The sequence below is a fragment of the uncultured Pseudomonas sp. genome (genome assembly GCF_913774235.1).
Lineage (GTDB): Bacteria > Pseudomonadota > Gammaproteobacteria > Pseudomonadales > Pseudomonadaceae > Chryseomonas.
Window position 1 is genome coordinate 1 of sequence record NZ_CAJYDW010000005.1, and the last position, 111,582, is coordinate 111,582.

110 protein-coding genes, 1 tRNA gene and 1 pseudogene are annotated in these 111,582 nt (G+C 60.0%); 24 read left to right on the forward strand and 88 right to left on the reverse strand.

Annotated features, from left to right (window positions below):
- Positions 1 to 224: 224 nt before the first annotated feature.
- The 8 genes from QZ471_RS02485 to QZ471_RS02520 form a co-directional block, all read right to left on the reverse strand.
- The gene (locus QZ471_RS02485) at positions 225 to 578 is read right to left on the reverse strand and encodes a type II toxin-antitoxin system RelE/ParE family toxin (RefSeq protein WP_295460738.1); all 354 of its coding nucleotides are present in this window, start codon (positions 576 to 578) and stop codon (positions 225 to 227) included.
- 4 nt (positions 579 to 582) lie between these two features.
- A complete protein-coding gene (locus QZ471_RS02490; RefSeq protein ID WP_295460739.1) occupies positions 583 to 864 on the reverse strand; it encodes a type II toxin-antitoxin system ParD family antitoxin in 282 nt (93 codons plus the stop codon).
- A gap of 507 nt (positions 865 to 1,371) precedes the next feature.
- Complete coding sequence (locus tag QZ471_RS02495; protein WP_295460740.1) at positions 1,372 to 2,958, reverse strand: conjugal transfer protein TraG N-terminal domain-containing protein; 1,587 nt, start codon at positions 2,956 to 2,958, stop codon at positions 1,372 to 1,374.
- A gap of 9 nt (positions 2,959 to 2,967) precedes the next feature.
- Positions 2,968 to 3,330: a hypothetical protein gene (locus tag QZ471_RS02500; protein WP_295460741.1), complete on the reverse strand. Its 363-nt coding sequence runs from the start codon at positions 3,328 to 3,330 to the stop codon at positions 2,968 to 2,970.
- Positions 3,331 to 3,332: 2 nt separating this feature from the next.
- Complete coding sequence (locus tag QZ471_RS02505) at positions 3,333 to 4,709, reverse strand: integrating conjugative element protein (protein WP_295460742.1); 1,377 nt, start codon at positions 4,707 to 4,709, stop codon at positions 3,333 to 3,335.
- A gap of 17 nt (positions 4,710 to 4,726) precedes the next feature.
- Entirely contained in the window at positions 4,727 to 5,638 is a 912-nt protein-coding gene (locus QZ471_RS02510; RefSeq protein ID WP_295461444.1) for a TIGR03756 family integrating conjugative element protein, read from the reverse strand.
- Between the two features lie 29 nt (positions 5,639 to 5,667).
- Positions 5,668 to 6,111, reverse strand: coding sequence for a TIGR03757 family integrating conjugative element protein (locus QZ471_RS02515; protein WP_295460743.1), 444 nt, complete (start codon positions 6,109 to 6,111; stop codon positions 5,668 to 5,670).
- Positions 6,112 to 6,342: 231 nt separating this feature from the next.
- Positions 6,343 to 6,516, reverse strand: a complete 174-nt coding sequence (locus QZ471_RS02520; RefSeq protein WP_295460744.1) for a hypothetical protein — start codon at positions 6,514 to 6,516, stop codon at positions 6,343 to 6,345.
- Positions 6,517 to 6,724: 208 nt separating this feature from the next.
- On the opposite strand from QZ471_RS02520, the gene QZ471_RS02525 reads away from it, so the two are divergent.
- Entirely contained in the window at positions 6,725 to 7,522 is a 798-nt protein-coding gene (locus QZ471_RS02525; protein WP_295460745.1) for a hypothetical protein, read from the forward strand.
- Positions 7,523 to 7,821: 299 nt separating this feature from the next.
- Here the strand turns inward: QZ471_RS02525 and QZ471_RS02530 are convergent, their stop codons facing one another.
- The 16 genes from QZ471_RS02530 to QZ471_RS02605 all read right to left on the reverse strand — a co-directional run bounded on the left by QZ471_RS02530 (position 7,822) and on the right by QZ471_RS02605 (position 22,035).
- Positions 7,822 to 8,511, reverse strand: a complete 690-nt coding sequence (locus QZ471_RS02530; RefSeq protein ID WP_295460746.1) for a DsbA family protein — start codon at positions 8,509 to 8,511, stop codon at positions 7,822 to 7,824.
- Complete coding sequence (locus tag QZ471_RS02535; RefSeq protein WP_074528222.1) at positions 8,508 to 8,801, reverse strand: hypothetical protein; 294 nt, start codon at positions 8,799 to 8,801, stop codon at positions 8,508 to 8,510. Before QZ471_RS02535 ends, QZ471_RS02530 begins: the two co-directional genes overlap by 4 nt.
- A complete protein-coding gene (locus QZ471_RS02540) occupies positions 8,798 to 11,569 on the reverse strand; it encodes a conjugative transfer ATPase (RefSeq protein ID WP_295461446.1) in 2,772 nt (923 codons plus the stop codon). The genes QZ471_RS02535 and QZ471_RS02540 overlap by 4 nt, the downstream gene beginning before the upstream one ends.
- Positions 11,570 to 11,841: 272 nt before the next feature.
- On the reverse strand, positions 11,842 to 12,288 hold the full coding sequence (locus QZ471_RS02545) for a TIGR03751 family conjugal transfer lipoprotein (protein WP_295460747.1): 447 nt from the start codon (positions 12,286 to 12,288) through the stop codon (positions 11,842 to 11,844).
- Entirely contained in the window at positions 12,266 to 13,771 is a 1,506-nt protein-coding gene (locus QZ471_RS02550; RefSeq protein ID WP_295460748.1) for a TIGR03752 family integrating conjugative element protein, read from the reverse strand. Before QZ471_RS02550 ends, QZ471_RS02545 begins: the two co-directional genes overlap by 23 nt.
- Complete coding sequence (locus tag QZ471_RS02555; protein WP_295460749.1) at positions 13,755 to 14,681, reverse strand: TIGR03749 family integrating conjugative element protein; 927 nt, start codon at positions 14,679 to 14,681, stop codon at positions 13,755 to 13,757. Before QZ471_RS02555 ends, QZ471_RS02550 begins: the two co-directional genes overlap by 17 nt.
- Positions 14,678 to 15,334 carry a PFL_4703 family integrating conjugative element protein gene (locus QZ471_RS02560; RefSeq protein WP_295460750.1) on the reverse strand — a complete coding sequence of 219 codons (657 nt, stop codon included), beginning with the start codon at positions 15,332 to 15,334 and terminating at the stop codon, positions 14,678 to 14,680. Before QZ471_RS02560 ends, QZ471_RS02555 begins: the two co-directional genes overlap by 4 nt.
- Complete coding sequence (locus QZ471_RS02565; protein WP_295460751.1) at positions 15,331 to 15,711, reverse strand: TIGR03750 family conjugal transfer protein; 381 nt, start codon at positions 15,709 to 15,711, stop codon at positions 15,331 to 15,333. The genes QZ471_RS02560 and QZ471_RS02565 overlap by 4 nt, the downstream gene beginning before the upstream one ends.
- A gap of 17 nt (positions 15,712 to 15,728) precedes the next feature.
- Complete coding sequence (locus tag QZ471_RS02570; protein WP_295460752.1) at positions 15,729 to 16,094, reverse strand: TIGR03745 family integrating conjugative element membrane protein; 366 nt, start codon at positions 16,092 to 16,094, stop codon at positions 15,729 to 15,731.
- Positions 16,095 to 16,114: 20 nt separating this feature from the next.
- The gene (locus QZ471_RS02575; RefSeq protein ID WP_058767919.1) at positions 16,115 to 16,354 is read right to left on the reverse strand and encodes a TIGR03758 family integrating conjugative element protein; all 240 of its coding nucleotides are present in this window, start codon (positions 16,352 to 16,354) and stop codon (positions 16,115 to 16,117) included.
- Positions 16,351 to 16,644: an RAQPRD family integrative conjugative element protein gene (locus QZ471_RS02580; RefSeq protein ID WP_295461448.1), complete on the reverse strand. Its 294-nt coding sequence runs from the start codon at positions 16,642 to 16,644 to the stop codon at positions 16,351 to 16,353. The genes QZ471_RS02575 and QZ471_RS02580 overlap by 4 nt, the downstream gene beginning before the upstream one ends.
- A 231-nt stretch (positions 16,645 to 16,875) precedes the next feature.
- Positions 16,876 to 18,054: an iron-containing redox enzyme family protein gene (locus QZ471_RS02585; protein ID WP_295460753.1), complete on the reverse strand. Its 1,179-nt coding sequence runs from the start codon at positions 18,052 to 18,054 to the stop codon at positions 16,876 to 16,878.
- A gap of 53 nt (positions 18,055 to 18,107) precedes the next feature.
- Positions 18,108 to 19,379, reverse strand: a complete 1,272-nt coding sequence (locus QZ471_RS02590; RefSeq protein WP_295460754.1) for an APC family permease — start codon at positions 19,377 to 19,379, stop codon at positions 18,108 to 18,110.
- 51 nt (positions 19,380 to 19,430) lie between these two features.
- On the reverse strand, positions 19,431 to 20,177 hold the full coding sequence (locus tag QZ471_RS02595; RefSeq protein ID WP_295460755.1) for an SDR family oxidoreductase: 747 nt from the start codon (positions 20,175 to 20,177) through the stop codon (positions 19,431 to 19,433).
- Positions 20,174 to 20,917, reverse strand: coding sequence for a hypothetical protein (locus tag QZ471_RS02600; RefSeq protein ID WP_295460756.1), 744 nt, complete (start codon positions 20,915 to 20,917; stop codon positions 20,174 to 20,176). Before QZ471_RS02600 ends, QZ471_RS02595 begins: the two co-directional genes overlap by 4 nt.
- 26 nt (positions 20,918 to 20,943) lie before the next feature.
- Positions 20,944 to 22,035, reverse strand: a complete 1,092-nt coding sequence (locus QZ471_RS02605) for a hypothetical protein (RefSeq protein ID WP_295460757.1) — start codon at positions 22,033 to 22,035, stop codon at positions 20,944 to 20,946.
- Between the two features lie 1,001 nt (positions 22,036 to 23,036).
- Here QZ471_RS02605 and QZ471_RS02610 point away from each other — a divergent pair.
- A complete protein-coding gene (locus tag QZ471_RS02610; RefSeq protein ID WP_295461449.1) occupies positions 23,037 to 23,519 on the forward strand; it encodes an OsmC family protein in 483 nt (160 codons plus the stop codon).
- 256 nt (positions 23,520 to 23,775) lie between these two features.
- On the opposite strand, the gene QZ471_RS02615 is transcribed toward QZ471_RS02610, so the two are convergent.
- The gene (locus tag QZ471_RS02615) at positions 23,776 to 24,105 is read right to left on the reverse strand and encodes a hypothetical protein (RefSeq protein ID WP_295460758.1); all 330 of its coding nucleotides are present in this window, start codon (positions 24,103 to 24,105) and stop codon (positions 23,776 to 23,778) included.
- 150 nt (positions 24,106 to 24,255) lie between these two features.
- On the opposite strand from QZ471_RS02615, the gene QZ471_RS02620 reads away from it, so the two are divergent.
- Positions 24,256 to 24,567: a hypothetical protein gene (locus QZ471_RS02620; RefSeq protein WP_295460759.1), complete on the forward strand. Its 312-nt coding sequence runs from the start codon at positions 24,256 to 24,258 to the stop codon at positions 24,565 to 24,567.
- A gap of 436 nt (positions 24,568 to 25,003) precedes the next feature.
- On the opposite strand, the pseudogene QZ471_RS02625 reads toward QZ471_RS02620, so the two are convergent.
- From QZ471_RS02625 to QZ471_RS02670, 10 genes and pseudogenes are all read right to left on the reverse strand, one after another.
- A pseudogene (locus QZ471_RS02625) lies at positions 25,004 to 26,462 on the reverse strand (UvrD-helicase domain-containing protein).
- Positions 26,463 to 26,535: 73 nt separating this feature from the next.
- Positions 26,536 to 27,069 carry a phospholipase D family protein gene (locus QZ471_RS02630; protein WP_295460760.1) on the reverse strand — a complete coding sequence of 178 codons (534 nt, stop codon included), beginning with the start codon at positions 27,067 to 27,069 and terminating at the stop codon, positions 26,536 to 26,538.
- A gap of 14 nt (positions 27,070 to 27,083) precedes the next feature.
- Complete coding sequence (locus QZ471_RS02635; RefSeq protein ID WP_295460761.1) at positions 27,084 to 27,830, reverse strand: TIGR03747 family integrating conjugative element membrane protein; 747 nt, start codon at positions 27,828 to 27,830, stop codon at positions 27,084 to 27,086.
- Positions 27,830 to 28,312 carry a hypothetical protein gene (locus tag QZ471_RS02640; protein WP_295460762.1) on the reverse strand — a complete coding sequence of 161 codons (483 nt, stop codon included), beginning with the start codon at positions 28,310 to 28,312 and terminating at the stop codon, positions 27,830 to 27,832. Before QZ471_RS02640 ends, QZ471_RS02635 begins: the two co-directional genes overlap by 1 nt.
- On the reverse strand, positions 28,309 to 30,567 hold the full coding sequence (gene traD / locus QZ471_RS02645; protein ID WP_295460763.1) for a type IV conjugative transfer system coupling protein TraD: 2,259 nt from the start codon (positions 30,565 to 30,567) through the stop codon (positions 28,309 to 28,311). The genes QZ471_RS02640 and traD overlap by 4 nt, the downstream gene beginning before the upstream one ends.
- 2 nt (positions 30,568 to 30,569) lie before the next feature.
- The gene (locus QZ471_RS02650) at positions 30,570 to 30,830 is read right to left on the reverse strand and encodes a hypothetical protein (protein WP_295460764.1); all 261 of its coding nucleotides are present in this window, start codon (positions 30,828 to 30,830) and stop codon (positions 30,570 to 30,572) included.
- 12 nt (positions 30,831 to 30,842) lie between these two features.
- The gene (locus tag QZ471_RS02655) at positions 30,843 to 31,343 is read right to left on the reverse strand and encodes an integrating conjugative element protein (RefSeq protein ID WP_295460765.1); all 501 of its coding nucleotides are present in this window, start codon (positions 31,341 to 31,343) and stop codon (positions 30,843 to 30,845) included.
- Entirely contained in the window at positions 31,340 to 31,918 is a 579-nt protein-coding gene (locus tag QZ471_RS02660; protein ID WP_295460766.1) for a transglycosylase SLT domain-containing protein, read from the reverse strand. Before QZ471_RS02660 ends, QZ471_RS02655 begins: the two co-directional genes overlap by 4 nt.
- On the reverse strand, positions 31,903 to 32,574 hold the full coding sequence (locus tag QZ471_RS02665; protein ID WP_295460767.1) for a TIGR03759 family integrating conjugative element protein: 672 nt from the start codon (positions 32,572 to 32,574) through the stop codon (positions 31,903 to 31,905). The genes QZ471_RS02660 and QZ471_RS02665 overlap by 16 nt, the downstream gene beginning before the upstream one ends.
- 71 nt (positions 32,575 to 32,645) lie before the next feature.
- The gene (locus tag QZ471_RS02670; protein WP_295460768.1) at positions 32,646 to 33,350 is read right to left on the reverse strand and encodes a hypothetical protein; all 705 of its coding nucleotides are present in this window, start codon (positions 33,348 to 33,350) and stop codon (positions 32,646 to 32,648) included.
- A gap of 461 nt (positions 33,351 to 33,811) precedes the next feature.
- Here QZ471_RS02670 and QZ471_RS02675 point away from each other — a divergent pair, with 461 nt between their 5' ends.
- Positions 33,812 to 34,534, forward strand: a complete 723-nt coding sequence (locus QZ471_RS02675; RefSeq protein ID WP_295460769.1) for a hypothetical protein — start codon at positions 33,812 to 33,814, stop codon at positions 34,532 to 34,534.
- A 324-nt stretch (positions 34,535 to 34,858) separates the two neighbouring features.
- Here the strand turns inward: QZ471_RS02675 and QZ471_RS02680 are convergent, their stop codons facing one another.
- From QZ471_RS02680 to QZ471_RS02695, 4 genes are read right to left on the reverse strand one after another with little or no spacing between them, the layout of a single operon-like run.
- A complete protein-coding gene (locus tag QZ471_RS02680; protein WP_295460770.1) occupies positions 34,859 to 37,954 on the reverse strand; it encodes an error-prone DNA polymerase in 3,096 nt (1,031 codons plus the stop codon).
- On the reverse strand, positions 37,930 to 39,345 hold the full coding sequence (locus tag QZ471_RS02685) for a DNA polymerase Y family protein (RefSeq protein ID WP_295460771.1): 1,416 nt from the start codon (positions 39,343 to 39,345) through the stop codon (positions 37,930 to 37,932). Before QZ471_RS02685 ends, QZ471_RS02680 begins: the two co-directional genes overlap by 25 nt.
- Positions 39,346 to 39,357: 12 nt before the next feature.
- A complete protein-coding gene (imuA, locus tag QZ471_RS02690; RefSeq protein ID WP_295460772.1) occupies positions 39,358 to 39,990 on the reverse strand; it encodes a translesion DNA synthesis-associated protein ImuA in 633 nt (210 codons plus the stop codon).
- On the reverse strand, positions 39,983 to 40,417 hold the full coding sequence (locus tag QZ471_RS02695; RefSeq protein WP_295460773.1) for a hypothetical protein: 435 nt from the start codon (positions 40,415 to 40,417) through the stop codon (positions 39,983 to 39,985). Before QZ471_RS02695 ends, imuA begins: the two co-directional genes overlap by 8 nt.
- 256 nt (positions 40,418 to 40,673) lie before the next feature.
- Here QZ471_RS02695 and QZ471_RS23825 point away from each other — a divergent pair, with 256 nt between their 5' ends.
- The 4 genes from QZ471_RS23825 to QZ471_RS02710 all read left to right on the forward strand — a co-directional run bounded on the left by QZ471_RS23825 (position 40,674) and on the right by QZ471_RS02710 (position 47,302).
- A complete protein-coding gene (locus QZ471_RS23825; protein ID WP_363286685.1) occupies positions 40,674 to 40,817 on the forward strand; it encodes a DUF4113 domain-containing protein in 144 nt (47 codons plus the stop codon).
- Between the two features lie 110 nt (positions 40,818 to 40,927).
- Positions 40,928 to 41,671 carry a hypothetical protein gene (locus QZ471_RS02700; protein WP_295460774.1) on the forward strand — a complete coding sequence of 248 codons (744 nt, stop codon included), beginning with the start codon at positions 40,928 to 40,930 and terminating at the stop codon, positions 41,669 to 41,671.
- 311 nt (positions 41,672 to 41,982) lie between these two features.
- Entirely contained in the window at positions 41,983 to 46,464 is a 4,482-nt protein-coding gene (locus QZ471_RS02705) for an ATP-binding protein (protein WP_295460775.1), read from the forward strand.
- Between the two features lie 208 nt (positions 46,465 to 46,672).
- The gene (locus tag QZ471_RS02710) at positions 46,673 to 47,302 is read left to right on the forward strand and encodes a recombinase family protein (RefSeq protein WP_295460776.1); all 630 of its coding nucleotides are present in this window, start codon (positions 46,673 to 46,675) and stop codon (positions 47,300 to 47,302) included.
- Here QZ471_RS02710 and QZ471_RS02715 read toward each other — a convergent pair whose 3' ends face one another.
- Positions 47,303 to 47,662 (reverse strand): DUF4440 domain-containing protein, encoded by a 360-nt coding sequence (locus QZ471_RS02715; RefSeq protein WP_295460777.1) that lies wholly within the window; start codon positions 47,660 to 47,662, stop codon positions 47,303 to 47,305. It lies immediately after the preceding gene.
- 163 nt (positions 47,663 to 47,825) lie between these two features.
- Between QZ471_RS02715 and QZ471_RS02720 the strand changes: the two genes are divergently transcribed.
- On the forward strand, positions 47,826 to 49,232 hold the full coding sequence (locus QZ471_RS02720; protein ID WP_295460778.1) for an ISNCY family transposase: 1,407 nt from the start codon (positions 47,826 to 47,828) through the stop codon (positions 49,230 to 49,232).
- 280 nt (positions 49,233 to 49,512) lie between these two features.
- Here QZ471_RS02720 and cadR read toward each other — a convergent pair whose 3' ends face one another.
- Positions 49,513 to 49,950, reverse strand: a complete 438-nt coding sequence (cadR, locus tag QZ471_RS02725; RefSeq protein ID WP_058783962.1) for a Cd(II)/Pb(II)-responsive transcriptional regulator — start codon at positions 49,948 to 49,950, stop codon at positions 49,513 to 49,515.
- An 83-nt stretch (positions 49,951 to 50,033) separates the two neighbouring features.
- On the opposite strand from cadR, the gene QZ471_RS02730 reads away from it, so the two are divergent.
- The 5 genes from QZ471_RS02730 to arsH all read left to right on the forward strand — a co-directional run bounded on the left by QZ471_RS02730 (position 50,034) and on the right by arsH (position 55,506).
- Positions 50,034 to 52,448, forward strand: a complete 2,415-nt coding sequence (locus QZ471_RS02730; protein WP_295460779.1) for a heavy metal translocating P-type ATPase — start codon at positions 50,034 to 50,036, stop codon at positions 52,446 to 52,448.
- A gap of 183 nt (positions 52,449 to 52,631) precedes the next feature.
- Complete coding sequence (locus tag QZ471_RS02735; protein ID WP_058784047.1) at positions 52,632 to 52,982, forward strand: metalloregulator ArsR/SmtB family transcription factor; 351 nt, start codon at positions 52,632 to 52,634, stop codon at positions 52,980 to 52,982.
- A 19-nt stretch (positions 52,983 to 53,001) separates the two neighbouring features.
- Positions 53,002 to 54,291, forward strand: coding sequence for an arsenic transporter (locus QZ471_RS02740; protein ID WP_058783960.1), 1,290 nt, complete (start codon positions 53,002 to 53,004; stop codon positions 54,289 to 54,291).
- A 10-nt stretch (positions 54,292 to 54,301) separates the two neighbouring features.
- Complete coding sequence (locus QZ471_RS02745) at positions 54,302 to 54,772, forward strand: arsenate reductase ArsC (RefSeq protein WP_058783959.1); 471 nt, start codon at positions 54,302 to 54,304, stop codon at positions 54,770 to 54,772.
- A complete protein-coding gene (gene arsH, locus QZ471_RS02750; protein WP_058783958.1) occupies positions 54,772 to 55,506 on the forward strand; it encodes an arsenical resistance protein ArsH in 735 nt (244 codons plus the stop codon). Before QZ471_RS02745 ends, arsH begins: the two co-directional genes overlap by 1 nt.
- A 153-nt stretch (positions 55,507 to 55,659) precedes the next feature.
- Here the strand turns inward: arsH and QZ471_RS02755 are convergent, their stop codons facing one another.
- The 7 genes from QZ471_RS02755 to csiR all read right to left on the reverse strand — a co-directional run bounded on the left by QZ471_RS02755 (position 55,660) and on the right by csiR (position 62,774).
- Positions 55,660 to 55,869: a HEAT repeat domain-containing protein gene (locus QZ471_RS02755; protein WP_295460780.1), complete on the reverse strand. Its 210-nt coding sequence runs from the start codon at positions 55,867 to 55,869 to the stop codon at positions 55,660 to 55,662.
- 292 nt (positions 55,870 to 56,161) lie between these two features.
- Positions 56,162 to 58,405: an SNF2-related protein gene (locus tag QZ471_RS02760; RefSeq protein ID WP_295460781.1), complete on the reverse strand. Its 2,244-nt coding sequence runs from the start codon at positions 58,403 to 58,405 to the stop codon at positions 56,162 to 56,164.
- Between the two features lie 104 nt (positions 58,406 to 58,509).
- Positions 58,510 to 59,961 (reverse strand): DUF6094 domain-containing protein, encoded by a 1,452-nt coding sequence (locus QZ471_RS02765; RefSeq protein WP_074528180.1) that lies wholly within the window; start codon positions 59,959 to 59,961, stop codon positions 58,510 to 58,512.
- 54 nt (positions 59,962 to 60,015) lie between these two features.
- Complete coding sequence (locus QZ471_RS02770; RefSeq protein ID WP_074528179.1) at positions 60,016 to 60,594, reverse strand: hypothetical protein; 579 nt, start codon at positions 60,592 to 60,594, stop codon at positions 60,016 to 60,018.
- 65 nt (positions 60,595 to 60,659) lie between these two features.
- Positions 60,660 to 61,025, reverse strand: coding sequence for a hypothetical protein (locus tag QZ471_RS02775; protein WP_074528178.1), 366 nt, complete (start codon positions 61,023 to 61,025; stop codon positions 60,660 to 60,662).
- Positions 61,026 to 61,102: 77 nt separating this feature from the next.
- On the reverse strand, positions 61,103 to 61,735 hold the full coding sequence (locus QZ471_RS02780; protein ID WP_058783968.1) for a DUF3275 family protein: 633 nt from the start codon (positions 61,733 to 61,735) through the stop codon (positions 61,103 to 61,105).
- Between the two features lie 343 nt (positions 61,736 to 62,078).
- Positions 62,079 to 62,774, reverse strand: a complete 696-nt coding sequence (csiR, locus tag QZ471_RS02785) for a DNA-binding transcriptional regulator CsiR (protein WP_042133122.1) — start codon at positions 62,772 to 62,774, stop codon at positions 62,079 to 62,081.
- Between the two features lie 194 nt (positions 62,775 to 62,968).
- Here csiR and glaH point away from each other — a divergent pair, with 194 nt between their 5' ends.
- From glaH to gabD, 3 genes are all read left to right on the forward strand, one after another.
- A complete protein-coding gene (glaH, locus tag QZ471_RS02790) occupies positions 62,969 to 63,946 on the forward strand; it encodes a glutarate dioxygenase GlaH (protein WP_042133125.1) in 978 nt (325 codons plus the stop codon).
- Between the two features lie 70 nt (positions 63,947 to 64,016).
- A complete protein-coding gene (lhgO, locus tag QZ471_RS02795) occupies positions 64,017 to 65,267 on the forward strand; it encodes an L-2-hydroxyglutarate oxidase (protein WP_042133128.1) in 1,251 nt (416 codons plus the stop codon).
- Positions 65,268 to 65,298: 31 nt separating this feature from the next.
- A complete protein-coding gene (gene gabD, locus QZ471_RS02800) occupies positions 65,299 to 66,753 on the forward strand; it encodes an NADP-dependent succinate-semialdehyde dehydrogenase (RefSeq protein WP_042133130.1) in 1,455 nt (484 codons plus the stop codon).
- Positions 66,754 to 66,857: 104 nt separating this feature from the next.
- Here gabD and QZ471_RS02805 read toward each other — a convergent pair whose 3' ends face one another.
- Together QZ471_RS02805 and QZ471_RS02810 are read right to left on the reverse strand one after the other, a co-directional pair.
- A complete protein-coding gene (locus QZ471_RS02805) occupies positions 66,858 to 67,616 on the reverse strand; it encodes a cache domain-containing protein (RefSeq protein WP_042133132.1) in 759 nt (252 codons plus the stop codon).
- An 89-nt stretch (positions 67,617 to 67,705) separates the two neighbouring features.
- Positions 67,706 to 68,434, reverse strand: a complete 729-nt coding sequence (locus QZ471_RS02810; RefSeq protein WP_042133134.1) for an FCD domain-containing protein — start codon at positions 68,432 to 68,434, stop codon at positions 67,706 to 67,708.
- Between the two features lie 231 nt (positions 68,435 to 68,665).
- On the opposite strand from QZ471_RS02810, the gene QZ471_RS02815 reads away from it, so the two are divergent.
- From QZ471_RS02815 to QZ471_RS02835, 5 genes are all read left to right on the forward strand, one after another.
- Positions 68,666 to 70,159 (forward strand): aldehyde dehydrogenase, encoded by a 1,494-nt coding sequence (locus QZ471_RS02815; protein WP_042133136.1) that lies wholly within the window; start codon positions 68,666 to 68,668, stop codon positions 70,157 to 70,159.
- A 55-nt stretch (positions 70,160 to 70,214) separates the two neighbouring features.
- Positions 70,215 to 71,690: an amino acid permease gene (locus QZ471_RS02820; RefSeq protein WP_042133138.1), complete on the forward strand. Its 1,476-nt coding sequence runs from the start codon at positions 70,215 to 70,217 to the stop codon at positions 71,688 to 71,690.
- 58 nt (positions 71,691 to 71,748) lie between these two features.
- A complete protein-coding gene (locus QZ471_RS02825; protein ID WP_237141925.1) occupies positions 71,749 to 72,237 on the forward strand; it encodes an SgcJ/EcaC family oxidoreductase in 489 nt (162 codons plus the stop codon).
- 45 nt (positions 72,238 to 72,282) lie between these two features.
- Positions 72,283 to 73,659 carry an aspartate aminotransferase family protein gene (locus tag QZ471_RS02830; RefSeq protein WP_074528177.1) on the forward strand — a complete coding sequence of 459 codons (1,377 nt, stop codon included), beginning with the start codon at positions 72,283 to 72,285 and terminating at the stop codon, positions 73,657 to 73,659.
- 336 nt (positions 73,660 to 73,995) lie between these two features.
- Positions 73,996 to 76,122, forward strand: a complete 2,127-nt coding sequence (locus QZ471_RS02835; RefSeq protein ID WP_058783969.1) for a methyl-accepting chemotaxis protein — start codon at positions 73,996 to 73,998, stop codon at positions 76,120 to 76,122.
- Positions 76,123 to 76,445: 323 nt separating this feature from the next.
- Here the strand turns inward: QZ471_RS02835 and QZ471_RS02840 are convergent, their stop codons facing one another.
- The 26 genes from QZ471_RS02840 to QZ471_RS02965 form a co-directional block, all read right to left on the reverse strand.
- Positions 76,446 to 76,877: a hypothetical protein gene (locus tag QZ471_RS02840; RefSeq protein WP_042133145.1), complete on the reverse strand. Its 432-nt coding sequence runs from the start codon at positions 76,875 to 76,877 to the stop codon at positions 76,446 to 76,448.
- Between the two features lie 113 nt (positions 76,878 to 76,990).
- Positions 76,991 to 77,548, reverse strand: coding sequence for a hypothetical protein (locus QZ471_RS02845; RefSeq protein ID WP_058767892.1), 558 nt, complete (start codon positions 77,546 to 77,548; stop codon positions 76,991 to 76,993).
- A gap of 73 nt (positions 77,549 to 77,621) precedes the next feature.
- The gene (locus tag QZ471_RS02850) at positions 77,622 to 77,846 is read right to left on the reverse strand and encodes a hypothetical protein (protein WP_058767891.1); all 225 of its coding nucleotides are present in this window, start codon (positions 77,844 to 77,846) and stop codon (positions 77,622 to 77,624) included.
- Positions 77,847 to 77,897: 51 nt separating this feature from the next.
- Positions 77,898 to 78,065: a hypothetical protein gene (locus tag QZ471_RS02855; protein ID WP_167371443.1), complete on the reverse strand. Its 168-nt coding sequence runs from the start codon at positions 78,063 to 78,065 to the stop codon at positions 77,898 to 77,900.
- A 141-nt stretch (positions 78,066 to 78,206) separates the two neighbouring features.
- Positions 78,207 to 78,677 carry an STY4534 family ICE replication protein gene (locus QZ471_RS02860; RefSeq protein WP_074528176.1) on the reverse strand — a complete coding sequence of 157 codons (471 nt, stop codon included), beginning with the start codon at positions 78,675 to 78,677 and terminating at the stop codon, positions 78,207 to 78,209.
- Positions 78,678 to 78,780: 103 nt separating this feature from the next.
- Positions 78,781 to 79,011, reverse strand: a complete 231-nt coding sequence (locus tag QZ471_RS02865) for a hypothetical protein (protein WP_074528175.1) — start codon at positions 79,009 to 79,011, stop codon at positions 78,781 to 78,783.
- 2,109 nt (positions 79,012 to 81,120) lie between these two features.
- Positions 81,121 to 83,142 carry a DNA topoisomerase III gene (locus tag QZ471_RS02870; protein ID WP_295460782.1) on the reverse strand — a complete coding sequence of 674 codons (2,022 nt, stop codon included), beginning with the start codon at positions 83,140 to 83,142 and terminating at the stop codon, positions 81,121 to 81,123.
- 126 nt (positions 83,143 to 83,268) lie between these two features.
- Positions 83,269 to 83,706: a type IV pilus biogenesis protein PilM gene (gene pilM / locus QZ471_RS02875; RefSeq protein WP_074528172.1), complete on the reverse strand. Its 438-nt coding sequence runs from the start codon at positions 83,704 to 83,706 to the stop codon at positions 83,269 to 83,271.
- 42 nt (positions 83,707 to 83,748) lie between these two features.
- The gene (gene pilV, locus QZ471_RS02880) at positions 83,749 to 85,164 is read right to left on the reverse strand and encodes a shufflon system plasmid conjugative transfer pilus tip adhesin PilV (protein WP_074528171.1); all 1,416 of its coding nucleotides are present in this window, start codon (positions 85,162 to 85,164) and stop codon (positions 83,749 to 83,751) included.
- Positions 85,161 to 86,096 carry an ATPase, T2SS/T4P/T4SS family gene (locus tag QZ471_RS02885; RefSeq protein ID WP_074529791.1) on the reverse strand — a complete coding sequence of 312 codons (936 nt, stop codon included), beginning with the start codon at positions 86,094 to 86,096 and terminating at the stop codon, positions 85,161 to 85,163. The genes pilV and QZ471_RS02885 overlap by 4 nt, the downstream gene beginning before the upstream one ends.
- A gap of 6 nt (positions 86,097 to 86,102) precedes the next feature.
- Entirely contained in the window at positions 86,103 to 86,570 is a 468-nt protein-coding gene (locus tag QZ471_RS02890) for a type 4 pilus major pilin (RefSeq protein ID WP_237141959.1), read from the reverse strand.
- A 147-nt stretch (positions 86,571 to 86,717) separates the two neighbouring features.
- A complete protein-coding gene (locus QZ471_RS02895) occupies positions 86,718 to 87,806 on the reverse strand; it encodes a type II secretion system F family protein (protein WP_074528170.1) in 1,089 nt (362 codons plus the stop codon).
- Positions 87,796 to 89,436 carry an ATPase, T2SS/T4P/T4SS family gene (locus QZ471_RS02900; protein WP_295460783.1) on the reverse strand — a complete coding sequence of 547 codons (1,641 nt, stop codon included), beginning with the start codon at positions 89,434 to 89,436 and terminating at the stop codon, positions 87,796 to 87,798. The genes QZ471_RS02895 and QZ471_RS02900 overlap by 11 nt, the downstream gene beginning before the upstream one ends.
- A gap of 10 nt (positions 89,437 to 89,446) precedes the next feature.
- On the reverse strand, positions 89,447 to 90,094 hold the full coding sequence (gene pilP, locus QZ471_RS02905; protein WP_295460784.1) for a type IV pilus biogenesis protein PilP: 648 nt from the start codon (positions 90,092 to 90,094) through the stop codon (positions 89,447 to 89,449).
- On the reverse strand, positions 90,084 to 91,433 hold the full coding sequence (gene pilO2, locus QZ471_RS02910) for a type 4b pilus protein PilO2 (RefSeq protein ID WP_295460785.1): 1,350 nt from the start codon (positions 91,431 to 91,433) through the stop codon (positions 90,084 to 90,086). The genes pilP and pilO2 overlap by 11 nt, the downstream gene beginning before the upstream one ends.
- A 4-nt stretch (positions 91,434 to 91,437) precedes the next feature.
- The gene (locus QZ471_RS02915) at positions 91,438 to 93,165 is read right to left on the reverse strand and encodes a PilN family type IVB pilus formation outer membrane protein (RefSeq protein WP_295460786.1); all 1,728 of its coding nucleotides are present in this window, start codon (positions 93,163 to 93,165) and stop codon (positions 91,438 to 91,440) included.
- Positions 93,162 to 94,340: a TcpQ domain-containing protein gene (locus QZ471_RS02920; protein ID WP_295460787.1), complete on the reverse strand. Its 1,179-nt coding sequence runs from the start codon at positions 94,338 to 94,340 to the stop codon at positions 93,162 to 93,164. Before QZ471_RS02920 ends, QZ471_RS02915 begins: the two co-directional genes overlap by 4 nt.
- Positions 94,341 to 94,463: 123 nt before the next feature.
- Positions 94,464 to 94,676, reverse strand: coding sequence for a DUF3892 domain-containing protein (locus QZ471_RS02925; protein WP_081318381.1), 213 nt, complete (start codon positions 94,674 to 94,676; stop codon positions 94,464 to 94,466).
- Between the two features lie 2 nt (positions 94,677 to 94,678).
- On the reverse strand, positions 94,679 to 94,843 hold the full coding sequence (locus QZ471_RS02930; RefSeq protein WP_295460788.1) for a hypothetical protein: 165 nt from the start codon (positions 94,841 to 94,843) through the stop codon (positions 94,679 to 94,681).
- 925 nt (positions 94,844 to 95,768) lie between these two features.
- Positions 95,769 to 96,017 carry a DUF3606 domain-containing protein gene (locus QZ471_RS02935; RefSeq protein ID WP_295460789.1) on the reverse strand — a complete coding sequence of 83 codons (249 nt, stop codon included), beginning with the start codon at positions 96,015 to 96,017 and terminating at the stop codon, positions 95,769 to 95,771.
- A gap of 104 nt (positions 96,018 to 96,121) precedes the next feature.
- A complete protein-coding gene (locus QZ471_RS02940; protein WP_295460790.1) occupies positions 96,122 to 98,089 on the reverse strand; it encodes a DEAD/DEAH box helicase in 1,968 nt (655 codons plus the stop codon).
- A gap of 173 nt (positions 98,090 to 98,262) precedes the next feature.
- The gene (locus QZ471_RS02945; RefSeq protein ID WP_295460791.1) at positions 98,263 to 98,592 is read right to left on the reverse strand and encodes a hypothetical protein; all 330 of its coding nucleotides are present in this window, start codon (positions 98,590 to 98,592) and stop codon (positions 98,263 to 98,265) included.
- 82 nt (positions 98,593 to 98,674) lie between these two features.
- A complete protein-coding gene (locus QZ471_RS02950) occupies positions 98,675 to 98,881 on the reverse strand; it encodes a CrpP family ICE-associated protein (protein ID WP_295460792.1) in 207 nt (68 codons plus the stop codon).
- A gap of 246 nt (positions 98,882 to 99,127) precedes the next feature.
- The gene (locus QZ471_RS02955; RefSeq protein ID WP_295460793.1) at positions 99,128 to 99,586 is read right to left on the reverse strand and encodes a single-stranded DNA-binding protein; all 459 of its coding nucleotides are present in this window, start codon (positions 99,584 to 99,586) and stop codon (positions 99,128 to 99,130) included.
- A 1-nt stretch (position 99,587) separates the two neighbouring features.
- Positions 99,588 to 100,163, reverse strand: a complete 576-nt coding sequence (locus QZ471_RS02960) for a DUF3158 family protein (RefSeq protein WP_295460794.1) — start codon at positions 100,161 to 100,163, stop codon at positions 99,588 to 99,590.
- A gap of 4 nt (positions 100,164 to 100,167) precedes the next feature.
- The gene (locus tag QZ471_RS02965) at positions 100,168 to 100,965 is read right to left on the reverse strand and encodes a PFL_4669 family integrating conjugative element protein (RefSeq protein WP_295460795.1); all 798 of its coding nucleotides are present in this window, start codon (positions 100,963 to 100,965) and stop codon (positions 100,168 to 100,170) included.
- 118 nt (positions 100,966 to 101,083) lie between these two features.
- Between QZ471_RS02965 and QZ471_RS02970 the strand changes: the two genes are divergently transcribed.
- Complete coding sequence (locus QZ471_RS02970) at positions 101,084 to 101,665, forward strand: mucin 17-like protein (RefSeq protein ID WP_295460796.1); 582 nt, start codon at positions 101,084 to 101,086, stop codon at positions 101,663 to 101,665.
- On the opposite strand, the gene QZ471_RS02975 is transcribed toward QZ471_RS02970, so the two are convergent.
- The 12 genes from QZ471_RS02975 to QZ471_RS03030 form a co-directional block, all read right to left on the reverse strand.
- Positions 101,599 to 102,912 carry an STY4528 family pathogenicity island replication protein gene (locus QZ471_RS02975; RefSeq protein WP_295460797.1) on the reverse strand — a complete coding sequence of 438 codons (1,314 nt, stop codon included), beginning with the start codon at positions 102,910 to 102,912 and terminating at the stop codon, positions 101,599 to 101,601. The genes QZ471_RS02970 and QZ471_RS02975 overlap by 67 nt on opposite strands.
- Positions 102,909 to 103,637, reverse strand: a complete 729-nt coding sequence (locus tag QZ471_RS02980; RefSeq protein WP_295460798.1) for an STY4526/YPO1902 family pathogenicity island replication protein — start codon at positions 103,635 to 103,637, stop codon at positions 102,909 to 102,911. Before QZ471_RS02980 ends, QZ471_RS02975 begins: the two co-directional genes overlap by 4 nt.
- Before the next feature lie 44 nt (positions 103,638 to 103,681).
- Positions 103,682 to 105,457: a ParB family protein gene (locus QZ471_RS02985; protein ID WP_295460799.1), complete on the reverse strand. Its 1,776-nt coding sequence runs from the start codon at positions 105,455 to 105,457 to the stop codon at positions 103,682 to 103,684.
- A complete protein-coding gene (locus tag QZ471_RS02990; RefSeq protein ID WP_295460800.1) occupies positions 105,454 to 105,735 on the reverse strand; it encodes an Arc family DNA-binding protein in 282 nt (93 codons plus the stop codon). The genes QZ471_RS02985 and QZ471_RS02990 overlap by 4 nt, the downstream gene beginning before the upstream one ends.
- Positions 105,732 to 105,980, reverse strand: a complete 249-nt coding sequence (locus tag QZ471_RS02995; protein ID WP_295460801.1) for a hypothetical protein — start codon at positions 105,978 to 105,980, stop codon at positions 105,732 to 105,734. Before QZ471_RS02995 ends, QZ471_RS02990 begins: the two co-directional genes overlap by 4 nt.
- Positions 105,977 to 106,723, reverse strand: a complete 747-nt coding sequence (locus tag QZ471_RS03000; RefSeq protein WP_295460802.1) for a hypothetical protein — start codon at positions 106,721 to 106,723, stop codon at positions 105,977 to 105,979. The genes QZ471_RS02995 and QZ471_RS03000 overlap by 4 nt, the downstream gene beginning before the upstream one ends.
- Complete coding sequence (locus QZ471_RS03005; RefSeq protein WP_295460803.1) at positions 106,720 to 107,145, reverse strand: hypothetical protein; 426 nt, start codon at positions 107,143 to 107,145, stop codon at positions 106,720 to 106,722. The genes QZ471_RS03000 and QZ471_RS03005 overlap by 4 nt, the downstream gene beginning before the upstream one ends.
- Before the next feature lies 1 nt (position 107,146).
- Positions 107,147 to 107,467: a hypothetical protein gene (locus tag QZ471_RS03010; protein WP_295460804.1), complete on the reverse strand. Its 321-nt coding sequence runs from the start codon at positions 107,465 to 107,467 to the stop codon at positions 107,147 to 107,149.
- 184 nt (positions 107,468 to 107,651) lie between these two features.
- Positions 107,652 to 109,031, reverse strand: coding sequence for a replicative DNA helicase (dnaB, locus tag QZ471_RS03015; RefSeq protein WP_295460805.1), 1,380 nt, complete (start codon positions 109,029 to 109,031; stop codon positions 107,652 to 107,654).
- Positions 109,028 to 109,726, reverse strand: coding sequence for a DUF2786 domain-containing protein (locus QZ471_RS03020; protein WP_295460806.1), 699 nt, complete (start codon positions 109,724 to 109,726; stop codon positions 109,028 to 109,030). Before QZ471_RS03020 ends, dnaB begins: the two co-directional genes overlap by 4 nt.
- Positions 109,726 to 110,490, reverse strand: a complete 765-nt coding sequence (locus tag QZ471_RS03025) for a hypothetical protein (RefSeq protein ID WP_295460807.1) — start codon at positions 110,488 to 110,490, stop codon at positions 109,726 to 109,728. Before QZ471_RS03025 ends, QZ471_RS03020 begins: the two co-directional genes overlap by 1 nt.
- A gap of 1 nt (position 110,491) precedes the next feature.
- Positions 110,492 to 111,352, reverse strand: a complete 861-nt coding sequence (locus QZ471_RS03030) for a ParA family protein (protein ID WP_295460808.1) — start codon at positions 111,350 to 111,352, stop codon at positions 110,492 to 110,494.
- Positions 111,353 to 111,425: 73 nt separating this feature from the next.
- Between QZ471_RS03030 and QZ471_RS03035 the strand changes: the two genes are divergently transcribed.
- Positions 111,426 to 111,489, forward strand: a tRNA-Lys gene (locus tag QZ471_RS03035).
- Positions 111,490 to 111,582: the final 93 nt, after the last annotated feature.

The following is a 111,582-nucleotide window of genomic DNA, read 5'->3' on the forward strand; positions in this document are numbered from 1 at the left end:
GTCCTAGCGAAGCATCGTTTGATACCTTGCGTGAGGCGATCTCGCAGAGGCCACCTCTCTAGTTCCCGTTCAGACCAGTGCTCGTTGCTTGAAACCAACCCTGTCCAACATTTGGGGGTCATTTCACGAACGCGGAGGCCCTTTCGGGTAGGGCTCTTACCCTTAAAGCCCCCTTCCATTCCCTCCTTTGCTTCAGCCCATTTTGGCCCTTCCGGCGCGTCTGGTTATTCCGGACTGGCCAGATGTTCCTTGGGCTCCATCACCTCGTGCAGCAGCCGGACGATCTCGATGACGTCTTCGGCCGCGATCCGGTAAAACACTACATGGCGAGGCTGGCCGACGCGCTGGTCTGCCGGAATGCCCCTTTGGGTGTTAGCCAGGTGGAGACTGCGTAGGCCCTCGTGCAGCTCATCACGGGCACGAGTGACCGGCGCGTAGGGCTCGGCTGCGATCAGACTGAAGCTGCTGACCAGCAGGCTCTGGTAGCGCTTGCGGGCTGCTGGGCCGAACTGCTGAGCGGAGTACACCACGATGTCTGCAAGATCTCGGCGAGCCTCGGCGGAGATGCGGTACTTCATGGGCTCAGTGGCCTATCCGGCTGTCTTCAAGTCCTAGGCCTTCCAGGTACTGCTCCAGGTCGTCGGCGGGCACCTCGTCGAACGTTCCCTGCTCCAGCTGCTGGATGGCTGAGCCCGTAGCGTTGCGCAGTGCCTCGATCTTGGCGGAGACCATGGCCTCTTGCTGGATCAGCAGGCGGACCCCATTGCGTATCACCTCGCTGGCATTCTGGTAGCGACCGCTCTCCACCAGGCGATCGATCTCGTTGGAAAGCGGGTCGGGGATGAGGATGTTGCGGGTGGGCATGGCTGCTCCAGGAAGGATGAACGGGATGCATGGCAGTTTATGCCATGGCACTTGCGGCGTCACCGGTTGGGGCGTATAAGTGATGGCATTACGCAATCCCTTTACATTACTTTGGGGCTCGCCATCATGCATAAGCGCGAACGCACTGCTTTGAAAGTAGGCCGCTGCATGGCTTCCCCTTTTCGAGTTGAAGCCCTCTTTTGGCGCAGGTTTGAGCGTGACTCAAGGTCTAGCTCGTTGGTCCAAGTCATCAAGTGGTCGATGCGTGCCGTAGCTATCGTCCTCTGTGCTTACTACTTACTACCGCTGTTTCTGGGAGCTCTTGTAGCCATCGCTGCAATGTTTGTGATGGGGAGCTTTCGAGGATCTAGCTCTCAGCCACTATCCTCGGAGAATGAGCATCGGTTTTTCGAAGAAGAGGGTGTGAGAGACGGCCTATTTGGGCACGGTCATTACGATAAAGACGGGAATAGATGGTAGGGCCTAAATTGGCCCCACCAGTTACCTCTAATCTTGACTTGATGACCTGGCAATACCCTTCGTTGCAGCAGCTGTTACTGCCCCTCCAGCTTGCCGGCCAATGTGTCCACTTTCCCCCTTGGCAGCCTGTGCTCCAGTTGCGAGAGCGCTTGCCAAGCTTCCTGCTTGAAAGCCAGCCCAAGTCATGGCGGTCAACCAAAACGCCGGCAGGATCAAGAACATAGCTCCCATGACGTAGTTCAGTAGCATGTCACCTTGCATGTTGCTCAACCCGATGATGGGATCGAAGTTCGCGTGTGGTGCGGTGTTGTTCACTTTGTAGATCCCGGTGCCATACAGCGCATCCATGATGGTGCTATCCACCCACCTCGCCAGTTGCAACCAGAAGTCCACGAATATCAGCGCGAACTGGGCGAAGGTGAGTGTCATCGCCACCTTGAGATCGTAGGTGCCCAGCACCAGCACGAAAGGGATACAAATGATGAGGGCCATCTTGATAAAGGCCATCACCATGGGCGCCGCCTGTCGCACACTGTCCATCGCAGGGAAGTAGGCCAGTGAGCCTACGGCCTGCCCAAGGCCTGCCGTGAGACGGGCTGCGTCGTTATACAGCGAGCTGCCTACCTGACCGCCATAGTCCCCGTAGACCTGGCCCTGGGTCAGGACATGCTTCTTTGGCGAGACGAGATCCCGGATCACTGAGTCATCCACCTCGTCCTGCGACATGAAGCTTGCCCACTGTGCCAGCTTGGTCAGGGTGTCTGGTTGAACCTGTGCCAGCAGACGTGCACGTAGTCCTATGGTGCCATCCGACCACCACTGGGAGCAGGTCGGGTAGCCTCCACCACCCGTGGTCTGTGCCAGGCCCGCATCGCGGGTGCTGTCATAGGGCCAGGCCTTACGCGGGGTATGGGAGCGAAAGCCCGAGAAGCCGTCGCTGTAGTAGCCGGCGGTGTTTAGGAAATACTTCGAGCCGATCCAACTGATGTCCTGGTACTGCTTGTCCGTCAGTGTGGGCTGGGTCATGAATAGCTTGGCCCGAGCGCGGCCGTAGCAGTCGTTGGTGAAGTCGGCAACCTCCTGGGCGAGCAGCGGGTTGTCAATTCGCTCGGCGTTCACCTCCATGCGCAACTGCTGCAAGTCCTGGCCGCACGGGATACTGGCCACTGCCGACGCGGTGGCACCCTTGGACAGCGCGTGGACTACCGCCCACCAGATCGGAATCTGGGCACTCTTGCCGTTCAGGGTGCTGAAAGATGTTCCCCACCCGGTCGCTTCGGGCTTGGGCACGCTGACCTGGCATTGTTCGGAGCGGGTCCGGTCGTACTGGAGGGTCGAAAAGCTTACGCTGGAAGCCGGTACCGGCATCAATCCGAGCATGATGACTAAGATGGCCACGAAGAACCGGTTTTCGATGCGGGCTAGGCTGAGGACGCCCTTGTTGCCCTCGTCCTGACCCTCGCCGCGGGCACGGAGCCATTCTTGGATGACGATAGCGGCGAAGGGAGCGGCGAACACGCCGGTCCCGCCGATCATCTCCCAGATGCCGTTGTTGATGATCCAGCCGACTAGGGTTAGGTAGTACTCCAAGTAGTCGTTGGTGTAGAGCTCCATGGCGATCTCCTACAGTAGGCCAGCGTTGCGCAGTTCGAACAGGACAATCACCAGTACGGCGAGCAGCTCGCAGCGGTAAATACGCCCTCGGTCATCGGCAGCCTTGAGCAGCCGCCGGCGGGGCTTACGCCAGAGCGCGACCAGGCCGGTGTAGAGGCAGAGGCGCCACACCAGGAAGCCTGCCTGATGCGCCCCAACCCATTGCCGGTAGTTCTGCAGGTCCCCGAATCCCCAGGCGGTGACCAATACGAAACCCAGGGCCAGGCCGATGGCTAGCAGGAAGGGCCACAGCAGCGACCAGGTGCGGTGCAGCCCGCAACGGCCGAAGCCGGCTAGTGCGCGCAGCCGATTCCTCCAGAGAGACGTCGTCATGGTCATTGCCCCTTGCTCGGGTTTTCGACCCGATCCAGCCGGTTCGGCAGGGGATCGCCCTGGAAGATGCCCTTGGAGGCGTCTTTCCGGATCGCGGCGCGCTGCAAGATGGTGGTCGGGGCGTTACCCGCCATCTCGCGGCGCAGGTCCAGCTCGGTCTTGAGGTTCTGGATCTCGGTCTGCAACTGGGCGGTGTCCTGGCCGACTTGCTTCTGCGCCACCTCGTTGGCTGCAACGTTGGGTTCCTGGCTCCCGGCGAAGATCACGCGCAGCAGAGCAAGCGCCTTCTCGATGATCTCGGCGAGAGAGACTTCAGAAGCCAGGCGCTTGGCCAGGACGTCCTGGTCCTGGTCGTTGCGCAGCGCTTCCACCAGGCCGCGGGTGACCGGGATGGCGTTGCTGCCGGCGGCGGCCAGGTTCTCGTCGGTCAGCGGCTTGCGCTGGGCGAGCAGGTCGTTGATCAGCTTCAGCTTCGTGTCGTAGGTTTCCTGGATCAGTGGGGTCAGGCCGGCGCCGGCCTGGGTCACGGTTGTCTGGCAGTTGTCACAGGTCTGCTGCTGTTGCTCGCCCAGGACCCGGGTGGCGAAGGTCGCCGCTTCCTGGGGTGAAGACCAAGTGCTGCAGACGAGCCCGCCGTTGCAGCTACTAGCTGGGATGGAGCCAGTACTGGTCGGCGCCCTGCCGCTGAGCAGGTTGTAGCCAGCCTTGGTGACGTCGCTGACCACCTTGATCGGTTGCTGCCCGCTGCCACCGGCCTTGGTCCCGCCCACCCAGGTCACGCCGTCGTTGCCACCCTTCTGCTCGACCTGGTGGATGGCGGCGACCGCATCGGTGGTGCTGGTAGCAGCGGACTTCATGGCTTCGCCTTCGGCCAGTTTGTTCCAGCCGACTTGGCCACCGGCCACATCGAGCATCTTGTCGGCGATCGCACGGCAGGTGCCCTTCGACCGGTCGAAGTCCAGGCGCGCCTGGCCGATGCCGTTGGTGATCAGGTTGTACAGGCCCGGGTTGGCCCGCTGTAGGATCAGACCGGGTAGGGAGCCTACGGCGGCGGTGGCGTTCTGCAGCACCGAACTCATGATGGTCTGGAAGCCCTGGGTGGCGCCGTTGAGCTGGTTCTGCAGGGTGTTTGTCAGGCTCAGGTTTCCGCAGATGAGGTTGGCGTTCCAGCCCCCACCGATTTGGATGCTGTCCATGTTGCCGACGCTGCCCATCGACACCGCGCTGCCGCCGCCGATGCTGTAGAGCACGTCGTCGCCGATGACGCTGCCCTGGGACTGGATCCGGTAAGGCGTATCTGCCGCTTGGGCGTTGCTGATCGCCCAGGCCAGGCAGGTGCTGGCCAGCAGGGGGAGGGGGGTGAGGCGCTTGTGGTGCATGATCGACAGCTCCCTGATCATTGAAAGTCGGTGCTGCCGAGAAAGACCTGGCCTTCTCGTTTGCAGCAGCTATAGGGGCGCCAGAGCGCCCAAGCGTAGGCGCCCTGGATGTCCTGGACGTGCGGACCGGCATTGGGGAAGACGGCGCAGCTCTGGCTCAGCGTGGGAGTGAGCTCTTGCCACTTACCGGTACTGGCGTCTCCCTCGAGCAACTCGCCGGCGGGCCAGTAGCCGTCCTCGGCCTTGGCGAGCAGCGACTGGTAGACGTGGATCTGGCCAGAGCGGGTGACCACGTCGCCAGCGCGCTGGGCCATCACCGCGGCGGCCTTGTAGTCATCGGGCTGATGCAGGAAGCCGCTGCGCGGATAGACGTTGCCCCAGAGGTCACCGGACAGGGTGCCGCCGACCTCGCGACGCCCCGGGATCAGGGCCTCGGGATAGACCGTCTCGGGAATGCCGTAGCGCCAGGCCAAGTAGTCGTAGTTGCTTAGCAGATAGGGCATATAGGCCGTGCCGGCGCCCTTGCAGGTGTAGCCGGAGCCGCTGGCGAACTGACTGAAGACGTAGCCGCCCGGGTGGCCGATGACATCGACGTTTTTGAAGCGAGCGCTGATCGTGGTGTTGGCCTGGATGGGACTGTCGCCCGGGTCGTTGCCGCCGGCGGCAACACTGCTGACAGGGCTGAAGGAGGCCATCTCCGTCCAGGGGTTCTCCCCCGTGTTGGCGTAGCTCGACACTACCGCGTCGGGCACGTAGTGCCGGACCTTGACTGAGGTCTTCACCTTGCAGCCGTATGGCGTACAGAACAGCCAGTAGCAGATGCCGACCACCTTGTACTCCAGGCAGTCTGGCGAGAGGGAGGACGACACGATGGCTGCGGTGGTAACCGCGGCCGTGGCCTGCAGGCTGGTGGCGAATGGGACGGCCATGGCCAGGCGGCGGAGCGAGCGAAGGCGCTTCATCGTCCGCTGCTCCGGTAGCGCGCGATGCTGGCCACCGCCGCCGCCACATCAGGTTGCCCGTAGACCACATAACGGCGGTCTACCACCACGGCTGGTACCTTGGTGACGCCCAGGCTCCAGGCGTCGGCGACGTCCTGGTGCGCCTTGACCAGATCCCGGCCCAGCTGCTGCGCCGAGGCTGAACGTAGGCGTTGTTGCATCAGGGCGGCGGCCTGATGAGGATCCACCGGCAGGCCTGCAGATAGGTCCTGCTCGATTCGCTCCGGGGCATCCAGCAGCACGACACGGGCACCGGCCAGGTTGTTCAGCGGGTGAGCGTGGTCGGAGATGGCGACGACATCGGCATGAGCCAGCGGCAGGTAGCCGACGATAACGGCCAACAGCAGGCAGACCCTGTGGATGGGTCGATTGGTGGGCGAGGGAAAGGGCGTAGCGGGCATGATCCAGTACCAGGCGGAGATGGGCTGGTACAGGAAACGCGATCAGGCGGGTTGGGTCAGCGGGAAACCATATTCTGGTCCTGGGAGGTTAGCGTTTGACTGGTATCAGTTACGGTAGCTGCTCCCTGTGCGGGAGCAGAGGATGACCAGTAGGATCGACTGGTCAAGATCATCAGTGCTTAGCGTCGATTGTGAAAGGGTGTCCGATAACTAGGCTGGGCCTCTAGACTTTTAGAATTCACCACGAGCTTTAGCTGCGGCAAAGTCTTCAAAAACTTTAGCAATCAACGCCTCTCCGGCCGCTACGGAGGATACAGCTCTAGCTACTACCACTTCGTTGTTATGCAGGACGACGGCGAGATAAGGAAGGCCTGCACCCGGCGGATCGTAAACAACACCTTTCATGTCCGTACCTCCATCAAAAAAATACAATGTAATCGACTGAGGTGTCAGGAGGAAGAAAAATCCGATGAGCGTAGAGGTATCTCGCCTACGGGTTGAGTAGTGTCATAAAATTCGCGCGTGGCGGGTAGCCGGGCTGTGTGTTTTAGCTATTTAGCGAAACCGTGGTCTCACCTTTGCTAAGCACTAAATCAATTGGAAGGCTATGCTAATGTCGAAGCTAATTCTTGAATTTTTAAAAGATAAATTTGAGCGTAAATTATTTTTCTGGTCGGCAGTCGCTTTCGTCTGCCTGTGCGCCGTGAAAATTAAATTCCGCCCTTCTGGCTTCATGCAGGAAGCGTGGCCTGGTGTGGTCATCTTTTTTCAATCTCAGGCGTTCGAGGATGTCGTCGGTGATCTGCTTACTAGCTTAATAGCTGCCTATTTTTTCTATATAGTGATTGAGGTTTTTCCTCGAATGAAAAGAGAGCAGCAGAACGTTGAGGTTCTTAATCGTTTAGTCGGCTCTATTGTGGACTCTTATTCGAAATCCCATTTTTTTGGCCATACCATGGCCATCACAGAGGTGGATCTCAATCTGCTTTCTATAGATCGCATAGACGGCTTAATAACCGAGGTAAAAAAAGAGCCTAACTTTGTGAAGCTCAAATGTGCTCTATTTACAGCTCATTCCAGATATTCTGATTTTTCTGCAACTCTTAATATCGCTTCTTCGCTCGGATCTAAACGGGCGATGCAATGGTTGGTTATTACTGACAAAGTAAGGCTGCTTGTGGAAAACTATGAGGAAGACCCTGAAAGTGACGATTACGGACCCCAGCATGTCTACGGTAGCGGTCGTTCCGAAATAGATGAGAATGCAGTTGATTTTTTGTGCTATGAATCGGATCTTAGGGTTTATTTGTCAAGTCTTCAGTATTGTGTGTTGGAATACCTTGAGCAGGTTAGGGACTGGATCAGTCCAACTCAAACTCATTCCCCCTCGAGAGCTCCTGTCAATATTTAGATGCAGATTTGGTTAATGGGGTGATTGATGTCGGGATACAAACGACTTATTGTTCGTTGACAAGTATCATTACATGCAGTGATAGAAAGAGCGATTGTTACAATGTCACTGGTATTGCATCTATCCCAAGATAGGTACTTTGTCAGGATCGTTTCTCAGGAATGTTTGCTGATACGTTACGTCGGCGCTGAAGGTCGCGCCGTAGCATCTCAACATCTATCAACCGCAGCAGGTATGTGAGGCGGCTATAGAGCCGCCTTAACGCTCGATCAGAAAGACCGGCCAGCCAAGCTGGAATGTCATCGGCCGGATTGCGCATCCACTCGTCCTTGAGCCGCAAGCCAGTCCATAGCGGAGAGCATGCCAGCTTCGTCCAGCAGGGCCGCAAGCCCTATGCTCCGCCCTGAACGGTTGTCCCTCAGCTCGTAGGTCGGGGTGGCATCGATCTGCTTGCGGGCCGCAGCTGCGGCCTGATCGGCGACCACCTGGCGTACCTTCTCGTTTCGGTGGGCGCACTCCTGCAGATGCTCCAGTGACATACGCGGGGGTAAGCCCAACTGATCGAGCGGTACCGCCAGACCCGCACCGTTCCCGCGGCTGTGCCGATAGACCGCCTCCAAAGCCTGCCAGAACATCGCATTGCCGCCCAGCCAACCCGCACAGGTCACCAGGCGGGCCTCGTACTGGGCCGCCTCACCGTGCATGGGTAGCGGCAGGTGCTGCCACTGCCAGTTCAACTGGTCATGCCGATCAACGAGCTGCTTTACCTTCGGATAGGCATCCTTGCAGTAGGGGCATTCAAGATCGGCATACTCGACTAGCGTGAAGCGCGCCTCGGGATTGCCGTAGATGAACGTCGGTGTCGCTGGCTCCGCGGCTGGCTGCATTGCAGCAAGCAATTCCAAGCCGTGCCAGAAGACATACAGCATGCAGGGGATGGCTACCCACAACCCCAAAGCCTGCCTGCGGGTGAGGCCGTTGAAGTTCATGCCGAGGCCTCGTCGTGCTGTCTGCCCAGGACATCGCGGTGAAGCACCTCGAGCAGCGCCTGCTGCGCCTCGTCCGGCTGCGGGTGTTTGGCCAGCCAGTCTTTGACGGCTCGGGTGAGCTGGTCCTCGATCTCCCGACGGTCCACGGCGCGTGTCTTCACTGCCTGCAGGTTGGTGATCAGTACTGGCCCGCAGATCTGCAGCGCCGTCAGGGTGTCCTGCCCGGGCTGGCTGAGCAGCTCGGTCAGGCTGTCGATGAGGTTCTGGGTAAGCTGGTCCATCGCTCTCATTCCCGGTACTCCGTGCGGAACTGCTCCAGGTCGAACCGGAAAGGCTCGATGCCGCGTTTACGGTCCAGGTCCTCGGCGATCATCAGGGCGGCGCCCAGCTCATCGACGCCGTGTTCGCGCATCAGTTGCCCGCGCTGGGCTTTTTCTTCCGACTCGGTCATTGCCAGGGCCAGGGCCAGGCTCGGCGGTACCGCGCGGAACAGCACCTCCATCGACTTGGAGAGCACCACCCCCTCGGTGAACTTGCCGCTCTCCTTGCGTGCAGACAGCATCAGCGTCTTCTGTGCCGGGGTGAGCGAACGGAATTGGCTGATCTTTTCCACCTCATCCGGCGGCATGTTGAGGCAGATCCACCACTCCATCATGTTGAGCATCGGCTTGCCGGAGGGTGGGATGTCGTCGATGTTCTGAGTGGCCAGCCAGTACCAGGCGCCGAGCTTTCGCCACATCTTGGTGATCTTCACCACGTAGGGCAGCAGCAGCTCGTCCTTGGTGAACATGTGGCCTTCGTCGTTGGGCATGATGATCGGTCGGCCGGAGAACTGATCGCGCTCGGCGATGTTGTTCACCGCGTTGAGCAACGAGATGTAGGCGATGCCGAGCTGGGCCGAGTAGCCCTCACGGGCGAAGGTGGCGAAGTCGACGATGGTGATGTCCGCTTCCGGCCAGGGCGTGCCTGGGCGGTTGAACATCTCGCCGTCTACGCCCATGCAGAACATGTCCATGGACTCGGCCATCTCCTGCAGACGCTCGCGGCGTGGCAGGGGCAGGCCCTCGTCGCGAGCTGCCTCGCGCAGCGCGTCGCGGATGTCCTGCGTCAGCACGGTGCGACCCGCCTTGGCACAGGTCTCGGCCGCCGCCAGGATGGCATGGCGGATAGCGGCCCGGTCCGGGCGCAACATCCGTGCATTCTCCTTGGCTTCGCCTCCGGTGATCATCAGCCGAGCGATAATCTCCATCTCGCCGAGGATGTCGCGTTGTTCGTCCTCAAGGGTACTGGCGTAGTCGTCGGAGGCCTCCAGATCTTCGGCGTTGCGCACCTTGACCAGGTTCGGCTCCTGGTAAAGCCGGATAGCATCGGCGAAGGGGGCCAGGCTGATCCCCGAGCCCGGTGCAAGGCGTACCTTGTTGACTGTCAGGCCGAGCTTTTTGGCGAACTCAGCAAGCAGGCCGAACGAATTGCCGGCTTCGGCCAGGATGACCCGCGGGCGATACAAGGCGATCCACTGGCAGAGCAGGTTGTTCAGCGTCGCTGACTTCCCGGAACCGGTTGGGCCGAAGATGAAGCCATGGGCATTCATCTGTCGGTCGAGCTTGTTGAAAGGATCGAACGTCAGCGGCGCGCCGCCGCGATTGAAGAGGGTGGTCCCTGGATGCCCGGTACCGGTATGCCGCCCCCAGACCGGTGCCAGGTTGGCCACGTGCTGTACCAGCAGCATCTGGGCGTACCACTCCAGTGCCCTGGGCTGATTCGGGTCGAAGTTGGCCGGCAGCCAGCGCAGATAGCTGGACAGGCCGGCGACCTCATCGTCAGGTTGCACCGGTTCCATGCCGGCGCCCATCAGGGTGTTGGTCAGGTTCATGCAGCGCTGGGTCAACTGCGCCTCGTCCTTGCCGCGCACGTAGAAGGCGACGCTGCCCTTGTACAGCTTGTGCTTGCGGCCAATGAGGTAACGCGCATCCTGGATGGCTTCGCGGGTCAGCGCCGAGGCCTGGTTGTCGCCTACGGACTTCTTGTGCAGCTGGTTGAGATGAGCCTCCAGGGTGTCCTGGGGGGTGATGACCAGGGTGATGGCCAGCACCGTGTCCTCGGGCAGCTTGTCCATCAGGGCGTTCAGCGCATCGCCGCCCTTGCGGGTTTCCCCGGTCAGGTGACCAGTTTTCGGCGCTTCGCGTAGTCGATCCAGCATGATCACGCGGGTGGGTTGGCCGTCGAAAAACCAGAGGCCCTTGCCGGCGTCCGAGCGTGGCTCGCGGTAGAACAGGCACTGCGAGAAATCCGTGCCGCTGGCCAGCACCGGTAGGGTGCCTTCCTCGGCTTCGACCGGGGTATTCACCAGTTCGAAGAAGCGATCATGGTCCTGGCGGGTCGTCCCCAGGTGATCGGGGCAGGGATTGAACCATTGCAGGAGCCAGTGCCGGATGACCCGCTCCTCCATGCGGGTAGCCCGGACACCGGCGTTGGCCAGGGCGCCCACCAGGCGCTCGCAGGTATTGCTCAGATAGAGTGCGGGATCCTGGCCGCGCACCATGCCGTCTTCAACGCTGCGCCGTGACACAACCATCCGCACACGGCGCTGCTGGCCGCGCCAGGGTAGCTTGGAGACCACCTTGTCCTCGAACAGCCCGCCAGGCTTGGAGATGGCGGAGAGATGGTGCTTCATCAGGCTCAGGTACAGCTCGGTGAACGCCGTGCCTTGCGCGCGGGGATGGACATAGCGGCGCAACTGGTCCAGGTAGGTATCGAACTGGATCTCGTCGTAGGCATAGAACTGCACGACCCAGGGGCTGACCTCCAGTTCGTCGAAGCTGTCCTGCAGGGCGTTCTCCAGGGCGTCGCGGGCCTGGCGGAGCCAGTCGGGGTCGCGCCCCTCGGTGCCGATCGGTACCAGGTCGAAAAAGGCGGCCAGCGACTTGCCGTCCTCGAGCAGCATTGCCTGGTGCTCGGCCAGGTATTCCACCCAGGGCAGCAGGTTGGTGAAGCTGGGATTGACGTCGTAGAGCCTGGCCACGTCGGCCACGGTGGCCGGCTTCTCCTTGCCGGTCATCCAGGATCCCGGCTCCGGGATGCCGTGAGCCCTGAGCCGATCCAGGTAGCGCTGATAGGCCGCTTCCTCGTCGACCTCCTGGGCCCGGGTCGCCCGGATGGACTCGGGGTGCGGCGCCGTAGCTGGCGAATCCCCCGCAGCGGAAAGTCCTGCCTCCGGAACGGGCTCAGTAGGGTCCGGTACCGCGGCTAGGGACTGGCCTTGCGCCTCGACCGCGACCGGGGTGTCTGCAGCAACGGCCTTGCGGCCGCGTAGGCGTTCGAATAGGCCCATCAGTAGTTCTCCACCCGCTCACCCGGCATGGCGTATTGCACACGCTGATAGAACGGGAACACGGTGGTGTAGCCGGGAATGGGGGCTGGGTCAGAGCCCGCCAGGTGCGGGAAGACGTACATGACCAGATCCGGATTGGGCAGGCGCGGGAATTGGCTGTAGATCTCATTCTGCGCGGTACGGGAGTAGCCGGCGTTCTCGGCCAGCGGCTGGGCCTGGGCCGGATCCAGCGGGCGGCGTAGCGTGGCGCGGGCATCGAGCAACTGGCGGCCGCGGGCACTGTCGCCGCCGCCGGTGGTACCGGCGTTCCAGACGTCGAGCATGGTCTGGTCGCCGTGGGGCAGTAGCTTGTCCTTGTTGGTGGAACAGCCGCTGGCCAACAACACCAGGGCGAGGAGGGCGGCGCGGCGTAGCGGCGCCCGATCAGTCGAGGTCTGCCGAGGCATGGCGGGCTCCTGAGCGATAGTCGACCTTGCGGCCCTTGAGTTCGTAGTCGATGTCCAGTTCCTGGTCGAGGTGGATGGCCACCTTGGCCCCGGGCTGCACGTAGACGGCGGCGAAGGCCTGGCCATAGAGCTTGTTCACCCAGCTGGAGATGTCGCTGACGCCCTGGTTGAGGATCTGCCCCATAGCCTGGTTGCCGGACATGCCGCTGGTACCGATGGTGCCGTTCGGGGTCTGGACATAGCTCGTGCTGGTGCCGCTGTTCGGCATCAGCGTAGCCGCGCCGGCACCGGCCGCGGTGATCAGCGCCTGCGAGCCGATGTATTGGGCAGCGTTGCTGCGGCGCTCACCGGCGACGCAGGGGATACCGTAGGGATCGCTGATCCAGCCCAGGCCGCCTTGGATGGGGGCGGGTTGACCGTTGCTGGAGGCGTTCTGGTTGTTCTGGCCGTTCTGTGCGTTGCCGTTGGCCTGCTGCGGCGCCGGTAGGGTGCGGACACGGCCGTCGTTGAAGACGAAGGTGAGGCTACGGATCTGGCCCCGCACGCAGGACAGCGTCCAGTCGCCCGAGGCGGTCCCGCTGGCGACGGCGCCGGCGACGTCGGGCAGGTCGATGCCATTGGCGGCCAGGTTGTCCGGGCCGATCAGCACCTTGAAGGGGTAGGGGTCGTTGACCGTCCCGTCCACCGGTACCCGGCCGACCAGGGCGGTCATGGACACCGAGCCCATCAGCGTCGAGTTCTGCGGCAACGTGAACACCTTGCGCACCTGCTTACGTGCCTGTTCGGGGCCCTCCAGGCCCTCCGCGAGGCGCTGCGCGCCGCTGCCAGTGACGTCCAGCGTCTTCTGGCCAGCAGCTCCAAAGGACGTCGGGAAGGCGAAGCCACTGGCGGCCTGGCCGCTACCGGGGGTGACCGGCTTGCCGCTGGCATCGACGGCCGTCGCATCCTGCGGCTCGATCCAGAGTAGATCGCTACCGGTCCCTTGCTTGAATTGGCTGCCTTCGCCGGGATTGATCCCCAGCCCGATGGGCATGTCGCCGCCAGACCCGGTACCGCTGCCCATCTGGGAGAGGTGGTTGAGTTGCTTCTGCAGGCCCTCCAGCAGGCTCTGGTTCTGCTTCTGCTGATTCTCTAGGGCCTGGGTGACGCCGGCCTGGACGCGGTTGTCGACCGTGCTGTTGATGTTGCTGAGCTGCGCCGTCAGCTGCTGGTTATCTTCCTTGATCTTGTTGTTGTCGCTGGTGAGCTTGCTCAGTTGATCCTTGAGCTGCCGGCTCTCGGCGACGATGGTGCGCAGAGTGTCGCTCGGGGTGTCGCCTTCCACGCCCAGGGCCCGGGCTTGTTCTGGCGTGAGTTGCACGCCCTGAGGTTGCTCGGGCGCCTTGGGCTTGCCGCCCTTCAGTAGGCCGACGCCGACGAACACCACCAGAGCGAGCACGCCGAGCAGGCCGAACTTGAGCAGCGGGTTACTCCTGAGCTGCATGGCGGGCCTCCTTGTGCTGACGGGGATCCGCCGTGTTCAGGCTCGGGATCAGCGACTGCGCCAGGCCATGGTTACGCGTCACCAGGTAGAGCACCGTGGTGTCGCTAGCCTCGCCGCGGCTGCCGAGGAAGGGGTGCTGGAAGGTAGCGGTGGCGAAGTCGCCCATCAGCTCGCGCGGATCCAGCGTCAGGCGCTGGCTGGTCTGGTTGCGCAGCTTCACCGCCGTCACCCAGTAGTCGTCCAGGCGCCAGGCGCCCAGCGGGCGGCTGTCCACCGGCAGGGTGGGCAGCACCGTCGAGAGGTCCAGGTGCGGATCGACCCTGACCTGGGCGATGTCCGGCACCGGTTCGACCGTACGCAGCGGTGCGTAGAGCATCTGCGCGGCGTAGCGCGTCAGCACCACGGGGATCGGCGTCTCGCGCCTTGGCGGGGCGGGCTCGTCGTCCGCGTCGGAGTCAGTTGCCGCCTGGTCGCGGGGCTTGGCGGCAGGCTTGGCGGTAGCGCCGTCGAGCTGGCCGTAGCGGGTCGGCGGGTTGTCGCCCGGCACGATGCGGATCGGTTCCAGCGGCGCCTCGCCCGGTTTCGCCGGCGTGGCGGCGATGTCGAGCAGCAGCATCTCGCCGGTGGCGACGTTCTGGACTTTGAGGCGGGTAGGCGCGATGGGCTCCTTGGCCAGCAGGTAGATCGCGCCGCCTGCGCTTTGCACCCGCAGCTTGCCAGCGATGGCCGGATCCATGCCCACGCGGACGTTGGCATCGACGAACACAATCCGTTCCTGATTCACCAGCAGCGGGATGGCGAGCGGGATACGCTCCCATTTGCGGATCTCGATAGCCTGGGCGAGGCCGCTGACCAAGAGCAGGCCCAGCAGTACCAGCAGCAGACGAAGAGGGGCAAGGCGAGTCTTCATGGAGCACCTCCGGCCTTTGCCTCAGCCGCTGTCTCGATCCGTTGCGGCTGGCCGCTGTAGCAGTCCCACATCAGGCCGAAGGGATTCTTCTCGGGATCGACGTCGGCCCGGACGATGTGCAGCGGGTAGCGGGCGAGGGCGCGTTTGACCAATTGGCCTGCCAGGTATTCGTCGGCGGAGATGTCCAGCATCACGGTCCAGTCGTTGTTGGAGAGTTGCTGGACACGGTGGGTTGGATCGTCGCCGTAGCCGGCACCGGGGATCTCGTAGACGCCGCGGACCCGCTTGCGCAGCTCACCGGCGTTGCGCTTGAGCGCCTCGTCACCCTCCAGGTAGGTCTTGCAGGAGGGGGTGAGGTAGTTGCTCAGCCGCTCGATGTTGCTCGCGTAGTCCTTCTCGCCATCGGTGGGCCAACGGTTCAGTTGCTGGAACAGATACAGGCCGAAGGTGTAGACCGACTCAGGCGGGATGTCCCACCACTTGCGGGTGCTGCCGGAGCGCAGGTCTGGCGGCACATGGATGGTCAGGTCCTTGGGGGCGGTGTACCAGCCGACGCCGGCGCCAATGGCAACGGCCGTCATCAGCCCCAGGGCGATGCGCAAGGTGTTGATATGGGCGCGCTGCGACTCGGACAGCTTCCAGGCGCGGCTCATAGCCCCTCCATCCGCTTCACGGTCCAGGCGCCACTGCGGATCACCAGGCGGCGACCGCCCAATCCCCAGTGGGCGAGCTTCCATTCGGCCTGGCGCCAGAGCCAGGTTTCCGGACGGCCCCGCTTCCAGCGGCGCAGCAAGCGGTTGGCCACGCTCAGGCCAAGGCATGCACACCCGAGCATGCACAGGATGGGCATGGCCGGGTTGATGAAGAAGGCGAGGGGAATCCCGACGATAAAGCCGAAGGCACCACAGACGCCCATCGTTGCGAACATCTCGAAGGTCGTCAGGCCGCCGATCACCACGGGCTGGTTGTTGAGGTGATTCGGCAGGAAGCGCAGCGTGCCGTCCTCGAGCAGGTCATGGTTGATGTCCATCTGCGTACCCGCCCCGCTTACATAATGCCGGTGGCTTTGGTGACCAAGAAGATCGTCAGGCAGACCAGCACGACCCCTACCGCCCCCGTGGCGAACAGATCCGGCCAGGTTTTCTTACCGATGTGGATTTCGTGATAAACCGTCATGCCGTGACGGGCGACCAAGAGCAGGCCAAGGGCGCATAGCCCCATGCCGGCCAGCATGACGAAGTCATAAAAGTAGTTCTTGAACATATCCAGCCACGTGGAGCCCTGGCCTCGACTTGGGTCCTGAACGGCGGGAAGACCTGCCCGACTGACGCCGGGGAGTAGGGCCAGGGCGGCAGTCATGGCATAGAGTTGGGTACGGGCGCCTAGGCGGACGAGCGTGTTGAGGGACAGCATGGGAATCTCCTCGGGAGGGGTTAGTGCAAGATGAGCCAGGTCATGACGGCGTATAGGAGCAGCCCCCGCAAAGCCGAGCCGCCTGCGGCGTCTGGCTTGAGGTTGCCGCTGGCCCAGCCCTTGTAGAGGCTGAGCAATAGCCAGGCGAGCCAGAGCGTGATGAGCGCCATGGTTGCTGAGAGCCAGAGCGTGTTGCTGACCGATGGGGAAACACCGCTTGCTGCCTGGAAGGCGGCGTTTTGCGCCGCGCTCATGCTCATGGCTGGGCCCTTTCACGCTGGTACTGGCCAGAAAGCTCGGTCACGTCGCGCGGTTGGGCCCGGCTGGGCGCCAGGTAGTCCTGCAGGCCCTGGCGGATCCGGGCGATGTCAGCGGCGAGGCGGCTGTAGTCCAGCCGGTAGCGGGCGCTGCCATCGCTGGGTAGCTCGGCGCTGCGCCGGGCGACCGCCTCGACGGCGTTGAGCTGGCGGATCATGGCGTCGACGTTGGCCTGCTCCGAGGCAGTGCCGGCGGCCAAGGCTTGATCACCAACGGGTAGGTTCAGCAGCAGAAATAGGACAGCGCTAGCGACTCGGCGCCATGAGACAGGATAGATAAGAAGGACAGTTGTTTTCACAGCTACGCCTTGGCCGCCTGTGGGGGTAGCTCACAGGCTGCCAAGCGCATAGGGTTACGTCAGCAGGAAACCGTTATCTCGCCCGATGAGGTTAGCAAACCCGCATCAAGCCTGGGTTTCACCTGAAACGCGCCGGTGCTTATGGGGTGTCCAGTAGCTAGAGAGCTACAACTCTTCCCTTAAAGCAATACCGCCGAGGTTCTGGAGTAGCGGCGCGTTTTCGCATGCTATGTACACACACTCTTCGGAGGCAGAGTTTATGTGTTGGTGCTCTGCCCAGACGGGCACGTAGAAGGCATCGCCAGCTTCCCAGGGCACAATTTCGCTGCCTATTTTCGAGTGCCCGCTACCCGACATCACATAGATGATGGTCTCGTAGTTGTGCCGGTGTAGACGAGTGGAGCCACCAGGAACAAGACGCCCGATAGTCATGCTAATCGTTTTGCTCGGGAGATTCACCGTATGTACTGGATGGTTTCTTTTGTTTGAAAAAATTGCATCGTTTGTAGACGACGAGTTAATGACTTGCTTGTGCGTCAGCTTTTCAGGGATGCGCGCAGTTAGCTGCCCAGGCACCTGCCAGAAGTCATTAGATGAATAGCTCTGCTGAGGTGCGAGTGATTCGGCTCCTTCGTGCAGATGGTTTCGCCAGACTGCATCAAAAATAGCAAGCCTTTTCTGGATTAGCTCAAGTCCAACTTGTTTGGCTTTCTCAACTTTGAATGGAGAATCGTCTACAAGACGATTCATGATGCCAAGCATCACTAGGGCATGGTCTTCATCATCTTCAATATGCAATCGGAAGAACTCTGTTGCATCGGGTCCGTAGTTAAGATGCTCCAATGCCGACAAAATTGGCTTATATATCGTTGGCACAATTGCTTCTGCACCGAGGCAAAGGGCGGAAAGCCCCACAATTGGATCAGGATCCTGGCACCTCTTTAGCATCGTATTAACCATGTCAAGCGTTGCTTGAAGGGGAGGTGTATCACCTGGCGATACACCTACACAGCGTAAAGAGCGCTGAAATAGCTCAGCGTGGGTGACACGGTCTTCTCCATCAACGCCCATCTCTTCAACCATGTTGTCTATTAGCGCCACGACGTCGAGCGGGTCTTTTATCTGGCTTATTAGGGCGCATAGGTAGCGGGTGAAATGTTTAGAATAATGGCTATGTTGCGCGAGCAAAGACTTGACCAGAGACGGCGAGGCCTCCCCTTTTTCAAGTGCCACCATCAAAGGATGCTCATTGAGCATTTTGATGTTGCTTGCATCCAGCCAGTCGGCCCAGATTGATGGTTCGTTGTAGTTCGTATCTTCCAGCTTCTGAAGAATTGCGCTCATTTTGATGCCTCGCTAAAGCCCCGATAGGGATAATTTGGTTAGAAAGAGTTACTTCAATGTGATGCTTCGAAGGCCGGTTTTTCCTTTTTTTTAAGCGAAAGACCAACGCCGGCCAAGAACCAGAAAATCGAGTAGAGCATCAGGCTTCCGAACCCTTGCGCTAGAAAAATCCATCCCAGAGCGGCGATTATGGAAATTAGTCGATTTGCGAGCCCTGTTGTTTTTCTGGTGTAGGCTAAAATCGCGCCACCATAAAGAATGATGAACCCCTGAGTAGTTGCCAAAAAGGCGATTTCTGGGCTTAACGCGAAGTGACCTATGGCCCATATAATGAGGCTGTAGGCTAACAGCGCAGTTACCAAGCACGCGGTGGGCGTACCATCTTTTGAAGTGGTCGATAAAAAGGACGGTAAGGTGCCTGCTTTGGCCGCTGAATAAAACGCCCGGGAAGAGCCAAATACCCAAGAATTGGCGTTGGCCAGCAAAATAATTACCATAAGCCCTAGCATTATTTTGCCGACAACACCGTTTGGTACAATCGAGGCCAAACCATTCAATCCTTCTACTGAGTAGCCTTCCATAGCCGATGCTGCTATAGCGGCTGCGAATCCTAGATAGCAGACTGAAACCACCAAGAAACTAATCCAGAATATTTTTGGTATGTTCTTGTCAGGGTCTTTGATCTCGCCGAAACCGAAAGTCAAATTTTCCCAGCCTTGAAAAGCCCAGAAAACTATCCCGGCAGCTAACCAGATGCTCGAGATATTACCGACTTCAGGTTGCCTCCATCTTTCCACTTCCAGAAGCTGTGGGATGTAAGGCAGGGACCGAGCGCAAACAAATAGAATCACTGATACGATTAACAATATGGCGACGGTATTAAACCAGCCTAGTTGCTTGAGCCCAAATATGTTCGCAAGAGTCGTCAAAATGGCTATTGCGATCGCTAAGGGAATCGACCAAGTAGATGTATCTAGCCCTAGCAACGAAGCGGCATAGCTTCCTCCGACTAGAAAAAATGCTGGCATGCCTATTAGAAGCGTGCCCGCGGTGAGCATCAAGATTCCATTTTTTGACCAAGTTCCAAAGCCCATGCTGGCGTACAGTGCAACGCCTTCTGACTCTGGGTACTTTCGGCCTAAATAGGAAAATATATGTATCATGGCGGGCATTATTGCAACCACCACTGCCCAGCCTATTAGGGAGTTAAGCGGGCCCGCAGCCTGTATGGCAAGGCCGGGTAGTCCGAATAGCCCGGATCCAATAACCATAGAAATGGCTATTGCGACTCCGGATGCTAAAGATATTTGGCGCTTTTCTTTCATATTGGGCACCCAAAATTAGTGTTGTGGGCTGTATGTTTAATGGCTGCGCTATTAGCCGGTTCCGGCCGACGCCCCTCCGTCGACAGGCATTACTGCTCCTGTGATAAAAGACGAAGATTCCGAGGCCAGAAAGACGACTACCTGAGCCACTTCATCGGGTTTCCCGATCCTGCCTAGTGGCCTAGATGCCCCTGCTGCGCGAAACCGATCTATGGACGACCCAACCAATGACGCCTCTTGCGCTAGCAAGGGAGTGTCGGTATCTCCTGGGCATACGCAATTGATACGAATATTCGCTTTCCCGTAGTCAACTGCCATGGCCTTTGTAAGCAAAACAACTCCTCCTTTCGAGGCGCAATAGGCGCTGGCCCGGTCCCCGCCGGCGATGCCCCACCCAGATGAAATGTTAATGATCGCGCCAGCTCCATTTTCAACCATCGACGGAAGTGCTGCTCTACTTGTTAGAAAGCAGGATGTTAAGTTGGCTGCAATCACTTTGTTCCAATCACTGAGAGAGGTGTCGATAACGGTCGCGCGATGGATGATGCCGCAGCTGTTAACAAGAACGTCTATCTTCTTGTACTCACTGAGGATAGCCTCGAAAGCTGCATTTACACGGCTCTCATCTGTTAGATCCAGTGTAAGCCGATGCTCAACCGAGAGTTCTTGTTTGCCCCCGAATTTTAAATCTAGAGCTACTACCGTGGCGCCTAGATCTGAAAACGCTTGAGCACAGGCTTGGCCAATTCCACTACCTCCCCCTGTTACGACAACCACTTTTCCATCAAAAACCTTCATTGCTTTTCCTTATTTGCCTGGTATAGCAGCGTCGCAGTGTCGCCGTATACAACTTCTGGTTTGTCGTGGAAGGCGAAATTTATTACTGTTCTTACGCCTTTCTGCAGTGGTGTGACTCGATGCAATGTACTGCCTGCCTCCAATATGTATGCATCTCTTGCGTCTAAGAAATCTCTGATGATTAAGTTTTCTTGGTCAGCAAGCTTGACCTGCTCATTCAAAGGCAGCGATTCGACGGCGAAGGCTTTCTGGAAGGCATTCCAATTCGGAATAAGCTCTATCATGCCTCCTGAACGTGGGGCCCTTATTGCAATTACAAAGGCGTATCTAGGGTCATCTAGATGCCATCCGTGAGTGTCGCCTTGGGCCGATAGTGTATTCACGACAATACACTCTTCGGGATGGTCAATCTGATAAATTGGGCGGCCTGCTTGTCGCTCTATAAGATTGGCAATAGTTTGATCTTCGTACATTGCCTGGATCTTTGGACAAGTTCTTCGAATCAGACGGCCGCCTGCCACGCTTAGGTTACGAGGGGTCTCGTAACCTGGCATGATGAAATCGCGCCTTAAGTGAATTTTCTGAAGCTGCATGATTTCATTTAGAATTGCTTCATGCTCGTCTTCTGAAAGATATTCTTTTATTTTTAAGTAGCCCGTTTCTCGAAGCAGGTTGGCAGATTCCAAAGAGGTAAGCGCTTCGTACGCGCCGCCGTTTTCCCATTTTCCAAATTTTAACATGATCTTCTTCCGTTTTTTCTGGGCGGCTAGTTAGACTGTGGCATGGTCGGAGGGGTACCTTCCAATTCGTCTTGGGCGTGGTGTTTGAACCACCGCTTGTTACCTACGAGGTATGCAATTACATGCCCCATATATTGGACGGTGAACCACATAGGTAAGAAGGCCGCAGCATAAGGCAGATCATGGGTCTTGAAGATAACCAATGCCGCCCAGACGATAATTCCAAGAGCGGAGGCCAACGCAACGGTTGTTGATAGGTTCGTCTGCATCTGCTGCCAGGGTTTCAGGCCGCCCGGAAGAGGGCCTGCCCCAATTATGAAGCCCACCAACATGGATCCTACTAATCCCGCGGCGGCGGCGGTCGCTAGAGATCCTCCACTGGAATTTGGTACGCCTATTATGACCCAGTAAAAAACGCCCAGAATGATACCGCCTACAACCCCTCTTACATGGATATGAGGTGTCTTCCAATGTTGAGGGGCGGCGGTCTCAATGTCTTTTGCGCCTTCTAGTCTTTTAAAGTTGGGGAGGATGTTTCCTGTAACTTTTTGATAGTTTGAATACTGAACTCCTGCCAGCTTTTCCAGTCTTTTGTCATATAGAATGGTCCCAATGACATTGTAGATATTCAGCACGATCGCAAGGGTCAATAGATCCGCGGTCATCGTTGGTATAAGAAAAAACATTGGAAAAAATGCGGTATGAACAGGGAACCTTATCCAGCGTCTAGAGCCGATTTTCCAGAGCGGGTTCTTTAGACTGCTTTTTCCGGCCATGGCGGAGACGAAGCTTGTAGAGCCGAAGGCCAATCCACAGTCGTACTCGAACAAGTGGAGCTGCCAATACCAGACCCACGAGGCTGCTACCAAGGCGGCTGCTACGTAGTAGCTAACTCCTTCCAGTGACCAAATAATTTGGTCCACCGGCTGCCAAAGCCAAGCGGCTATAAAGATGTAGGATATGTTTGTGAGGCTTTCAATCGAGCGCCAGGCAAGCGAGTCTATTTTGACCAATTTGTTTGCAATTGCTTTGACCTTGAGAGTGGCCAAAACAGAATGCTGCATGCCAAATCCCGTTACCAAAAGCGTGTCAAATAATAATTTTAGCCAGTCCGTCATTTTGTTTCTCCGTGTGGATGCATTGATGGCTTTGTATTCGTTACTTCCGTCGCTCCAAACTTATTTGGTAAGCCGTTTATATTGGTAACTAATGTAAGCAAATGCGTCAACAGGGGGGCGGCTAGCTTGAGCGTGATATTCAGCTGGTTCTTTGCTAATGAGATCAAAGTGATCTCATTAATTAATGGCTAATGATATCAATGTAATGTTTTTAACTGTGCGTGCGGTGCAAAAATGCTTTTCGCTGCGGGGTTGAACTTCCTGTTCGTTGAGGCGGCAGGCGTAAGACTCACCCCTGATTTGGCAAGGCTTCCAAGGGGGGGCTACGAACAACTCATTCCTTTTACTTAATGCCTTTGACTCATCAAGCCCCTAGGGCTGCCTAGCTGTCGAAAGTCACTTTGGCTTCTGTTGGACCAAAGTTATTGGTTCGGACGAACGGTCTTGTCTTTAGCGTGATAATAATTAGTGGGGGTCTTATTAAGGGGTGACAAGACCGCTACAGAACAGCAATCAGAATCAGACCCAGCTCGCGCAGGCACCGACGATGGATGTTCGTGGCGCACAGAAGCCGATCACGGCAAGGCGCGCCTAATAGCCATAGCTGGCTGTCCTTGGGCAGTCGTCTAGTTTCGGTTAGTAGTCGATGCCTTTTGTCATGGGCTTAAGCGAACCCTTTCGTTAGCTAATGCAGCTGTAGGGGCGGTGTTCAGCAAGGCGTCGGACGCTCTAGGAATTCATTGTCGATGTGGCTGCTCTAGCCTTCTCCTGTGGGTAAACAAAGGAGAGGTTGGCTAGATGCCTATCGGCCTTACCTAGATAGCTGTCCGGCCTACCAAAGCGTTCACAGTCGAGGCATTTACTTAGCCTGAAGCGCTTTAGGCGCTTGAATAATGGCTTCGATCGTAATCGGTTCGAGGCGCTCCGATGAAATTTGCAATATCCCTGCTATCATCGGCTTGAGCAGGTTTTTTCTGAATTGTTACGATTGGGAGGCGGAAGTGACCGATAAAATTCACAAGTATTCTGTCAAGGTGACTTGGACTGGTAATAACGGAGCAGGTACTTCCTCTTACGAAAGCTACAGCCGTTCACATGTGATTCAGGCTGAGGGTAAACAGCGGATAGAAGGATCTTCCGACCCCAGCTTTCGAGGTGACCCGGCATGCTGGAACCCAGAGGAATTGCTTTTGGCATCTTTAGCGGCATGCCATAAACTTTGGTACCTCAATCTTTGTGCCAAAGCCGGTTTAGTTGTAGTTTCCTATGTGGACAACGCGGAAGGAACTATGACTGAGGTCTCTGGAGGAGGAGGCCAGTTCACAAGCGCTATTTTGAGGCCAACAGTGGTGTTGGCGTACGGGGCTGACGTCGAAAGAGCCAGAGATTTGCATGGGGTCGCTTCTAAAAAGTGTTTTATTGCACGCTCTGTTAATTTTCCAGTCGCACATTTTCCTGAAATAATCGTAAAAAACGAGCCATAGGAGCCCTGTTTTGACGTGGCGCTGGGAGTCCGCCTCGACGGCACTCAGTTGGCTGATCAAGACGTTGAAATCGGTAGCGCTGGACCAGGCTCGCCGGGAGCAAGCACGACGGCAAGACCGAAATGACCGAATGGCTTACGAGGGTAGGAGGACAGTTTCACAGCTGGGCCCTGGGCTAGCGGGTGCATGCTGAGGGCGAAAAGCGAGGTCAGCGGGAAACCATATCTCCACCCTGAGAGGTTGCAAACCCGCATGGTTATTGACTTTCTGATTGAACGATCGAGCGCTTGAAGAACAGCAGAAAGCCGATGGGCACGGCGTAGCCAACGCCCCAGCCCTGGTTGCCCTGAGCGGTCTGCGCCCCGACCTGGGCGCGGCCCTCCAGCACGGGCTGGACACTGACCAGCTCCCAGCCCTGGGCGCCGAGTTCATCCAGCCGAGCACGGCGCTCGGTCGACGCCAGGAAAGCTGCGATGTCTGGGGTGCCACTCTGGATCTCCTGCTTGAACAGCAGCCAGCCACGTTCCTGGACGCGGTAGGTCAGCGGAGCGAACTCGGTGTGGTACTCGAAGCGGACAGGGGACATGAGCAGCCTCCAGTTCGATGGGGTGGCCATCGTCGGATCTGCGTCTTTGCCCTTGCCAGGCTTAACCGCATTTGGAGGCTAGGAGGTTAGGAACCAGGCGCGAACGAAACGCCTGTTCCCATGGTCATCTGGGAAATCACGGGAGGTCGTATGACCGAGATTGCGTTTCTCCCCGAAGAAGCCAAACAACGATGGCGGGAGCTGACTCAGGCAATGGCCATCATGGGGCTAGGCCACCTGGCTAGGCTGTACGGTCAGCTCGAAGGCTACATTCTGGCTTTGCTCGATCTCGACCGGATCACTGCTCCGCAGGGCAAGCAACTGCTGACGGCCGCGGCCGAGCTGTTCGATCAGTGCCGATCCGACTATCTCCGCCACAAGCAGAAGCCGCGTCGGCGTATCGCAGGGGCGGTGGGCGACCGTATTCGGCAGAGCCAGCGTAGGTCCGAAGGCGTCCACTGATACACCGCAACCTCATGCGGTGGAGATGAGGTTTGCCGTCGACTCCTCTGTTACCGCCATGAGTTCCTGCCCTGTCGACAGCCTCGCCATGTCCGAAAGCATACGCAACGGCCACCCGGTAACTGTGCAGAGCATTAACGTACTATCACTGGACTTTTCGTGTGATTTATCAGCTACTGCGCAGAAATCTGATTAAAGCGAGGCAATCATTAGCTATGTGGAAATTTTTGAGTTGGTTTTCTGTGTTCTGCGGAATTGCGTTTCTTTACTGGGGCTTCACCATGGAAACTAGCCTGCCAGGCTTGAACAGACAGGATATCAACGGCGAACTCGAGGAGTTGAGAAGCGCTTACTTGGTGTTCGGTATTGCTTTCCTCTTGGGCGGCGGGTTTGGCCTCTGGAAAACTCGCCGCAAATAAATAGAGGATAGGTACGGCTACTGAACCAGGCTTCCATGCAGCTCCTTGTACCGCTGCATGATGTCGATCACCAGCGAGTTCAACGCCAGGATCTGCATGGCCCGGGTCACCGAGACGTAGAGCAGATTCAACTCATCGTCGCGCTTGGCCCGGTCGATCTCGGGGGCGAGTGGGTCCGCGCTGAAGTCGTCGTAGAGCCCAACATAATCCCACTCCAGGCCCTTGGCCTTGTGTGCCGTGGTCAGGGTCACGGTGGCGTCCAGCTCGCTCGCCACCGCGCAGCGGCGGAGCTGCTCGATGCGCTTGGGCAGATCGAAATAGGCCTCGATGATCCGCACCGAGCGTTGCATCTCTGGATCCTGGGTCGCCTGGGCGATTTCCTGGTACTGCTCGTAGTCGCGGTAGTCCTTCAGGAGCTTCTTTTGCTGCACCAAGTCATTGCGTCCCCGGCTGAACTGGAACAGATCCTCGAGCTCGCGCAGCGAGTAGCTGTCGATCCCGCCGATCCAGAACATCCGCTGGTCACCTTGTTTCTCCAGGCGCAAGGCGTTCTCGATCACCCCACTCACCGTGCGGTGTAACCAGGTGCGGTGAGGAAGATCCTCCGGCAGCGATCGCTTCACCAGGGTGCGTTGGCCAAGGCTCTGTAGCTTCACCGCCTCGCCCTTGAACGATAGGATGACGTTGGCCACGTGAGCCACCGCGGGGCCGAAGCGGAACGACTGGGTCAGGTAGTGCTTCTCGGCATCGGCCATCCAGGGCGCACTCAGGGCGTCCTCGGCGCCGCGGAAGCGATAGAGTTGCTGGTGACGGTCGCCCACCATCACCTGGGTGGTACGTTGCCGCTGCACCAGGTCGGCGATCACCGGGTTCACGTCCTGGCCCTCGTCGAGCAGGATGGCGCCGAAGCGGTTGGAGAGGTCCGGCCGGCTCATCTGGTACAGCTTGAGGTAGCCGTCGTGGGTGATCTGCACGCTCTTGTCCTGCAGGTCGATCATGCGTTTCCAGACGCTGATGGCCAGGCCCACCACCTGGGGTGACGCGCCGCTCCTGCAGCGGCGTCAGGCCTCGACCCTCGAAGCGGGTGAAGTGGCGGCCGTCCAAGGCCATGTCGGCGCTGGCCATGAACGTATTCAGGGTGTTGACGACATCCCGGGCCAGCTCCCAGTCCTGGGTGTCCAGCACCCGAGCGACCTCGGTGATGCGCAGGTTGCCGGCCTGCTTGTGCTGGTACTGGGTGCCGTAGACCGCATAGGCCAGGCCGTGGGCGGTCTTGCAGGTGACGTTGCGCGGGAAGCGGTTCTTGGCCTTCATCTCCACTGACTTGTTGTAGCAGAGGTAGAGCATCTTCACGTCGGAATGGGCACTGGCGTAGCCCTCCAGGGTGGTGGTCTTGCCGGTGCCGGCGAACGCTTGGATGAGCAATTTGCGGGCATTCGAGGCGATGACGGGCGCCTGCTCGTCGGTCCATTGCATAGTCGGCTCCCGGGGTTTCAATACCACCCCTGCATCAAGTCTATGGAAATCGCCTACGGCGAAGTACGGTGGCTCAATAGCGTGGGCTGAGCGGCTGGCCTTCGTTCCAAAGCTTCTGGAAGTCCTGGGTATAGGCCCGCGCCAGGTCCGGCACGTTGCGCAGCAGTAGCGCGTTCTCGGCGTTGGGCTCGGCGGCGGCCTGGGTGTAGTTGAATGAGCCCGTCTCCACCGCCTGGCCATCGATGACCATGAACTTGTTGTGCATGATCGCGTAGTGGCCGTTGAGCCGTACCGGCACGCCCTGGTTGGCCAGGAAGGTCACGGCGGAATATTTGCCACCGTTGGCCTTCTCGTCGGCTACCACCTCGACGTCGACACCGCGCTTCTTCGCGGCCACCTGGGCAGTGGCGATGGGCTTGCTGGTGAAGCTGTAGGCCGCCACCAGGATCTGGCGGTGGGCAGAGTCGATGCCTTGGGTTACCACGTCGAGCGCCGAGGGGCCGCCGACGGCGGGGGAGAAGCCGACCTGCAGATCGCTGGCGGCCAGGGCCGGCAGGGTGGTGGTGAGCAGGATAGAGCTGAGCAGCAGGGAGGTCAGACGCATCATCGTAGGTCTCCGGGTCAGAGGTATTTCTTGAAGCTGCTGGTGGTGAGGTTCACCGACAGGGCCAGCAGCGCCGCGCACGGTAGAAGTACCAGGAGCGGGCTCACACTGATGGGCAGGGCGAGGTAGAGCGACCACGGCAGCAAGGCGAGCGGCAGCATGGTGCTGCGGACCTTGTGGTAGAAGTAGCTCGACTCGCGACCGGCGCCGAACTTGCGGATGTCCCGCCGCACCAGGCCGTCGATGAAGCCGACTAGGGCCGCCATCGCAAACAGCGGCACGGCTAGGGTGAGGATCACCAGCCGCACGCAGAACACCAGGATGGTGAAGAGGGCCGATAGGCCATAGGTCTGCACCGTGGTGACGCTCTGCGCGGCCAGGTAGCGCAGATCCAGCCCACCGCGCGGGCCGGCCGCGGCGAGCTGCTGCATGCCGGTCAGCCACTGGATCACGCCGGTCTTTACGAACAGCCAGTCATAGAGCAGCTGCACCAGCCAGGCCGCGGTGCGTCCGGGTTCCTGGACCACCACGCTGGTCAAGAAGCCCTGGGACAGCCAGGCCAGCTCATGGTCGAGCATCGCCTTGGCGTGGTGCCAGCCGGCTTCGGGCCAGAGGAAATACAGGCACAGCCAGTCGATCAGGATGGCGCCGAACAGCGAGGCGAACATGACGCCGAGGAAATGGAAGGGAAAGGCCATCAGCGACCCGATGAAGGTCTGCTCCTTGACCTGCTGCTGCTGGGCCCGTTGGGCGACGTCGGCCATTATCGGCATCCTCGCGGAGTAGCGCTGGCGCGCCGGGCGATGGAGAAGAGCGCTTGTCGCTCGGCTGCCATGTCCGGTTGGTGCTGGAAGGCCTCCCACTCGGTGCCGGCCGCCTGTCCGGCTGGTGGCCAGAGGTTGCCGCGCGGTCGCACGATCTCGGTCACCCGGCTACCGATGGCCACCAGCAGGCCCCAGCCGGGTGGCAGATCAGCCACCTGCAGCAGCCCTTCGGGACAGAGATAGAAGCGATACAGGCCCAGGCCGCCGGCGGCGCGCTCGGGCTTTTTGCGATCAGCCAGGAAGTCCCCGCGACTGGTCTTCACTTCGATCAGCGTCGAGCAGTGGCTGCGAAAGCCCAGCACATCCGGTTGCTCGCGCGAGCCGAAGCAACGCAGCTCGGTGGCGACGATAGGAAAGCCCTGCCGGCGCAGCCAGGCGGCGCCCAGGGCGACGAGGCGGGCATGTTCAAGGCCGGTGGTCATGCCGCATCCTCCGCCCCCTGGGTCATCCTCTTGAAATCGTCCTGCAGATCCAGCGGCAGATCGTCCGCGACATGACGCTGCCCGGGTGCCTCCCACCATTCACTGCCGTTGGCCTGGCCGACCTCGTAGGACTTGCGCATCTTGGCCGCCAGCTCTTGCAGACTGGCGGGCATCACCTCATCGGGGTCGTTCGCCGGCAGCGGTAGACGAATTTTCCAGAGGTTGCCGCCCTCCATCAGGGCGAAGCATTGCCCTTTCGGTAGGCCGATGATGTGTGCGGGCTCCAGCATGGGCACGCTGGTAGCGCTGACCTGGTCGTGGGTATTGGAGGTGAAGGCCGTCTTGCCGTTGACGGCATCACTCGCGCTGCTGGCCGGCGTCGCCGTGAAGACTTGCACCTTGGGTAGCTGATTGGTGAGCAGCTCTGCCGTTGCCGTCTCGCGAACCCGCAGCATGAGCAGGTTGTTGAAGTTACCGATCACCTGCCCGGCCTTGGCACGGTTGCCGATCCTGGCCTCGATGTCGGACAGGGTCTGGGTGTAGGCGGTCACCTGCATGCCGGCGCCGCCGCCCTTGTTGATCATCGGGATGAACTCGTCACCGATGAGTTCGTTGAATTCGTCGCAGTGCAAGTTGATGGTGACCTTGCCGCTCCCGCCCCCGGGCAGGCCATCATCGATGCCGTACTTGTAGATGTGGCCCGCTACCGAGACCAGGTCGGAGAACATCGAGTTGCCCACCGCCGCAGCGACCTCGGTGTCGGACAGGGCGTCCAGGCCGATGTAGACGACGGCGCGTTTACGCACCACCTGCATCCAATCGAAGATCGGCCGCGGATCGTTGACATCCTGGTAGTCCGGCGCGATCAGCTCGGCCATGCGGCCGGTGGTGAGCTTCTCCAGCAGCGGCAGGAGCGAGGCGACGATCTTGTCGAAGTAGGTCTTGTCGTAGCGGACAGCCGATCTCAGACCATCCATGACTGGATCCAGCACCCGAGTCTGGTTCAGGTACTGATCGATGGCGATAACGCGCAACGGCCGCCCCTTCATGTTGAAGGGCACGTTCTTGTCGTTGAGCTTGCTCTCGATGGCAATGATCTTTTCCCAGGCCCTGGGATCATGCTCGTCGAAGTATTTCTGGGCATACTCCAGGAACAGCCCCTCGATGTTGATCACGTGCTGCTGGATCTGCAGGTAGTCCGGGCGCCGGCCGAGGGCGACCAGGGCCCGGGCGATGATGTTCACGAACCGCCAGGCGAATTCCTTGAACGCCGCCGAGTTGCCCTCGCTGGAGAGCTGGCCGGCGATGCGGGTGGCGACCTCCGAGATCCGGCCGAAGCGGCCCACGGCGTTGTAGCGTGCGGACTGGTCGGGCCAGCCCAGGTGAAAGATGTAGAACTCGTTCAAGCGGCCGGCTTGCTTGCAGTCGAGCCACATGCTCTTGAGTAGGTCAGCGTCCCCCTTGGGGTCGATGACGATGACGACCTCGTGTTCGTACTCGCTGTCATTGGCCGCATCCGGCATGTCAGCCGAACGGCGGCGAGACCAGCGATGTGGCCGTTGGGTACGCCGTCCCATCTGCACCGGCGCCCGGCGCCGACGGCGCTTGCGACGGATGTCCTGGCTGATGAAGAGTTGAGCCGCTCGTGTTTTGCCCACCCGAGTGGTACCCATTACCAAGGTGTGCCCGTTGCGCTCGCCCAGCGGCAGGCTGACGTTGTGCTCGTTGGGTTCGATGCCGTGCAGCCGCGGTAGGCCGCCCACGGGTGGCAGCGGCCGGAAGGGATTGCAGGGGTTGTCCCAGGCCGTGGCCTTGGCCAGCAGGGTGAGCGGGAAGGGCGCGAATTCCAGGCGCGCCTCGAGGCGCCGGGCCATGTTGGTCCATTCCGACGGCTCGACGTAAGGGGCGTATTGCGGCAGGTAGGTGTCGAGCAGGCGCTGGGTGTGCTTCTGCTCCCAGCGAAACCCCTTGCCAATGAACAGCCGCTCGTTGCTGACCGGGATCTCCTTGCTGGTCATGCTGTAGAAGGACAGCCGCCGGATGTTGCGCCGATAGCGCAGCACGCGCAGCGCCTGGCGAAAGCGGTAGGCGCCAAATACCAGGAAGGCCACGGCAGTGACCAGGCCAAACAGCGGCGTCAGGGCGACTGTCCAGGGCGCGAAGACGCACAGGAAGGCCATGGCCAGGCACACGAAGACCGTGTACAGCTCCACTGCCGGACGCAGCAGGGTGTCCAGGGCGTGGTTGCTCGCCATGGCTAGCGGGCCTCGCGCTCAGCCGGCTGCGGCTGCAGGGCTAGCGCTTCCACCTCCTGGCGGATTTCCTCGGCTTGCCAGTCGGGCAGCGCTGCTTCGAACCGCTCGCAGAGGGTCATCTCATCGCCCTGGGCGCGGCCAGTGACCTCCCCGCCGTGCATCTTGATCAGTACCTTTACGTCCCCGGTGAGCGCAGCGCGGGCTTCCTGGCTCTCGGGCATGCGTATCACCAGGGTATAGAAAGGGGAGAGGGGGCTGGGCATGGGCATCTCCGGCTATTGCTCGAGGGCGGTGGGGGTGATGAGAACGGGGTAATGGCTGAGACCGAGGCGGCTGGCCAGGTCGTCTCCGGACACAGGGCTGATGGCCAGGCCCTGGGCCCAGCTGCGAATAGCGGCCAATCGCTCGGCGTTGGGCACGTTCACGGCCAGGCCGGCAGCGCCGAGCCGCCGCAAGGTTTCGCCGCGGCTGGCCAGCCAGCGCCGTGACAACTCATCGTCACCGACCAGGAAGAAGGGCTGCAGCCCGGGCGCGTTGATCACCCGGCCCTCGACCGGACCGGGGCTCAGCCGCGGCGAGCGTACTGGGAAGCCCAGGGCGGCGCTGGGGGACGGCAAGGGCAGTTGGCCCTGCGCCTGGTTTGGCTCGGGTTCGGGGTTGAGGCGGTTGTAATAGGGCAGGGCGGAGGCACCGCCGCGGTCTTCGACGACGATCAGCGTGGCGGCCTGGGTGGCCAGCGGCAGGAGCAAGGCGAGCACGACAGGGAGCTGCTTCATGGATTGGTGGCCAGCAAGGTCAGGCCGGTGATCCGGCTCAGGTGTTTGGCGAATTTTTCGCGGTACCGGGCGGCAGGGGCGCCGCCGGCGGGACGGTGATAGCGGCCGGCGACGCTGATCCAGCTGCCGCCCTCGGCGCGCAGTTCAGCCAGCATTCGCGCGGCGACCTCGAGATTCTTGTAGGGATTGAGTGCTTCACAGGGGTAGACGCCACGACCGAAGCGGCTTGCGTTCCAGCCCATGTTGATCTGAGCGATGCCCACGTCGACGCGCTTGGCATCGACTGTCCGCAGCGCGACCAGGAGTGCCGTGCAGGCATCTGCCCGGGTGGCAAATCGGTAGCCGGCTCCGGCGACGTTGAGGGTCCAGGGCCAGGGCACCAGTTGCTGGCCATGGCGGCGCAGGCGAGTACCGCTCTCCTGCAGGGCGACGGAGTACAGGACCTCGGAAGGGATGCCCGCCTGGTACGCGGCCAACTGATAGGCCGGCGGCGGAGTCTCTGCCGCCAGCGCGCCCAGAGCCATCACCTGCAGGAACAGGCCGACACCAATCGCCTTGATCATTGCCGGAGCCATTGCCCATTCACCTCGCGGACAACGGCGGGCAGCTCGCCACCGAGGCCGAGCTGCACCCAGCGGCCGCCGTCGTGGTTGAGGGTGATCTGCCGGGCGCGGACCTTGGCCGGGTCGATTCCGGCGAGTAAGGCCCAGTGGCGGATCTGGGCATCGTCGCCTTGGCTGCCGATCAGATAGAGATCGAAGGGCTGGCCAGCGTTCTGCAGGGCCTGGACCCGTTCGGTACAGGCCGCGCAGCTGTCGGTCACGAAGACGGCGAGGCGCCCGCTACCTCGGACAGTAGGGCTGGCCAGGGGGGCATTACCGCCACCAACCTGGATGGGTTGCAGATTGGGATAGAGGCGCTTCCAGGCCTCTTGGTAGGCCTGCTCATAGGCCAGTTCCTTCTGCACACGCTGCGCCTCGGCGCGCACCTGCAATTCTGCGTAGCGCCGCCGCTCGGCGTCGGACTGGGCTTCGATTCCCAGGGCGGTGAGCGGATCCAGGCCGGGGGAATAGACACCACGGCTGCCCTGCATCAGGGTGCGGTAGCGCTGGTATTCCTGGCTGCTCAGGCCCCATTCCTGGGCAAGGGCACTGTCGTTCTGCTGGACCAGGCTACTGCGCTGGTCGCTTTCCTTTTCGGCAGAGTTCGCCTGCGAGGCAGCCATGGTCATTGGGGAGAGCGTGGAGAGGGCGACCGCAAGGCTCGCCGGAATTAAGGAATACGAGGGGCGCATGGTTGCCTCTACTTCAAGGAAAGGATGCGGGTGGTGCCATCGACGCTGAACTGCGCCTGGCGGTCGTCGAGACGGACCAGTCGCCAGCGGGTACCGCCGACGTTGTCGCCAGGACGCACCAGGTAGAGTTCGCTGAGTTGGGTGCTGCCGGGCGGGGCCACGGAAAGAAAGCGCTCGCCGCCGCGGTACTCGATGCCGACGACGGTGAAGGGGGGCGGCGTCTCGATGGGCTTGGGCGACTCATGCTTACGCGTCGCCACCGGTGTGAGCCGCTGTTTTGGAACGATCAGTGGCGGTGGCGCCTTGGCAGGCTCCACTGTTTTCTTGCGCAGCTCCCCGAGGTCGTTCTGCAAGCCTTCGATCTTGGCCTCGAGCACGACCAGGTCAGCGGCCTGGGCAACGCCTTGGAGCGCCGATTGGTTGGCGCGCTGGATCTCCACCATCAGGGCCTGGGCCGTATCGATCCGCTGGGACAGGGCTTGCTGACTCGCCCGGAAATCAGCGTCCTGGACGGGCTTGCTGCCGGTGAAGTGATCAAGGCGATCCTCCACGCCGTCCAGACGTTTGGTGATGGCCTGAACCATGTCCTGGCCAGCCGCCGCGTCGAGGTCGCGATTGACGTGCTTGAGCTGCAGTAACAGGTAGAGGCACACACCGGACAAGGCCAGGAAGGCTGCGATGCTGAGCGATTGGGAGAGGGAAGGGCGCTTCATGAGAGACCTCGCACGGGATGACAGGCAAGGTCGCAAATTGCAAGCGTTGGGTCAGCGGGAAACCTTATTCAGGTCTCAGGAGGTTAGGTTTCGGGCTTGATCTGGCCATAGGTCGCCCTCCGGTCTGATGATCAGAGCGGGCAGGTTATGATGCTGGCCTTCGCGGAGGGGCTATCAAGATGCTGGTGATTCGATTGGAAACGGGGAGAGTGATCAACCTGGAGCGCCAGGTGACTACGTCGAACGGGTATGGCATCTGGGAATACCATCGGAGCCAGAGTTCGACGATGTGGATCCCCGACCATACGCCCTACCGTCATGTGGCCATGAAGCCGGCGGAGCCACGCGTAGGACAACAGGTGATCTTGGCAAGATGCTTGCCTGGCACATCGGAAGAGACGTGGAAGCCGTTTCAAGCCGGAGCTGTTGTTTCGGATTCTGATTGAGAGGAATTGATTAGCGTGAGCTCGCAACCGTTCTTTGATCTGAGTAAGTGGCATGGGGTTTTGATAATCGATCCAGGCCAGCATCAAGAATTTGATAAGTTCCTGAGGGATAAGGAGCATATCTACGTATACCTCAGATCAAGATTGCGGCATCATACTTGTGATGATGAGGGAAATCTCATAGAAGTAACCTCAAAAGATCAGTCTATTCTTGAGCATTATTGGAGGAAATTCGAGTCCAGTCGAAAGCACTATGCCAATTTGATGCTCGTAACGGCTGCGGCGTATCTTGAGTCTATAGTGTACGATTTTTTCCATGTTTTTTTTCTGCACAATAATAAAGCTATGCATAGCTTTATTGGTCGTGACGAAGAAAAAGGCTATATCCGGCTAGATGAAGTTCTGGGTAGCGAGTCTTTAGATGAACTGTTAGGTCGTCTTGCGGCGCGAGCCGCTACCAATGCGGCCGCCGGTTCACCTAAGGATATTCAAAAAAGGCTTAAAAAGCTGCTAGGTCAAGGGTTTCCGGACGATCTGCTCAAATCTTTCGAGCAGCTTGTGGAATCGAGAAATATCATCGCTCATGAGGCAGAATTGCTGCCCGATGAGCAACTGGACGTTGCCGGATCGTACGAAACTGTGCTTCAGATACTAAAATTTTTCGGTCGCGTGGCGATTGAGAAGTCTATCCCTATCAGGGATGCAGGCCATCTTTTAGATAACTCGCTAATTCACTAGGTGGGCGCACGCAGGTGAGTGCGTCATTTGCATAAGGCTTTAAGAGCCTAATCATCAGGCTCCACTAGATCCATTTGATATCGGCAACGTTGGCATATTACTTCGTTTAACTGGTAGCCCGTTAAAAGTGTTTGGTCGTCCTCTATGGTTTGGTCGCAATCCTCAATGCTGCATATGACGTCTTCGATAAGTGGCTTGATAAATTCCCGATAGTGCCACTATTGATTATCAGATAGTGATTCGACCGATCCTCCATTGGCAATCAATCTTTAGCAATGCCTGTGGTGGCTATTGATCGGTGCTGAGCTTTTGGCGACGAATCACCTACCGAAAGTCGCGGCTCCTCACATCTAGGCCCTGCAGCAGCTCGCTAATGTCCAGCAGCCGTCCGGCGACCACGTGCATGACGCCTTCCCGATTCTCCAGTGTGCCGTCGACCCGCAGTAGCTGAGAGGCAACCAGGTCTCGGCGCTGCCGTTCGGCCAGGTCCTTGCGCACCACCACGTTGACCATGCCGAACTCATCTTCCAGCGTCACGAAGGTGATGCCACTGGCCGTCCCGGGCCGCTGGCGGCCGACCACCAGGCCGGCGACTCGGGCGGGTTGGCCATGGCGCCGCTCGGCTAGGTCGCGGGAACTCATCAGGCGCCTCGCCATGAGCTCGGGGCGCAGCAGCGTCAGTGGGTGGGGACCGAGCGTGGTACCCAGGGCCGCGTAGTCGGCGTAGAGGTTCTCACCGACTGAGGGCGCCTCCAGTTCCAACACCTCTTCCTCTACGACCACGCCATCCGCGAACAGCGGTAACTGCGGTTCGACCGCCGCCATGCTCCAGCGCGCTTGGAAGCGATGGCCAGCCAGCCCCTGCAGGGCGCCGGCATCGGCCAGGCAGTCGCGAGCACGACTGTCCAGGTCAGCACGTAGGCACAAGTCCGCGACGTCGCGGAAGGGGTGCCGCCGACGTGCCTCTTCCACGGCTCGGCCCGCTTTCTCCGAAAGGCCGCGAACCATCCGTAGCCCAAGCCGGATCGCCGGCTGCATCCCCTGGCTCGCCGCCTCCAGCGTGCAATCCCAGTCGCTGCAGCTCGCATCGACGGGTCGGATTTCGATACGGTGACGCCGAGCGTCCTGCAGCACCTGGTCCGGGCTGTAGAAACCCATCGGGTGCGAGTTGATCAGGGCGGCGGCGAAGGCGGCCTGCTCGTGACATTTCAGCCAGCAACTGGCGTACGTCAGCAAGGCGAAGCTGGCGGCATGAGACTCAGGAAAGCCATAGCTACCGAAGCCCTCGATCTGGGTGAAGATCCGCGTGGCGAACTCAGCGGAGTAGCCGTTGGCGAGCATCCGGGTCGTCAGTCGCTCACGGTGGGGCTCCAGGCCACCATGGCGCTTCCAGGCGGCCATCGAGCGGCGCAACTGATCGGCTTCGCCGGGTGAGTAGTCCGCCGCCTCGATGGCCAGCTCCATCACCTGTTCCTGGAACAGCGGCACGCCGAGGGTGCGGCCGAAGACCCGTTCCAACCTCGGCGGATAGCTGACCTCTTCCTGGCCGTTACGGCGGCGTAGGTAGGGATGGACCATGTCGCCCTGGATCGGCCCCGGCCGAACGATCGCCACCTCGATCACCAGATCGTAGAACGTCTGTGGCTGCAGACGCGGCAGCATTGCCATCTGCGCGCGGCTTTCGATCTGGAATACACCCAGGGTGTCGGCGCGACTGATCATGTCATAGGTGGGCTTGTCCTCCTGGGGCAGGGTGGCCAGCGTCCACTCGCGACCGCGGTAGCCCTTCACCAGGTCGAAGCAGCGACGTAGCGCGCTGAGCATGCCCAGGGCCAGGATGTCGACCTTGAGCAGGCCCATGGCATCCAGGTCGTCCTTATCCCACTGGATCACTGTTCGCTCCGCCATCGCGGCATTCTCGACCGGTACCAGGGTATCCAGGGCCTGGTCGGCAATGACGAAGCCGCCCGGGTGCTGGGAGAGGTGTCTTGGAAATCCAATCAGCTCGCCGGTGAGCACCAGCACGCGATGGAGCAGGGGACTATCCGGATCGAAGCCCGCTTCGCGTAGTCGAGCCGGGGGCGGCAAGGTATCGGTCCAGCGGCCACAGCAATCGGCGAGGGCGCCGATCTGATCCGCCGGCAGGCCCAGCGCCTTGGCCACGTCGCGGATGGCCCCGGCCGCGTGGTACGTCGAGACCACGGCGGTGAGGGCGGCACGCTCGCGGCCGTAGCGTCGAAACACGTACTGGATCACCTCCTCGCGCCGCTCGTGTTCGAAGTCGACATCGATGTCTGGCGGCTCGTCTCGTTCGTGACTGATGAACCTTTCGAACAGCAGATTGATGCGAGTCGGGTCCAGCTCAGTGATGCCCAATGCAAAGCAGACCGCCGAGTTGGCCGCCGACCCCCGGCCTTGGCAGAGAATCCCTTGCTCGCGGGCGAATCTCACGATGTCGTGGACGGTGAGAAAATAGCTCTCGTAGCCCTTGTCGGCGATCAGCCGCAATTCCTTCTCGATCTGGGCACGCAGCTTATCCGAGAGTCCCTTTGGCCAGCGCCAGGCGCAGCCTTGCTCCGTGAGATGCCTGAGCCAGGACGTGGCGGTATGGGCTGCCGGCACCACCTCGCTGGGATACTGGTAGCGCAGCTCCGTCAGCTCGAACCGGCAGCGCTGGGCGATACGAATCGTCTCCTCCAGCAGCGCGGAGGGATAGCAAGACGCCAGGACCTCCCGCGAACGCAGGTGGCGTTCGCCATTGGGGAACAGCAGCTGGCCCGCCTCGGCCACGGGGACGCGATGGCGTATGGCCGTTAAGGTGTCCTGCAGGGCACGCCGGCCGCGACAGTGCATATGCACATCGCCTGCGGCCACCAGCGGCAACTGCAGCTGCTCGCCCAACTGCTGTAATTGCCGCAGACGCGCCGCGTCATCGCCGTCCAGGTGCAGTTCGGCAGCGATCCAGGTACGACCGGGAAGGCGTCCGGCCAGCCACTGCCCGGGTTCGGCCTGGACCTCGCGCTCAGGCAGCCACAGGGCCAGCAGGCCTTCGACCTCGTCCAGGTCGTCCCGCAGCAACCGGTAGCGACCTTTCTCGGCCCGCCGGCGCGCTCGGGTGATCAACCGGCACAGGTGCTGGTAGCCGACCAGGTCCTCGACCAGCAGGACTACCTTCGGCCCCTGCACAATCTGGAACTCGGCGCCGACGATCAGCCGCACCTGGTGCCGTTGGGACGCCTGCCAGGCTCGGACGATGCCGGCTAAGCTGCATTCGTCGGTGATGGCCAGCGCCTCATAGCCCAGCTGCCGGGCGCGCTCGGCGAGTTGATCGACACTGGATGCACCGCGTTGGAAGCTGAAAGTAGACAGGCAGTGCAACTCGGCATAGGCCGGGCTCATCCGAACCATCCATGGACCCACCAGCCCGGGCCCTCGGTCACGGACTGGAACGCCCAGGCGCGGCGACCATCCAGCAGCTCGACCTCGAAGTAGTCGCGCCGGCAGTCGCCGCCGTCCCACCAGCCGCTTTCGAGCCGCTCTGGGCCGCGCACGATGCGCAGCGGATCCGCCTCCAGCGGTATCGGCTCAGGTAGCAGCCAGCCCGGGCGCGGATTCGGCCCCAGGGCGCCGAGGGCAAGCGAGGGCGCATCTCGGCGCCAAGCCTGCTCCGGACGGTGGTCGCCCTGGGCGCCTATCGAGTACACGGCGTCATCGCCCAGCCGAGCGCGCAGACGCTCGCGGAGCTGTTCCCAGCTCAGAGTCTGCTGAGGGCGTTCGTCGAACAAGCTGGTGTGTTGTGGCACGTAGCTGGGCAATTCATCGGCAACGAGGCCAATGGCCAGCACCGGCTCAATGACCACGGTGGGCTCCAGCCGGCCACGGGCGAATTCGAACAGCAGGGCCGGATCACGCTCGGCGGCCAGCAGGCCGATCACCACCTGAGTGGTGGGCGCGTGGCGATGCTCGAGCAGCAGAGTGAAGCGCTGCACGCCCATGTCGCGACCGGCTAGATATGTCGCCAGATCCGCCGTGAGGCGGCGCAGCGGAAAGAGCAGCGGCTGGGTCGATTCCACTTCGAAATTCAGCTCGATCCTGAGGCTAAACGTCGTCGGCGGTTGGAAGAAATTCAAGGGCAGCGTCTTGCTGCCAAGCAACTGATCCAAGTGCTCCAGCAAGGCCTTTGGAAAGCGCCGCGCCAGCTGCGCGCGCGGCAAGGCCAGGACCTGGCTCAGCTGGCGTAATCCCATGCGATTGAGCGCCTGCACCAGCTCCGGCGTGAGTCCGAGGTGGTGCAGCGGAAGGTCGCGCAGCGCCTCCGGCAGTCCTGTCATATTCGGTACCACTAGCCCATCGCCGGCGTTGGCCAGCACTCGTGCCGCGACCGGATTCGGGGCCAGGGCCAGGCGATGGACAAAGCCGAGGCTGGTCAGCTCCTGACGCAGTCGCGCTTCGAAGCGTGGCCAGGGGCCGAACAAGGGCAGACTCGATTGCACCTCCAGCAGCAAGGCGGATGGATAGTGCAGGCTGACCTGGGAGCTGAAGCTATAGGCCCAGGTCGCGGCCAGTTGGTGCTGGCGCGTGATCTCCGTCTCGTCGTACTCCGCGGTCGCAAAGCGCGGGCAGATGGCTTGGGCAGCAGTAAACGTCATCTCCGGCCGCAGCCCCAAGGCAGCGGCCGCAGGGTTCACGGCGCGCAGGATGCGCCGCTGGATCGGTCCGGACAGCAGCGCCAGGGGTTCGTCCGGATCTGGCCGGTTGCGCAGCACGCCATCAAGCGCGAACTGGGGAAAGAGGATGCAGGCCCACCGCATACCAGAACTCCGTCAATGCAAGGTGCCGAGGCGCAGTGCCGCTGTCGGCGCATGGCCTCCGCGACATTTGAGAATGCGGAGCTGGGGCGGCGAGCCCTCGATCACCAGGCGCAGCGCCGCGGGCGACGAGTTCAAGGCTTCTCGCAGCCCACGGAACACAAACGCGAGGGCCTGGCCCGTCTCCGCCGCCACCTGCAGGCGCCGCAGCGCCCGATCATCGGCGCGTCCTGGCCAGCACAGGACCGCGCCGCAGCTACCCGAGCGCAAGCATTGCTCGGCGGCCCAGAGCGCGTCGGCTCCCCGGACCTGGATGATGCTCAGGCGGGCGAGATCCACGCCGGCCCGTAGCCAGGCGTGGGGGTAGGGCAGGTGGGGTGGGGCAATCAGCACGAGGCGTTCGCCCGCGGCCGCGAGCCTAGCCAATGTGGGCCACACCAGCTGCAGCTCTCCCAGCCCGGGATGCGCCGAGAGAATCTCGGTGAGGGCCGCGTCGGGCCATCCGCCCAGGGGCAGGTGGGCGTCGAGTTCGGCATGGCCGGTGGGATGCTGACTGGTGTCATCCTGGCGGTGGCTCTGGCCACGCCATAGACGCCGGCCGTCGAGCAGGTTGTCCAGGACGACGAGATTGCTGGCGGTGCTATCCATGCTGCTGATCTCCGGCCAGCTGTCGATGTTCGCTGCAGAGGATCTGCAGGCGACCCCGCAGAGCCGCAAGATCGGCATGCAACACGGAGTTCATCGCCTCCAGGCGCAAGATGTGACGCTGAGCGCGGGCGAGCGGATCGTCCGCGTCGTCAGGTACGCCGTGCTCCCCATGGGGGATATGGCGGCGGTTCTGCTCCTGGACGGTCTGGACGTAGCGCAGGCGATGCCGCTGGATCTCGGCGACGAGCACGTCGCGCTCGGACACCAACACTTGGTTGGCCCGCTGGGCGCGTCCGAGAATGCGGCGGGTGTCATCGAGCTCTTCGGTGAGCAGGTCGACCAGGTTGCGGCAGTAGCTCAGCTGCGACGGCTGGAACAGCTCCTGCTGCTGTTCGAAGGTGTCGTGATCGTCAGAGAAAACGCCCATTGCGGCCTACCTGCACATAACCCAGGTTGAAAGCGTTCTGTCGGGTGGACATGAGGCCAGGAGCAGTATGGCGGGGACGGGGAATGCTGGTAGGGGCAGGCATGAGGAACCTCCTTTCGTTTTACTGTATGAATAGACAGTAGTGAGCGAAAGGGTTCCCAGCAAGATTGACAACGACGAACGGTAGAATTGAAGCGGGCAGGATGGGCTTCGCTATCCGTCTGAGCACGTACTTATCGTGTAAGCCCACAGCTCTATAGCCCTCGATGCAACGGGCCGCAAGTACGGCCGTGGCATTTTCCGCACGACGCGGATCCAGGAAGCGCCCGGGTGGAACATGAGACGTGAGCCCCTAAGCCAGGGCATCATGAATCGCATAGATCAGGTTTGGTCAGCCTAATATGCCTTAAGGGTCGAACTTCATTTGGCTTCAGCCTTGCTGTGAAGTTAGAGTGATACTGAGCTCGCCAGGACCTGGTTTTTCAAAACTGCTTTGACTGAGGTGGGTAGATGGAAGGCGGAGTTAAGGAAGGAAAGGGTGATTTATGGTTTGGGGATTCTTTTTCAAGAATCGTTTTGGGTGGCATATCAGCAGCAGTAACTGGCGCTGTTTGTTATTGGGTGCCGTATATAGTGGGTAAGTCGTATTTTGCGCGAAGAAATTCGATGCTAAATATTCCATCTGGATTGTTTGAAAATACAGCCGAGGATTATTTTGCATACAGCTATTATGCAATGCTTACAGTTATTACCAATCTTAGTGAATTTTTTCTTGGTGACTTCCGTAGAACGGCTTATATTGCTGCTTTTTCATGCGTTTTTGTTGTTTATATTATTTTTTTGGTGTGGCTTTCTAAGTCGAACGTAAAGTTTGAATTTGTAAGAAAGGTAGAGGCGAAAAGAGTATTTAGCGTGCCTCTTGCTGTTTTGTTGATGTCTGCAGGATTGACGGTCTTTATCTCTCTTGCACCTGCTTTCGTTTTTACCATTCTAGTGGTCCCAGGATTTTTGGGGGCTCAAGCAGCAGTGATTTCAGTGGAAGAAGATAGACTAATATATGCGAATGGCTGTTTGATTGCTAATGCAAGGAAATGGCAATGTTCAAGATTGATAAGGGATGGCTCGACGATTGCCGAAGGGTTTTTGATTGCGTCTTCTAAAGAATGGGTTGCAATGTATAGCAAGGGAGTGACAAAGGTACTTCCGGTTAGTGGGTCAAGTATAGAAAGTGGTGGCTATGCATGGGCAAAGTGAGGGCTTGCCGAAGAAGCTTTGCACCTCCTGGGACTCTTGACGACCGACAGTGGTAATTACAGGAGCATGAATTCATGTGTGAGATAATTGTGCCAGCTGTGCCGCAGCTGATTAGCTCCGCCTTCTGAGTGAACCAAGCTTCAACTTCATTCACGCACTTTCGTAAGCAGCAATCGGTGTAGGGCTTGCAGAAGAATCGGTCAATAGCTCCAGTTTGGAATTGTTCCGCACTAGCGTGATCATCATGTCCATATGCTCGGAAGTTAATGTGGTCTAGGCATTCTGCTAGCACGCCCATCTATGGTGAAAATATGGACTACAAACGCATTAGAAGTACGGGCTTAGGACAACGCCTCGCATTTGAAGAACTCATCTGTCAGCTAGCAAGGCGAGAACAGCCGTCCGTCGACGCAGAATTTAGAAGAATAGAAGGAGCTGGGGGCGATGGTGGAATTGAGGCGTACTGGCTGCTCAGCGATGGTGGTGAGATTGGTTATCAAGCTAAATACTATACAAAATCAGCTGATATAAATTGGTCTAATATTGACGATTCCGTGCGGCGGGCTTTGGAAACGCATCCAGGACTGTCCAAGTATATTGTCGCTCTCCCTTGTGATCTGACTGATAAAACTGGCAAGCAAAATGGCGGAAATACGGGTTGGGAGAATTGGCAGGCTCGAAAGAAAAAATGGGCTTCGCTTGTTGCACCGCATAAAAATGTAGATTTTATTGCATGGACGGCTTCAGAGATCACAGATCGACTTGCTCATCCGAATGCTGAAGGCCTACGTCGATATTGGTTCGGCGACGTTGAGTTCTCACCGAAATGGTTTTCTGATCACATAGAACTCGCAGTCAAATCGTTAGACGAAAGATACCATCCCGAAGACCATGTCGAAGTTAGCATTGAGCGAGTATTTAAAGTATTACTGCGCGACGAAAGTATCATTGGTGAGATTCAGAGCCACTTTTCAAAGATTCAGAACGCTGTGCAACTCGCCGGCATTGAACAGTCGTTGGAGGGCTGCTTAGCGCTTATTGAAGCTATCCAAACCCATTCAGCAGTCTTGGATAAACTTAGCTTGGACTTCACTTCAGACGCATGGAGAACTTGGCCTATAGCCGCAGTCCTGGAGGTGACTGAGTCAATTTCAACCTGCGTTCATGATATCGAAAGGGTTCTTTGGCAAGCTAAACAGGAAAAAGCAAAGCAATCGAAATCGGGCAACTCCTCATTGGACGACGTAGAGCGTCGTTTACGCGAACTAAGTGATGCATCGTACGTATTCAAGTCGCTGCTTAAGGGACGATACTTTTCTGCGGAGTCAGGCCGCAGTGTTTTTATATCTGGGAAAGCGGGAGCGGGAAAATCGCATCTACTAGGTAGCGTAGCGCAGAGCGCCATATCAGAGCGTAGAGTCGTCGTCCTAATCCTCGGCCAACAGCTAAATGGCGACAGTGTCTGGGCTCAGATCTCCAAGCGCCTAGGCATCGGAGAAGTTAATCCTGACGTATTACTTCAAGCACTGAGTGCCGCCGCTGACGTTACCGGCAAGCGCGGGTTGATCCTAGTGGATGCGGTAAATGAAGGGGCCGGATTAGCCCTCTGGCGTAATGAGCTGGCAGAATTCGTCGCAAGAGTCGAACGCCACCCGAATCTAATTCTGGCCTTCAGTTGTAGGGCTGAATATATTCCTTACATTATCCCCTTTTCGGTAAGTGAGAAAGTTTCGGAATTCCGAGTTCGCGGATTTGAAACGCAGGAAGAGCAGTCGAGAGCGGCTCGCATTTATTTGGGAAAGCGCGGTATATCTCAACCGAACACCCCGTGGTTGGCCGCCGAGTTTGTAAATCCACTTTTTTTGCGTAGTGCTTGCGTTGCTCTTGAAAGAGAAAATCAAAAGTGGTTTCCCAAGGGTTTGATAGGCACGAAGCGGGTTTTCTCGTTCTATACCAGGAGTATCGCTCGCAACCTAGGCGCTGGTAGGGATGGTAGCGATGATTTGGTAACGCCAACGAACCAAGCACTTGCTGCGATTGCTTCGGACATGGCAGCAAATAGACGTGACTATGTGCCGCATAGCGACGCTATACGCATAGTTGACAGGAGTTTCCACGCATACCCAGCCCCCCAAGGGAAAACGTGGTTTGAAATTCTTCAGAAAAACGGCCTATTCCGGCTTGACCCAGATCCTAGGAAAAGGGGAGCCGATCCTTTTTCCGCTCCTGAAGAAATAGCTCGCTTCAGCTTTCAGAGGCTTCAAGACCACTTGATGGCCTCAGTGATACTGGAGACAGTAACCAATCCTTCTGATGCACTGAAATCTGGCACCCTAAAATTTATCCATGATGATGATAGCATTCATGGGGACTGGGTAGGATTGGTCGACGCTCTGTCGGTGCAACTGCCTGAGCGTTTCAATCAAGAGCTGCTCGATCTGCTACCCGGCAATATCAATACATGGGTGAATGATCCAGCAGTCAGCGATGGCTTCATAGATAGCCTTAGGTGGCGCGATAATGAGTCGTTTACCGATCGGACACTTCAGATATTCAACGCATTCCTGAAAGTTGAAGACGGATATTTCGATATTATCATCCAGGTCGGTGCGAGTGCTGGGCACCCCTGGAATGCAGAGGCGCTGCATAAGCGGCTAATTGCTCTTGATATGCCGAAGCGGGATGCATATTGGACTGTGCACGCGAACATTCTCCCGTTAGACGAGGGTGCTACCGCCAGACGGCTCATAGAATGGAGCGCTCTTGAACAGAGCGAGCAGACAGATCCTGAGGTACAGTACCTTTGCGCGATAACTCTTACATGGTTCCTTGCTAGTTCTAACCGAGAGTTACGGGATAAGGCTACCAAAGCGCTCACCTCGCTGATGATCCGTAACCCCTCTCTGTACGCGAAGCTTTGCGGCGATTTTGCCGAAGTAGACGATTTGTATATCTTAGAGCGCCTGCACATGGCAGCCTTCGGCGCGTGCTGTGTCAGCAATTGTGAACGGCTTCTACGTCCCTTTTCTGAGGTGGCCTACAAGGCTGTATTCGACCGGGTGGACGTCCCTGCATCCATCCTGCTCCGAGACGCCGCCCTTGGCATTATCGAACTCGCCGCTTGCAAAAATTGCTTGCTAGAAAGCGTGGACATTCAGAAGGCCCGGCCGCCCTATGACTCGAAGGTCATTCGACTTTTCGTCACAGAAGAGGCGGTCGAGAAGGCTGCCAAGCGTGCCGGCGACTCTCAGATACTGAACTCGTGCGCTCAATGGGGTGGCGATTTTGGCAGCTATGAAATACGGCCTCGTGTGACTTCGTTCTTGAATATATCGCTGAGCACGCCGGAACCCCTGAGCCCTTCCGAAAGATATGAAATTTTTGAGCAAGAAGTCATCGACCATTGCCCTGAGCGCGTCGAGCTCCTTGAGATGATGCATGCCTTTACGCCCAATCGCTTCCGAGACATTCTTCAGGCCCGGCGGGATACGGCCCCATCTGATCACTCCCAAAGCTTTAAAACATGCGAGACGCTTCTTCTAGGAATGCTGAGCACTGGTGAAAGGGCTAGGTATCGAAAGGAATATAGGCCGCGATTCAGCTCCCCCGAGGAGCAGCCCGACCAGCTATCGCATATCGATGTGGCAGCAGCCCAGCGCTGGGTCGCTAAGCGTGCCTATAGCCTGGGCTGGACTAAGGATTTGTTCCCCGATGATTGGAGTAGGCGTCATGATTACAGTCGGGACAGACCGCTGGTTGAGCGTATTGGTAAGAAATACCAATGGCTAGCTTTGGATGAGCTTCTGTGCAGCCTTGCTGATAACAAGTGGATGTCCGAGCGTGCCCTCCACGGATCGCGTCAGTATCGTGGTCCTCTAGATGTGGGTTTTCATCGAGACATAGATCCAACAATCCTTATGACGTCCGACGAGGCGCTGAGCCTAGAGGATTCAATTCCAAGATTCGAAATCATTATGCGAAAGACGGAAGAACAAGAGCTAGGTAAGTGGCCTTTCGAAGAGGATCCGGCCTTGGGTATGGCGCACTTTGTCAGCAGGACGGATGCGAAGGGTAGGGCCTGGATAGTCCTACATGAGCACCAGTCAAAATCGGAGCGTTACAAAGATAAGTCTAGTCGCGAGCATGGCCTAAGAAAGCAAGAGTGGCGCTTTTTATTGCCAATAATCGTTAAGCGTGAGGATGAGCGGAGACTTATAAAATACATCTCTATGGAAAAAGAAGTTCGGGTTGATAACTGGTCAACCCGAGACGCAACGGACGATGGCTATCTTCTCGAAGCCCCTTGGCGTTCGACCTGGGATCAAGAGCAGTGGTCAACCATGGACTTTCGTAATATTGGGGAGGTTGAAATTGCCTACCCGTGTTTCCGTTACCAGTGGGAGTCTCATCTAGATGCGTCATTGAGCGACGGCGCTCACGCTCTAATACCTGCGCCATGGCTTGCAAAACGGTTGGGGCTGACGCCGCATCACTCAAAGTCAAATATATACGCTGATAGCTCAGGTAAGGTGCTTTTCGTCAGTGGTAAAAGTCCTGGCGGCGGCTCTCATGCTTTTATAGATCGAGGTCTGTTCGACTCTTTTCTACAGGAGGACGATCTGGTCTGTGTATGGGTTTTTGTTACAGAGCGGGGCGCTTGGCCGGGTGGTGGAAATAGCCATGTCTCTTGGCGTCGATCTGAAGGAGTCATTTGGTTTAGCGAGCGTGAACCACAGCTGCAACATTGGAAAGAAGATGTGGACAAAGGAGAACCATCTGACTCGGTTTGTTAGGTAGGAACAACCGGAGTGGTCAGTATGTGGAAGCTCAGTTCCGACTAACTGGGCCAGCGTCGGACTGATGATCGATGACGCTTCTAATAGGGTGTACCTCACGCGCTACACCTTTCAGTATCGCTCCAGGCGTGGCGAAAAGTGGTCAGACAGACCCAAACGACTACATGTATATTTCGAGACGCCAAACGACTACACCGGAGCCGCCATGTTCGTTCGCGCCTACCTTCGAGCCTCGACAGACGATCAGGACGCCACCCGCGCGAGGGAGACGCTACGCACCTTCGCCACCGAGCATGGCGCCCGGATTGCGGCGACCTATGTCGAGAACGCCTCTGGCACGCTGCTGGATCGTCGCGAACTGCTGCGCCTGCTGGCCGACGCGGAGCCCGGGGATGTACTGCTGGTGGAAGCAGTTGACAGACTGTCCCGGCTTGACCGTGCGACCTGGGACCAGCTGCGCGATCGGATCGCGAGGGCGGGCCTGCAGGTGGTCTCCCTCGATCTACCACTGACCCATGCACTGATCCGGCCGGCGGCGGCCGGTGGCGATGGCCTGCAAGAGTGGATGACGCGGGCTCTATCCCAAATGTTCTTGGAGTTCATGGCGGCGTTTGCTAGGAAGGACTACGAAACGCGCCGCGCCCGGGCAGCCCAGGGCATCGCCAAGGCGAAGGCGGCGGGAGTCTATAAAGGGCGACCGAGGGATGAGCAGCTGCATTCGCGGATCCGCGAATGCCTGGCAAGGGGGATGTCGGTGCGGGGGACGGCTAGGCTATTGGAGTGCTCGACCAGCACCGTCAACCGGTGCAGGGCGACACAGGTAACGGCGCTGTAGCTATTTGCCTGCCATTGCTGTCGTACCCTGATGGAAAATCAGGGTCCAACGTTCGACATCCAAGCGCACCCAATAAGACGAGCGTTGAGCTATCCCACCATCGGAATGGCTGGTGCGGTATCGCAGAAGAGCACTATCCCTATCGGCGAAAGTAAGCTGGAAATCGGTCGCTACGAACCTCGATTCGGACGACTCCCTAACCAAGGCGTCAATTGTTTGCTCTCGACTGACCATCGCGCCGGATCTTGTGATTTCGCTGAATTCAGGATGCAGTACCTGCTCAAGCCAGTCCCGGCAGTGGCGCTGACCAGCATGCAGTGAGACCTCCAGTCCCCGCAATTTCTCTAGTAATTCGTCCATTTTGATGACCTTACGTACAGCCCAAATTGACCATAATCTCTACTTATGCGCAGTCGCGCGTGTTACGGCCAAATAGTAATGTCGCGATCCAGCCAGATAGAAATGTCCCGATCACGTATGGCAGCTAGCCTAGCGGCTTTGCAGCCGATGCGGAGCGATCAGGATGTCAGCCTACGAGCGGATCACGATGAGCCTACGCGAAGTCGATCGCCTCAAGGTCATCCAGGCGGTGACCGAGGGTTTCCTTACGCCCACACGCGCCGCCCAGCGCCTGCAGCTGAGTACCCGGCAGGTTCACCGCCTGGTGCAGCGTTACCGGGACGCCGGCGTTTCGGGCCTGACCTCACGTAAGCGCGGCCAGCCCAGCAATCATCAGCTGCGGCCTGGCCTTGAGCAGCGTGCCGCCGCTCTAATCCGGCAGCACTACCAGGATTTCGGTCCCACGCTTGCGGCCGAAAAGCTCGTTGAATGTCACGGCTTACGCCTGGCCAAGGAAACCGTCCGGCGCATCATGATGGATGCCGGGTTATGGACGCCGCGTCGGCAGCGACCGCCCAAGGTGTACCAGCCACGCAATCGCCGGGCCTGCCTGGGCGAGCTGATCCAGATCGATGGCAGCGATCATCGATGGTTCGAGGACCGAGCACCGGCATGCACCCTTCTGGTCTACATCGACGACGCCACCAGTCGCCTGATGCACCTAGCCTTCACCCGCAGCGAATCGACCTTCAGCTACTTTCAGGCTACCCGGGCCTATTTGGAGCACCACGGGAAGCCCTTGGCGCTCTACAGCGACAAGGCTAGTGTGTTCCGAGTCAACAACAAGGACGCCCAGGGCGGCGCTGGCCACACGCACTTCGCTCGGGCCATGTTCGAGCTGAATATCGATACCTTTTGCGCTAACTCCAGCCAGGCCAAGGGGCGTGTCGAACGTGCTCATCTCACCTTGCAGGATCGTCTGGTCAAGGAGCTGCGACTGCGACATATCAGCACTGTCGAGGCCGCGAACGCCTATCTCCCGCTGTTCATGGTTGATTACAACCGGCGATTCGCCAAACCGCCCCGCTCTGATTTTGATTCCCACCGCCCAATCCGCGGCGACGAGGACCTGACCCTTATCTTCACGTGGCGCGAGCCGCGGAGAGTGTCGAAGAGCCTCACGCTGCAATACGACAAGCGCCTCTTTGTCCTGCACGATACGCCGCAGACGCGTGCATTGGCCGGCCGTTACGCCGAGATCTATCACTACCCGGACGGCCAAATCGAGGTGCGATCGGAAGGCGCTGCGTTGCCCTATGGCATCCTCGATCAGCTGCCCGAGGTCAACCAGGGCGCTATCGTCGATAATAAGCGGCTGGGGCACGTTCTGCAGGTCGCGCAGCGGATGCAAGAGCAGCGCGATAGCCGTCGTTCCCAAGCGGTACCGGGCAATCCGAAGCCAACCAAAGCGCAACGCCAGGAGCCGCCGAAGAAGAAGGCCAAAGAGTTCATGCCAGAGGACATCCTAGCTGCTCTGCAGCAAGGCTCACTGCCGAAGCGGAGCCGCCATGCGTCAATCGATCAGCGCTGAAGGACTCAGTGCTTTGGTGGCTGCCGGGGCCGCATGGGATGTACGAGCTGTTCCAGGCCCCGACGGACATGGATGGCAACTGCAGGTACGCTACAGCAAAGAAAGCCGGCACTTCCCTCTCCGCTCGCGACGGGAGTTGGTCAGGGTATTTCGCTCGCTGGACACGCTCAATAGGTATGCGCAGAGCGTTGGAATACACGCTTTCCGGGTGGAGACCTGAAAGATACGGACTGCGGTTGAAGGCAAGCCGGCGGTGTTCGGCGCTTGTCGAACGCCAAACTCAGAAACCAGTAACCCCACCGGCGACCTTAGTATGGCTGGAACAATCTGCTAGCCCTTGCAGAATGCCGCAGGACTCAATGGGGCGGGCTCCACCGCACCTTTTACGTAAAGCAGCCATGTGCTGCTTTAGCTGCAGCAATGCCGCGATTCGCTCTTCCACCTGCTGAAGATGTGAGTCCAGCAGTGCGTTGACCTCGCTACAGTCTTGGGTGGGGTTATCCCGCAGCCCCTGCAGAGCGCGTATCTCGGCATGCGTCATGTCCAGCGTGCGGCAGTGCAGAACGAACTGCAATTGCTCAAGGTGGGCCTTGCTGTACAACCGGTAATTCCCGCCGCTACGTGCTGGTGCCGACAGCAGCCCTTCCTTCTCAAAGTAGCGGATGGTCACGACTTCGCATCCTGTGAGCCGGGCTAGCTCCCCAATTCTCATTTCCACTTCGACCGCCTTGAGCGCTTGACTCTATAGTAGCTATAGGGATTGTAATGCTCCCCCTTCAACGATGAAAGTGGGGTCTGGACATGAGCGATTGCGGATCAAAGGGATGCGGTTGCAGCTCGGCCGCATCAGGCCCTCTCCTTACGCCCGAATCGACGGCCAGCGCCTTGGCCGAGGCTAAGGAAGCTCACTACCTCATCCAGAACATGGACTGCCCCACAGAGGAAGCGCTCATTCGGCGCAGGCTGGGCGGCATGTCTGACGTGGTCGGCTTAGAATTCAACCTGATGCAGCGCACGCTGATCGTGCGGCACAACCTGCCGTCGTTGTCCCCGATAGAAGAAGCCCTGTCGGCGGTCGGTATGCGGGCGGTGCTTCAGGGAGACGAACCAAGCACGCAGATTACCCGTCTTGGCATCGCCCAGATGGATTGCCCTACCGAAGAGACCCTGATTCGAAACAAGCTCGCCCTTCTGCCTGGTGTAGTCGATCTGGACTTCAATCTAATACAGCGCACATTGACTGTGCGTCATACCGCCAGCGCACGAGTCAAGATACTCGATGCGATCCAGTCGTTAGGCTTCGAGGCCCTAGAGCTGGATACCCAGGATTATCGCACTCCACCATCCAGGGCCTATAGCGACTCGACGCCGTGGCTGCAGCTCGGCTTCTCTCTTGCTGCTGCAATAGCCGCAGAGGGCGTGTACTGGTATCTAGGTGGCAATCACTGGTCGGTCCTGGTGTTGGCGTTGATTGCCATCTCCATGGGCGGCTTGTCCACCTACAAGAAGGGCTGGATAGCGCTTAAAAACCGCAACCTCAACATGAACGCCCTGATGTCGATTGCCGTCACCGGGGCCATGTTGATCGGCCATTGGCCGGAGGCGGCGATGGTGATGGTGTTGTTCGCCCTCGCCGAGGTCATTGAGGCTAAGTCGCTGGATCGTGCCCGCAATGCCATCCGGGATCTACTCGACCTAGCCCCTGAGCAAGCCACGGTGCAGCAGCCTGACGGTAGTTGGCTCGCTGTGGAGGCCAAGCAGGTCGCAATCGGTAGCCGGGTGCGAGTGCGGCCGGGCGAGCGCATCGCCCTCGATGGCGTGCTGCTAGAGGGCGGGTCCACTGTGAGCCAAGCGCCGATCACCGGGGAAAGCCTTCCCGTTGAAAAGGTCCCTGGCGACCCGGTCTATGCCGGCACCATCAACGAATCGGGGTCCTTCGAATACCACGTCACGGCGGTGGCCGGTAACTCCACCTTGGCACGCATCATCCAAATGGTGGAAGAAGCGCAAGGGAGCCGCGCTCCAACCCAGCGCTTCGTCGATCAATTCGCCCGCTGGTACACGCCTGCCGTTTTCGTGCTGGCCATTGCCGTGGCGGTACTGCCGCCCCTGCTTCTGGGCGCAGCTTGGATGGAGTGGATCTATCGGGCCCTGATTCTGCTGGTGGTGGCCTGCCCCTGCGCCTTGGTCATTTCCACCCCGGTCACCATTGTCAGCGGGCTGGCTGCCGCAGCACGTCAAGGCATCCTCATCAAGGGTGGGGTGTACTTGGAGGATGGTCGCAAGCTGCGATGGCTAGCCTTGGACAAGACCGGCACGCTCACCCACGGCAAACCCGAGCAGACCGATGCCATCTCCCTGAACAGCGCCTTGACCGACAGCAGTCGCAGCATTGCAGCGAGTCTCGCCAGCCGCTCTGATCATCCGGTATCCAAAGCCATCGCGAAAGCCGCCATCGGCGACGGTGTGGTGCTGCGAGAGGTCGGGGAATTTGCCGCGCTGCCTGGCCAGGGCGTACGCGGTGTGATCAATGGAGAGATCTATCATCTTGGCAACCATCGAATGGTCGACGGATTGGGGGGAGGCTCCGCGGACCTGAAACAACGTATCACCGCGCTCGAACGCGAGGGCAAGACCGTAGTGATGCTGGTAGGGGCTGACGATATACTGGCGATCTTTGCTGTCGCCGACACCATCAAGGACAGCAGTCGCAGTGCGATAGCCGAGCTGCATGCGCTGGGTATCCAGACCGTGATCCTGACGGGCGATAATCCACATACCGCCCAAGCAATTGCTGTTCAGGCCGGCATAGATCGCGCCCAAGGTAACCTGCTACCGGCCGACAAGGTGCGCGAAGTCGAACAGCTTGCCCAGTCCAGTAAGGTCGGCATGGTAGGAGACGGTATCAACGATGCCCCGGCATTGGCACGCGCCAATATTGGCTTTGCAATGGGGGCTGCGGGCACCGACACGGCCATCGAGACAGCAGACATAGCACTCATGGACGATGACCTGCGCAAGATCCCGACCTTCGTCAGGCTGTCTCACGCCACCGCTCACGTGCTCTTGCAAAATATCGTGCTCGCGCTTGGCCTGAAGGCTGCATTCCTGGTGCTCACCTTCACGGGGCAAGCAACCATGTGGATGGCCGTATTCGCCGATATGGGAGCCAGCCTGCTGGTGGTCGGCAACGGCTTGAGGCTACTGCGCCGATAAGTAGGACAATCGCCCCGTAGCAGGCTCATAGCCGCCCAACGTACTTACCTGGTCAGTTAGTCGACCACGGGGTAGTCCGCACGATCTTCACCTCTAGTCGGCTATGACCTGCAGGAGATCTTCACAACACAAAAATATATTCGTATATTCAAATATACGAATATTCGAATGACTAGGCCTCACATGGACCTCCAGCCGCATACGTTTTTCAAGTGCCTCGCCGACGAGACACGAGTCCGGATCATGCTCATGCTCGCCGCTGAGGGCGAGCTATGCGTTTGCGAATTGATTTGGGCGCTCGACGATAGTCAGCCGAAGGTCTCTCGCCACCTGGCTCAACTCCGCGTCTGCGGTTTGCTGGAGGATCGCCGGCAAGGTCAGTGGATCTACTACCGCCTTCATCCGAAGCTGCCTCAATGGGCAATGGATGTGCTCCAGGCAACGCTCGAGGCGAATCGCTCTTGGCTTGGCGAAGACCAGGGCCGCCTTGCTTCGATGGAAGGTCGCCCGGTACGCCAGGCCTCCTGTTGCTAAGTGATTTCGGAGACTTGACATGCTGTTGGCAATTGCAATTTTTCTCATCACGCTGGTGTTGGTGATCTGGCAACCTCGCGGGCTTGGCGTGGGCTGGAGCGCGTCGGGCGGAGCGATACTCGCCTTGGTGACGGGTGTTGTCACGCTCAGTGACATTCCGGTGGTCTGGCACATCGTGTGGAACGCCACGGCAACGTTCATCGCGGTCATCATCATCAGCCTCCTGCTGGATGAGGCGGGCTTTTTCGAGTGGGCTGCGCTTCACGTGGCTCGCTGGGGCCGGGGCAGTGGTGCGCGCCTATTTGCGCTCATGGTGCTCCTCGGGGCAGCTGTCTCAGCGCTATTTGCCAACGATGGCGCAGCTTTGATTTTGACTCCCATCGTCATCGCCATGCTGACTGCGCTGCGCTTCAGCCCGGCGGCGACCCTGGCTTTCGTTATGGCAGCCGGGTTCATTGCCGACACGGCCAGCCTTCCCCTGGTTGTCTCAAACCTGGTGAACATCGTCTCCGCGGATTTCTTCAACATAGGGTTCGCTCGGTACGCCTCGATCATGTGGCCGGTGAATCTGGTAAGCGTCGTGGCAACCTTGGGCATGCTCTGGTGGTTCTATCGAAAAGAGGTGCCGCTTTCGTATTCGCCCGAGGAGCTACGCCGACCAGAAGAGGCGATCAAGGATCGCCCTACGTTTATTGCTGGCTGGTGGGTGCTGGTGCTCCTGCTGGTCGGCTTGTTCGCTCTTGAGCCGCTTGGCATTCCTATCAGCGCGGTGGCCGCCGCCTGTGCGCTGGTGCTGCTGATCATTGCAACGAAGGGTCATGTGATCTCGACCCGCAAGGTGTTGATCAACGCGCCCTGGCAGGTCGTGCTGTTTTCACTCGGCATGTACCTGGTGATCTACGGGCTGAAAAATGCCGGGCTGACGGAGGGGCTCAGTTCTTTGCTTAGCACCTTTTCCGATCATGGCCTGTGGGCTGCCACATTGGGCACCGGTTTCACCGCGGCGCTGCTGTCCTCTGTCATGAACAACATGCCCAGCGTGCTGATCGGTGCTTTGTCGATCCAGGGCAGTGGCGTGACGGGACTTGTACATGAAGCCATGGTGTACGCCAACGTCATTGGCTGCGACCTGGGCCCGAAGATCACGCCTATTGGCAGTCTGGCGACGCTGCTGTGGTTGCATGTCTTGGCTCAGAAAAACATCCGCATCACCTGGGGTTACTACTTCAAGGTCGGCTGTGTACTCACCTTTCCCATTCTGCTCACGACGCTGGCAGCCCTTGCCGTGCGCTTGAGCATCACCGCTTAGGAGTGACCTTATGAAGATCCTGTTCATGTGTACGGCCAATAGCTGCCGCAGCGTTTTATCCGAAGGGTTGTTCAACCAGATGGCGCCGGCCGGCTTTACCGCCATCAGTTCGGGAAGCTTCCCGAGTGGCAAACTCAATCCACGAGCGGTAAGCACTTTGCAAGGCTTGGGCATCGACACGTCGAGCCTGTACAGCAAGGGATCTGAAGTGTTCGCCGACACGCCCCCCGATATCGTCATCACCGTATGTGACAAGGCTGGCGGTGAACCTTGCCCGGTGTATTTTGGGCCAGCCATCAAGAGCCACTGGGGACTGTCTGACCCCTCCGATGTAGAAGGCAGCGATGAGGCTATCCAAGCCGCTTTCGACGCAACTGTTGAGCACATCAAAAGGCGATTCGCGGCATTCTTCACGCTGGATCTTGCAGCGCTTCAAGGCGCGGAGCTGAAGCAGGCACTGGATCGGATCGGGGCACTGTGATGAGCGATTTAGAGATGGCATCTGCCGAGATCTTCCCGGCCCTCGATCTGTCGCTGCTAGATCTGCCCAGCACAAACAGGTTGGGTCTTTCAGACACCTCTGATACCAAGCCACGAATCCTTCTGCTCTATGGGTCGAACAGGGAGCGTTCATTCAGCCGCCTGCTGACGCAAGAAGCCGCACGTCTGCTGCAGCGCATGGGCGCCGAGACCGTGATCTTCGATCCCTCCGGACTCCCCTTACCGGATGACGCACCGGCCGACCACCCCAAGGTGCAAGAGCTGCGCGACCTGGTGCTCTGGTCAGAGGGGCAGGTGTGGTGTTCACCAGAACGTCACGGCGCCATGTCTGCGGTGCTCAAGGCGCAAATCGACTGGATTCCCCTGACCCTGGGTGCCGTACGGCCTACGCAGGGCAAGACACTCGCCGTCATGCAAGTGTCAGGCGGCTCTCAATCGTTCAACACCGTGAACCAGATGAGAATTCTTGGGCGGTGGATGCGGATGCTGACCATCCCCAATCAGTCATCCGTGCCGAAGGCGTATCTTGAGTTCGACGACGCCGACCGGATGAAGCCTTCCGCGTATTACGACCGTGTAGTCGATGTGATGGAGGAATTGGTGAAATTCACCCTACTGGTTCGTGGCCGTGAGGATTACCTCGTTGATCGCTACTCGGAGCGAAAAGAAAGCGCGGACGCTTTATCGGCCAGAGTCAATCAGCGCTCTATCTAGCATTTGAGCGGATGGAGCCAGCGCTGGGCGCTAACCAAGCTAGCCCAGCGCTATGGTAGATCCTGAATCAAGGTCCGTTCGACTGACCTCTTGTTTTGACACTTCTACTTGGCCGCCAGAGCGACATCTGTACTTAGCCTTGACACGCGCGGGCTATCCTGCAGCCTGCCCCAAAGCTTTGGCTGCTGCGGCACGAACTTCCTGCGCGCCAGTTCTGTCCTGAACTACCTTGGCCAAGGCTGCACGCACGTCGTAAGCGGCGATATGCCCAAGGCCTGCAGCTGCCCCCACCCGTACTTCCGCGGCCATAGTGCGGTCGTTTAGGGTGGTAATCAGCAAATCAATCGCGCCTTGCTTGTCCATCGTAATACTCCTGTCCGGCTTCGCCGGGGTGGGTGGTGGGGAGGGTTCCGTTACTCGCGTCGCAGTCGTGGCCGCTATAGGACGTGGAATTGCCCTGCAGGCGGACAGCCCTCTGCCGAATCCACCGGTACCGGTCGGCGGCTAGACGCAGGTCGGCCAGCTCGGCGGCGCTGATGGTCACGGAGTCGTCGCTCATGTTATCTACCGCTGTCCAATATATCTGATGGTGGTTGCAGTCTCAGCAATCGACAAGGCGCGGGCAATAAAAAGCCCCTCCGAAGAGGGGCTATTGTCAGCCGCCAACAAGTTGCCTTGCCAACGCCATCTCGACCGAATCACCATCCTGGTTCAGCGCATCGAGCCCTGACTCTGGAACGTCTCCCGACGTGCTTTGAGCCACCGCGATCTTCTTGGCCATCAACTGCAGGCAGGTGATCTGCGAGCTGCCGGCATAGCCGAAGAACAGCACCCGTACCGCCTGCTTCTGACCGATCCGCCACGACCGTCGCGCTGCCTGCTGCAGGGTGTAGACGTTGTAGCCCGTCTGCAGGAAGACGATGGTCGGGAAGTCCAGCAGATCCAGCCCGGTCTTCACCAGCTCCGGGTTGGTGATCAGCACGTCGACGCCGCGGTCGACCTGGTCGAGGATCCAATCCTCGCGCCGGGCCGTGTCCACCGAGGCACGCAGTACCGCCACCTTCAGACCGGCCTGCTCAAGCAAGCGCTTCAGCCTACTGGTCGTGTCCCGAGTGCCGCTGTAGACGGTATAGGCCAGCACCTTGCGGCCCAACGCCTTCTCCTGACGGCACAGCTCGATCAGCGCCTCTTCCTTGGGGCTCGCCTGGTCTTCGTCGAAAATCGCGTCGACCCTGGCCAGCGTGTCCCGGGTTCTAGGGTGCTTCACCACCTCCGGCCGGAAACAGCAGTCCGGCCAGGCCAACAGCACGTTGAGCACCACCCCGAGTAGGGTGGTATCTCGCCGTGCCAGGGCCTGGCGAAGCTCCGCGGTCAGTTTGCTGGCCAGCTGCCGATAGGCCGCGTCCTGGTGCGCCTCCATCGGGATGTCGACGAACTCCTCTTGGTACGCCGGCAGCACATTGCCGCCGATGTCCTTGAGCTTGAGAAACACTGTAAAGGGCAGCACGAAGCGGTGGATGCCTTTGGGGCCGAAGCCTGGGGCCTTCACCGTCCGTACCGAGAGCTTCTTGCCCCGGGCCGTCTTGTGCGATTGGCTGTCGCGCTCGGTGTAGATGTCCTTGAGCACGCCGTGGTCGCGCATGAACGACATGGCCGCAGGGGCCATGCTGCCGTGCGCGTTCGGTCGGTAGCCGTCCTCGATCATGCGCCGGGAGAGGATCCGGAACAGGAGGTAGAACAGGTCGTCGGCGTAGCCGCCCATGAGCGTGCCCGTCAGCAGCAGCGTCTTGCGCGCTTTTGCAGCCAGCACCCCCATGGCCTGGCCCTGGGCTGATCCGCTGTTCTTGTACTCGTGTCCTTCGTCCACCACCAGGACGTCGAAGTAGCCATCCGGGAGGTAGCGCTTGATGAACTCGGTTGGCTGGTAGCCGCCCTCGCCGAAGCCGAACTCCAGGTTGGCCATCGCCCGCTCCATGCGCATTGCCTGGCGGTCACTGAAGACGAAGTTTCCCCGCGCGTCCATCAAATTGATGAACTCGTGGACGTTGTCAGCCAGCATCGTGGCGAGAAACTCTTCGCCGAAGTCCGTCACCAACTTCTCGGCCCGGATGGGGCCAATGGTCGGTATGCGACACATCGACTTGAGGATCACGCTGCGCCTGTCACCGCCGGCGGCCTTGCCCGGGCGCATCAGCGTCCAGAGGGGCGCCTTGCACTTCGGGCACTGCCGGCGTCGCTCCTCGCGCTGGAAGTCCTCCAGGGTGAGGTAGTTGCCTTCCTCGTCCTCGAGCACGCGACCACAGTCTGTACAGCAGGCCAATCGTCTTCCGCCGGCGGCGCGGCGCGTACCGCACGCCAGCCGCCAGTGGAAGCCCATCCGCATCCGTACGCGGCCCAGGATGAAGAACTCCTGACGGCCATCGTACGGCTCGCCCAGGGCCTGGCGGAGCTTGAGCAGCTTCACCAGGGTGTCCGGCCCGTTGAGTACCCAGACGCGCGCGCCCGGAACGGTTTCGAGGATCTCGCGCCGCCACTTGTAGACCAGGTGGGGCGGCGAGACGACCAGGGTGCGGCGATAGCCCTCGGCGTGAAGTACAGCTGCCACGGCGATGGCCATCATGGTCTTTCCAGTCCCCATCTCGGCGTTGATGATGCCGGCCTGTTCGCCGCGGTCGAGCAGCAGGGCGGCGATCGCCTGGACTACATCGGCTTGCGCCGGGAAGGGCTTGCGTTTGAGGCTTGCCATCGCGGCCTGGCGCCTGGGGTGAGCGGCGCCGGCATAGACGGGCGGATTCGAGCGGTTGAGGGAGTCGAGCAGACCTTCGCCGAATTCGGCGATGAAGTCGGTCAGGCTGACGGTGGTGAGCAGGGCCGGTTGGCTAGCGTTGAGGTCGGTCATGTGGATCTCCTGGGATGAGAAACGGGCACGGCCGACCCCGGACGGGTATCGGCGTACCCAAGGGGTTGAGGTGATAGAACGGTTCCGCCAGCGGGCGGTGTTGTTTAGTAGTCGGAGGGCAACAGCAGCGTGGTCACGCTGCGGTCAGCTTCGGTGATGATCCAGAGCCGGGGCTCATCGGACATCGGGGTCTCGTAGTTAGAAAACAGGCGATTGCCCAGGCGCAGGGCTTGGTCATTGCTGTGCTTGTCCTCGTGGTCAAGCTCGCCCCAGTCCGCCTGCAGGTGACGCCGCAGGTAGGTCACGGGGTTGAGCTCGCCGCGCTCCACCAGCTCGCTCACCGCTGCCGTCATGACGATCCGACCAGGGTCGAAGCGTCCAGCCGGTAGCCGAAGCGGTTCAGGTGCTGCAAGTGGTGGTGGCTCGGCCGCTGCCGGCGCCGAGGTAATGGTCAGGACCTGTCCCAGCGTCTGAGATCCTGGTGTCATGTCCCAGGCCCGGATCACGGGCACGAAACGGTCGGTCAGGATCCGCGATTCCAGGACGTTGCCGTCCTCATCCTCGGTGAACTCGGTGCGGCTGACCTTTTCCTTGTAGGTGTCGCCCTTGAGAACCAGGACGCGCCCATTGGGAGAGGTCACCACGCCCGAGATCGCTCCGGCCGCGAGAGCCAGGGCCAGGTGCCATTGCGACAGAGCCTTGACCGGTGGTCGTGGTACTTGGCCAGCCTGGCCAAAGTGCAGAGTGAAGTCGCTCCAGAGTCCGCCCAGTCGACCTGTCTCCAGGGCGAGCTGCTCGGGCTCCAGGGTGACGCGGTAGAAGTGCTCAAGCTCCGTGACGGCAGCCGGCACACCATAGGGTTCCCCGAGCCATATATCCGGTAGCGGTTCAGCCGAGGCCTCGCCGCTGCCGATCGCGCGGAAGTGCTCTCGGGTTGCCTTGACGTCAGCGGGTCTCGCCAGGTCCTGCCGGCGGATCCGGATACCGAAGATCACTACCTGCTTGAAGGTTGGATCCGCGGCCGCATGGATCTGCAGGCTGGTGAAGTGGTTGCAGAGCCAGCCACACAGCTCATCGTCCAGAACGTAGTGCGGCACGATCAGCACCAGGGTGCCCCCGTACTGCAGCAGTGGTAGCGAGCGCTGATAGAACAGCTTCTCCAGGCGCCGGCGGCCGCTGCCCTGATACTGGGCGGCACCGCTGTGGTCGGCGACCAGGTCGCCATAGGGTGGGTTGAGCCAGAGCAGCCCAAAGGCCTGCCGCGTGACGATGGTATCCATGAGGTCGCCCTGCAGGACGCGATCAAGCAGGCCGCGAGCGTGCTCGGCGCGCTCTCGATCGTACTCCACCGCGCAGGCCTGAACGCGCTCACGCCCGAGGGTATGAGCGGCTTCCGCCAGGGCCACCCCTTCGCCGGCGCACGGATCGAGGATCCGCATGGTGCCATTGGCGGCAGGGCCCAGGGCCTGCAGGGTACGTTCGAGGGTGACCTCATCGGTGGGGTAATAGCCGTTCTTGGCGAAGTTGCGCGCCAGGCGCGGAAACATCAGGGCCATGGTCGGAGCTCCAGTGTTGGGAAAGTGAGGGGGGAGGGGCCGCGAACGGCCGGATCAGGAGGTGGTGAGCTGGCCCACGCGGATGCGCTGGCCAAGGTGGTACTGCAGCTCGTCGAGCTTGAGTCGAAGTCGCCAGCCGGCCAGTTCGCCCAGGGCGCCGGGCAGGCGCTCGAGCATCTGCTCCTGCAGGAGCAGCTCCATGACCGGCTCCTGCCAGTGCGGCAGGAGAGGGAGTGGGCAGGTGTCGACCACCAGCGGCCAGAGGCTGGTCAGGGGGTCCATGTTTTCGCGCACCAGGGCGTAGGCCAGGTGATTGGCGCGGTCCGGTACCGCGCAGCGCTCGTCGAACAGCCAGACGTGAAGCAGGCTGCCAAACAGGGTGCCGTGTAGCTGGCGGGTCGTGCGTTTCTCCAGTCGCTCGGCGTCCGGAAAGACCGGCACGCTATGGCCGCTCTGGACCAGGTGGAATTGCTCGAGGCCGCCTTCGCTGCGTCCCAGGGTGAGCCTGGCCAGGAATTCCTGGACGGCGGTGTCACGGCCCCAGGCCGAGAGAAAGATCAGCCGCCGTTCTTCATCGCAGACGCAGGCGTCCACCAGCAGATCGGGGCACTCATCGATAGGGTAGAGGGGCATCGTCAGCTCCTGAGGGAGGCAACGCGCCCAGGGGCGGTTGCCCCGAGGTGGGTGAGGGAAAGCGCTTAGAGCGCCGCGTGGTATCGCCGGACGCCTTCGCGCCATTCGGGATTGATGCCGTGGGTAGCCTTGGGCAGAAAGTGCAGCGGGCAACTCCAGTAGAAGGGGCCCGAACTTTCGTCCAGGGACTTATGGCCCCATTGACCACCGTGAACGTCCAGTAGGTTGCAACCAATCAAGACGCAAGCCTCACCGGCGGCGACGCCGGGAAAGACGCCATCGCGCTTGGAGACCAGCTTCACGACCTGCCACAGCACGTTGTCGACCAGGTGATGATCGATGACCGTGCGGGTGCAGTTGTCGGTTTCGCCGTCGGCGGTGAGTTCGGCGATCAGCGCATCGCGCGTGGGGTGAGAAAACAGCCAACCCATAGGGAAGGTCCTTGTGGTGATGGCCAGGCCTTCCCGCTGGGAGAGGTCCCAGCCGGGTGTGGTTGTGAAGGGTGAGGTCAGGCCGCTCGATTCCAGGCCTGCGACTTGAAGTCCATGTTGTAGCCCAGCTCGCCCAGCCGGTGGCATTGCTGACGCAGGCGTTGCCGGTCGACCGTGGAGTCCAGCCGCACGGTCTCGCCCAAGGGCCAGACGGTGCCGAAGAGCTCCTGGTCAGCTTCATCGACATCCGGCTCAGGTGTCAGCTGAGTAGAGGCTGGTGATGCCGGCATCCCGAAGGGTGCGTTGTCGTCTGCAGGTGCGACCGGAGCGCTGGCAGGCCTGGCTGGACGAGAGGGTTGTGGTCGAGCCTTTGGCGGGGGCGCCGCAACAGGTTGCTCTTCATCGAGTGGATCTGGTGACTGCGCATCGATCTGCGCGTTGTCGTAGGCCGTCAGGGTGTCGAGGTCCTCGAGCACCATGCTGTCCAGGCGCGCGCGAATCTCGATGACCAGGCGGCCGCCGGTGCTGTAGGACGAGGCACGGATCTCGGTGATGACGAACTCGCCGCGGTACTTGCCCTCGACGTGTTGCTCGAGCACAGCGTCCTTGATGACGAATTCGCCAATAGAGGTAGAGAGGCGGCCGACGTTGAAGGCGCCGTTGCGTCCCTGGATGGTGCGGATGGCCAGATGGCCGGGGATCTTGATCATGGCGGTCCTCGTGAATAGGGGGCACGCCATGCCCAGCAGGGGATGGGTACCCTGTGGGAGAAAACGGTGAGAGGTGCATCCATCGGCTGAGCCGACCGCTTGCGCTACCGGATGCTCGGCAAGCTTGGGGTTGGATCAGCGCAGGGCGCCGTGGTCTTGAGATCCTGACCACCTGGGCATGGCTAACAAAGTCAGCGCACCTTTAGATGATTCTGAAAGCGACGCCCGGCTTCGTCAATGTCCTGGGGTAAAGAAAGGCACCCCGAAAACGTTTGACGGGCAGTTGGTACTGTAGAGCTTTTAGGATCAGCACAAAGACTAGCGGCCACCTGTCCTTCGGGCCCTAAAGCATACTTGAACCTTGTGCCTTTAATAGCTCACCAATTATGGGTACCGGAGTCATGAGGTGCTGGCGCATCATCTCGCTCGCCCGTATGGCGTCGCGGGCGAGGATAACCTCGACCAGCGCGCTGTGTTCCTGGCGCTTCAAAGCCAATGCCTCATCAGAAAAAACCGTCTGCGTCAGCCAGAGATGGCGATAACGCTCGGCTTGGTCGAACAGATAGCTACGTGCTTGTAGCAACTGTTTGGACCCGCAGCCTGTGGCAATCGCCGTATGGAAAGCCTTGTGCCGCTCGTCCCACAGGTTGAGTCGCTGCTCGGGCGTTTTCACATCGACCACTTTGGCAAGTGTATGGGCACTGGACAGCACGGCCGCTTCCCAGGCGTCGTCACCACGGGCGATAGCCAGGGTAACGATCATCGCCTCCAGGTGAGCTCGGGCGTCGTAGATGTCGTTCAGCTCAGCTACCGACATGGAGGCGACGCGATAGCCCTTCTGGCTAATTGCCACCACCAGGCGCTCGGCAACCAGCTGTGACAAGGCTTCCCGTAACGGTCCGACGCCGAGCTCGTAGCGCTCCTTGAGCGTACTCATCAGCAGCTTTTCACCCGGCTTGAAGAGGCCTCGAATGATGTCTTGCTTCAGCCAAGCGTAGCCATTGAGGGAAGAGTTCTGTCGAGGGTTGAGCGCTTCCAAATGTCTGCTCCTGAGGATCTATCGACGGATGATAGCAAAGCCTCACGCAACCCTTAATGCTCGGCGGAGATACAATTTATACAAAAATAAAAAATGTAGACATTTTTTCATTTTGGCGATAATCTTGATCCTGCTGATGGGAAATGGTCCCTAACCCAACGGCATCCCCCTTCTCTTTGCATAAGGACAAGACCATGAACGCCTTCACTCCGATCGAAGACCTTGTGATGCCGATGCCACTGGAAACCCGCGGCTACACCCTCGCCGCCTCGGCACAGTCGCCCCGGCTGCTGGAGTTGACCTTCGCTAAGGAAACCGTGACTGCCTTCGTAGAGGCTGTCGCGCAGTGGCCGGTACAGGCGCTGGAATACAAGTCCTTACTACGCTTCCGCGTAGGCGAGATCCTGGATGACCTCTGCGCCAGCACCCTGCGTCCAGTGCTACTTAATACGCTGCTCAGTCGGTACAGCGGCGGCATGTTGATCAAGCCACTGGGCCTGGATGACGTCGCCCAAGCAGATGACATGGTCAAGTTCGCGACCGCCTGCGCTCATCTGGTAGGCCGCTCCAACTACGACGCCATGAGCGGCCAGTTCTATGCCCGCTTCGCCGTGGTAAACACGGACAATTCCGACAGCTACCTGCGGCAACCGCACCGGGTGATGGAGCTGCACAACGACGGCACCTTCGTCGATCAGATCACCGACTATGTGCTGATGATGAAAATCGATGAGCGCAACATGGAGGGTGGCAACTCGCTGCTGCTACACCTCGATGATTGGGAGCAGTGCGAGGAATTCTTCCAGCATCCCATGGCGCGTCGCGTCATGCGCTGGACCGCCCCGCCGAGCAAGAAGGTGACCGAAGACGTCTTTCACTCGGTTTTCGACACCGATGCAGAAGGTCGGCCTACCCTGCGCTACATCGATCAGTTCGTCCAACCGGCCAATTTCGAGGAAGGCATCTGGCTGAATGCGCTGTCGGAATCTCTAGAAGGTAGCGAGCGCAAGCTGTCCATACCGGTACCGGTCGGCAGCCTGCTGCTGATCAACAATCTCTTCTGGCTGCACGGTCGGGATCGCTTTACCCCGCACGAGGGCCTCCGCCGTGAGCTGATGCGTCAGCGCGGCTATGTCTCCTATCCGAAAGTCGCCTATCAGCGCGGTCAGTAAGGGACGCTGCGGGAAGCAGCCGTTTCCCGCGGTACTCAATTCAAGGCAATCAGGTGCGCGAGGTGACCCTGTGCACGATTTCGTAATCATCGGCGGTGGCATCGTGGGGATGTCCACGGCCATGCAGCTGATCCAGGTATACCCGGACGCTCGCATACTGCTGCTGGAAAAGGAGTCCGGTCCGGCTCAGCATCAAACCGGTCATAACAGCGGAGTCATCCATGCGGGGGTGTACTACACCCCCGGCAGCCTCAAGGCGCGCTTCTGCTTGGAGGGCAACCGGGCCACAAAGGCGTTTTGCCTGAAACAGGGCATTCGTTTCGATGAATGCGGCAAGCTCCTGGTCGCTACCAACGACCTGGAAATGGCGCGCATGAAGGCGCTATGGGAGCGTACCGCGGCCAATGGCCTGGAGCGTCACTGGGTTTCGGCGGCCGAATTGCGCGAGCGGGAACCCAATATCGTGGGGGAGGGGGGGATCTTCGTCCCCTCCAGTGCTATCGTGAACTACGCCGAAGTGACCGCCGCCATGGGCCGCGCCTTCATCGCAGCCGGTGGCGAAATTCGCTTCAACTCGGAGGTAGTGGGCCTTGAAGAACGTGCAAGCGAGGTCGTGATCCGGACACGTCAGGCTGAAATCCAAAGTCGCTACCTGATCACCTGCTCTGGGTTGATGGCGGATCGCGTGGTGCGGATGCTGGGACTCACGCCTGACTTCGTGATCTGCCCCTTCCGCGGCGAATACTATTTGCTGCCCCAGCAGCATAACCAGATCGTCAATCACTTGATCTATCCCATTCCGGATCCGGCTATGCCTTTCCTTGGGGTTCATTTGACCCGGATGATCGATGGTAGCGTGACGGTAGGTCCCAATGCCGTACTGGCACTCAAGCGGGAAGGCTATCGCAAGCGAGATGTGTCAGGGCGCGACCTCTGGGAAACGCTGACCTGCCCAGGTGTGCTCAAGGTCTTGGCGAAAAATCTGCGCCCTGGCCTGATCGAGATGAAGAATTCGCTGTTCAAGGGCGGCTATCTCAAGCAGGTGCAGAAATATTGCCCAAGCCTGACCACACAGGACCTCAAACCTTATCCAGCCGGGGTGAGAGCTCAAGCCGTCTCTCGTCAAGGCAAGCTCATCGACGACTTTCTGTTCGTCAAAACGCCCCGCAGCATCAACGTGTGCAATGCCCCTTCGCCCGCAGCCACGTCAGCCATTCCCATTGGCGGCCATATCGTCGACCAGGTCCGGACGCTGCTCGGCGACCGGGACGCCGACAGTGGCCGCAGCAAGAGCCCAGTGAATCAACGGGTACACGGCTGAGCCGCCCCGGACAAGTGCAAGGATGAATAGCGTGCAACTAAAAGATCCCCGCCTGCTTCGTCAGCAGGCCTACCTCGATGGCAACTGGGTCGCGGCCGACAGCGGCCAGACCCTCACTGTGACCAACCCGGCAAGCGGTGAAATCATCGGTAGCGTACCGAAACTGGGAGCGGTAGAAACCCGCCGTGCCATCCAGGCCGCCGAACGAGCCCTTCCCGGCTGGCGCGCCCTCACCGCGAAGGAGCGAGCCCAGCGCCTGCGTCGCTGGTTCGAGCTGATGCTGGAGAACCAGGACGACCTCGCGCTCCTGATGACTTGGGAGCAGGGCAAGCCACTGAGTGAGTCACGCGGAGAGATCGCCTATGCGGCGTCCTTCCTGGAATGGTTCGCCGAAGAAGCCAAACGTGTCTATGGCGATGTGATTCCGGGCCACCAACCCGACAAGCGTCTGCTGGTCATCAAGCAGCCTATCGGCGTCACCGCAGCCATCACGCCCTGGAACTTCCCTTCGGCCATGATCACCCGCAAGGCTGGCCCCGCCCTGGCGGCAGGCTGCACCATGGTGCTCAAACCAGCAAGTCAGACGCCCTATTCCGCCCTGGCGTTGGCAGAGCTGGCCGAAAGGGCAGGCATTCCGCCCGGAGTGCTCAGCGTCGTGACCGGTTCTGCGGGCGAAGTCGGCAGCGAACTGACCAGTAATCCGCTGGTGCGCAAACTCAGTTTCACGGGCTCCACTGAAATCGGCCGTCAGTTGATGGCTGAATGCGCGCAGGACATCAAGAAGGTATCCCTGGAGCTAGGTGGCAACGCGCCTTTCATCGTTTTCGACGACGCCGATGTGGAGGCTGCCGTCGAGGGAGCATTGATCTCGAAGTTTCGTAACAACGGTCAGACCTGCGTCTGCGCTAACCGCCTGTACGTACAGGCTGGCGTTTACGACAGCTTTGTGGCTCGACTGGCCCAGGCCGTCGGCTCTCTGGTGCTGGGCGATGGTACCCAGGTAGGCGTCACCACCGGCCCGCTGATCGACAGCAGGGCTGTGGCCAAGGTCAGCGAGCACATTGCCGACGCCTTGAGTAAGGGGGCTCGTCTGGTAAGCGGTGGCAAGCCTCATGCGCTGGGGGGCACCTTTTTCCAGCCCACGGTGCTGGCAGATGTTCCCGCTACAGCTCAGGTCGCCCGCGAAGAGACCTTTGGCCCGCTGGCGCCGGTGTTTCGTTTCACCAGCGAAGATGAAGTGATTGAAAGAGCCAACGATACCGAGTATGGCTTGGCCGCCTACTTTTACGCTCGCGACCTGAGCCGGGTCTTTCGTGTTGCGGAAGCGCTGGAGTATGGCATCGTCGGCATCAACACCGGGATCATCTCCACTGAGGTCGCGCCGTTCGGCGGCATCAAGGCCTCCGGTGTCGGCCGCGAAGGCTCCAAGTACGGTATCGACGACTATCTGGAAATCAAGTATCTCTGCATGGGCCTTGATCGCTAGATCGGAATCGAATCAGAAGAGTGCATCCGCGAACCGCTACGGGGCAGAAATGCTCCCTAGCGGTTCAGTCGGTTAACTCACAGGACGATACAAAGATCGTTGATTTAGAAAGCCAGACTCTCAGAGCGGGGTATCGCACGCTCGACCACGGTCCAGAACGGATTGGCTTCCAGCCCGAGTCGGCAGGAATTCGCTGCCTGACTCTCTTCGTTAAGGGCAACCAGGTCGCCGGCCGACCAGCTCACCGTATTGGCAGCGAGAACCCGGCCCTCGGCATTCAAGACCAGCGCCTCGTTCTTCATCTTCATTAGGCCCTTGATCAACAACGGCTCGAGAGATTCCAGACACACGTCAGCCGCCGCCACTCCGATGAATCTTTCGCGCACGAAGATCGGTACGGAGAAGGCGACAATGTACTCTTCCGTGCCGTAAAGATCGACGAAGGGACCCGCTACGCAGGGCTTGCCGGAATGCCGAGCCTGGACATACCAGGGCATGGACTCGTAATCGTAAAAACGCTCGCTGAGGCGATTGAAGTTCAGGTTGAGCGGGCGAATATCCCCTTCAGCGCCGCGACACCACCACTCCAGATGCATTTCCCGATCGCGTACCTGACCGGGTGCGAAGACGATTCCCGCACCATGCAGCCGGACGTCCTTGACCGCCAGCAGGCGGAGAACGTCCTGTTGCAACACCGCGAGCTCGTTCGAATCGAGCACCTGTACAGCGCCAGGGCGCTCAGGCCAAAGCCCGCCGACAGCGACTTCAAGGTTACGTAACCCGGCGAAAACGTTACTGATCGAAACGTTGATTTGCGCAGCAAATTTCAACAGTTCCGGGGCCTGGGTTGCAGAATCTTTCATATCGAACTCCTCAACTCGTTATCCCCCTCACCTTCAGTGAGTGAGATAGAGGCTATCTCGCTTCTGCGAAGCAAGTTCCGCTCCAACAATCAGTCGGCGGCCATGACCTCAAGCTTCAGAGCGGTCAGCCTGCGCAGTTCTCGACTGACATGTGCCTGAGCGAGGGCTCCGGCAAGGTTGGCGTCGTTGCTGACTATGGCTTCGAGAATCGCCTGATGCTCAACCCGCATCGCTGCGATATCCGGCTGGCCGCGATAGGGCAGCCACAGCAACTCACCCAGCTCGGCCTGTAGCCGTACCTCGTTATGGGTCAGCCGAACCGATTGGGCGGCTACCGCGATCTCGATGTGAAAGCGTGCATCCAGTTGTCGCTGCCGCTTCACGTCCACCTCCACGGCGAACTCCGCCAACAGCCGCGCTAGGCGCCGATGCTGATCGGCTCCTGCGCGTTTGGCTGCCAACTGAGCGGCCGCGCCGGATATCGCCACGTGCTCGTCGGCATGATCTCGCAGCTCCAGCGCCGTCAGCCGCTCCAGACGAGCGAAGAGTTCTGCGTCCGCTATCGCCGGACGCGCACGCACGAAACTCCCGCCGCCGCGTCCGCGGCGAGTTTCGATGATGCCCTGAGAACGTAGGTTGGCTAGCGCATCCCTCAAGGTGACCGGAGCGACGCCCAGTTGTGCGGCCAGGGTTGTCTCGTTTGGCAACTGCTCGCCCTCGGCCAGAAGACCCACCTCCACCATCTCGATCAAATGGCGAGTGACAGCCTCCGTTTTGCCCTCTTGGTTGAGGCGTATCAAGCTCGAAAACTGACTCATGAACCCCTCTGCTTACGATTTTCCAGACATGGCAGTGAGCTGCACCGAAAAGGTTGCCAAACCATATTTTATATTCTGATCACGTCATTTTCGCAGGCTCCGTTAGGCAAAATCGACCTAAAAATCGGCAGTTTTTTCATTTTCAGGACCATGAGTAAGCTTCTCAGGCTCTTAAAGATATGGTTCCATATGTTTAAGCGAGTGCCCACGTTATTCATAGGAGAACCTGTTATGAGCCTGCAGACACGCGCCGATTGGGAAGCAAAAGCCAAGAGCCTGAACATCGAAGGGCGGGCCTTCATCAATGGTCAATACGTGCCCGCCGTAGAGGGCGGCAGCTTCCCCTGCCATAGCCCCATAGACGGCCGTCAGCTGGCCGAGGTCGCCAGCTGTGCCTTGGCCGACGCCAACCTGGCCGTAGCCAATGCTCGTGCCGTTTTCAATGCCGGCACCTGGTCGAAGTGCCCTCCGGCCGAGCGCAAGGCTACTCTGCTGCGTTTCGCCAACCTGCTGGAGGAGCACCAGGAAGAGCTGGCATTGCTGGATACCCTGGACATGGGCAAACCCATCGGTGACAGCCTGGCGGTGGATCTGCCGGGCTCGATCGATGCGATTCGCTGGAGCGCGGAAGCGATCGATAAGGTCTACGATGAAGTCGCCCCCACGGCCCCCGACCAACTTGGACTCGTCACCCGCGAGCCGGTCGGAGTGGTAGCCGCCATCGTGCCCTGGAACTTCCCACTGATGATGGCCGCGTGGAAGCTCGGGCCGGCACTGGCGACGGGGAACTCGGTCATCCTCAAGCCATCGGAGCGCTCGCCGTTGAGCGCTATCAGAATCGCTGACCTGGCGATCCAGGCTGGTCTGCCTGCTGGTGTACTAAACGTATTGCCCGGCTATGGACATACCGTAGGCGAGGCCCTGGCTCTGCACATGGATGTGGACACTGTGGTTTTCACCGGCTCGACCAAGATCGCCAAGCATCTGTTGACCTGCTCGGGTCGGTCGAACATGAAGCGTGTCTGGCTCGAAGCGGGCGGCAAGAGTCCCAACATCGTTTTCGCCGATGCCCCTGATCTGCATGCTGCCGCCGAAGCGGCCGCCGGTGCCATCGCCTTTAACCAGGGTGAAGTCTGCACCGCCGGATCACGCCTGTTGGTGGAGACGAGCATCAAGAGCGAATTTTTGCCCTTGGTTGCAGCGGCGCTGGAAGCCTGGAAACCAGGCAACCCACTCGACCCGGGGACCAATGTCGGAGCGGTGGTGGACTCCCGTCATCTTGAGCAAGTGCTGGGCTACATCGAGTCGGGTAAGGCCGAAGGCGCCCAGGTCCTCACTGGTGGCGTGCGCGTGCTGGAAGAAACCGGCGGCGTCTACGTTGCGCCCACGCTCTTCGCCGGGGTGAACAACGCCATGCGCATTGCCCAGGAAGAAATCTTCGGTCCGGTGCTGTCGGTCATTGAATTCGACACCCCGGCAGAGGCCATCGCAATCGCCAACGACACCCCCTACGGACTGGCGGCCGCACTCTGGACGCGTGATATCAGCAAGGCACACCAAACCGCGAAGGCCTTGAGGGCCGGTAGCGTCTGGGTCAATCAGTACGACGGCGGAGACATGACTGCGCCCTTCGGCGGCTTCAAGCAGTCCGGCAACGGTCGCGACAAATCGCTGCATGCCTTCGACAAATACACGGAAATCAAGGCGACTTGGATCAAGCTCTGATCCCGCTGCACTGCCGCACTGAACAATCAATAAAGTAAAGGATTGAAGGCTCGCAATGAACAGCTCTCTTGATAAGTCTGCAGCATTGGATGCGGATGCTGAGCAACTGAAGGCGCTAGGCTACACGTCCAATTTCGACCGTAGCATGAGTCTCTGGCAGAACTTCGCGCTTGGCTTCACCTACCTTTCGCCCGTGGTTGGGGTGTACACGCTGTTCGGTCTCTGTTTGGCGGCTGGGGGGCCGCCAATGTTCTGGTCTTATTTGCTGGTCGGAATGGGACAGATGCTGGTGTGCCTCGTGTTCTGCGAGGTCGTCTCGCAATATCCGATTTCGGGCGGCGTTTATCCCTGGGCGCGTCGGCTAGTCGGCAAGAAATGGGCTTGGATGGTGGGTTGGATATATGCCATCTCCCTGTGCGTAACGGTAGCCGCCGTCGCCTTGGGAGCGGGACCTTACATCGCCAACCTGTTGGGCTTCGAATCGACACCTATCACCAACACCTTGGTGGCCCTGACGCTGACCGCAATCGCCACGCTGCTGAATCTGAGCGGTACTCAGTTGCTGGCCAGGGTCGCCATGTTCGGCTTCATCTGCGAACTTGTAGGCGCCATCGCCATTGGCGGCTACCTGTTGATATTCGAACGACACCAATCGATCTGGGTGCTTTTCGATACCTTTGACATTTCCATAGATGGCGCCTACTGGCCGGCCTTCCTGACCGCCGCCCTCGCCGGTATGTTCCTGTACTACGGCTTCGAGGCCTGCGGTGACGTCGCCGAGGAAACGCCCAATCCGAGTCGGCAGGTCCCCAAGGCCATGCGCATGACCATCTGGATCGGCGGGGCGGCCTCCATGTTCGCGGCGATAGCCCTGATTCTCGCGGTACCGGACGTTCGCGCGGTCATCACCGGCGCCGACAAGGATCCGATGACGACGATCTTCAGCTCGGCCTTCGGCCCGACCGGCGCTCGTGTCGTAATGGCGATCATTACCGTCTCGTTCGTGTCCTGCGTTTTGAGCCTGCAGGCCTCGGCCAGCCGCCTGCTCTACTCTTACGCCCGCGACGAGATGGTGATGGGCAGCGGACTGCTCAAGAAGCTCTCACCCGCCACCCACGTACCCACTGCTGCCCTGGTGGTCTGTGGTGTGCTTCCCGCGCTAATCGTCTGCGTGGGTTTCTATCTGCAGAACGCGGTCGCCCTAGTAGTGAGCTTCGCTGCCGTGGGTATCTATCTCGCCTTCCAGATGATCGTCTTGGCTGCGCTGTACGCAAGGCTTCGCGGCTGGAAGCCCAAAGGACAATTCACTCTGGGCCGTTGGGGCTGGCTGGTGAACATCGCGGCTCTTTGCTACGGCCTCTTCGCGATCCTGAACATGTCCTGGCCGCGGACCCCTGAAGCGGCCTGGTACGTCAACTACGGCATACCCCTGGTGGGCGGGATCACCCTGGCCATCGGCATGGCCTACATGCTGCTGTTCCGCCCACATGCGCGGAGTTCGGCACCTGCCGGCGATGCCTGGAAGAACTGACTCTACGCGGCCCCCTGATTGATGGGGCCCCATAACCTCTGACCACCGGAGTTACGCCATGCTGAAGCATCACATGCAGCGTCTGATCCTAGGGATGATCCTTGCACTGGCTACGCAGCTCTGCTTTGCCAAACCTGCGCAAGACTCTCTTCCAACCATCCACGCCTACATGGCCGCCTGGAATGACCACGATGCCGAAAAGGCCGCCAGCTTCTTCGCCGAGGATGGTGAATTTCTCGACTCTTCGGTTGGCACGCCGCAAAAGGGAAGGGATGCCGCTCGGGACAACGTGATCAAGGTCTTCATGACCGCAGTGCCTGACCTGCGTTGGCAACTCGTTGGTACCCCAGTCGTACAAGGCGATAGCGTCGCCTTCGAATGGCAATTCGATGGGAAAAATACGGGTCCCTGGAGTACGGAGCTACCGGCGACCAACAAGCCGCTGAAATTCAATGGCGTCAGCCTCATCCGCTTGAAGGACGGCAAGATCGTCAGTCAGCACGACTACTACGATGCCCTCGGCTTCAACCGACAACTCGGCTGGTAGTGGCCCTACCTATCAGTCAGCTCTCTCCTACCAGAGGTTTCCTTCATGAATTCCACGTCGTCAAAACTGCATCAGGCAGATATCCAGCATCACCTGCATCCCTATACCAATGCCCGCCTGCACCAGGACACGGGGCCCATGATTATCGAGCGGGGTGAAGGGGTGCATGTCTATGACACCCAGGGCAAACAATATATCGAAGCCATGTCAGGCCTATGGTCGGTCGCCTTGGGATTCAATAATCAACGTTTGATCGATGCGGCAACCGCTCAGTTGCAGCAGCTACCTTTTTATCACCTGTTCAGCCACAAGGCCCACGCGCCCAGCATCGAATTGGCAGAGAAGCTGATCGAGATCGCGCCGGTGCCCATGAGCAAGGTCTTCTTCACCAATTCAGGTTCCGAAGCTAACGATACCGTCGTCAAAATGCTGTGGTACCGCAATAACGCCCTTGGCAAGTTCGCCAAGAAGAAGATCATCAGCCGTAAGAGCGCCTATCACGGCATCACCACCATCAGCGCGAGCCTTACCGGGTTGCCTGCCAACCAGCGCGGTTTTGATTTGCCTCTCGCGGGTTTTTACCATGTCGGCTGCCCACATCACTATCGCTATGGCCTACCAGGGGAAAGTGAAGAGCAGTTCGCCGACCGTCTCGCCAATGAATTAGAAACCCTGATCCAGCGAGAAGGTGCCGAGACGATCGCCGCCTTCTATGGCGAACCGCTCATGGGCGCCGGTGGCGTCATTGTCCCACCCCGTACTTACTGGCAAAAGATCCAGGCGGTTTGCCGCAGGCATGACATCCTCATCGTGGCGGACGAGGTCATCACTGGTTTCGGGCGTACCGGCAAGCTGTTCGGTTGCGAAACCTTCGACATAAAGCCCGACATTCTGGTACTTTCCAAGCAGCTGTCGTCTTCCTATCAGCCCATCGCCGCCATCCTGCTCAACGAGGACGTGTACCAAGGCATCGCCGATCATAGCGGCGTCCTGGGTACCTTCGGTCATGGCTTCACCGGCGGCGGTCACCCCGTGGCGACTACGGTAGCTCTGGAAAATGTGAAGATCATCCAAGAAGAGCGTCTAGTAGCTCATGCCGCCGAGATGGGCGAGTTCCTGCTTGGCCAACTCCGGGCGTTTGAAAGCCATCCCCTGGTAGGTGAGGTGCGTGGCGTTGGCCTGATCGCTGCGATGGAGTTAGTAGGGCACAAGGTGCGAAAGACCCCGTTAAACGGTACACCCGGGTTACTGGGTAAATACCTCGTTGATCGTATGCAGGAAAATGGAGTGATCAATAGAGCGATTGGCGACGCTCTAGCGTTTTGTCCGCCCCTGATCTCCACCCAAATTGATCTCGCTCAAATCATATCCAGCTTGGAAAAGTCGTTGGATCAGACTTACGCCTGGAGTATCCAGCAATGAAAGCGTAAACAGCGAACCGCCCGCTAACATCCAAGATCGGCATTCGGCCCGCAATACTCCAGGCTATGCGCTGGTAATACTAGGTGCCAGCGCATATTTTCTCGAGGGTCTGAATATCGACCCGGGTTTTATGAAAGGCATAGCGCTCTTAAAATCTTCATCGACAAGAGCTGCCGCGCGGCCGGGACATATGAAAAATAGATATCTTTAAAGCGCAATATTGGCAGAAGTAAATCTTGTTTGAAGGCGGTCACTAATGCCCCTTCTTTAGAACTCGGCCCCTTTAAAGGGTCGCTCCCCCTAACATTTCATTTGACACGCGCCAGGTAATCCAATATGTCCATACGCTCCGTCAGGACAATTATTAGTCTCTATGCCAGCGGCAGCGTGCTCGCAGTAGTAACGGCCTTGACAAGCTATGTTCTGTATTCGGGTTCGCAGACTCAAATCCTGATTGAGAAGCATGCCTCTCAACTCGCCTACAAAAGTGCCCAAGAACTCATCGGCGCCCAGGCTCAGGCAACAGCGAATTATATTGGTAAGAAGCTTGAAGAGCCATTGCTGACTGTCTCGAATCTTGCACAGTTGAATGCTCAGCTAGGTAGAGCTGACGACTCAAAGCTAAATTTAGATCGAAGCGCCATTTCGCACATACTAAAAGAGACCCTTGCCAACAGTCCCAATCTTCTAGACATCTATGCAGGATGGGAGCGTAATGCTTTCGATGGCGCCGACAGCCAGTATGCCGGGCTAACGGCGCAAGGTTACGATGCGACTGGGCGTTTTATGCCGTGGTGGTATCGCAAACCCGAGAGCGGCTACGAAGTAGTCCCGCTCGGCGAGATCCTCGATAGCAAAACGATCCTCTCTACGGGCGTAGGTGAAAATGTTTTCTACACCTGCCCGCAACAAAGTCTGAAAGCTTGCGTGATCGACCCTGCTCCCTATGAAATCAATGGGCAGCAGATATTGATGTCCTCCTTCAATGCACCCATCCTGGTCGATGGCACCTTCCGCGGGGTGATAGGTGCAGACCTATCCTTGGACTTCATTCAAAAGCTTCTGGAAGCGGCAAACAAACAGCTGTACGACGGCGCCGGCAGCATTGCCTTGATCGCTAGCCAGGGCACGATAGTCGCCAATACCGCCAACGCCGAGAGCCTCGGCAAGCAGGCGAAGGAAGTGCTCGGCGGAGCTGCCAAAGAACTTCGCCAGCTAGAGGACGGCGTCACCAAACGTTTCGACGACAAGCAGGATCTCTACCAGGTATATTTACCGTTGCGCCTTGGTAATAGCTCGACCGTCTGGACACTGCTGGTACAACTTCCCCGCAGCGCAGTCCTGGCCGATCTTCAGCAACTGCTACAGGCTCTTACCCAGCAGCGCTACAGCGATATTGTCGGCATGATGCTGGTGGGTCTAATCGTTGCCGCCCTCGGCTTGCTGCTGCTTTGGGTCATCAGTGGTTATATCGCTCGCCCCTTGCGCAGGATGGTCGCCATGCTGGATGCCGTTGCCAAGGGCGAAGGCAATCTGACACAGCGACTGCAGGTCAATCGTCGCGACGAACTGGGGGCCATCGCTACTGGCTTCAATACCTTCCTGGCCTCCCTGCAGCATCTCATCAAACAGCTGGTACAGTCGGTTGGGGAAGTGAGCGACAGCGCCCAGCACACCTCCGACATCGCACGCCGGGTACGCGATGGCATGCATCAGCAGTTGCTAGAAGTCGATCAAGTAGCGACCGCCATGCACGAGATGACCGCTACGGCTCACGATGTCGCCCGTAATGCCGGAAACGCGGCCAAAGCCACCCAAAAGGCGACTGCTGCGGTCCACGACGGCCAGCAGGTGGTTCAGCAAAGCGTGCAGGAGAGCAGCAGGCTGGCCCAAGAGATCGAACTGGCCGTGGAGCAAGTTCAGCGGGTCGCGCACGACAGCGTTAGCATCGGCTCCATTCTCACCACCATCAATGGCATTGCCGCCCAGACCAGCCTGCTGGCGCTCAACGCCGCCATTGAGGCTGCGCGCGCTGGTGACCAGGGGCGAGGTTTCGCCGTGGTGGCTGACGAAGTGCGGAGCCTGGCACAGAGGACCCAGGTGGCTACGGGTGAGATCCATGACATGATCCAAAAGCTCCAGTCGGGAGCCCGCGAAGCGGTAGAGGTGATGCAAAGCAGTCGGGAGCAGACCATCCAACAGGTAGAGCAAACCGAAATTGCTCGTGTAGCGCTGCAAACAATCCTCGCGGAGGTCAAGGATATCAGCGACATGAATCTCCAAATTGCTAGTGCAGCTGAGGAGCAGAGTGCTGTTGTAGAGGACATCAATCGCAACATGCTCAACATAGGGGAAGTAGCGCATTCAGTTAATAATCATGTCGAAGAGGTCTTAACCGCAGGCGATCAACTTAGCGATCTAGCATTAAAGCAAGCAAAATTATCTGCGCGTTTCAGGGTATAGAGGGCTTGAGCTTGACTTGACGCTAAGCCTGACTATTAATGCCTCAATTGCCTGCCGACAAGGTGAGCGATGTATTTAATTCGGTTTTTCGCGCACGCTCGGTCATCTCATCATCGGACCAATGTTGCGTGTCGCATCAAGACCTCGCCATCCCACAGTTCAGTCGCGCGCCAACCCTGACGCTGCAAGTCGGCCAGAGCGGCAACTAGGCCGGTGTGTTCGGTGACGGGGTGAATGACGGAAGTGGATTCGTTGTTTATATGCAGCTCCTCGGACGAAGAGCTGCCCAGAGGGTCAACCCCTCTGGGTTGTGTTGAGTGTTGCTACAAGTCTTCCAGCGCCATGAGGCCCTGGGTGACACGCAGCAAATGGGTACAGACGCGAATCTCTACGGGCTGTTCAGATCCACCTTGGTAGTGAAGCTCGGCTATCAAGCGTTCCTGGCCTTTGTAAGCCCCGAATACCTTGAAAAGCTGCGCTAACAAAACGGGAGGGTCGAAATCAAGATCGCGGGTATATCGAACTTGGCGGAATCCTTTCAGGTATTCGGCGAAGTCCGCTGCAGTCATAGAGGTGTGCTGGCGTAAAGGATTGCCATCGTCATCGATCTCATCACCGAGGTGATCGAAGGACATCGAGTAGAACAGCCGGGGTTTGTGGCCTAGCGCTCGATAAAAAGTAAGGGCTTGCCCGGCAGCCTGAAGGCTCACGACCGCGTATTCGACGCATCCTGAAATCACAACGTTATATGGCATGGTTCACATCCTGTTGAAGGCGCAGCATAGCAATCGTTAGCTAGCTGGCAAATACCAAGAAGCGTCGGAGCCATACCCCACCGGGGGCAAGCCCCGGGTGGGTGAAGGTTCAATCAGGCGTTCAGCAGCGCAAGCACGTGCGGCCGCCAGGACTTATGGACTAGCCGACCCTTGAGTAGGTCAGCGTCGGTTTCCAGCAGCCGCGAGGTGCTGAAATTGTCCCAGCCATGCTGGAACGCAGAGCGCGAACGCAACAGCTGGATCTGAGCCAGCACCACCCTTTCTTCCTCAACCGTGCGGCAGGGGTCGATCCAGTCGATGCTGCGGCTATCAAGATCCACCTTGCCCGCCATGACCAGGTGGCCGTGGCGATCAGAAACGGAGATCCGTTTCGGGCAGAAGGTAAGCGCTGCTGCAGGTGTTGGATAGCGGTCTTGTCGGACTGCATCCAGGGCGATGGGCAGGATGTCATCGAGCAGGCCGCACTGGCCGAGCTGGACGTACCCATCGATGTGGAAGGTGCCGCGACCGGAGTCCTCAAGGCGCTCCATCGACCCATGCAGGAGAATGGTGAATTGCCGCTCGAAGAGGTCTTGGCGAAGAGAGGTACCAGGTGCGTAAGGGTTGCTGACGAATGCCTGGCCTTCGAAGTGTTGAATAATCAAGTCCATGATGCCTCCAACGTCCTGGGATTCATCATGCCCTCAAGGGATGATGAATCCCTTGAGGGTAGATTTTAGCTCGTCAGATGCCCAGCGAATGCCGAGTCCACTTGCCTGAGTGAAGTGCGCCTTCTGCAGCCTGTTCGCTGCGGAAGTATTCGGCCGACTCACGACTGAAGGGCAGACCCTCATCGTCCACTGTGCCCAGGTAGTAGCCACGGTGTGACTTCAGGACCTGCAACGGGTAGTTGTTGCCGGCGTCGTCGTGATCGAACTTGCTGTGAGCAGGTGCGGTATTGGTTGCCATGGGGCCTCCAAAAGACAAAGGCGCCCGAGGGCGCCTATAGGGTGTGGTCAGTCAGGCTTGAACGCGATCAGCGCTGGTGGCGTTCATCTCGAACAGAAACCAGGCGTTGTCGCAGAACAGGTCGCTGCTCAACAGCTCTTCGGCGACGTCGTCATAGGAGACTTCGGCAACGATGGGCAGGGCGGGCAGCTCGGACTTGAGGGTGGCGATGACTTGCATGATGGGCTCCAAAATTCAGCTAATGGAGATCACCATGCCCCGGTCCGGGGATGGTGCCCCCGGATGGGTGTGCGAAGATGAATGTGGCAAAGCCTGGGTAGAGCAGGGGCGCCCGGTGGGCGCCTGGACGAGCAGGGTGACTCAAGCGGCCGATTGGTCGCCTTCGCTCCCTTGATCCGTACCTTGCTGCTCAGCCGGGACTGCGTCGCGCGGTTTGGCTTCGTAGACGAACTCACCATCTACCTTGATCCAGCCGATGTACAGGAGACGACCTTTCAGGCTTGCGCCGTGTTGTCCCTGTTTCGGTCCGGAGGAGTAGGTAAAGGGATCAGCCCAGCAATCGCCGATGCGGAAGGACACGAGGACCTTCTTCTCAGCGTTGACGGCATCAATGCAGCGGCGAACCAGCTTTTCAGCTTCGGCGCCGACGGCATTGCAGTCGATGTAGCGGTATTCCACCGCTTCTTTGTTGCCGCACAGGGCTGCTACGGTGACGGCCAAAAACGGTTTGGCGCCTCTGCCTTTAGGTTTCACTTCGCGGATGCGGTTGAGGTAACCGATACCGGTGGTGTGCAGATCGAAGTATTGGCTTTCGTTGGCTTGGTTGCTCATGGTGTATCTCCAGTTTCAATAGGTGAAAACGGAGAACACCTTGCCCGGGAAGGGAAGAGTATTCCCCGCGTGGGTGGGTGTAGCCAGAAAGGGTGGTGCCAGGTCAGTGCATGAATTTCATCGCTGCCAGCAGGATGCCGACAGCAGCAGAAAGCATGACGCCCATGCGGATGGTGAGCTTGAGTTCGAGCTCGGACTTGAGTTGTGCCAGATCAGCCTTGGTAGCCAACTGGGTTTGCATTTCAGTCTCCAGAGCGTCGACAACAGCAGTCGCTTTGTCTTCCGAGACATTGATGGAGCGTAATGCCTGGTACAACGCTAAACCGCTTCTCATGGAAGGTCTCCAGGTTATGACGGAGACCGGCCCTGACGGGTAGTCCCGTCGAGGGTGGGTGGAAGGTGCATTCATCAACCGGGGGAACCGGTCAAACGTTCGCGCTACCGAATGCTTAGCGAACTTGGGGTTGGATCGACGTGGGTGACCACGTTGCAGTCGTGAGATCCAGACTGCCTGGGGCATGTTGCTGACAACGTCAGCGGCACACACCCTCAGAATGTTCAGGGCAGTATCGCTTGTCAATACCCCCGGAAATGAAAAAGCCCTCCGAAGAGGGCTTTGGTAGAGCGGTGCATCAATCAGTGATGGCCTAGAAGTTTCTGAGCCTTCTGCTTAACGTTGGGCCAGTCGGCCCAAACCGCTACAGTGCTGAAGAACACCAGCATGCCACTCAACATAAGAACGCCAAAAGTAGTTTGGTCCATGTCAGTCCTCCCGTGTGAGGCAGATACCAATGAGCCAGAGTATAGCACCGGACATGAAGGTATAGACCGTGAGGATCTGGTGATTGCTCAGGAACACACCGATCAGAGCAGCGCCCATGGCAGTGGTACCAACCTTGCGGAAGTCGTCTGCTATCGCAGCGAGTCGTTTCGAAGCCATCGTTTTCCTTTTCCAGATATGGAGTTGGGAAAACCGCCCTGACGGGAGATTTCCCGACAGGGGTAGGTAGGGTAGGGATCAGCCAGCCATGTCGACTTCAAGGTCGACTGGGCCAAGCAACTGGTCCGAGGGGCCCGGACGTAGCACGCGCGTAGGGGCCGGAGCGACAGGTTCAGGCGCTGGAGCTTCAGCCTTAGGTTTGCGTGTCTTACGCGGACGCTTCGGCTTTTCAGCCTGGGCTTCGCGCGTGTTTGCTGCGAACCAGGAGTTGAGGTTCACGCCACGCAGCCTGACCAGCGCCGGGGAGTGATCCATCCTCTCGAGTTCTTCAGCCGACAGGATTGGCTTTGGCAACTCCACGACACGCAGGCCGGAGTGGGTGCAGCCGATTGAGCGGCTTCGACAGCCTGAGACTGGGCGGTGCGCATCGATTGCATGCATTCGCGCACGACAGTACCCGCAGCTTCACCTAGCCGAAAGCTCAGAGAGGTAGTGGCCATAGTGTTTCTCCTGCAAAGGGGTAATGCGGAGAAACACTGACCCTGGGCGGGGGTGTGTCCCCGCTGGGTAGGTAGAGCAGTAGTGCAAGGTGCTTCCATCGACCGGGGGTACCGGCTAACTGTTCGCGCCTCCGGAAGCTTGGCGAACTATGGGTGCGGATCAACGTGTTTGACCACGCTGCCGTCATGAGATCCAGACGGCCAGGGCATGTCGCTGACGACGTCAGCAGAACATGGGTCATCATCTGAGCGAGCGAAGCGGGCTGTCAAGTAGCCGAAGGAGGGCAGAGCAGAGCGAGAGCGGATGGCAGAGCGGGCGCTGAGGCAGGGCTAAGCGGGAAAAGCGCGCCAGGCGCAACGCTGGGTCTAGCAGCAAAGCGCCTCGGCGAGGGTGAGGCTGATGAAGCTTGAAGAAAACGGTGCCACCTGTGAGCTTGAACACCGGTCTCGGCGGTCCCTGGGCATTGACCTACCAACCTGATGATCGTCGCATTCACCCGACCCGTTATCGTGGCTTGGGCCAGCTATCGAAAGGCACGCATCCGCGCACAAAGGGATCCCATTTTTTCGCCGGCGGGCACCGGCAAAGAGGAGGGCTACCCGAGGGGTAGCCTCGTCCACCAAGCTGATAATGCTGAGAGGACCAGGCTACCCTTCGAAAGCAGCTAGAAAGGGGAATAGCGTGGGCCGACACACCAGGTCGGCCCTAAGTGAAGCGTGCACCGAACCTTCTGTGAGCCCTATGTGCCTATGAACTCGCTGTTTCACGAGTTAGACGGCTGCGTGTCATGCGGTGGGTCAGGGAGACACAGGGAGAACATCACGCAAAGATCTACACGCCCTTCCCGTTGCTTAGCGTGCTCTTTGGGGGTGAGGTTTCAGGACTGGGTCGAGAAACCTCGGGTTGCAGCTGATGACCGCCAGCGTGCAAGCGGGGTGGAACGCTTGCATTATGAGGTTTCGACCGTGACAAAGGCAAGAAAGCTCCAGCGGACCTGAATTCCTAAGCTGAGGTGCCTCTGCGCTGGGCTTTTCCTGGGCCGCTCTTGGCTTTCCCTTTCGGCGTTTCGATGTTCACCAGGCCCTTGCAGTCGGGGTAGCGCAGGCACGACCAGAAATCGCCGCTCTTGCCCTTTCGCTTGGCCATCTTGCCCTGACAGAGAGGACAGGAAGGGCCCTCCGGGACTTTGATGGCCAGCATGGTCTGGCGGTACTGGGCGACCAGTTTGGTGATCCAGGCGCTCTGCTTGGCAATGAAGTCGTCGAGCTGCATGGTGCCGGCCTCGATCATGTCCAGGGCCTGCTCCCAGATGGCCGTGGTCGCCGGATCCGCCACTGCCGGCGGCACCGCGGCGATCAGCGAGATCCCGGCGTCCGACGCTCGTACAGCCTTGCCCTTCTTGAGCAAGAACTGCCGATCGATAAGACCCTGGATGATGCTGGCCCGGGTGGCCTCGGTGCCGATGCCGGTGGTTTCCTTGAGCTTGGCGGCGAGACGCGGGTCCTTAACGAATTTCGCCACCGTCTTCATCGCCTTGATGAGATCGCCTTCGGTGTATGGCCTGGGCGGCTTTGTGTGCTGCGCCTTGAGCTGGGCCTGCTGTACCTGGGCACGAGAGGCGTTCTGCAGCGGCGGGAGAATCTGCGCGCGTTCCTTCTCCTGGCTGTCCTCGTCCTCCTCCGCAACGGCTGCCTGGATCAGGGTCCTCCAACCAGGCACGACGATGCGCTTGCCGACGGCGCGGAGCGCAACCTGGTTGCAGTCGAAATCGGCCACGGTCCGGTCGAACTCATGGTGAGGCATGAACTGCGCGAGGTAGTGAGCCCGGATCAGGCTGTAGACCGCGCGCTCCTTCTCGCTCATCGCGGCCAGGTTGGCCGGCTCAAGGGTAGGGATGATGCCGTGGTGCGCCGTGATCTTGGCGTCGTTCCAGGCACGAGAGCGCAGCGTTGAGTCGACGCTGGCCACCACCGGGGCAATGGACGGATCGGTGCGGCGGACTGCCTCGAGCACGGCCGGTACCTCCGGCAGCATGCTGGTGGGCAGATAGCCGCAGTCGGTTCGTGGATAGGTCGTCGCCTTGTGGGTCTCGTACAGCGCCTGGGCGATGTTCAACGTCTCCTGGGCGCCGAGGCTGAGCTTCTTCGAACAAATCTCCTGCAGGGTGCCCAGATCAAAGGGCAGGGGTGCCACCTCCCTGACCCGCTCGGTTTCGACCGACACGGCAATAGCGGTGGATCCAGCGGTGAGGCGCGCCTGAGCGGCCTGGGCATGGCGCTGGTCCAGACAGCGCCCTTCGTCGTCGGTGATGTCACGGGCAGGGCGCCATTGGGCGATGAAGCTCAGGCCGTTGGCGGCCAGCAGCACGTCCAGGCTCCAGAAGGGTACCGGGACGAAGTGAGCGATCTCCCGGTCGCGGTCGACCACCAGCCGCAGGGTCGGCGTCTGCACTCGGCCGACCGACAATACCCCGCTGTAGCCGGCCTGACGGCCGAGCAAGGTGAAGAGCCGCGTGAAGTTCATGCCGATCAGCCAGTCGGCGCGTGAGCGTGCCAACGCTGAGTGGTAAAGCGGAAACGTGTCGGCGCCGGGCTTGAGGCTGGCCAGGGCCTGGCGGATTGAGGCGTCATTGAGCGCCGACAGCCACAGTCGCTGGATGGGCCCGCGATAGCCACAGTGTTCCAGCAGCTCGCGGGCGATCATTTCGCCCTCGCGGTCGGCATCGGTGGCGATCACCAGCTCGGTCGCTTCCTTGAGTAGCGCCTTGACCACCTTGAACTGGCTAGCGGTCTTGGGCTTCACCTCGACCTTCCAAGCCCCCGGCAGGATCGGCAACGCCTCCAGCGTCCAGGCCTTGAGCTGCGGGTCGTAGCCTTCCGGCGGCGCCTGTTCAAGTAAATGGCCAATACCCCAGGTTACCGCTACGCCCTGGCCGCGGATGCAACCTTCACCGCGGCCGGTTGTGCCGAGCACCCGGGCAATGTCCTTGCCCTGGCTGGGCTTCTCGCACAGAAACACACGCATGGGATTCCCCTGTCGATGGCCGAATGGCCTGCAGGGGCACCGTGCCAGGGCGGTGGTCTAGGTTCACTGCCTAACCGAATCCGCGCTCATGACGGTTAGGCTTCCGACAAGGGGAAGCCTGGTTGCTCAGCGATAGGCCACTGCGGCGCCCGCAGGCACTGCAGCCGGCACAGCCACTCCTGTGGCACCACCGGTAGGGCTGACCAGTTGGCCGCGCGAGGCATAGCCGACGGCGACCGAATGTGTCAGTTCAGCCAAGGTGGTGACCAGGCCGTTGGGAGGAGAGGCGTAGAAGGTGTAGCTGGAACCGCCCTGGATATAGCCGCTGACACCGGGCGCATGTATCCACCAATCCGGTAGGGACAGCGCAGCATCCGCTGGCGAACCCGTTATGCCCGGGTTGTTGTGAGCATATTCGGCCAATGCATTGCGGTAGATCAACAGGTTGTGGGCCAGAGCATCGACATCGACCGCAACACTTCGGTTGCTCGACGTACGCTCTTGGTCAGCTAGTAAACCCATCGTGGAGATCACCATTACCAGGATGATCCAGAGAATCGGCATAGGCGTAGTTTCCTGCGCACGTTGCGCCCTGGGACGCCAGGGCTAGAACTTGCAGCAAAACACGGTGGCGTAGTCGTTCTCACCGACCGTGAGACCTGGGGTGGAGGCCCAACGCTGCCGCTGCCCAGCCGTGTCCCATCCGGTTTTGACATAGCCAGCAGGACACGACCAGGTCGTCGCGTCGTTGGAGTCGTAACCGTTGATGGTGTATGCCGCACAGGTCGGTGCACCGCCCCCGTCGTGGCGCCAAAAACCGTTTCTGCACAGTAGCAACCCCTCGGAGTTCCGACTAACTAGCCCATCCTGATTACAGCCCCATCCTTCATTCGCGGTACCGATGAGCTGCAGGTACTCACCGACGTAGGTGCGCCCTTCGGAAAACAGACTATTGCCGCGCATCTGCCCAGGTGTATAGACGTTCTTACCGGCATAGGCCCGGATCCAGTCGCTGTCGGTCATGTGCCAGCCGCCGCCCCATTTTTCGCTGTACCAGCCAGTGTCACCTCGGGTTCGAACCCAGTTGTTCACATAGAGATCGCCAGACAGGTTGCCCGTTACTCCGCTGACGTTGCCGCGGGCATACATCGAGCCCGTGGAGGTATCGCCGTTGACGGCGAGATTGCCACCCACGGAGGTACTGCCGTCCACAGAGGCATTACCTCGCAGGTACAGAGAGCCACCATGCAAATCGCCCCCTGCATTGACGTTACCGTTTGGGTTCACGTTGCCACCGGCATTGACGTCGCCGCTAATGCTCGCGGTGCCCGAGGCGGTGATATTGGCCGCGTTGGAAAGGTCATTACCGCCCATGTTAAGCGTCGTGTTCATCCGGTTCAGCTCTGGCTTACCGGCGATGGCGTTGCGATAGAGGTAGTCGTTGGCCAGGGTGCCGTCCTGCAGGAACAGCGCGCTGGCGGTGTGGCCCGCGCCGGGGTTGACGCCGTAGTTGCTCAGGGCTAGCGACCAGCCGCCGCGCACCCCTTGGATGATGCCGGTGTTGCTCACCGGCACGAAGCCGCCCGGGGCGCCCAGGTTCTCGGCGATTTCACGAGTACCCATCTCATCCAGAGCCTGGCCCCCGGTCGTCAGTACGATGGATTCCAGCTGATTGGTGGCGACCCGCCGAGCCAGCACCACGAATGTCTGGGCGAAGGCGTTGGTGTCGGAGAATCCGTCAGGGAGATAATGGGTGTTGCGCAGCATGGCCGGGGTGATCTGTGCCGGCGTGGTGGTCCCCGCAGCCGCGTAGACGGTGGCGAAATTGTCCTTGAGGTACTTGGCCGCAGCGTCGGCGACCTGCTTCTGCTGGTCGGCAGCGATCTGGTAATTCTGGGCGTCCAATTGATTAGCCCACATCACGGCGGCGCCGGTCATCACCGCTGCTAGGACGATCAGTCCGAAGAGCATATCCAAGGCCATGAAGCCCCGCTGCGATGCCTTGCTGCTTGAGGTATTCATCCCCAGAGCCCCCGCTTGAGTTGATTGTCGATGTCTTGTTCCAGCTGCGCGATCTGACCGGCGCGGATCTTCTCGCGGATGCTGGGACTGTCTTCACCGGTGACTAATAGGCTGCGCACCTTGAGGATGCGGCGGTCAGGTTTGGTTTCCAGCGTCTGAGCAACGACTGCGACCAGGCCCTGCGCCAGGATTTCGCGGGCGTTGCTGATCTTGTTGTTGGCCAGAGCGATTACTCGTTCCAGCGCCTGAGTGGGCGTGCCGGCGTGGAGGGTGCAGGCGACGAAGACGCCGTTGATGGCCGCACGAATGGCTTGAACGGCAGTGGCCGTGTCGCGGATTTCACCGATCAAAATCATGTCGGCGCCCGTGCGCAGAGCGCGCAGCAGCGCTTCCTCGTAGCCGCCCGTGCGGCGGGACACCTGCATCTGGATGCAGCGACCTTCACCATGCAAGCCATGGAGGTTGGTCTCGGCCGGATCCTCAATGGCAAGGGCAGTGCCGCCGCAGGCCTGCAGTCGCGCGGCGATCAGCGAGGCCGCGCTGCTGGTCTTGCCGGTACCCATTTCGCCACAGAAGATCACCAGCCCCCGTACCTGGTCGCTTAGCATGGCGGTGGCCAGTGCTTCGGGGAAACCCAGCATGTGAAAAGGGCGGATCTGGGCATTGGATTTGCGCAGGATGAAGACGTCCTTGGAAAAGGCGTCTTGGATCTGCGTCACCCGCAGGACGATGCCGTCCTTGACCACGGAGAACTCGGGGTCGCCAAGCTCGCGCGCTTTCTCCTGGCATTGCTCGCGCAGCGCCTGCAGCTCATCGCACCAGATATCCGGCGCTGCTACGCGCCGGCTACCGGAGCCATCGAGCCCCTTCACGTCCGAGAAATCCGGTCCGAGAAACAAGTCGACGAAATTGGCTTGGGTGATCTGGCTCATGGGCAATCAGTAGACCGTCCAGGCCACGACGTTGGCATCCTTACTGCAACTGCTGGTGGCGTTGGCCGGAAGCACTTCTCCGGTCACGGCAGTACCGGCATTTATAGACGTAGTGACCTTCTGTCCGCGGCTGATTTTGGTCGCCAGCGTCACACAGGCATCCGCGGGTAGCCCGTTCTCGGTAACGGTGAAGGTCATGCCATTCGATACCACGGTCACCGCTCCGCCCCAGCTGTTGTACAGACTGGTGCCGTCGTCACTCATGTTAGGCAGCCCTTTGCTGACCCTTAGGGCGGAGACCAGGCTGGTACCGGAGGTGCCATAGCCGCTACTGGCTTTCAGCTTACGAGTGTTGCTGATGAGGATGCCGATGTTGGATTGCTCGTTGGTGACGTCCTGGGAGCCGAGGAGGCTGCCGCCGTTGTAGATGATGTAGCCCAGCGCGACGACCATCACGATCAGGACGAACATCATCTCCAAGCTGAACACACCGCGCTGCCGGTGCCCTGATGGCAGGCGAAACGGCTGGGGTACATCACTGTAGTTCTGCGACAAGTCGTCGACGGTGGCGGGAGGGACGAGGCTACTGGCTTTGCTCATGACGGTTCCTTGGGAGTGAGATCAGTGGTGAAGGCTGGCGACGTTGCTCTGCAGGCTGAAAACGCCGCTCACGACCAGGAGCATCAGTAGCCCCATGGCGATGGTCGAAAAGGTCAGGAAGGCTGAGGTGTAGCGCTCCACCTGCTTGAGCGTCTGGTCGATCCAGCGATTGCTGAATCGGTGGATGGCCTCGGAAAAGCCCTTGCGCGTGGCCAGCACGCAGAGAAACTGGACGGCGGTCTTGTCAGGGAATTCGTGGCCTGCCAGACGCAGGGCTTCGCCAAAGTTCTTACCCTGGTTGACGCCGTAGATGGCGGCTACCAGACGCTCACGCAGCCAGCGGTTGGCGCCCTGTTGCAGAGACCGCAGGGCCTCGATCTGATTGATGTTGGCCTTGAGCATCACCGAGACGTTGAGTAGAAAGGTGGCGCCGTGGAGCGCCTTGTAGATGGACCAAGGTGGGAGGCGGTCGAGCCGGACGCGGAGCGGACCCGTCAGGAAAGGCAGCGAGACCAAGGACAGCACGATGCTGCCCACCACGAGGATCAGCGTCAGTAGTCCCCAGTGACTGACATAGTTGGAGACCTGGTAGAGCAGGTAGGGGATGCCAGTCCAGCCTTCGGGATTGGAAACCCGTGCCATGGCCGGGACCATGCGGGAAGAGATGACGTGCAGCAGATAGGCCATCATTGCCCAGAGCATGGCCGGGTAGATGGTCACTGAGAGAATCAGTGACAGGATCCGGCCCCGCGCCTCAATGATCTGCACGCAGTCCACGAAGGCCTTCACCAAGGCATTCGAGCGTTCGCCAGCGGCGATGAGCGCGGTCTCCTGATAGGGAATCCAACGCTGACTGGCTTCGCCCAGGGATTTGCCGTTGCGCACGGCCTGGCCGATACCGGCCGCGGCCAGCGCAGTGGGATCGCGCCGCTTCTTGCCGTTGTCGCTGAAAATGCCCTGGACTTCGAGCAAGGCATCGTCGATGCCGACCCCGTTCTCCAAGAGCGCGCATAGGCTTTCGTAGAACTGGATACGTTCCTTGGCGCCGAACTGCTTGGCATACCAGGCATCGGCGAACGTGGTCCAGCCGTCCAGGAGTCTACTGAGCATCGGGTTGCTCCAGGACGAAGAGATCGAAGTCCAGCGGGCCGACGATGGTCTCGGCCATCCGCGGATCGATAAGGCCTGCAGCGACCTTGCGGATGGCGTGCTGGATCTTGGTGATCCCGCCCATCTGGTTGACCCAATGGCTACGCGCCTCGCCTGCCCCCTTCTCGCGGAAGATCCGCATGAAGCGATGAGTGGGCAGCAGGACTTCGGCCGCTACTGTACGGCGGGTGACCCCCAAATCGCGGCAATGCTCGCAACCGGCCCCCTTGAGTCGCACCTGGGCGGTATCCATCACCAGTTCTAGGCGCTCAAGTTGGGCGTGGCTAAGCTGCCCACGCTGGCTGGTCAGCGGCACCGAGCAATGGGGGCAGAGCACGGGCAACAGTGACTGGTTGATGATCCCCGTGACCAGGGCGGGATCGGTCACGAGACTCGGATCCACACCCATGTCGATCAGGCGCTGCAGGCTGGCCACAGCATTGTTGGTATGCAGCGACGACCACAGTTGGTGGCCGGTCATGCCGCCGCGCATGGCGGCCAGGGCCGACAGGAGATCGCGTACCTCACCCGGCATCATGATGTCGGGATCTAGGCGGAGCTGATTGCTGATCGCCTGATCCCAGGTTTCGTTGTGGCCGAGCGGCGACTGATTCGCCCGGATGGGATACTCGGGCGGATCCTCGACGGTGAGGATGTGTCGAGTGCCCCCGGTTTCCTCCTCGATCAGGTTGAGGGTTACCTGCAGGGTCTTGGATTTGCCCGAACCGGTAGGCCCGGTAATCAGGTTCACACCGTAGGGCAGCGCGCGAAGCCGAGCGAAAAGTGCGTCCTGTTCAGGAAGGAAGCCCAGTTCTTCCAGAGACTGCTTGCCTTGGTCGTTGGACAGCAGGCGAAGCACCATCAGCGGCCCGTCTACCAGCGGACGGGTGGCGACGCGGGCACCGTACAGCCCTAACTGCGCGACGAAGGCTTTTTTTACCCGGGCGTCTTGTGGAATTTCCGGCTGATAGTGTTCCTCCGCGACATCGCACATGGAGTTGTATAGCGCCGAGCAGAGTTCGCGGCCGACGCGGCTCTGGATCTGGGCGTGCTCGGTCAGCAAACCGTGGATCCGGAAGCGAATACGGGTGATCTCCTCGCCGACGATGAAGTGGACGTCGGACGCGCCGAGCTTATGGGCTTCGCCGAGCAGCCGAATGACCTCCTGCTGACGCGAGGTGCTGTCGACGGTAACCGTCGTAGCGCCGCGCGTGGTGTCGACCTGATACAGCACCTGTATCTCGCTCAGGGTGCTGGGGATGACGCGATAGTCCAGGCCGGCCCGATCCAGTTCGCCCATGAAGGCCATGACGAATGGGTCGCGCAGGTGCTGGGCTGACACCAGCAACCGAGCCTCATCGGTAGCGTGGCGGCCCTCAATCAGAGCGAGCAACTGACGCAGCTCAGGCTTTATCGCTCCCCAAGGAGCCCCTTCAGCGGTGAGCACACGGCGTGGTTGGCTATGGAACGCCGCCAGCTCCTCCACCAATTCCGCCGCTACCTGTTGGCCCTGCACCTGGGCAGCGGTGAGAGGGTGATTGCTACTCAGAGATTCCTTGAGCGCCGGTTCGATACGGGTGAGCGTGTCCATTGTCAGGTCCTCAGGGTTGGGTCCCAGTGGAAGTCGAGCCTGGCAGGGCAGTGGGCGTAGGCGCGGGTACCGGCGCCGGCGGCGGGGGATTCATCGGCGTGACGGCGATAGGCAGTACCGAGGCGCGTCCGGTGGCCGCCGTGGCTACCGGATAGCTCGGCGCGCGATTGGAGAACCCCAGCGGGTAGCGTTTGCCGCCGCGGCTGAGCACGACGCTGTCCAGGTTCAAGCTGGCCACGCGGTAGCCGCCCGGAAGATCGGTCGACGCAGGAGAGGCATCGACCTCGACGCCGCCGGGATACAGCAGGGTGGCGTGCAGCGCCTTGCCGGCGCCGTAGATCAGCTTGACCACGGGTAACTGCTCGACGGCGTCAGCCGGCTCACCTGCGTTCAGCCGTCCGGTCTGAGTCGCCATGGGCGGTGGTAGATAGCCGAGTTGGGGAGCCGAGACGCTTTGCGCGCCGCCATTGTTGAGCTCGCGCAGCGCCTTGGCTCGCTCGCCCTCGGCCTTGTAGAGAATGGTCTCGCTCTGTACCCGCGAGAGCTCGCCGACCGTGATGCCATCCGTATTGGATGGCTTCGTTTCAGCGGCCAGGACGTGGCCGGCCAGGGTCAGCAGCAGGGCGCCGAGCACGACGCCGGAAAGGTCATTTGACATAGAGGTCACCAATCACCGACCAGGCCAGCTGATCGTTCTGCAGAAGGGTCTTGATCTCGCGCAGCCGTAGCCCCTGGCTGGGTACGCCGTTGAGGACGATGGCCGGCGGCATGGCCGTGTTGAAGGTCAGCTCGAAGTGCTTGAAGTCCGGTGGCGGCGGCGCAGGCGGTGCCGGCTGCCCCGGCATCGTTGGGGGCGCAGGAACGACCACCGCCACTTCCTTGATCGTTGGCGCAAGCCCTTGGCCGTGCAGCCACGAGGTGAGCGCCGCCAAGGCTAGATCGGCTGGGAGCAATTCATCGTCACCGGCCAGCGGGGGCTCGAAGGTCAGCTTGAGGGCTGCGCCATTGCCTTCGTCGAAGAAGGCCGGCTGATCGGCGAAGTGCCCACGCGTGGCCGTGATGAAGCTGGTCGCCGTGCTATTGCCCTCGCGCTTGTAATTGGTCGACAGCAATACGCCGTCGCACTGCGCAGAGGTGAACAGCCAGCCGGCGATGGAAAGCGGCAGCTTGTCGATGGCGCCGTTGCAGGTGATGAGAAAGTCCGGCACGCCCGGGCGCCTTGCCCAGGGATGCTCCAGCGCCTGGATCGTCTGTTGCTCCTTGGAGCGCTCATTGATCGCCTGCAGTTCAGCCTGCCGCGCCGCCTCGGCCGCCAGGGCGGCCAGTCGCTGCTGTTCCTGCCGATGGGCCTTCCACTGGCCATAGCCGCCTATTCCGGCCATCACCAGCAAGCCCATCAGACCCACGCGGATCCACTCGCCCTTGCTCATGCCGAAGGCGAGCGGCTTGAGGGCGTAGTCGCGCATCAAGTTGGCCGGCTGGAGCAGGGCTTCGACATCTAGAGCCCGCCCCCCCAGGCCGAATTCAGCCGGTAGATACGTCTCGTCGAAGGTCAGGGCGCGACTTTCAAGCTGGGCAACCTTGCGTTGAATCTCGGTTGCTGAACCCACCAGGTCACAGCCTGGAATGACGGCGCCTTCGATCACCGCGACTAGCGCATAGCGCTGCTCGTCACCGGGGATCTGCCAAGCGGCTAGCCAGGATTGACCCAGCTGTCCGGCGAGAGCCGAAGCCAGCGAATACATCCCCTTCATGGCGCCGGCGCTGCGTGAGACAAAGCCGGCCTGAATCACCCTTGGATCCTGCCGATTGGGCGCGTAGCGGATCGCAACGATATCCATCTGATGCTTGCGACCGTATTCCCGGGCTTCTTTCATGTACCCGGTCAGGCTCCCCAGCGGATGCCATTGCAGGCCAGATACGAAGCTCTTGCCGTGGTAGGTCAGGATCTGGACGTTCTTCGTCGTGGGCGCCGGGGACGTGCTGGCGATGGCCATGGCGTCAGCTCGTCACGATGGGCGTGATCAGCACCACCAGGATGCTGTGGCCGGAGGTGCGCGTCCGGCTGCCGCCCAAACCGAAAAAGCCGGGGTCACCGACACCCGTCTTGCGCGCATCTTCATTGAGCTCTTCGAAGCCCGACAGGATGAGCGTCTGTCCGCTGCGCAACTTGACCTTCGGCGAGAGCGACTTGGCGTCGTAGTCCGGCAACTGGACGCTCGACCCGTTGCTGGTGAAGGTCTGGAAGGTCGGCTTGCTGCTCATGTTGATCGATACCATCAGCAGCAGCTCGTCGCGGTCGAGAACCCGCGGCAGGAGTGTCATGTTGAAACCGCTGGTGATGGTGCCGGGGGTTAGCGAGGTAGTGGAGCCTACCGACGCCGTGGACGTCGTCTGGCTTGAGGCCAGATAGCCTTGGACGTTGCCTATCTGGAGCGGCGCCGGCTGCAGATTCAGCGTGGTGACAGACGGAGAGCGAACGTTGGAAACCCGTCCCTGCTCGGCCAGCGCCTGGACGATGGCGTTGGAGCCTGCCCAGGCGGAGTCAGCCGTGTTGACGATACCTACTGACGCGGTGGTCGCGCTGGTACTGATGCCGGATACGGTATTGGAGAGCGACAGCCCCCACTTGGTGTTGAGGGATTTATAGACCGCCGCCCAGTTGAGCCCGAGCTGGTCGGAATCGGTCAGGGTGACCTCGAATACCTTGACGTTAAACAGCACCTGCTGAGTGATGCTGCGGTTCGTGCTGTTGAGGTAGGCCTCGATCCGGGAAATGACCTCTGGGCGGTCCGTGACGGTGAGGGTCCCGGTCGAGGGGGCTAGATACATGCGCCCGGCTGGGGAGACGCTGAGCATCGCTTTCACGTTGTTCTGGATGTCCTGCAGGATCGAGGATTCCAGCGTCACGGTCGTGCTCTGGTTGCTGCCCGAGTCTCCCGATACACCGGCACTGGTGCTCGATCCCCCGGCGGTGCTCCCGCTGGTGCCGGAGGCGGTGGCCATGCCTGATTTCACGGTACTGGCGATCACCTGCTTGTCGCCAAACGACCAGACGTCGAAGACGCGCGTTTCGAAATAGCTGATACGGATCGCGCGCTCGACTGGTGAGTAACGCCAGCTAAGGCCTAGCCGCGCCGTGGCCTCATCGAGCAAGCCTGAAGCCTTGCCGCTGTATCGCAAGCCGTTGACTTGGCTGTTCGCGCCATAGCTGAACATATCGGCGGGGCGATACGCCGAGCCGGTCATAGCGCCCATGGTTGCAGGGTCAGTGACCACGCCAGCCGGCAGCAGGCCGGCCAGGCTATCGGGCGCGGGATTGCCGATAGCCGCTGGCCCATTGCTGACCGACGTTGCATTGCTGGCCAGCAGACCCGGGTTCAACGCATCAGGTGACACCAGCACAGCGACGTTGCACTGGCTGGTGATGAATTGGGCGATCTCGGTGATGCCGACGCTGCCGGACGGCCGATAGCTGAGTTCGCAGTCCAGGGTGGAGGGCATGCCGTGCTTGGCCAGCACCGGCTGAGTCGAGACCCAAGGTTTGTCGCTGAAGACGACCGTCTCCCGCTTGGGCATTTGCTGCTGGTTACGCAGCATGGCGGTGTATTGCCCCGCCATCGCGGCATCGTTCTCGGCGCGTTGGGCCGATTCATCTATCCGGTGTAGCGAGCAGCTGGAGAGCAGTAACGCCGTCGCAAGGGCGCTCAGGCGAAGAGGACAGGTCATGACTTCTTCCTCTCGGAGACATGAACGATGCGCTGACTGGAGTTGCCATCGACGATGAAGGAGCGCCGAGCGCTGTCGTAGAGCGGGAATATTTGGGCGATGGCTTCGGCGAAGGTGCCGCGGAAGTGCAGAGCCGCCTCGATGGGGTAGTCGAGGTCATCGGCATCCCAAATGACCTGCCAACCAGCACGCTTCGCCCAGGCCTCGACCGATTGCCGGAGCGTGCTGCCGACCGGCGCGTCCCAGGATTCGCCCATGGCGGACGCAGGTTCCGAGAGGCGGAACGACGGCTGTCCGTAGGTGGTGGTGCCGGACGCGGTAGTGTCCGCCACCGCTGAGGGCTTCGCGGTCGACGGGGTAGGCGCGGGATGCACGCTCCGGGCAGGGTGGCGTGTAGCCGCGGCTGGGGTAGCAGTGCGGGCCACGGTCGGCGAAGTAGAAGGGCCGTCCTTGGCCGGAGTCGCACGATGGTGCTCGGGGGTTGGCCGGGCCGTAGCGCCCGAGCCAGTGACTGGGGCGGCGGCTTTTGTCGCGCTCGCAGACGCGCCTTGCACCTGTAGAGGGAGAGTCGGAGCGACCCCGGATGACGTGGCGGTTTCGGCAGCGGGCGTTGTGGTCGGCGCAGGAGCCGGCGTGCGTGCGGGAAGCGCGGCGAGCCGTGGACTTTCGGGCAACTGGTAGCCCGGGCGTAGCACAAAGCACACCGACCTCATGACTTCGTCGACCTTGACCTGCCAGGCCGGGCCGGCCAGCACCTGCAGGGTGTTGCGCAAGCTCATCGGGCCGAGCTTGTACTGCGTGGCCGGCAGCGGCCGGGTGTAGAGGATGTTGACGTGGCCCTGCTCGGGCCCGCATAGGCTGTAGCCGGAGCGGTTGACCACGTACTGCATGGCGTCGCGCACGGACGGCTTCATGCTGGCCGGAATGCTCACGTCGATGATCTGAGCCATTAGATCCCGCTGTTCAGTCTCGGGTGCGGTGTTGACCAGGGTGTAGCGGCCGTAGCGGACCTGGGGCTCTGACACAGCGCCCTTCGGATAGAGATCGGGCTGTAACAGCTCAGGGTTGCGCGAGCTGTCAGGGCCTGCGGCGGGCGGGGCGGTGTCGGGCGTGGCACAGCCAGCCAAGGCGGCGGCGAGTGCCAGCGGGGGGAGGGTGTAGAGCTTCCAGGTCATGTGCGGCGTGGCCCCGATTCGTGATGGGGATCACGGTGCCAGCGCAGCCAATTGAAAGCAGGAGATAACCGTATCTAGAGCGAAAGAGGTTAGGAGCAGGCCGTCCTTGGCCTTACCGCTAGATCAGTCCTGGTCTACGTTATTGCCTTTTTGGCCGTCGGGATGAGCTCGAACGTATGGCGTCCCGTTGCGGGTTACGATGCCGAAGTCAGGGTGCTTGCCTGCCTCGACTTCCTTTACCAGTTGGGGCCGCGACACGCTGCCGCGCCCGGGAATGGTGTAGGACTGGTTTTCACCGTTCTTGCCGTCACCGTTTCCACGAATATGCTTGGCCATGCTCACGCCTCCCCAAAATCAAAGACGAGCTGCGGCTGAGGCAGGCTGCGGTAGTGCTGGCAGACATCTTCCCAGCGTCCAAAACGAAAGCGCCGATAGCGGTGAACGAAGACGGTTTTAATGCGGGGAATGCGCCGAATGCGGCGACGTCGTGGGATGTTGCTCATGTCTGATTCCTCGGGGTCCAGACGTTTTTGGAGGGTGAGCGGTCCCTCAGCCGTCAGTAAAACGCGTTGACGCGATAATCACGCTGGGCGTTAAATACGGCCTTCCGAAGTGCTGCTCACCAGTGTCATTTCGGAGCCACGGGTGGCTGCGGTGCGCCGTCGGAAGCTAGTCGCAGTCCACCCGTATCCTATCTCCAGGATGGCCTAGACCACCCTTATTGCCGGCATCCCTGCCGAGCCTCCTCATACGAGGTGGCCCTTTCATCTCAAATGCTACCTACAGTCCCGTGGGGTATCCACAGCACAATCAGTAGGGTTTTTGATCCAGGTCATTATGCAGTCCCATAACCCATGTATGGGTGACAGGATAAGCCCCAGTCGCAGGGAGAGACAGTCTTGACAGGGGGGTGTTTCGCCGTCCCAGAACAGACCCATGCGCTTCAACATATGGTGTCTGGTCGAGGGCAATGACACCAGATGTCGGGTCTAACACGTTTTGGCCTGTGGATAAGCTGTTCAGCGGTAGGGGGTATTTTAGGGATAGCGCTAGGGCATTGCGCATGGGCGCTGGGTTTGAGCAGGGTGGTCAATTAACGTACAGCTTTGGAAGTGATCTAATCTCTTGAGGTAGAGGGATATGCCGGTTCGCTATGAGCAATTCCTTCACCATAAGAAATCGGTAGATGGCTAGTGCGACGATCAACGCTGCTAGGCCTATGTTTTTCACCCAAAGTTTTCGAAATAGCGATGAATCGCTGCACGAGCGTGATCTTTGCTCACGCTCACGGCATTTATTTGATCATGTCCTGAGTGATCCGCCACTTCTTGATGAGCGGAATTTTCATAATCACCAATACCTGATGGCCATTCTTATAGGTCAGGCTCAGCAGAGCGGCGGCCAGGCTAGAGGTGAGTTCTAGGTCTATTAAGGCGAAGGATCATCGAGGTCACGACGGGGTTTCGGCTTTCTAACATTGAGGCCACGAAGGTCGTTCCTCTTTCTTAGCAACACTGCGCCGACCACCATGCGGACATTCTCGACTGATTTCGGGTCGGCCAGGTTGTAAGCCTCTATCAGCTCATCTTCTGTGCAGCTAAATTCCTTACACCACCGTGCTATCGCCTGGGGCCCGCTCAGATCTATGATGTTGCCGTCGTCATTGTCATTATTCATAAAAAGCTCCTGGGGTCATGGCGAAGTGCCATATCCACACCATGCGGTTGGAGCACGAGGCTGCGCAAGCGCGGGATGCAAAAGCGCCGATAATCCGAGGGTGGCTAGGCCACCAAGGCTGAGGCCAGCTCGCTCCGAGCTTTCTCGGCAGCGTCTGGCTCGATCAGGTCACTGGCGATCCGCCGCTTGTCCTTCAGCATCTGCCAAAGGTGTAGATCGATGCTGTTCTCCACCAGCGGGATCTTCACCACTACCAGCCGCCGCTGGCCATTGCGGTACGCGCGGTCCTCGGCTTGGTCCTGCAGCCCGGGGGTCCACGGCAGGCCCAGGAAGAACACGTAGTTGGCGGCGGTCAGGTTGTTGCCGGTACCCGCTGCCGACGTTGTGCCGATGAAGACGCGGCAGTCGGCATCCTGTTGGAAGCCATCGATCGCGTTTTGCCGCTTGGTCACGCTGTCGGTACCCATCAGGGTGACGCAACCGAGGCCTGCGGCTTCGCACTGCCGCTGCAACGTGGCGACCGTCTCCTTGTACTCGCAGAACAGGATCGCCTTGTCCTGCGGATCCAGATCGGCCAGCAGCTCGATCACCACCGGGACCTTCACACGCTCCAGCAACTGGCGAAGCTGACCCAGCCGCGCGAACACGGGCCGATCTGCATTGCGGATAGTGTCGTACTCACGCTGCTGCAGCTCATCCAGCACCACTGGCACAGTCTGCCGTTGCTTGCCCTTGAGGTCGGGGAGGACGTCCTTGCGCCTGCGCAGCATCCAGTCACTGATCTCGGCGCGTAACGCCTGGCGGAACTCGGGACTGCCGGCGAAGCGCTCGCAGAACTCCGCGAGCGGGAGCTGGCCGATGGGATGGCCAGACAGTCGCAACAGCGTGTGCAGCTCCGATTCCCGGTTGAGTACCGGCGTGCCGGTCAACAGATAGCGGTTGGGCACCTTGGCGGCGATGTCGAAGCCATTGCGGGTCCAGGCCGCGGTCGGTTCCTTCAGCCGGTGAGCCTCGTCAATGATCATCACGGCGAATTGATCGGCGATGGCCACGAAGTCACCCAGACGCTCGTAGTTGACGATCACCCACTGGGCGTCCGCCTGATAGCGCTGCCGGGCGATCCGAGCGTCTGGATAGACCGCCTGGATCTCCCGCTCCCAGTTGATCACCAGGCTGGCCAGCACCACCACCAGGATCCGCTCGCCTGCGGACTGGATGCCGGCAGCGATGACGGCCTGGCGGCTTTTGCCCAGCCCCATGTCATCGGCCAGCAGCGCGCTGGTCCGCTGCAGTAGGTGGCGGATGCCGGCCGGCTGGTGGGGCATCAGTGAATAGGGCCTGAGCGCCTCGTCGATGGCCTCAACCGTCCAACTGGTCTTGGCGATGTCCGGCACCGCGGCCAGGTAGACCTCCGCCGCACTGTCCTCTTCGCCAACTGGCGCGCTCCGCTCCTGTTGCGGCCCCCCAATCGAAATCGCCGTGACATCCCGCGCTGCGCTGATCGAGCCGTCGGACAGCAGCTCCTGAAGCACGTCGATCATCTCGAACTGCTCCTCGAGCAGTCCCAGCTCCAGGATGAGGTTGCTGCGCAGCAATTCAGCCGAGGTCGGTATCCGCCAGGCCCGACTGACCGAGAGAAAGGCCCCTTGCATGCGCTTGGCCACCGCTACGCAGCCGGGATGGTAATCGCCGGACATCACCACGCCGCCGCCCGACAGCGGCGCAATCCGTAGCCGCATGCCCCAGACGAAGAGATCTCGCTGCGGATCGCCCTGGGCTTGGGCGATCTTGTCACTGAAGGCCGCCCACTGATCCGCAAAGCGGCCGCCGGCCAGCTCCGCCAGCAGGTGGAAGAGGACGTCCAGGTCTTCCAACAGGCGGCCCTTGGGCACTCGCCAGTACCGTGACAGCGGGTGCTCGCCGCGGCGAATGAAGAAACCACCGCGACTCGTCAGCAAACGGTTGGCGCCCTCGAGGTAGGGCATCTTCAGGCCGAAGTCGTAGCCGTCGAAGACGGCCCGCTGCAAGAGCTGAGAGTTACCGGCCGCGTTGCGTAGCGAGGGTCGGCTCATCCTTCAGCGGGCGCGAACAGCCGGTTCGCTCTGCCACCGATGAGCCAGACGAAAAGGGCCGCAACCAAATTCAGCATGTAAATCCTCCGCGTTTAATTCGCGGAGGATCTAAGTTTCTGCAGAAGATAGAAAGCTACAACCCTAACCTGTCGCTTCGAGGTTGCCTACGAGACCTACCCTTCGCTCCAGGGGCCAGCCTCAAAGCCTTGCTCACCTCCGGCGAACTCACGAACCCAAATGTCCCGGATTTCCTCGCCCACACCTCGGGCGGCAAATTCGAGTTTGGGCAGTTGCTTCGATACCTCTGCGAGCAGCGCACGCACGGACCAGCCGTCAAGGTTGAGGATTGAGTTCCCTGATGAGAAGGCAGTAAAAAGATCGTCGTAGACTTGATGATGCAAACCGTTCCGATCCAAGTAGTCTGTCAGATGGGAACGGATGCCCTCCACGTCTGCAGCTCGGCCTCCTTCCAGCAGGATCCACAATTCAGTATGAAAACTCATGAACGTTTGCCTCGGCAGCTCGCGATAGAAGAGGAGAGTGTCGAGCAGTTCACATGTTTGGTCTAGCTGCGCATCCGGCGTGTTAAAAATCAAAGCTCTGCTGCGCCGCTCCGTAGTAGCCCTTCAGCCACGAGGCCCGAAACGGAGGGTGATCGTAGGGACATGCGTGTAGACCCGTCTTGGCGATTGCGGCCTCGGCGCCGGCCTTCGCCGCGGCCGCATGGGCGAGGGCGCCGGAACGCCGGTCATGAGGCTTGGGTTTCGCTTTCGCAGCAGTTCTCTTCGCCATGGCAGTTCCCCGCTGAGGGAGTCGACTGGTCTAGTAGCTTCACGTTGTGGCGCGCCCAAATCCATGTACAGGAGACTGCCACTGCGCGCTGGAGCTTCCCGATGAGTCAGCTTGGCCATCACCGGACGCTTCACGATCCGGCGATTTTTTCGCCCAGCGAGTCAGGCCTGTGGAATGGGAGGCTCACGATAGAGGAACCTCCTATTTCCTGGAGCGTCACGCAGGGGCGGCCAAATTTCTAAGGGGCTAGTAGGGGATGTTGTCGTCGAAGCCGTCCGATGTCGGCGCGGCCGGGGCTGGCTGCGGAGCCGTGTTCTGCCGTGCCTGGCCGTTGCCCGAACTCTGGCCCAGTTCCACCGAGACCAGCCGGTGCGGCAGGATGGCCACGCGCGAGGCCTGAACCTTCATCGCCGCCTGCTCGTCACCATGTTCGTCATCCCAGCGATCCATGACCGCCGCGCCGTCCACCAGCACCCGCATTCCCTTCTGGAACAGGTTGCTGTAGCTCTCCGCATCCCGGTGCCACCACTCGACGTTGGCCCAGAAGCCGCCGCGGTCTTCATAGCTGCCATCGGCGAGCCGGATGCTGTGGTCGAAATAGACGTTCAACCGCAGCAGGTGCCGAGGTTCGTTGTTGCCCTTCTGGATCTTGCGGTACTCCGGTGTGGAGCCGATGTTGCCTTCCCAAACGACTGCTGTGCCCATGTCAGGCCTCCTGCTGGGGTGCGGCGTCTTTGCCGCGGGATTGGATGATCTGTTGCAGCCGTTCTGTGTAAACGGCATCGGCCTGGGCCATCTTCTCGGCGCACTCGGCGGCCTGTCGGCCGATGGAATGGACCAGGCTGATCTGCATGTTCAGCGCGATGCGCTGCTGCTCCAGGGCGTGGAGGTCGGCGAGCATCGACTCCGGAGTCTTGGTGTCCTGACACAGCTCCTCCCACAACTGGACCCCCATCCGGCGCGTGCCGACCTCCTGCCACCGCAGGAACATAGTTCCGGCTGAAGTCACCTGATGCGTGAGCCGGATCGGCAGCAAGGTGAATGGGTATCGCTGGGCCTGGGCCAGGACCTGCTCCTGGGCCAGAGCGTTCAGGTCGGCTGCAAGGGAACGGCACTGCTCGGCCAACTGGTCCATCGCTCCCTTACCCTTAAAGGGCTTTAAAAGCCCTTTGTAGAAGGGCGCGTGTTGCAGGCTCGCGAAGACAGTTTGTTGCAGTGGCTGGAAGGCTGTCTGTTGCAGGTCTGCTGCGTTTGAGCCCTGAGTGGACTGTTGCAGTGCCATGGCGTTAGACCTCACTCAGTGCGTTGGCGCTTTGTAAGCTACTCGGTTCGCCTGGATGCTCATCCTCTTCAGCACTGTCGCCATCGCCGAAGTCTTCGCCACTCTGAGTGGTTGTCGGGGTTTCCCCAGGGCGCTGGATGGCTGGGGCAAATTTGCTACGCCGGGTCCCCTCAAGCACGTCTTTTGGCATCTCCAGAACGGCGTACATTTCCTTCGCATTGATGGCCCGTGCATTGTTCGCAGCGATGTCGTCGCGCGATGCACCGCTATAGCCCTTGTAGCGCTGGCCAACGCCGTAGAGGCGACGCAGCACGGCGGCGCCTTCGTCCAACCAGAGCTCTTTGGATCTCGTATCGATGAGACCTATGTGAGCGGCCAAAAGAATTCGGCGAACCAGCTCGTCATACTGCGTGAGCAGATAGACGCCCCTGAACGCGAGCGGGGAGCTTAGGTACAGCGGTACTTTAAGAGGCTGGATCGACAGATTGGTCCCGACGTCGAGCTGCTTAGGCAACATCGCCATGATCTGGTCCAATCGCTGATCGATGGCCGTCATTTCCTGCTCAGATTCCTCGATCTTTTCCTCGATCATGATGAGGTAGAGGTCGGCGTAGGGATCGTCCTTGGCCGCGCTAGCGGTGATGCGGTTGATGATGTTGGCGAAGCCCGACAGTCCGATCATGCCCGGCTTGTTATCAACCCGCTGGCGACCGAACCAGAGGCGGGAAGCGTGGTGGGTGTGCAGCGTGAGATCGATGGTTGATCTGAGCGAGCCCAGGTTGAGCTGGAAGGTATCAGCCATGAGAAGGTTTCCTTGGTTGTGATGGGACACTTGGGCAGGGTGCCGAGAACTTCGATGGCTGCCACTGGGAAACCGTACTTGGGCTTGCGGAGGTTGCAGTTCGCGTGAGGTTGTCCGGGTGCTGGGACGTGTTGCCAGTGGCATCACCCTGGTCCGGATGCTGGGGAGTGATGGCAGTGGCATCACTCAGGTCGGGATGCTGGAGAGTGATGCAAGTGGAATCACCTTGGTCGAGGTACTGGATAGTGATTCCAGTGGAATCACCTTGGTCGGGGTGCAGGGGAGTGATGCCAGTGGCATCACCCTGGTCGGGGTGCTGGAAAGTGATGCCAGTGGCATCACCCTGGTCGAGATGCTGGAAGATGATGCCAGTGGCATCATCCTGGTCGGGGTGCTGGAAGGTGATGCCAGTGGCATCACCCTGGTCGGGTTGCTGGAAGGTGATGCCAGTGGCATCACCTTGGTCGGGGTGCTGGAAAGTGATGCCAGTGGCATCACCCTGGTCGAGATGCTGGAAGATGATGCCAGTGGCATCACCCTGGTCGAGATGCTGGAAGGTGATGCCAGTGGCATCACCTTGGCCAGGGGGCTGGGCAATGATTCCCTGGGAATCACCCAGTGCGAATGCCTGGATCATTGCCTGGTACCCCCACGCCCGATCAGCGACTTGATGTTGTTCAGCGCCATTCGGCCAGTTTGAGCATCCGCTACTGCTGCCTTCGGAGGCGGGGCCTCCTGATAGCGCGGTAACGGTATAGGCGGTTGTCTCTCAGGCGCGAGGGATACGGGTGCAGAACGCATAGCTCCCTCAGTGGATGAGGCCCCGCCCGGCTGCCAGTCCGTATTGAATTCCCCCTTGAGCGCCCGCTGAACGAGCTTCATCAAGTAGCCGAATGGCTTCTTCACCCCACCCCCTCTGCATCTGGCCCCCCATTGATCTAGCAGGGGGGCGCGGATCTCAGGGCACAACGCGTCCAGGGCGGAGCGGGCATGTTCCCGCTGAACTTCAGTCAGCAGCTGTCCAGCGCTTGGCCAGGTGAGCTGTGGCCTGTCTGATGCGCGCGGTACAGAGCTTTTACATACAGAAGTATCTGTATAGGTATACGTACTATATGAGTTCGGATTCCGAACTAAGGCAGGTGCGTCCTGATTTCTACTGAGTTCGGATTCCGAACTCTGGTCCGAAGGGCAGGAAACTTGGGTTGTTTCACTGAGTTCGGAATCCGAACTCGGGTTTTCCTGGGCGCGCGTGCCCTGAGTTCGGATTCCGAACTCAGGTACTCGTGGCAGTTCCAGCGGCTCGGCGCCCAGACCTTGCATGCGAAACCGGTGCTGGAAGACGTCAACGCGAGTGGGCAACTTGCGTGTCTCGCTGACCGATAGACTGTCGAAAACCTGAGCTGCCAGCTCTTTCACAGAGGCGTTCGCGTGCTCGATGCCTTGAGCAACCAGGGGTAGGTAGTCGCTGTCCAGTTGCAGGGCTTCGGCAAGATCGACCGGCTCGTCATGCAGGATGTAGATGTTGCCTTGGACGCGCCCGGTGATGGAGTCTCGTACTCGTCGACCTAGGCTCAGCCAGCGCGTCAAACGCAACACTGTGAGCGCCTTCGCCACGGTCTCCCGTGAGGCAGGTTTTCCCGGGGACGAGCCGAGGTAGGGGCGCAACTGCTCGTAGGTAGGGAATGCGGTTACCCCGTCGCCGCTCATCAACAGGCGAAATACCTGCCAGGCGTTTCTCTCAAGGGGTGACAACCGGTTATCGAGTAGCAGCCGTCGGGGCACTGTCTCGTGTGGATTACCCGAGAACATGATGCCGGCGAAATCCACAGGCAGGTCTTCGCCGGTTTTCTGTTTATGGTGTCGCTGAGCCTGGACATGCACGTGCAGGTGGGACGCGGCAGCGTCCAGGGCTTGGTTCAACAAAGGCGGCAGAGGCGCAACGGTCACATTTGATCGCCTTCTGCATGATCCAGATCCAGGGCCTGCTGACCCTCCAGAGAGGTTGCGAGGGCGGGCGAACTTGCGGACCGCTGTCGCTGGCGACTGGCGTCAGAAATAAGGAAGAGCGGTGCCCTGGCTGCTTTCGGAGGATAGATCCCCTCGTTGATCCAGGTCTGGACCAGATTCCAGATAAAGGCCACGGTCACCTTGTTGTCGACTTCCTCCTGAGGACCGTTTTGCTCTTCGGTGATCAGCATGCAGATGTCGAGTACCGAGAAGGCATCGGTGTGCTCGACGTCGTGCTGCTTCATCAGGTCGTTGAATCGATACCAAATCTGGTCGGTATCATCGACACCGGCCATCCGCCCGGAACGACCTGGGGCATCAAAGAGTTGGCGTAGCAGGCTGATTTCGCTGGGAGACAAGCCAAAGAAGGTACGAATCATGCCATTCGTGGCACCGAGCTTCAGCGCTCGATGTATGAGCCGCTGCTCACGCTCGTCGCGTTCGCAATTCTCCAGCAACTGCTTGATCATCTCCACGTCGACTTCGACGCGGCACCAGCGCACTGGAGCGTTTTTCAAGATGCTGTAGGCGTGGGGCTGATTCATCTGATTCAGCACGTCGACATCGAGGCCGAGATCCAGGCAACGTGCAACTTGACCATGCCGCATCTGGTGAAGAATTTGATCCAGAAGCGCCTGATTCATGGGGCTGTACTTCGAGGACATGGCAGCAACTTCCTATGCGTAGTCCAGATCCAAATGGAGGCCGGCTATTGGCCGGCCTCCAGTTCAATGAGCCGTCGGGCGAGGCGTATCATTCGAAAGAGCTTCACCAGCGCGGCGTCGGTCATTCGCCCCTCAGTGCTGGCCGGTCGGTCGTCGAAAAGAGGATCCCCGATCAGCAGCCGGCCCAGGCCCAGGGCCAGGGTGGCGTTCGCATCGGAGAGGTCGAGTTTGGGATCGCGGGATTTGACATATCCGTACATGCCGTAAAGGGCCTGCAGCAGCTGCCAGGCACACTGGCCCCTTTCGGACAGCGGCGCCTGGGGGGACTTGAGAGTGAAGCCCAGGGCCAGTTCGCTGGGATACAGCAGGTCGCCCGGAACGTCCGATAGCTCGGCCACTTCGAACGCAAGCGCCTGCAGTGCTCTTCGCAGATCCTCGGGATTGTCGAGGACGCGCTCGATATACCAGAGGTCGGAGACCGGGTGCAGGCCACCGGCCTGTACAGGAATGGCGCGCAGCGCATCGCTGTTGAAGTCGCGCAGAATCTCTCCGCTCTCCGCCGCAATCTGGCGTTGCACCTCGCGGACCTTGGGGCCAATGCCATCGGGTGTCACGATGTGGCCGTCGAGCCGAGCAGCGAGCTCGTCTTGGGTTAGGCTCTCAGGATCGGGTGGCGTCAGCAGGCCAGGTGGCTCACTACCGCTCTCGGGCTGAGTCGGATCAATCGCGACCGTCCCGGTCTGCTGAGGTGTTTGGGGCAATTGATGAGGAGGGGTGTCGGTAGCGGGTTTCTCTTGTTGGCCAGACGTCCGCTGCCTGGACGCAGGAGCCGGATCCACGCCCGGTGGCGTCGGCTTGGTAGTGCCGGACAGTGTGACTGTGCTTGGAGGAATCTCAGGCGCTCGGCCGTCCTCGATAGGCATGCCTACCAGCTGTGCGCGGCGGCTGCTTTTCTGGTGATCGAGCACCGCCTTGAAGACGTGCTCGTAACCGACCTGAAGGACCTTCCCTATCCGGCCAATCAGTGCATCCTCAACGCTCTCATAGACAAAATTCTCGGTCGGGCCGTCGAAGCCATTGAGGACTTCCTGGTACAGCCATTCGAAGTCGTCTTCGGTGCCCTTGAACTTGATCCAAGCATTCAGAGCGGAGCTGCGCAGCGTTAACAGCTTTTCAACCTGGGGTTTGCCCAGTCCCGAGTACAGGAGGGCGGGTATCGCGGGTACCAGTGTCCGGAGTGTCTCCTGCATGCGGCTGATGTGCGGTTGGGAAACTCGATAGCCATCATCCGACAACAGCTTCGCCAGCTCGCGCTGGGAGATCTCCTTGCCTAATTTCTCGGCATACAGCTGTCTTGCCTGATCGATACTGACCGCACGCTCGATGAACATGAGGTTGCCGCGCATGTCGTTCTCGGCCAGATGGCCCGTGAGGGCGACGATCTCGCCGCGGTCACTCCAGGGGCGGAACAGGCAGTTGATCCGGAAGAATCGTTCTTCTCGGGTTTCCAGCCACAGCTCATTGAGGATGGCCAGGCGCGTGTTGCCCCCGCTGCTGATGATGTACTTGTCCTCGCCTGGCCGCCGAGTTACGGGCGGGGGCTGGTCCAGGCCCCTGGCTAGGATTGAGGCTTTGATGTCGTCGTAGCTGGGATTGCGCGTCTTCCGCGGGTTGTTGTCGTAGGGGGACAACTGGTCCAGGGTCAGCAGCATGGGCGTTTCTTTGATCGGATCGGCCAGTCGAGCCAGTTGGTTACTCGGTGGCGCGAAGCCGCCGGCCAGCAGGCGGTTCGCCACCGCTTCGTTCGTCGGCTTACTCATGCGCGGCGTTCTCCTACGGCTTGCAGCAGCGGTCGCTGGCTTGGTTGATCTGTCGCAGCGAGCAGGTGATCGATAACCTGGTACAGCCGCTGCAGTTCGGTCTGGAGCTGAAACGTGCGCTCCAGACGATCAACGATCTCGGAGTTCATTGAGCGGTGAGCATCCTTCGCGGCTGCATCAATGCGGGCACGCATTCCCATAGGCAGGCGTAGCTGGAAGCTTTCGGTCTCTGTATCAGTTCGTTTCTGGCGTGGCTTACGCTTGGGGACGGCTTTCATAGGGTCTGGTCCAATTCATTCGAGGACTGGGCGCGACGCAGCTGCGCGCGGGCGTTGCGACCCGCGCGGTGATCGCTCGGTGTGGAGGATGTGAAGATTGGCGCGTAGCCAGTCTTGGTGAACCTGAGGTGGCCACCCTGGGTACGTGTGACCACCCATCCTTCGCCCAGGGCGAAGGCCACGAGGGCCCTGAGGTGTTTTTTGCCGATGTCTCGCGGGGACAGGGAGGGTGTGCTTGTGCTCATGCGCAGTCCTCCTGACCAGCCACCATGCGCCCGACATTCTGGATCGGCTGCCTCATCAAGGATCCTGCACCCGGAGGTGGCTCGGTGAGGTCCGCCAGTCGCTGCAGAAACTGCTGCTCTGCTACCTCGGCTGACCAGGGATCGATCCGGACGGGGAGTGGCTCAATGCCCTCCTGTCCATACCAGGGATCGTCGTCACCCGGCATCAGGATCAGGCGCTCTGTAAACATCAGGCGTGTGTCGACGACCTTCACGCTATCGGGCAGGGTCGCCGAGATGCCAAATCGCTCCGCGATCAGGCCGAACAGGTGCTGTTCGAGCTGGTGATAGAAAGGCCGGTCGGCATGCACACCCATGCACAACGAAGTGTGGGGCACCGTCCAATTCATGGGCAGCCGGAGACTGAGTAGCTCGATGAAACGCGCGCGCTCCATCCCCGCTACTTCGGCAGCGCTGGTCAGCAGCGCCTCGTGGTAGCTGACCAGGAGACGCTTGAGCGGGCCAGTGAGGTCGCCGAGGTAGGCTTCGGCGGCGTCATGCAGGAGTGCGGGCAGCGCGTCCTCTGGCGGAACGTGGTAGCTGGCCAAGACACTGTGCTGAGCTACCGAGTAGAAGGCGGTGGTTTGCCCTGCGAACCGGCATGCTCTGGAGAGTCCCCGAGCCAGATCGAGTGGGTCGATATCGTCTGCGGTGCTACCAGTGAGATCCAGGCGTCGGCCCGTAGCGGTGAGAATCCAGCTCATGAGCGGCTTCCTCCCTTCACGTACCCCGCCTTGAAGGGCAGACGGTGAGTGCGTGCCAGGGCATGGCAGCGCTCCAGGGGCTCCTGCAGCCGCTTGGCCGCGGTGCGCAAGGTGTCCCCGGCCAGCGCGCGGGCGCGCAGCAGGCGCACGAGCGACTCATCGGAAAGTTGCTGTGCAGGGGGGGCTGTTGCTGCCGCGTCTGCGTTGGCCCGCTGCTGGTCGGCCTGCAGGGCCTCCTCGCGTCGAGCGCTAATGACAAAGGCAGGGGCCGAGGTCGACCGCTTAGTGGTATCGACGACCTGGACCTTGCCACCCCTGGCTTCGAAGTCGGCGAGGGCACGCTCCAGCATCTCGCGGTCGCGTACTCGGCTGGTTTGATCGACAAGGGGAGCTTCAATTTCCGAGCTCTGGAACGGCAGCATGTCATTGCCCTCCCGCCTGGAGCTGGAGCTTATTCCCCGCCTCGATGGCCACAATCTCAGCGAGGCCGTCGTCCCGGAAGAGCGTGTCCAGGGTGCTGAAGAAGCCATCGGCTTGCTCGCGCGAACCGCTCACCCGAAACACCACGGTGGTGTCGTGATAGGTACCGGCATCCGGATCTCGCACCTGCATGGACTCGATGTCTTGCGAGTGGCAGACGCTGCAGACCAGTACCTCTCCGGCTATCGCCTGCGGCCGACAGAGATGATGGCCGCACTGGCGGCAATAGTGAGTTACCCGAGAGAGCTCAGTGTGGGGGTTCATGCGAGGACTCCTTGCCGGCTCCCGCCGGCGAGATCGGAGGGGAGGGCAGGGATGAAAGTGCGCCGGGCGGCCAGGGGCCGCCGGCGCGAAAGGGTGCCGGACGCATCCAGTGGTAGGGTTGAAGGTGCGAACCAAGACCACTCAGACCACAGGAGGTCCGGCATGAAAGGGGAGGGCAGGAGATTCATGACTGCACTTCCCGCCAGGCTTGAGCACTGAGGTTCTCGAACCGAGTCTGGCTGGCGATGAATGCCGCATACACGGTGCCTTGGGGGCCTTGGCGATGCTTACTAACGATCAGCTCGGCAATGCCCTTATGCTCGGTTTCGGGGTGGTAATACTCGTCGCGGTAGAGGAAGACGATGACGTCGGCGTCCTGCTCAATGGAGCCGCCGTCGCGCAGGTCGGCATTGATAGGCCGCTTGTTCGGGCGCCTCTCCAGCTCGCGGTTGAGCTGCGAAAGCGCAATGACCGGGCAGCGCATCTCTTTCGCTAGGGCTTTCAGGGAGCCGGTGATTGCACCGATCTCGTTGGCCCGATTTTCCTTCCCGGCGCACTGCATGAGCTGTAGATAGTCGACCATGATCAGCGCCGGATGACCGTAGCGCTTGGCGGCACGGCGCGAGCGGGCGCGTAGCTGCGTCGGGGTCAGTCCGGCCGTGTCATCGATCACCAAGCGATCGCCATATTTGTGCAGGCGATCGACTGCATAGGTCAGCTTGGTCCAGTCTTCATCTTCGAGCTGTCCCAGCTTGAGTTTCTGGGCATCCAGCTTGCCGAGGATTGCCAGATTGCGAAGCAGCAGCTGGTCTGCCGGCATCTCAAGGCTGAACAGTTGCACTGTCTTCTGGAGATCGTGCTGCAGGGCGGCATCGATGCAATTGAGCATGAAGCTGGTTTTCCCCATGCCTGGGCGAGCGCCGACGATGATGAGATCGGTGTCCTGCCAGCCCGATGTGAGGGTGTCCAAGTCGGTAAGCCCCGACGGCACCCCGGTGACGGGCGTGGGGTTGTTGAAGCGGTAGTCGATGGTGTCGATCAGCTTGCCAAGCGTGGCCGGGACGTCGCAGAACTGGGAGGCTTTGCGGTCCTGTCCCAGGGCGAAGAGTTGGTGTTCAGCCTGATCCTGAATCTCAGCCGCCTTTGCGCCGGGGGTACTGGCCTCCCGGCTGCAGCCAAAGCCGAAGAGAGTGAGCCGGCGCAGGTGCGCGCGCTCGGCGACGATCTCGGCGTAGGCCAGGATATTGGCCACCGACGGTGTGTCCTTGGCGAGCGTGGCCAGGTAGGCAATGCCGCCTACCTCCTGTACTTCGGGCAGCACCTCGGCGAGTGTGACGACGTCGAAGGGCGACGACTGGCTGGCAAGCAAGGCGATGCGGCGGAAGATCAGCTGGTGCGGCCGGTAGAAGAAGTCCTCTTCCTGGAGCACGTCGGCGATCAGGTCCCAGGTACTGTTGTCGAGCATGAGCCCGCCCAGTACCGCTTGCTCTGCCTCTTGCGAGTGAGCCGGCACCAGACTTCCGGCCACCCGCTCGATGTCGGGCAAGACCAGGGGCTGGTTCATACTCGATCTCCCAGCGCCAGGCCGCCTTGGCGATTCACCCCTCGATGGAGCTGCGCTGTCTTGCCCTGTTGGAAGCCCTGGAGGCGTGAGCGAGTGTCATGACCCTTGGCTTCGATGTACTCCAGCTCGAAGGTTTTTAGGTTGGGATGGGTGAGGGCCAAATACGCTGAGATGGCTTGCTGGGTCTCGTCGGGCTTGCCCTGCGCAAACGCCTGGACCTTCACGCGCACGGCGGCGATCCAGCCCTCGGCGAAGATCTGGCCCCGACGCCGCTTGGTCGCGAGCTTGCAGCGGCTCTGGCTCTGTACGAAGGCCTTCCGCGCAGCCAGCAGCTGCTGGTGGAGGGCCGAATAGGCGTAGCTGGCCAGCTCTGCTGCTACGCCTACGCCGACGAACTTGAAGGCCCACCCCAGCCGCTGATCAAAGTAGGCCAGATGGTCGCAGTCGAAGGCTTCCGAGCAGACCTGGGCTAGTTGATGAAGCCAGTGGGCCGGACTTCGTCGGGTGCCGGTTGCCACTGACGCCTCGCACGCCATGACGGCGTGGATCTCTGCTTCCTGGAGATGGTGTTGCTGCATCAGCTTGCGGGCCTGACGCAGTGCGGTCTCCGCTTCGTTCGGCGCGGCGCCGGCATCCCTGGCCAGAGCGAAGCATTTCGCGACGCGCTCAAGGATCTTCTGCTTGTTGGCGTCCATCAGACAGTCCCCCCGTGAGAGGGGCTCTTGACGGACGCCTGGCCTGATTCCAGGACTACTTCCTGGAGTGCCTTGGTCCAGACCTTGATGGTCTCCTGCGCGCTGGGCTTCGAAAGCTGAGTTTCTCGGACCTCATCAATACGCTGCTGCAGGGACTCGAGTCGCTGAGCGGGAGTTTGGTCCGGGTGAATGAGGTGTTCTTTGACCGAGTACTTCAGGTCGGCGATCAGGCTTGATACCTGGTCCAAACGCCATTGTCTGGTTGCTGTCCAGCTTTGAGCCTGGCTCAGCATCATGTCTCGAAGGCAGTGGTCTTCCTTGAGCAGCCAGCCGTCAGTCACGGGTCTGATGGCGATGTACAGTTTCAACACTTCGATCTGCTGTTCGACCGTCGTGGTGGATAGCTGGAAATGTTGCGCTACGAGTCGCGTTGCTTGCTGCCCACGTTGCTCACGGAGCTTTGCAACTGCCTTCTCCTCGCGTGCTTTCCGTTCCTTAGCGTGCTCGACGTTATGCTTCACGGAGTCAAGTAGGGCTGCCGCTTTGTTCAGCAGCTCGCGCTGTTCGTGAGACAGCTCTTGGCCTAGCCGCCCTAGGATCGAGTTAGAGTTCTGGGTCAGCGCTCGAAGCTCGCGCGCTGCGCTAGAAAGGCCGGTCTGCACCTTCTGGAGGCTCTTCGCGTCGTAGAGGCTTCCCTGTTTCAGCACCGTTTCTGCCGTGACGCCTGTAGCCTGGGTCAGATCATGCTTTCGAGAACTGGCCATCTCATTTGCCCCCTTTCACCAGGGCATGCACGACCGATTCGGTCATGGCCGTGAAGCGGTCAGCCCACTCTGGAAAGAGTTCGATGGCGAGGTTGCGTATGACCTGTAGGGCCGCAGGCGCCTGTCGGTTGCTGGGCTGCTTGTACTCCAGACGATGTGCCGGGATGCCGAGGGTGGCCGACTCGCGGTAGACGACGGCATCAGGAATGACGGTATCTAAGACCTGGATATCGGCATGATCGCGGAAGGTCTCGCGGATCGTGGAATTCAACTGGCGTGCGTCAGCGGTGAGATCCAGCCCGTTCACGACGGCCTTGATCGGCGGTACCGGTAGCCCAAGGCGGGCGTAAGGGCGAAGTCCATCCAGCATCTGCAAAGTGCCACGATTGAATTCGCGTGCCGACAGCATTTCCGGGGGGAGGGGTGAGACGGCGAGGTCAGAGGCCAACATCACCATTTCGAGCAGCACGGTGCGGGCACCTTGCGTGTCAATCAGCACCAGGTCGAAGTCATCCTGAAAAATGTCCTTGAGATGAGCCAGGCGAAGCCGGCCATCAGGTGCTTGCAGGAGGAGGTTGATGAGATGGTTGTGCGGATCGTTGGAATAGATCAGCGACAGGTTTTTGATGCTGGTCCTGGAGACGATGTGCTCAAGGCGCGTTTCGTTGTTGGCGATCAGCTCGAAGACGCCGCAAGGAGCAGGCTCGACGAGATCGTAGTAGGAGGAGAGGGAAGGCTGGACCGGGTCCAGATCGATCATCAAGGTGCGCAGCCCCGAATCTGCGCAGAATGCCCCCAGGTTGGCTACAGAGGTTGTTTTCCCGGTGCCGCCCTTGGTAGAAGTCTTGGATGTGGTTTTCAATTTTCGCAGCCTCTAATGGATTCATTAGAGGCCGCTAGCTTGCTCTGTAGGGCCCGCTGGGCCTGGAGAAGGAGGGTGCGGCGAGCAATTGGCTTTTAACCAATTGGTCGTAGGTTCGAATCCCACACGACCCACCATTTTCACCAGAAACCCTCCGCAAGGAGGGTTTTTGCGTTTCTGGCCCAGCGAATAGCTCTTTGCAGAGCGGCTTACCTGCTGGAATTGTTTCT

What these genes read in the sequence shown, in the direction of transcription:
- QZ471_RS02485 (WP_295460738.1), bottom strand. Translation starts at nt 578, where the DNA reads ATGAAGTACCGCATCTCCGCCGAGGCTCGCCGAGATCTTGCAGACATC.
- QZ471_RS02490 (WP_295460739.1), bottom strand. Translation starts at nt 864, where the DNA reads ATGCCCACCCGCAACATCCTCATCCCCGACCCGCTTTCCAACGAGATC.
- QZ471_RS02495 (WP_295460740.1), bottom strand. Translation starts at nt 2,958, where the DNA reads ATGGAGCTCTACACCAACGACTACTTGGAGTACTACCTAACCCTAGTC.
- QZ471_RS02500 (WP_295460741.1), bottom strand. Translation starts at nt 3,330, where the DNA reads ATGACGACGTCTCTCTGGAGGAATCGGCTGCGCGCACTAGCCGGCTTC.
- QZ471_RS02505 (WP_295460742.1), bottom strand. Translation starts at nt 4,709, where the DNA reads ATGCACCACAAGCGCCTCACCCCCCTCCCCCTGCTGGCCAGCACCTGC.
- QZ471_RS02510 (WP_295461444.1), bottom strand. Translation starts at nt 5,638, where the DNA reads ATGGCCGTCCCATTCGCCACCAGCCTGCAGGCCACGGCCGCGGTTACC.
- QZ471_RS02515 (WP_295460743.1), bottom strand. Translation starts at nt 6,111, where the DNA reads ATGCCCGCTACGCCCTTTCCCTCGCCCACCAATCGACCCATCCACAGG.
- QZ471_RS02520 (WP_295460744.1), bottom strand. Translation starts at nt 6,516, where the DNA reads ATGAAAGGTGTTGTTTACGATCCGCCGGGTGCAGGCCTTCCTTATCTC.
- QZ471_RS02525 (WP_295460745.1), top strand. Translation starts at nt 6,725, where the DNA reads ATGTCGAAGCTAATTCTTGAATTTTTAAAAGATAAATTTGAGCGTAAA.
- QZ471_RS02530 (WP_295460746.1), bottom strand. Translation starts at nt 8,511, where the DNA reads ATGAACTTCAACGGCCTCACCCGCAGGCAGGCTTTGGGGTTGTGGGTA.
- QZ471_RS02535 (WP_074528222.1), bottom strand. Translation starts at nt 8,801, where the DNA reads ATGAGAGCGATGGACCAGCTTACCCAGAACCTCATCGACAGCCTGACC.
- QZ471_RS02540 (WP_295461446.1), bottom strand. Translation starts at nt 11,569, where the DNA reads ATGACCGGCAAGGAGAAGCCGGCCACCGTGGCCGACGTGGCCAGGCTC.
- QZ471_RS02545 (WP_295460747.1), bottom strand. Translation starts at nt 12,288, where the DNA reads ATGCCTCGGCAGACCTCGACTGATCGGGCGCCGCTACGCCGCGCCGCC.
- QZ471_RS02550 (WP_295460748.1), bottom strand. Translation starts at nt 13,771, where the DNA reads ATGCAGCTCAGGAGTAACCCGCTGCTCAAGTTCGGCCTGCTCGGCGTG.
- QZ471_RS02555 (WP_295460749.1), bottom strand. Translation starts at nt 14,681, where the DNA reads ATGAAGACTCGCCTTGCCCCTCTTCGTCTGCTGCTGGTACTGCTGGGC.
- QZ471_RS02560 (WP_295460750.1), bottom strand. Translation starts at nt 15,334, where the DNA reads ATGAGCCGCGCCTGGAAGCTGTCCGAGTCGCAGCGCGCCCATATCAAC.
- QZ471_RS02565 (WP_295460751.1), bottom strand. Translation starts at nt 15,711, where the DNA reads ATGGACATCAACCATGACCTGCTCGAGGACGGCACGCTGCGCTTCCTG.
- QZ471_RS02570 (WP_295460752.1), bottom strand. Translation starts at nt 16,094, where the DNA reads ATGCTGTCCCTCAACACGCTCGTCCGCCTAGGCGCCCGTACCCAACTC.
- QZ471_RS02575 (WP_058767919.1), bottom strand. Translation starts at nt 16,354, where the DNA reads ATGAGCATGAGCGCGGCGCAAAACGCCGCCTTCCAGGCAGCAAGCGGT.
- QZ471_RS02585 (WP_295460753.1), bottom strand. Translation starts at nt 18,054, where the DNA reads ATGAGCGCAATTCTTCAGAAGCTGGAAGATACGAACTACAACGAACCA.
- QZ471_RS02590 (WP_295460754.1), bottom strand. Translation starts at nt 19,379, where the DNA reads ATGAAAGAAAAGCGCCAAATATCTTTAGCATCCGGAGTCGCAATAGCC.
- QZ471_RS02595 (WP_295460755.1), bottom strand. Translation starts at nt 20,177, where the DNA reads ATGAAGGTTTTTGATGGAAAAGTGGTTGTCGTAACAGGGGGAGGTAGT.
- QZ471_RS02600 (WP_295460756.1), bottom strand. Translation starts at nt 20,917, where the DNA reads ATGTTAAAATTTGGAAAATGGGAAAACGGCGGCGCGTACGAAGCGCTT.
- QZ471_RS02605 (WP_295460757.1), bottom strand. Translation starts at nt 22,035, where the DNA reads ATGACGGACTGGCTAAAATTATTATTTGACACGCTTTTGGTAACGGGA.
- QZ471_RS02615 (WP_295460758.1), bottom strand. Translation starts at nt 24,105, where the DNA reads ATGTCCCCTGTCCGCTTCGAGTACCACACCGAGTTCGCTCCGCTGACC.
- QZ471_RS02620 (WP_295460759.1), top strand. Translation starts at nt 24,256, where the DNA reads ATGACCGAGATTGCGTTTCTCCCCGAAGAAGCCAAACAACGATGGCGG.
- QZ471_RS02630 (WP_295460760.1), bottom strand. Translation starts at nt 27,069, where the DNA reads ATGATGCGTCTGACCTCCCTGCTGCTCAGCTCTATCCTGCTCACCACC.
- QZ471_RS02635 (WP_295460761.1), bottom strand. Translation starts at nt 27,830, where the DNA reads ATGGCCGACGTCGCCCAACGGGCCCAGCAGCAGCAGGTCAAGGAGCAG.
- QZ471_RS02640 (WP_295460762.1), bottom strand. Translation starts at nt 28,312, where the DNA reads ATGACCACCGGCCTTGAACATGCCCGCCTCGTCGCCCTGGGCGCCGCC.
- traD (WP_295460763.1), bottom strand. Translation starts at nt 30,567, where the DNA reads ATGGCGAGCAACCACGCCCTGGACACCCTGCTGCGTCCGGCAGTGGAG.
- QZ471_RS02650 (WP_295460764.1), bottom strand. Translation starts at nt 30,830, where the DNA reads ATGCCCAGCCCCCTCTCCCCTTTCTATACCCTGGTGATACGCATGCCC.
- QZ471_RS02655 (WP_295460765.1), bottom strand. Translation starts at nt 31,343, where the DNA reads ATGAAGCAGCTCCCTGTCGTGCTCGCCTTGCTCCTGCCGCTGGCCACC.
- QZ471_RS02660 (WP_295460766.1), bottom strand. Translation starts at nt 31,918, where the DNA reads ATGGCTCCGGCAATGATCAAGGCGATTGGTGTCGGCCTGTTCCTGCAG.
- QZ471_RS02665 (WP_295460767.1), bottom strand. Translation starts at nt 32,574, where the DNA reads ATGACCATGGCTGCCTCGCAGGCGAACTCTGCCGAAAAGGAAAGCGAC.
- QZ471_RS02670 (WP_295460768.1), bottom strand. Translation starts at nt 33,350, where the DNA reads ATGAAGCGCCCTTCCCTCTCCCAATCGCTCAGCATCGCAGCCTTCCTG.
- QZ471_RS02685 (WP_295460771.1), bottom strand. Translation starts at nt 39,345, where the DNA reads ATGCGGTGGGCCTGCATCCTCTTTCCCCAGTTCGCGCTTGATGGCGTG.
- imuA (WP_295460772.1), bottom strand. Translation starts at nt 39,990, where the DNA reads ATGGATAGCACCGCCAGCAATCTCGTCGTCCTGGACAACCTGCTCGAC.
- QZ471_RS02695 (WP_295460773.1), bottom strand. Translation starts at nt 40,417, where the DNA reads ATGGGCGTTTTCTCTGACGATCACGACACCTTCGAACAGCAGCAGGAG.
- QZ471_RS02700 (WP_295460774.1), top strand. Translation starts at nt 40,928, where the DNA reads ATGGAAGGCGGAGTTAAGGAAGGAAAGGGTGATTTATGGTTTGGGGAT.
- QZ471_RS02705 (WP_295460775.1), top strand. Translation starts at nt 41,983, where the DNA reads ATGGACTACAAACGCATTAGAAGTACGGGCTTAGGACAACGCCTCGCA.
- QZ471_RS02710 (WP_295460776.1), top strand. Translation starts at nt 46,673, where the DNA reads ATGTTCGTTCGCGCCTACCTTCGAGCCTCGACAGACGATCAGGACGCC.
- QZ471_RS02715 (WP_295460777.1), bottom strand. Translation starts at nt 47,662, where the DNA reads ATGGACGAATTACTAGAGAAATTGCGGGGACTGGAGGTCTCACTGCAT.
- QZ471_RS02720 (WP_295460778.1), top strand. Translation starts at nt 47,826, where the DNA reads ATGTCAGCCTACGAGCGGATCACGATGAGCCTACGCGAAGTCGATCGC.
- QZ471_RS02730 (WP_295460779.1), top strand. Translation starts at nt 50,034, where the DNA reads ATGAGCGATTGCGGATCAAAGGGATGCGGTTGCAGCTCGGCCGCATCA.
- QZ471_RS02735 (WP_058784047.1), top strand. Translation starts at nt 52,632, where the DNA reads ATGGACCTCCAGCCGCATACGTTTTTCAAGTGCCTCGCCGACGAGACA.
- QZ471_RS02740 (WP_058783960.1), top strand. Translation starts at nt 53,002, where the DNA reads ATGCTGTTGGCAATTGCAATTTTTCTCATCACGCTGGTGTTGGTGATC.
- QZ471_RS02745 (WP_058783959.1), top strand. Translation starts at nt 54,302, where the DNA reads ATGAAGATCCTGTTCATGTGTACGGCCAATAGCTGCCGCAGCGTTTTA.
- arsH (WP_058783958.1), top strand. Translation starts at nt 54,772, where the DNA reads ATGAGCGATTTAGAGATGGCATCTGCCGAGATCTTCCCGGCCCTCGAT.
- QZ471_RS02755 (WP_295460780.1), bottom strand. Translation starts at nt 55,869, where the DNA reads ATGGACAAGCAAGGCGCGATTGATTTGCTGATTACCACCCTAAACGAC.
- QZ471_RS02760 (WP_295460781.1), bottom strand. Translation starts at nt 58,405, where the DNA reads ATGACCGACCTCAACGCTAGCCAACCGGCCCTGCTCACCACCGTCAGC.
- QZ471_RS02765 (WP_074528180.1), bottom strand. Translation starts at nt 59,961, where the DNA reads ATGGCCCTGATGTTTCCGCGCCTGGCGCGCAACTTCGCCAAGAACGGC.
- QZ471_RS02770 (WP_074528179.1), bottom strand. Translation starts at nt 60,594, where the DNA reads ATGCCCCTCTACCCTATCGATGAGTGCCCCGATCTGCTGGTGGACGCC.
- QZ471_RS02775 (WP_074528178.1), bottom strand. Translation starts at nt 61,025, where the DNA reads ATGGGTTGGCTGTTTTCTCACCCCACGCGCGATGCGCTGATCGCCGAA.
- QZ471_RS02780 (WP_058783968.1), bottom strand. Translation starts at nt 61,735, where the DNA reads ATGATCAAGATCCCCGGCCATCTGGCCATCCGCACCATCCAGGGACGC.
- glaH (WP_042133125.1), top strand. Translation starts at nt 62,969, where the DNA reads ATGAACGCCTTCACTCCGATCGAAGACCTTGTGATGCCGATGCCACTG.
- QZ471_RS02805 (WP_042133132.1), bottom strand. Translation starts at nt 67,616, where the DNA reads ATGAAAGATTCTGCAACCCAGGCCCCGGAACTGTTGAAATTTGCTGCG.
- QZ471_RS02810 (WP_042133134.1), bottom strand. Translation starts at nt 68,434, where the DNA reads ATGAGTCAGTTTTCGAGCTTGATACGCCTCAACCAAGAGGGCAAAACG.
- QZ471_RS02815 (WP_042133136.1), top strand. Translation starts at nt 68,666, where the DNA reads ATGAGCCTGCAGACACGCGCCGATTGGGAAGCAAAAGCCAAGAGCCTG.
- QZ471_RS02820 (WP_042133138.1), top strand. Translation starts at nt 70,215, where the DNA reads ATGAACAGCTCTCTTGATAAGTCTGCAGCATTGGATGCGGATGCTGAG.
- QZ471_RS02825 (WP_237141925.1), top strand. Translation starts at nt 71,749, where the DNA reads ATGCTGAAGCATCACATGCAGCGTCTGATCCTAGGGATGATCCTTGCA.
- QZ471_RS02830 (WP_074528177.1), top strand. Translation starts at nt 72,283, where the DNA reads ATGAATTCCACGTCGTCAAAACTGCATCAGGCAGATATCCAGCATCAC.
- QZ471_RS02835 (WP_058783969.1), top strand. Translation starts at nt 73,996, where the DNA reads ATGTCCATACGCTCCGTCAGGACAATTATTAGTCTCTATGCCAGCGGC.
- QZ471_RS02840 (WP_042133145.1), bottom strand. Translation starts at nt 76,877, where the DNA reads ATGCCATATAACGTTGTGATTTCAGGATGCGTCGAATACGCGGTCGTG.
- QZ471_RS02845 (WP_058767892.1), bottom strand. Translation starts at nt 77,548, where the DNA reads ATGGACTTGATTATTCAACACTTCGAAGGCCAGGCATTCGTCAGCAAC.
- QZ471_RS02850 (WP_058767891.1), bottom strand. Translation starts at nt 77,846, where the DNA reads ATGGCAACCAATACCGCACCTGCTCACAGCAAGTTCGATCACGACGAC.
- QZ471_RS02855 (WP_167371443.1), bottom strand. Translation starts at nt 78,065, where the DNA reads ATGCAAGTCATCGCCACCCTCAAGTCCGAGCTGCCCGCCCTGCCCATC.
- QZ471_RS02860 (WP_074528176.1), bottom strand. Translation starts at nt 78,677, where the DNA reads ATGAGCAACCAAGCCAACGAAAGCCAATACTTCGATCTGCACACCACC.
- QZ471_RS02865 (WP_074528175.1), bottom strand. Translation starts at nt 79,011, where the DNA reads ATGAGAAGCGGTTTAGCGTTGTACCAGGCATTACGCTCCATCAATGTC.
- QZ471_RS02870 (WP_295460782.1), bottom strand. Translation starts at nt 83,142, where the DNA reads ATGCGTGTGTTTCTGTGCGAGAAGCCCAGCCAGGGCAAGGACATTGCC.
- pilM (WP_074528172.1), bottom strand. Translation starts at nt 83,706, where the DNA reads ATGCCGATTCTCTGGATCATCCTGGTAATGGTGATCTCCACGATGGGT.
- pilV (WP_074528171.1), bottom strand. Translation starts at nt 85,164, where the DNA reads ATGAATACCTCAAGCAGCAAGGCATCGCAGCGGGGCTTCATGGCCTTG.
- QZ471_RS02885 (WP_074529791.1), bottom strand. Translation starts at nt 86,096, where the DNA reads ATGAGCCAGATCACCCAAGCCAATTTCGTCGACTTGTTTCTCGGACCG.
- QZ471_RS02890 (WP_237141959.1), bottom strand. Translation starts at nt 86,570, where the DNA reads ATGATGTTCGTCCTGATCGTGATGGTCGTCGCGCTGGGCTACATCATC.
- QZ471_RS02895 (WP_074528170.1), bottom strand. Translation starts at nt 87,806, where the DNA reads ATGCTCAGTAGACTCCTGGACGGCTGGACCACGTTCGCCGATGCCTGG.
- QZ471_RS02900 (WP_295460783.1), bottom strand. Translation starts at nt 89,436, where the DNA reads ATGGACACGCTCACCCGTATCGAACCGGCGCTCAAGGAATCTCTGAGT.
- pilP (WP_295460784.1), bottom strand. Translation starts at nt 90,094, where the DNA reads ATGTCAAATGACCTTTCCGGCGTCGTGCTCGGCGCCCTGCTGCTGACC.
- pilO2 (WP_295460785.1), bottom strand. Translation starts at nt 91,433, where the DNA reads ATGGCCATCGCCAGCACGTCCCCGGCGCCCACGACGAAGAACGTCCAG.
- QZ471_RS02915 (WP_295460786.1), bottom strand. Translation starts at nt 93,165, where the DNA reads ATGACCTGTCCTCTTCGCCTGAGCGCCCTTGCGACGGCGTTACTGCTC.
- QZ471_RS02920 (WP_295460787.1), bottom strand. Translation starts at nt 94,340, where the DNA reads ATGACCTGGAAGCTCTACACCCTCCCCCCGCTGGCACTCGCCGCCGCC.
- QZ471_RS02925 (WP_081318381.1), bottom strand. Translation starts at nt 94,676, where the DNA reads ATGGCCAAGCATATTCGTGGAAACGGTGACGGCAAGAACGGTGAAAAC.
- QZ471_RS02930 (WP_295460788.1), bottom strand. Translation starts at nt 94,843, where the DNA reads ATGAGCAACATCCCACGACGTCGCCGCATTCGGCGCATTCCCCGCATT.
- QZ471_RS02935 (WP_295460789.1), bottom strand. Translation starts at nt 96,017, where the DNA reads ATGAATAATGACAATGACGACGGCAACATCATAGATCTGAGCGGGCCC.
- QZ471_RS02940 (WP_295460790.1), bottom strand. Translation starts at nt 98,089, where the DNA reads ATGAGCCGACCCTCGCTACGCAACGCGGCCGGTAACTCTCAGCTCTTG.
- QZ471_RS02945 (WP_295460791.1), bottom strand. Translation starts at nt 98,592, where the DNA reads ATGAGTTTTCATACTGAATTGTGGATCCTGCTGGAAGGAGGCCGAGCT.
- QZ471_RS02950 (WP_295460792.1), bottom strand. Translation starts at nt 98,881, where the DNA reads ATGGCGAAGAGAACTGCTGCGAAAGCGAAACCCAAGCCTCATGACCGG.
- QZ471_RS02955 (WP_295460793.1), bottom strand. Translation starts at nt 99,586, where the DNA reads ATGGGCACAGCAGTCGTTTGGGAAGGCAACATCGGCTCCACACCGGAG.
- QZ471_RS02960 (WP_295460794.1), bottom strand. Translation starts at nt 100,163, where the DNA reads ATGGCACTGCAACAGTCCACTCAGGGCTCAAACGCAGCAGACCTGCAA.
- QZ471_RS02965 (WP_295460795.1), bottom strand. Translation starts at nt 100,965, where the DNA reads ATGGCTGATACCTTCCAGCTCAACCTGGGCTCGCTCAGATCAACCATC.
- QZ471_RS02980 (WP_295460798.1), bottom strand. Translation starts at nt 103,637, where the DNA reads ATGTCCTCGAAGTACAGCCCCATGAATCAGGCGCTTCTGGATCAAATT.
- QZ471_RS02985 (WP_295460799.1), bottom strand. Translation starts at nt 105,457, where the DNA reads ATGAGTAAGCCGACGAACGAAGCGGTGGCGAACCGCCTGCTGGCCGGC.
- QZ471_RS02990 (WP_295460800.1), bottom strand. Translation starts at nt 105,735, where the DNA reads ATGAAAGCCGTCCCCAAGCGTAAGCCACGCCAGAAACGAACTGATACA.
- QZ471_RS02995 (WP_295460801.1), bottom strand. Translation starts at nt 105,980, where the DNA reads ATGAGCACAAGCACACCCTCCCTGTCCCCGCGAGACATCGGCAAAAAA.
- QZ471_RS03000 (WP_295460802.1), bottom strand. Translation starts at nt 106,723, where the DNA reads ATGAGCTGGATTCTCACCGCTACGGGCCGACGCCTGGATCTCACTGGT.
- QZ471_RS03005 (WP_295460803.1), bottom strand. Translation starts at nt 107,145, where the DNA reads ATGCTGCCGTTCCAGAGCTCGGAAATTGAAGCTCCCCTTGTCGATCAA.
- QZ471_RS03010 (WP_295460804.1), bottom strand. Translation starts at nt 107,467, where the DNA reads ATGAACCCCCACACTGAGCTCTCTCGGGTAACTCACTATTGCCGCCAG.
- dnaB (WP_295460805.1), bottom strand. Translation starts at nt 109,031, where the DNA reads ATGAACCAGCCCCTGGTCTTGCCCGACATCGAGCGGGTGGCCGGAAGT.
- QZ471_RS03020 (WP_295460806.1), bottom strand. Translation starts at nt 109,726, where the DNA reads ATGGACGCCAACAAGCAGAAGATCCTTGAGCGCGTCGCGAAATGCTTC.
- QZ471_RS03025 (WP_295460807.1), bottom strand. Translation starts at nt 110,490, where the DNA reads ATGGCCAGTTCTCGAAAGCATGATCTGACCCAGGCTACAGGCGTCACG.